General features: G+C 67.2%; 105 protein-coding genes, 3 tRNA genes and 3 pseudogenes (2 of these 111 only partly in view). 58 read left to right on the forward strand and 53 right to left on the reverse strand.

Annotated elements, in window-relative coordinates; genetic code table 11:
* Nucleotides 1–152, forward strand: partial view of an ureidoglycolate lyase gene (locus ACV229_RS23545; RefSeq protein ID WP_448085514.1) — the final stretch only. It extends 361 nt beyond the left edge of the window; the window shows 152 of its 513 coding nt (coding positions 362–513); its start codon lies off the left edge, out of view; its stop codon occupies nt 150–152.
* A 252-nt stretch (nt 153–404) separates the two neighbouring features.
* Nucleotides 405–815 (forward strand): ACT domain-containing protein, encoded by a 411-nt coding sequence (locus tag ACV229_RS23550; protein WP_448085515.1) that lies wholly within the window; start codon nt 405–407, stop codon nt 813–815.
* A gap of 141 nt (nt 816–956) precedes the next feature.
* On the opposite strand, the gene ACV229_RS23555 is transcribed toward ACV229_RS23550, so the two are convergent.
* Together ACV229_RS23555 and uraH are read right to left on the reverse strand one after the other, a co-directional pair.
* Nucleotides 957–2,150 carry a urate hydroxylase PuuD gene (locus tag ACV229_RS23555; RefSeq protein WP_448085516.1) on the reverse strand — a complete coding sequence of 398 codons (1,194 nt, stop codon included), beginning with the start codon at nt 2,148–2,150 and terminating at the stop codon, nt 957–959.
* A 53-nt stretch (nt 2,151–2,203) separates the two neighbouring features.
* Nucleotides 2,204–2,557 (reverse strand): hydroxyisourate hydrolase, encoded by a 354-nt coding sequence (uraH, locus tag ACV229_RS23560; RefSeq protein ID WP_448085517.1) that lies wholly within the window; start codon nt 2,555–2,557, stop codon nt 2,204–2,206.
* A 497-nt stretch (nt 2,558–3,054) separates the two neighbouring features.
* Here uraH and ACV229_RS23565 point away from each other — a divergent pair, with 497 nt between their 5' ends.
* Entirely contained in the window at nt 3,055–4,473 is a 1,419-nt protein-coding gene (locus ACV229_RS23565; RefSeq protein WP_448085518.1) for an 8-oxoguanine deaminase, read from the forward strand.
* A 115-nt stretch (nt 4,474–4,588) separates the two neighbouring features.
* Here ACV229_RS23565 and ACV229_RS23570 read toward each other — a convergent pair whose 3' ends face one another.
* Entirely contained in the window at nt 4,589–5,518 is a 930-nt protein-coding gene (locus ACV229_RS23570) for a LysR substrate-binding domain-containing protein (RefSeq protein WP_006762467.1), read from the reverse strand.
* 169 nt (nt 5,519–5,687) lie between these two features.
* Nucleotides 5,688–5,897: a dodecin gene (locus tag ACV229_RS23575; RefSeq protein WP_448085519.1), complete on the reverse strand. Its 210-nt coding sequence runs from the start codon at nt 5,895–5,897 to the stop codon at nt 5,688–5,690.
* 114 nt (nt 5,898–6,011) lie between these two features.
* Here ACV229_RS23575 and ACV229_RS23580 point away from each other — a divergent pair, with 114 nt between their 5' ends.
* Nucleotides 6,012–6,902, forward strand: coding sequence for an NAD(P)-dependent oxidoreductase (locus ACV229_RS23580; protein ID WP_448085520.1), 891 nt, complete (start codon nt 6,012–6,014; stop codon nt 6,900–6,902).
* A 162-nt stretch (nt 6,903–7,064) separates the two neighbouring features.
* On the opposite strand, the gene ACV229_RS23585 is transcribed toward ACV229_RS23580, so the two are convergent.
* From ACV229_RS23585 to ACV229_RS23600, 4 genes are all read right to left on the reverse strand, one after another.
* Nucleotides 7,065–7,511: a hypothetical protein gene (locus ACV229_RS23585; RefSeq protein ID WP_448085611.1), complete on the reverse strand. Its 447-nt coding sequence runs from the start codon at nt 7,509–7,511 to the stop codon at nt 7,065–7,067.
* 336 nt (nt 7,512–7,847) lie between these two features.
* Nucleotides 7,848–8,288, reverse strand: coding sequence for a large conductance mechanosensitive channel protein MscL (gene mscL / locus ACV229_RS23590; protein ID WP_448085521.1), 441 nt, complete (start codon nt 8,286–8,288; stop codon nt 7,848–7,850).
* A gap of 245 nt (nt 8,289–8,533) precedes the next feature.
* Nucleotides 8,534–9,709, reverse strand: coding sequence for a tetratricopeptide repeat protein (locus tag ACV229_RS23595; RefSeq protein ID WP_448085522.1), 1,176 nt, complete (start codon nt 9,707–9,709; stop codon nt 8,534–8,536).
* A gap of 79 nt (nt 9,710–9,788) precedes the next feature.
* Nucleotides 9,789–10,469 carry a PspA/IM30 family protein gene (locus ACV229_RS23600; protein ID WP_448076084.1) on the reverse strand — a complete coding sequence of 227 codons (681 nt, stop codon included), beginning with the start codon at nt 10,467–10,469 and terminating at the stop codon, nt 9,789–9,791.
* Nucleotides 10,470–10,957: 488 nt separating this feature from the next.
* Here ACV229_RS23600 and ACV229_RS23605 point away from each other — a divergent pair, with 488 nt between their 5' ends.
* Nucleotides 10,958–13,492, forward strand: a complete 2,535-nt coding sequence (locus ACV229_RS23605; RefSeq protein ID WP_448085523.1) for a penicillin-binding protein 1A — start codon at nt 10,958–10,960, stop codon at nt 13,490–13,492.
* A 561-nt stretch (nt 13,493–14,053) separates the two neighbouring features.
* Here the strand turns inward: ACV229_RS23605 and ACV229_RS23610 are convergent.
* The 3 genes from ACV229_RS23610 to mfd form a co-directional block, all read right to left on the reverse strand.
* The gene (locus ACV229_RS23610; protein ID WP_448085524.1) at nt 14,054–15,070 is read right to left on the reverse strand and encodes a threonine/serine dehydratase; all 1,017 of its coding nucleotides are present in this window, start codon (nt 15,068–15,070) and stop codon (nt 14,054–14,056) included.
* A 64-nt stretch (nt 15,071–15,134) separates the two neighbouring features.
* Nucleotides 15,135–16,355, reverse strand: coding sequence for an acetylornithine deacetylase (gene argE, locus ACV229_RS23615; protein WP_448085525.1), 1,221 nt, complete (start codon nt 16,353–16,355; stop codon nt 15,135–15,137).
* A 159-nt stretch (nt 16,356–16,514) separates the two neighbouring features.
* The gene (mfd, locus tag ACV229_RS23620; RefSeq protein ID WP_448085526.1) at nt 16,515–19,991 is read right to left on the reverse strand and encodes a transcription-repair coupling factor; all 3,477 of its coding nucleotides are present in this window, start codon (nt 19,989–19,991) and stop codon (nt 16,515–16,517) included.
* Nucleotides 19,992–20,100: 109 nt separating this feature from the next.
* Between mfd and ispD the strand changes: the two genes are divergently transcribed.
* Together ispD and ispF are read left to right on the forward strand one after the other, a co-directional pair.
* The gene (gene ispD / locus ACV229_RS23625) at nt 20,101–20,811 is read left to right on the forward strand and encodes a 2-C-methyl-D-erythritol 4-phosphate cytidylyltransferase (RefSeq protein ID WP_448085527.1); all 711 of its coding nucleotides are present in this window, start codon (nt 20,101–20,103) and stop codon (nt 20,809–20,811) included.
* Between the two features lie 28 nt (nt 20,812–20,839).
* Nucleotides 20,840–21,325 (forward strand): 2-C-methyl-D-erythritol 2,4-cyclodiphosphate synthase, encoded by a 486-nt coding sequence (ispF, locus tag ACV229_RS23630; protein WP_448085528.1) that lies wholly within the window; start codon nt 20,840–20,842, stop codon nt 21,323–21,325.
* A gap of 123 nt (nt 21,326–21,448) precedes the next feature.
* On the opposite strand, the gene ACV229_RS23635 is transcribed toward ispF, so the two are convergent.
* The 4 genes from ACV229_RS23635 to ompR all read right to left on the reverse strand — a co-directional run bounded on the left by ACV229_RS23635 (nt 21,449) and on the right by ompR (nt 24,937).
* Complete coding sequence (locus ACV229_RS23635) at nt 21,449–21,976, reverse strand: carboxymuconolactone decarboxylase family protein (protein ID WP_006478562.1); 528 nt, start codon at nt 21,974–21,976, stop codon at nt 21,449–21,451.
* 76 nt (nt 21,977–22,052) lie between these two features.
* Nucleotides 22,053–22,601, reverse strand: a complete 549-nt coding sequence (locus ACV229_RS23640; protein WP_448085529.1) for a peroxiredoxin — start codon at nt 22,599–22,601, stop codon at nt 22,053–22,055.
* Between the two features lie 199 nt (nt 22,602–22,800).
* Nucleotides 22,801–24,159: an ATP-binding protein gene (locus ACV229_RS23645; protein WP_448085530.1), complete on the reverse strand. Its 1,359-nt coding sequence runs from the start codon at nt 24,157–24,159 to the stop codon at nt 22,801–22,803.
* A gap of 43 nt (nt 24,160–24,202) precedes the next feature.
* Complete coding sequence (ompR, locus tag ACV229_RS23650; RefSeq protein ID WP_370542727.1) at nt 24,203–24,937, reverse strand: osmolarity response regulator transcription factor OmpR; 735 nt, start codon at nt 24,935–24,937, stop codon at nt 24,203–24,205.
* Between the two features lie 258 nt (nt 24,938–25,195).
* On the opposite strand from ompR, the gene ACV229_RS23655 reads away from it, so the two are divergent.
* From ACV229_RS23655 to ACV229_RS23665, 3 genes are all read left to right on the forward strand, one after another.
* Nucleotides 25,196–25,477: a hypothetical protein gene (locus ACV229_RS23655; protein ID WP_448085531.1), complete on the forward strand. Its 282-nt coding sequence runs from the start codon at nt 25,196–25,198 to the stop codon at nt 25,475–25,477.
* A 124-nt stretch (nt 25,478–25,601) separates the two neighbouring features.
* Nucleotides 25,602–27,101 carry a DUF1800 domain-containing protein gene (locus ACV229_RS23660; RefSeq protein ID WP_448085532.1) on the forward strand — a complete coding sequence of 500 codons (1,500 nt, stop codon included), beginning with the start codon at nt 25,602–25,604 and terminating at the stop codon, nt 27,099–27,101.
* A gap of 58 nt (nt 27,102–27,159) precedes the next feature.
* Nucleotides 27,160–28,374 carry a DUF1501 domain-containing protein gene (locus ACV229_RS23665; protein ID WP_448085533.1) on the forward strand — a complete coding sequence of 405 codons (1,215 nt, stop codon included), beginning with the start codon at nt 27,160–27,162 and terminating at the stop codon, nt 28,372–28,374.
* A 7-nt stretch (nt 28,375–28,381) separates the two neighbouring features.
* On the opposite strand, the gene hpnD is transcribed toward ACV229_RS23665, so the two are convergent.
* Complete coding sequence (gene hpnD, locus ACV229_RS23670; RefSeq protein WP_448085612.1) at nt 28,382–29,215, reverse strand: presqualene diphosphate synthase HpnD; 834 nt, start codon at nt 29,213–29,215, stop codon at nt 28,382–28,384.
* Nucleotides 29,216–29,470: 255 nt separating this feature from the next.
* Between hpnD and ACV229_RS23675 the strand changes: the two genes are divergently transcribed.
* Nucleotides 29,471–29,557 (forward strand) — tRNA-Leu (locus ACV229_RS23675).
* Between the two features lie 91 nt (nt 29,558–29,648).
* Here the strand turns inward: ACV229_RS23675 and ACV229_RS23680 are convergent.
* Nucleotides 29,649–29,864 carry a hypothetical protein gene (locus tag ACV229_RS23680; RefSeq protein ID WP_448085534.1) on the reverse strand — a complete coding sequence of 72 codons (216 nt, stop codon included), beginning with the start codon at nt 29,862–29,864 and terminating at the stop codon, nt 29,649–29,651.
* 126 nt (nt 29,865–29,990) lie between these two features.
* Nucleotides 29,991–30,216 (reverse strand): annotated as a pseudogene (locus ACV229_RS23685) (class II histone deacetylase); the annotation flags it as partial.
* On the opposite strand from ACV229_RS23685, the gene ACV229_RS23690 reads away from it, so the two are divergent.
* On the forward strand, nt 30,200–30,325 hold the full coding sequence (locus tag ACV229_RS23690; protein WP_448085617.1) for a hypothetical protein: 126 nt from the start codon (nt 30,200–30,202) through the stop codon (nt 30,323–30,325). The pseudogene ACV229_RS23685 and the gene ACV229_RS23690 sit on opposite strands and share 17 nt — an antisense overlap.
* 80 nt (nt 30,326–30,405) lie before the next feature.
* Nucleotides 30,406–31,404, forward strand: a complete 999-nt coding sequence (locus ACV229_RS23695; RefSeq protein WP_448085535.1) for a 2-dehydropantoate 2-reductase — start codon at nt 30,406–30,408, stop codon at nt 31,402–31,404.
* A 97-nt stretch (nt 31,405–31,501) separates the two neighbouring features.
* Here ACV229_RS23695 and ACV229_RS23700 read toward each other — a convergent pair whose 3' ends face one another.
* Both ACV229_RS23700 and ACV229_RS23705 read right to left on the reverse strand, forming a co-directional pair.
* On the reverse strand, nt 31,502–31,951 hold the full coding sequence (locus ACV229_RS23700; protein ID WP_448085536.1) for a MarR family winged helix-turn-helix transcriptional regulator: 450 nt from the start codon (nt 31,949–31,951) through the stop codon (nt 31,502–31,504).
* A 62-nt stretch (nt 31,952–32,013) separates the two neighbouring features.
* Complete coding sequence (locus ACV229_RS23705; RefSeq protein ID WP_448085537.1) at nt 32,014–33,159, reverse strand: glycerate kinase; 1,146 nt, start codon at nt 33,157–33,159, stop codon at nt 32,014–32,016.
* Between the two features lie 378 nt (nt 33,160–33,537).
* Between ACV229_RS23705 and tig the strand changes: the two genes are divergently transcribed.
* The 8 genes from tig (at nt 33,538) to ACV229_RS23745 (ending at nt 42,647) form a co-directional block, all read left to right on the forward strand.
* Complete coding sequence (tig, locus tag ACV229_RS23710) at nt 33,538–34,884, forward strand: trigger factor (RefSeq protein WP_448085538.1); 1,347 nt, start codon at nt 33,538–33,540, stop codon at nt 34,882–34,884.
* Nucleotides 34,885–35,024: 140 nt separating this feature from the next.
* Nucleotides 35,025–35,678: an ATP-dependent Clp endopeptidase proteolytic subunit ClpP gene (gene clpP / locus ACV229_RS23715; protein ID WP_448076101.1), complete on the forward strand. Its 654-nt coding sequence runs from the start codon at nt 35,025–35,027 to the stop codon at nt 35,676–35,678.
* Nucleotides 35,679–35,834: 156 nt separating this feature from the next.
* Nucleotides 35,835–37,106 carry an ATP-dependent Clp protease ATP-binding subunit ClpX gene (gene clpX / locus ACV229_RS23720; RefSeq protein WP_010092138.1) on the forward strand — a complete coding sequence of 424 codons (1,272 nt, stop codon included), beginning with the start codon at nt 35,835–35,837 and terminating at the stop codon, nt 37,104–37,106.
* Between the two features lie 199 nt (nt 37,107–37,305).
* The gene (gene lon / locus ACV229_RS23725) at nt 37,306–39,729 is read left to right on the forward strand and encodes an endopeptidase La (RefSeq protein WP_448085539.1); all 2,424 of its coding nucleotides are present in this window, start codon (nt 37,306–37,308) and stop codon (nt 39,727–39,729) included.
* A 112-nt stretch (nt 39,730–39,841) separates the two neighbouring features.
* A complete protein-coding gene (locus ACV229_RS23730; protein ID WP_448085613.1) occupies nt 39,842–40,114 on the forward strand; it encodes an HU family DNA-binding protein in 273 nt (90 codons plus the stop codon).
* Nucleotides 40,115–40,171: 57 nt separating this feature from the next.
* Nucleotides 40,172–40,247, forward strand: a tRNA-Val gene (locus tag ACV229_RS23735).
* 23 nt (nt 40,248–40,270) lie between these two features.
* Nucleotides 40,271–40,347: transfer RNA gene (locus tag ACV229_RS23740), tRNA-Asp, on the forward strand.
* 365 nt (nt 40,348–40,712) lie between these two features.
* Nucleotides 40,713–42,647 (forward strand): SurA N-terminal domain-containing protein, encoded by a 1,935-nt coding sequence (locus tag ACV229_RS23745; RefSeq protein ID WP_448085540.1) that lies wholly within the window; start codon nt 40,713–40,715, stop codon nt 42,645–42,647.
* Nucleotides 42,648–42,718: 71 nt separating this feature from the next.
* On the opposite strand, the gene ACV229_RS23750 is transcribed toward ACV229_RS23745, so the two are convergent.
* On the reverse strand, nt 42,719–43,405 hold the full coding sequence (locus ACV229_RS23750; protein WP_448085541.1) for an arylesterase: 687 nt from the start codon (nt 43,403–43,405) through the stop codon (nt 42,719–42,721).
* Between ACV229_RS23750 and ACV229_RS23755 the strand changes: the two genes are divergently transcribed.
* Nucleotides 43,404–44,120: an ABC transporter ATP-binding protein gene (locus tag ACV229_RS23755; RefSeq protein ID WP_448085542.1), complete on the forward strand. Its 717-nt coding sequence runs from the start codon at nt 43,404–43,406 to the stop codon at nt 44,118–44,120. The two genes, ACV229_RS23750 and ACV229_RS23755, sit on opposite strands and share 2 nt — an antisense overlap.
* Nucleotides 44,121–44,207: 87 nt before the next feature.
* Here the strand turns inward: ACV229_RS23755 and pgi are convergent, their stop codons facing one another.
* From pgi to ACV229_RS23770, 3 genes are all read right to left on the reverse strand, one after another.
* Nucleotides 44,208–45,830 carry a glucose-6-phosphate isomerase gene (pgi, locus tag ACV229_RS23760; RefSeq protein ID WP_448085543.1) on the reverse strand — a complete coding sequence of 541 codons (1,623 nt, stop codon included), beginning with the start codon at nt 45,828–45,830 and terminating at the stop codon, nt 44,208–44,210.
* Nucleotides 45,831–45,941: 111 nt separating this feature from the next.
* The gene (locus ACV229_RS23765; RefSeq protein ID WP_448085544.1) at nt 45,942–47,486 is read right to left on the reverse strand and encodes an NAD(P)H-hydrate dehydratase; all 1,545 of its coding nucleotides are present in this window, start codon (nt 47,484–47,486) and stop codon (nt 45,942–45,944) included.
* A gap of 43 nt (nt 47,487–47,529) precedes the next feature.
* Nucleotides 47,530–48,843 carry an FAD-dependent oxidoreductase gene (locus ACV229_RS23770; protein ID WP_448085545.1) on the reverse strand — a complete coding sequence of 438 codons (1,314 nt, stop codon included), beginning with the start codon at nt 48,841–48,843 and terminating at the stop codon, nt 47,530–47,532.
* A gap of 230 nt (nt 48,844–49,073) precedes the next feature.
* Between ACV229_RS23770 and purL the strand changes: the two genes are divergently transcribed.
* Nucleotides 49,074–53,138: a phosphoribosylformylglycinamidine synthase gene (gene purL, locus ACV229_RS23775; RefSeq protein WP_448085546.1), complete on the forward strand. Its 4,065-nt coding sequence runs from the start codon at nt 49,074–49,076 to the stop codon at nt 53,136–53,138.
* A gap of 4 nt (nt 53,139–53,142) precedes the next feature.
* Nucleotides 53,143–53,679 (forward strand): GNAT family N-acetyltransferase, encoded by a 537-nt coding sequence (locus ACV229_RS23780; RefSeq protein WP_448085547.1) that lies wholly within the window; start codon nt 53,143–53,145, stop codon nt 53,677–53,679.
* A gap of 165 nt (nt 53,680–53,844) precedes the next feature.
* Here ACV229_RS23780 and ACV229_RS23785 read toward each other — a convergent pair whose 3' ends face one another.
* The 5 genes from ACV229_RS23785 to ACV229_RS23805 all read right to left on the reverse strand — a co-directional run bounded on the left by ACV229_RS23785 (nt 53,845) and on the right by ACV229_RS23805 (nt 57,648).
* Nucleotides 53,845–54,624, reverse strand: coding sequence for a peptidylprolyl isomerase (locus ACV229_RS23785; RefSeq protein ID WP_448085548.1), 780 nt, complete (start codon nt 54,622–54,624; stop codon nt 53,845–53,847).
* A gap of 9 nt (nt 54,625–54,633) precedes the next feature.
* A complete protein-coding gene (locus ACV229_RS23790) occupies nt 54,634–54,954 on the reverse strand; it encodes a BolA family protein (protein ID WP_448085549.1) in 321 nt (106 codons plus the stop codon).
* Nucleotide 54,955: 1 nt separating this feature from the next.
* Complete coding sequence (locus tag ACV229_RS23795; protein WP_124602255.1) at nt 54,956–55,486, reverse strand: septation protein A; 531 nt, start codon at nt 55,484–55,486, stop codon at nt 54,956–54,958.
* Nucleotides 55,487–55,609: 123 nt separating this feature from the next.
* The gene (msrB, locus tag ACV229_RS23800; RefSeq protein WP_448085550.1) at nt 55,610–56,041 is read right to left on the reverse strand and encodes a peptide-methionine (R)-S-oxide reductase MsrB; all 432 of its coding nucleotides are present in this window, start codon (nt 56,039–56,041) and stop codon (nt 55,610–55,612) included.
* Between the two features lie 38 nt (nt 56,042–56,079).
* A complete protein-coding gene (locus tag ACV229_RS23805) occupies nt 56,080–57,648 on the reverse strand; it encodes a protein adenylyltransferase SelO (protein WP_448085551.1) in 1,569 nt (522 codons plus the stop codon).
* A 157-nt stretch (nt 57,649–57,805) separates the two neighbouring features.
* Here ACV229_RS23805 and ACV229_RS23810 point away from each other — a divergent pair, with 157 nt between their 5' ends.
* From ACV229_RS23810 to ACV229_RS23830, 5 genes are all read left to right on the forward strand, one after another.
* Nucleotides 57,806–59,443 (forward strand): 3-(methylthio)propionyl-CoA ligase, encoded by a 1,638-nt coding sequence (locus tag ACV229_RS23810; RefSeq protein ID WP_448085552.1) that lies wholly within the window; start codon nt 57,806–57,808, stop codon nt 59,441–59,443.
* Nucleotides 59,444–59,757: 314 nt separating this feature from the next.
* Nucleotides 59,758–61,842: a 3-hydroxyacyl-CoA dehydrogenase NAD-binding domain-containing protein gene (locus tag ACV229_RS23815; protein WP_448085553.1), complete on the forward strand. Its 2,085-nt coding sequence runs from the start codon at nt 59,758–59,760 to the stop codon at nt 61,840–61,842.
* Nucleotides 61,843–62,111: 269 nt separating this feature from the next.
* Entirely contained in the window at nt 62,112–62,744 is a 633-nt protein-coding gene (pncA, locus tag ACV229_RS23820; protein ID WP_448085554.1) for a bifunctional nicotinamidase/pyrazinamidase, read from the forward strand.
* Nucleotides 62,745–62,934: 190 nt separating this feature from the next.
* Nucleotides 62,935–64,113 (forward strand): acetyl-CoA C-acyltransferase, encoded by a 1,179-nt coding sequence (locus ACV229_RS23825; RefSeq protein ID WP_448085555.1) that lies wholly within the window; start codon nt 62,935–62,937, stop codon nt 64,111–64,113.
* Between the two features lie 323 nt (nt 64,114–64,436).
* Nucleotides 64,437–65,837, forward strand: a complete 1,401-nt coding sequence (locus ACV229_RS23830; protein WP_448085556.1) for a sensor domain-containing diguanylate cyclase — start codon at nt 64,437–64,439, stop codon at nt 65,835–65,837.
* An 81-nt stretch (nt 65,838–65,918) separates the two neighbouring features.
* Here the strand turns inward: ACV229_RS23830 and ACV229_RS23835 are convergent, their stop codons facing one another.
* Nucleotides 65,919–66,212, reverse strand: a complete 294-nt coding sequence (locus tag ACV229_RS23835; RefSeq protein ID WP_448085557.1) for a hypothetical protein — start codon at nt 66,210–66,212, stop codon at nt 65,919–65,921.
* Between the two features lie 108 nt (nt 66,213–66,320).
* Between ACV229_RS23835 and ACV229_RS23840 the strand changes: the two genes are divergently transcribed.
* The 5 genes from ACV229_RS23840 to ACV229_RS23860 all read left to right on the forward strand — a co-directional run bounded on the left by ACV229_RS23840 (nt 66,321) and on the right by ACV229_RS23860 (nt 69,697).
* The gene (locus tag ACV229_RS23840) at nt 66,321–66,635 is read left to right on the forward strand and encodes a Dabb family protein (RefSeq protein WP_448085558.1); all 315 of its coding nucleotides are present in this window, start codon (nt 66,321–66,323) and stop codon (nt 66,633–66,635) included.
* Nucleotides 66,632–67,111: a PaaI family thioesterase gene (locus ACV229_RS23845; RefSeq protein ID WP_448085559.1), complete on the forward strand. Its 480-nt coding sequence runs from the start codon at nt 66,632–66,634 to the stop codon at nt 67,109–67,111. Before ACV229_RS23840 ends, ACV229_RS23845 begins: the two co-directional genes overlap by 4 nt.
* 89 nt (nt 67,112–67,200) lie before the next feature.
* On the forward strand, nt 67,201–68,199 hold the full coding sequence (locus ACV229_RS23850) for an NADP-dependent oxidoreductase (protein WP_448085560.1): 999 nt from the start codon (nt 67,201–67,203) through the stop codon (nt 68,197–68,199).
* A gap of 63 nt (nt 68,200–68,262) precedes the next feature.
* Nucleotides 68,263–69,222: an alpha/beta hydrolase gene (locus ACV229_RS23855; RefSeq protein ID WP_448085614.1), complete on the forward strand. Its 960-nt coding sequence runs from the start codon at nt 68,263–68,265 to the stop codon at nt 69,220–69,222.
* A gap of 34 nt (nt 69,223–69,256) precedes the next feature.
* Nucleotides 69,257–69,697 (forward strand): GNAT family N-acetyltransferase, encoded by a 441-nt coding sequence (locus ACV229_RS23860; protein WP_448085561.1) that lies wholly within the window; start codon nt 69,257–69,259, stop codon nt 69,695–69,697.
* A gap of 34 nt (nt 69,698–69,731) precedes the next feature.
* Here ACV229_RS23860 and ACV229_RS23865 read toward each other — a convergent pair whose 3' ends face one another.
* The 3 genes and pseudogenes from ACV229_RS23865 to ACV229_RS23875 form a co-directional block, all read right to left on the reverse strand.
* The gene (locus tag ACV229_RS23865) at nt 69,732–70,577 is read right to left on the reverse strand and encodes an NRDE family protein (RefSeq protein ID WP_448085562.1); all 846 of its coding nucleotides are present in this window, start codon (nt 70,575–70,577) and stop codon (nt 69,732–69,734) included.
* A 76-nt stretch (nt 70,578–70,653) separates the two neighbouring features.
* Nucleotides 70,654–71,691, reverse strand: coding sequence for a CAF17-like 4Fe-4S cluster assembly/insertion protein YgfZ (gene ygfZ / locus ACV229_RS23870; RefSeq protein WP_448085563.1), 1,038 nt, complete (start codon nt 71,689–71,691; stop codon nt 70,654–70,656).
* Between the two features lie 111 nt (nt 71,692–71,802).
* A pseudogene (locus ACV229_RS23875) lies at nt 71,803–72,054 on the reverse strand (tyrosine-type recombinase/integrase); the annotation flags it as partial.
* Here ACV229_RS23875 and ACV229_RS23880 point away from each other — a divergent pair.
* Together ACV229_RS23880 and ACV229_RS23885 are read left to right on the forward strand one after the other, a co-directional pair.
* Nucleotides 72,039–72,245: a hypothetical protein gene (locus ACV229_RS23880; RefSeq protein ID WP_448085615.1), complete on the forward strand. Its 207-nt coding sequence runs from the start codon at nt 72,039–72,041 to the stop codon at nt 72,243–72,245. The pseudogene ACV229_RS23875 and the gene ACV229_RS23880 overlap by 16 nt on opposite strands.
* Before the next feature lie 163 nt (nt 72,246–72,408).
* Nucleotides 72,409–72,738 carry a hypothetical protein gene (locus ACV229_RS23885; RefSeq protein WP_448085564.1) on the forward strand — a complete coding sequence of 110 codons (330 nt, stop codon included), beginning with the start codon at nt 72,409–72,411 and terminating at the stop codon, nt 72,736–72,738.
* Nucleotides 72,739–73,031: 293 nt separating this feature from the next.
* Here ACV229_RS23885 and ACV229_RS23890 read toward each other — a convergent pair whose 3' ends face one another.
* Together ACV229_RS23890 and ACV229_RS23895 are read right to left on the reverse strand one after the other, a co-directional pair.
* Nucleotides 73,032–73,334 (reverse strand): hypothetical protein, encoded by a 303-nt coding sequence (locus tag ACV229_RS23890; protein ID WP_448085565.1) that lies wholly within the window; start codon nt 73,332–73,334, stop codon nt 73,032–73,034.
* Nucleotides 73,335–73,476: 142 nt separating this feature from the next.
* Nucleotides 73,477–73,797 (reverse strand): hypothetical protein, encoded by a 321-nt coding sequence (locus ACV229_RS23895; protein WP_448085566.1) that lies wholly within the window; start codon nt 73,795–73,797, stop codon nt 73,477–73,479.
* 17 nt (nt 73,798–73,814) lie between these two features.
* On the opposite strand from ACV229_RS23895, the gene ACV229_RS23900 reads away from it, so the two are divergent.
* From ACV229_RS23900 to ACV229_RS23945, 10 genes are all read left to right on the forward strand, one after another.
* The gene (locus tag ACV229_RS23900; RefSeq protein ID WP_448085567.1) at nt 73,815–74,177 is read left to right on the forward strand and encodes a hypothetical protein; all 363 of its coding nucleotides are present in this window, start codon (nt 73,815–73,817) and stop codon (nt 74,175–74,177) included.
* A gap of 582 nt (nt 74,178–74,759) precedes the next feature.
* Nucleotides 74,760–75,779: an endolytic transglycosylase MltG gene (gene mltG, locus ACV229_RS23905; protein ID WP_448085616.1), complete on the forward strand. Its 1,020-nt coding sequence runs from the start codon at nt 74,760–74,762 to the stop codon at nt 75,777–75,779.
* Nucleotides 75,780–76,400, forward strand: a complete 621-nt coding sequence (tmk, locus tag ACV229_RS23910) for a dTMP kinase (RefSeq protein WP_448085568.1) — start codon at nt 75,780–75,782, stop codon at nt 76,398–76,400.
* 22 nt (nt 76,401–76,422) lie between these two features.
* A complete protein-coding gene (locus ACV229_RS23915; protein WP_448085569.1) occupies nt 76,423–77,451 on the forward strand; it encodes a DNA polymerase III subunit delta' in 1,029 nt (342 codons plus the stop codon).
* A gap of 190 nt (nt 77,452–77,641) precedes the next feature.
* Entirely contained in the window at nt 77,642–78,421 is a 780-nt protein-coding gene (locus tag ACV229_RS23920; protein ID WP_448085570.1) for a TatD family hydrolase, read from the forward strand.
* 59 nt (nt 78,422–78,480) lie between these two features.
* Complete coding sequence (locus tag ACV229_RS23925; RefSeq protein ID WP_448085571.1) at nt 78,481–79,200, forward strand: ankyrin repeat domain-containing protein; 720 nt, start codon at nt 78,481–78,483, stop codon at nt 79,198–79,200.
* 115 nt (nt 79,201–79,315) lie between these two features.
* A complete protein-coding gene (locus ACV229_RS23930) occupies nt 79,316–79,672 on the forward strand; it encodes a Rap1a/Tai family immunity protein (RefSeq protein ID WP_448085572.1) in 357 nt (118 codons plus the stop codon).
* A 109-nt stretch (nt 79,673–79,781) separates the two neighbouring features.
* Nucleotides 79,782–80,966 (forward strand): mechanosensitive ion channel family protein, encoded by a 1,185-nt coding sequence (locus tag ACV229_RS23935; protein WP_448085573.1) that lies wholly within the window; start codon nt 79,782–79,784, stop codon nt 80,964–80,966.
* Nucleotides 80,967–80,979: 13 nt separating this feature from the next.
* Entirely contained in the window at nt 80,980–82,158 is a 1,179-nt protein-coding gene (locus ACV229_RS23940; RefSeq protein WP_448085574.1) for an AAA family ATPase, read from the forward strand.
* 176 nt (nt 82,159–82,334) lie between these two features.
* Complete coding sequence (locus ACV229_RS23945; RefSeq protein WP_448085575.1) at nt 82,335–83,399, forward strand: glycosyltransferase family 4 protein; 1,065 nt, start codon at nt 82,335–82,337, stop codon at nt 83,397–83,399.
* A 105-nt stretch (nt 83,400–83,504) separates the two neighbouring features.
* Here ACV229_RS23945 and ACV229_RS23950 read toward each other — a convergent pair whose 3' ends face one another.
* The 3 genes from ACV229_RS23950 to ACV229_RS23960 form a co-directional block, all read right to left on the reverse strand.
* Entirely contained in the window at nt 83,505–84,092 is a 588-nt protein-coding gene (locus tag ACV229_RS23950) for a BPSL1445 family SYLF domain-containing lipoprotein (RefSeq protein WP_448085576.1), read from the reverse strand.
* A 245-nt stretch (nt 84,093–84,337) separates the two neighbouring features.
* Nucleotides 84,338–84,778 carry a hypothetical protein gene (locus ACV229_RS23955; protein WP_448085577.1) on the reverse strand — a complete coding sequence of 147 codons (441 nt, stop codon included), beginning with the start codon at nt 84,776–84,778 and terminating at the stop codon, nt 84,338–84,340.
* Between the two features lie 334 nt (nt 84,779–85,112).
* Nucleotides 85,113–85,403 (reverse strand): PsiF family protein, encoded by a 291-nt coding sequence (locus tag ACV229_RS23960; RefSeq protein WP_448085578.1) that lies wholly within the window; start codon nt 85,401–85,403, stop codon nt 85,113–85,115.
* Nucleotides 85,404–85,675: 272 nt separating this feature from the next.
* Between ACV229_RS23960 and ACV229_RS23965 the strand changes: the two genes are divergently transcribed.
* A complete protein-coding gene (locus tag ACV229_RS23965; protein ID WP_448085579.1) occupies nt 85,676–86,695 on the forward strand; it encodes an asparaginase in 1,020 nt (339 codons plus the stop codon).
* Between the two features lie 94 nt (nt 86,696–86,789).
* Here ACV229_RS23965 and lysM read toward each other — a convergent pair whose 3' ends face one another.
* From lysM to gcl, 4 genes are all read right to left on the reverse strand, one after another.
* Nucleotides 86,790–87,260: a peptidoglycan-binding protein LysM gene (gene lysM, locus ACV229_RS23970; RefSeq protein WP_448085580.1), complete on the reverse strand. Its 471-nt coding sequence runs from the start codon at nt 87,258–87,260 to the stop codon at nt 86,790–86,792.
* Nucleotides 87,261–87,708: 448 nt separating this feature from the next.
* On the reverse strand, nt 87,709–88,614 hold the full coding sequence (locus tag ACV229_RS23975; RefSeq protein ID WP_448085581.1) for a 2-hydroxy-3-oxopropionate reductase: 906 nt from the start codon (nt 88,612–88,614) through the stop codon (nt 87,709–87,711).
* A 47-nt stretch (nt 88,615–88,661) separates the two neighbouring features.
* A complete protein-coding gene (gene hyi / locus ACV229_RS23980; protein ID WP_448085582.1) occupies nt 88,662–89,471 on the reverse strand; it encodes a hydroxypyruvate isomerase in 810 nt (269 codons plus the stop codon).
* Between the two features lie 41 nt (nt 89,472–89,512).
* Nucleotides 89,513–91,288, reverse strand: coding sequence for a glyoxylate carboligase (gene gcl / locus ACV229_RS23985; protein WP_448085583.1), 1,776 nt, complete (start codon nt 91,286–91,288; stop codon nt 89,513–89,515).
* Between the two features lie 182 nt (nt 91,289–91,470).
* Between gcl and ACV229_RS23990 the strand changes: the two genes are divergently transcribed.
* The 10 genes from ACV229_RS23990 to ACV229_RS24035 all read left to right on the forward strand — a co-directional run bounded on the left by ACV229_RS23990 (nt 91,471) and on the right by ACV229_RS24035 (nt 100,352).
* Nucleotides 91,471–92,382 carry a LysR family transcriptional regulator gene (locus ACV229_RS23990; RefSeq protein ID WP_448085584.1) on the forward strand — a complete coding sequence of 304 codons (912 nt, stop codon included), beginning with the start codon at nt 91,471–91,473 and terminating at the stop codon, nt 92,380–92,382.
* A 375-nt stretch (nt 92,383–92,757) separates the two neighbouring features.
* Nucleotides 92,758–93,432, forward strand: coding sequence for an RNA polymerase sigma factor (locus ACV229_RS23995; RefSeq protein ID WP_448085585.1), 675 nt, complete (start codon nt 92,758–92,760; stop codon nt 93,430–93,432).
* Complete coding sequence (locus ACV229_RS24000; RefSeq protein ID WP_448085586.1) at nt 93,422–94,267, forward strand: anti-sigma factor family protein; 846 nt, start codon at nt 93,422–93,424, stop codon at nt 94,265–94,267. Before ACV229_RS23995 ends, ACV229_RS24000 begins: the two co-directional genes overlap by 11 nt.
* Before the next feature lie 263 nt (nt 94,268–94,530).
* Nucleotides 94,531–94,905 (forward strand): 30S ribosomal protein S6, encoded by a 375-nt coding sequence (gene rpsF, locus ACV229_RS24005; protein WP_006402295.1) that lies wholly within the window; start codon nt 94,531–94,533, stop codon nt 94,903–94,905.
* 40 nt (nt 94,906–94,945) lie between these two features.
* Entirely contained in the window at nt 94,946–95,245 is a 300-nt protein-coding gene (gene priB, locus ACV229_RS24010; RefSeq protein WP_011657069.1) for a primosomal replication protein N, read from the forward strand.
* A 4-nt stretch (nt 95,246–95,249) separates the two neighbouring features.
* Nucleotides 95,250–95,525 (forward strand): 30S ribosomal protein S18, encoded by a 276-nt coding sequence (gene rpsR / locus ACV229_RS24015; protein ID WP_006486248.1) that lies wholly within the window; start codon nt 95,250–95,252, stop codon nt 95,523–95,525.
* Between the two features lie 27 nt (nt 95,526–95,552).
* The gene (gene rplI, locus ACV229_RS24020; protein ID WP_448076256.1) at nt 95,553–96,005 is read left to right on the forward strand and encodes a 50S ribosomal protein L9; all 453 of its coding nucleotides are present in this window, start codon (nt 95,553–95,555) and stop codon (nt 96,003–96,005) included.
* A 139-nt stretch (nt 96,006–96,144) separates the two neighbouring features.
* Nucleotides 96,145–98,565: a replicative DNA helicase gene (dnaB, locus tag ACV229_RS24025; protein WP_448085587.1), complete on the forward strand. Its 2,421-nt coding sequence runs from the start codon at nt 96,145–96,147 to the stop codon at nt 98,563–98,565.
* 139 nt (nt 98,566–98,704) lie between these two features.
* Nucleotides 98,705–99,331 (forward strand): DUF47 domain-containing protein, encoded by a 627-nt coding sequence (locus ACV229_RS24030; RefSeq protein ID WP_448085588.1) that lies wholly within the window; start codon nt 98,705–98,707, stop codon nt 99,329–99,331.
* Nucleotides 99,332–99,341: 10 nt separating this feature from the next.
* Nucleotides 99,342–100,352: an anion permease gene (locus ACV229_RS24035; protein ID WP_448085589.1), complete on the forward strand. Its 1,011-nt coding sequence runs from the start codon at nt 99,342–99,344 to the stop codon at nt 100,350–100,352.
* 131 nt (nt 100,353–100,483) lie between these two features.
* On the opposite strand, the gene ACV229_RS24040 is transcribed toward ACV229_RS24035, so the two are convergent.
* Both ACV229_RS24040 and ACV229_RS24045 read right to left on the reverse strand, forming a co-directional pair.
* Complete coding sequence (locus ACV229_RS24040; protein ID WP_448085590.1) at nt 100,484–101,566, reverse strand: NlpC/P60 family protein; 1,083 nt, start codon at nt 101,564–101,566, stop codon at nt 100,484–100,486.
* Between the two features lie 247 nt (nt 101,567–101,813).
* Complete coding sequence (locus ACV229_RS24045; protein ID WP_448085591.1) at nt 101,814–103,619, reverse strand: PhoH family protein; 1,806 nt, start codon at nt 103,617–103,619, stop codon at nt 101,814–101,816.
* On the opposite strand from ACV229_RS24045, the pseudogene ACV229_RS24050 reads away from it, so the two are divergent.
* Nucleotides 103,527–103,762 (forward strand): annotated as a pseudogene (locus ACV229_RS24050) (hypothetical protein). The gene ACV229_RS24045 and the pseudogene ACV229_RS24050 overlap by 93 nt on opposite strands.
* 193 nt (nt 103,763–103,955) lie before the next feature.
* Here ACV229_RS24050 and ACV229_RS24055 read toward each other — a convergent pair.
* From ACV229_RS24055 to ACV229_RS24095, 9 genes are all read right to left on the reverse strand, one after another.
* The gene (locus tag ACV229_RS24055; protein WP_448085592.1) at nt 103,956–104,417 is read right to left on the reverse strand and encodes a peroxiredoxin; all 462 of its coding nucleotides are present in this window, start codon (nt 104,415–104,417) and stop codon (nt 103,956–103,958) included.
* Nucleotides 104,418–104,568: 151 nt separating this feature from the next.
* Nucleotides 104,569–105,465, reverse strand: a complete 897-nt coding sequence (locus ACV229_RS24060; RefSeq protein ID WP_448085593.1) for a polysaccharide deacetylase family protein — start codon at nt 105,463–105,465, stop codon at nt 104,569–104,571.
* A gap of 14 nt (nt 105,466–105,479) precedes the next feature.
* On the reverse strand, nt 105,480–106,535 hold the full coding sequence (locus tag ACV229_RS24065) for a bifunctional UDP-4-keto-pentose/UDP-xylose synthase (protein WP_448085594.1): 1,056 nt from the start codon (nt 106,533–106,535) through the stop codon (nt 105,480–105,482).
* On the reverse strand, nt 106,532–107,479 hold the full coding sequence (locus tag ACV229_RS24070; protein WP_448085595.1) for a formyltransferase: 948 nt from the start codon (nt 107,477–107,479) through the stop codon (nt 106,532–106,534). The genes ACV229_RS24065 and ACV229_RS24070 overlap by 4 nt, the downstream gene beginning before the upstream one ends.
* On the reverse strand, nt 107,476–108,528 hold the full coding sequence (locus tag ACV229_RS24075; RefSeq protein ID WP_448085596.1) for a glycosyltransferase: 1,053 nt from the start codon (nt 108,526–108,528) through the stop codon (nt 107,476–107,478). The genes ACV229_RS24070 and ACV229_RS24075 overlap by 4 nt, the downstream gene beginning before the upstream one ends.
* A gap of 6 nt (nt 108,529–108,534) precedes the next feature.
* Nucleotides 108,535–109,686: a DegT/DnrJ/EryC1/StrS family aminotransferase gene (locus ACV229_RS24080; RefSeq protein ID WP_448085597.1), complete on the reverse strand. Its 1,152-nt coding sequence runs from the start codon at nt 109,684–109,686 to the stop codon at nt 108,535–108,537.
* 167 nt (nt 109,687–109,853) lie between these two features.
* The gene (locus ACV229_RS24085) at nt 109,854–110,225 is read right to left on the reverse strand and encodes an EamA family transporter (protein WP_448085598.1); all 372 of its coding nucleotides are present in this window, start codon (nt 110,223–110,225) and stop codon (nt 109,854–109,856) included.
* A gap of 19 nt (nt 110,226–110,244) precedes the next feature.
* Complete coding sequence (locus ACV229_RS24090) at nt 110,245–111,927, reverse strand: phospholipid carrier-dependent glycosyltransferase (protein WP_448085599.1); 1,683 nt, start codon at nt 111,925–111,927, stop codon at nt 110,245–110,247.
* Nucleotides 111,928–112,038: 111 nt separating this feature from the next.
* Nucleotides 112,039–112,114 carry the final stretch of an Mth938-like domain-containing protein gene (locus tag ACV229_RS24095; RefSeq protein ID WP_448085600.1) on the reverse strand. It continues 299 nt past the right edge of the window, so the window shows 76 of its 375 coding nt (coding positions 300–375); its start codon lies off the right edge, out of view; it ends in the stop codon at nt 112,039–112,041.

A 112,114-nucleotide genomic window follows, 5' to 3' on the forward strand; every position in this document is an offset into this window, starting at 1 on the left:
AGGGTGTGTGGCACCACCCGCTGATCGCGCTCGGCGACGTCAGCGATTTCATCGTCGTCGATCGCGGCGGGGAAGGGTTGAACCTCAACGAGCAGGATCTGGTGGAATCGTTGTGGCTGACGGACGAGGCGCTGCTTGCATTGACGGCCTGAGCGCCCGCGTCTACCGCGCGAGGCCGGACGGTTCGAACGTCCGGTGATGCACCCGAACCGACCCGCGACTTGTCGCGGGTTTTTCTTTTGTGCGTCGCGCGGTGCTTTGCTTCCGTGCAAGCAGCGGCGCTCGTTGCCAGATTGTCGATGCGACGGGGTGCGACCGGACTTCGCCACAGCAGTTTCCGTCGCTCGTGCTATCGTGCCCGCATTGCCTTCATCACACTGTCCGCTCAGGACGCATCCCACCCGATGAGCCAGCCCGAATCCGACCTTGCAATCCTGCTGCGCACGATGCAACCCGAGTTGCATCCGGGGGCTTACGTATTCGCGGCGCTTGCGCACGATGCCGACGTGCCGCTGTCCGAAACGATCGCGACTTTCCGCGAAGAAGAGGGGCTGACCGTCGTCGTCCGCGAAGAAACGGCTGCCAGCCACGGCTGGCCCGTGCTGTTCCGCGCCGCGTGGATCACGCTGACCGTGCATTCCGACCTGCAGGCCGTCGGGTTGACGGCCGCGTTCGCGCAGGCGCTCGGCGCGGCTGGCATCAGTTGCAACGTGATGGCGGCCGCGTGCCACGACCACATCTTTGTCCCGTTCGACGACGGCGCGCGGGCGCTCGACGCGCTGACCGCGCTTCAGCGGCGCGCGCAGCGCGACTAGCGACCGGCGGTGCGGGCCCTGCGCCCGATGCGGCATGAACACATCGCGACGCAGCAAACGCAAAAAAAACGGGCCCGTTACCGGGCCCGCGAACGGAGAGGACTTGCGCCGAGGGCCCGGGGGCAGGCGCTGTGCAGCGGCTTACTTCGCCGCGCCACCCTCGAACCACGCGGCGAGCTTCGTGCGCTCGTCGTCGGTCATGTGCGTGACGTTGCCGATCGGCATCGCCTTCAGGCGCACGGCCTGTTCGTAGATGCGCTGCGCGTTCTTCGACACTTCGTCCGGCGTGTCGAACATCACGCCGGCGGGCGCGCTGCCCATCAGCGTCGGCTTCGACGAGTGGCACTCGACGCAGCGCTGCTGCAGGATCGGCATGATGTCGTTGATCACGACCTTCGGCGCGTTCGCGGCCTGCGCTTCCGGCGCGACCGGCTTCGGCGTCGTCCATACCAGCGCGCCAGCCAGCAGCGCGACGCCGCCGATCGGCAGGTACCACAGCTGCTTGCCGCGGTGACGCATCACGAAGAACTGGCGGATCAGCGCGCCGGCCAGCATGATCAGCACGAGCACGACCCAGTTGAACTTGTTCGTGTACGTCATCGCATAGTGGTTCGACAGCATCGCGAACACGACGGGCAGCGTGAAGTACGTGTTGTGCACCGAGCGCTGCTTGCCACGCTTGCCGTAGATCGGGTTCGGCTCTTCACCCTTCAGCATCTTGTCGACCATCTTGCGCTGGCCGGGGATGATCACGAAGAACACGTTCGCCGACATGATCGTCGCGAGCATCGCGCCGACGATCAGGTACGCGGCACGGCCTGCGAAGATGTGGCAGGCGAGGTACGCGGCGGCGACGACATAGAGGCCGACGCAGATGCCGAGCACGCGGTCGTTGGTGCCGAGGATGCGGCACAGCGAGTCGTAGACGATCCAGCCGGCCGCGAGGAAGCCGAGCGCGGACGCGACGGCGACCACCGGGCCCATGTCGAGCACGCTCTTGTCGATCAGGTACGTGTTCGGTGCGAGCAGGTACAGCACGAAGAACAGCGAGAAGCCCGACAGCCAGGTCGTGTACGACGGCCACTTCGACCAGTGCAGGTCATCCGGCATTTCCGGCGGGGCGACCGTGTACTTCTGCATGTTGTAGAAACCGCCGCCGTGGACGTGCCACAGCTCGCCGAACACACCGCGCTTGCGCTGGTTCGGGTCGGTCGGCGGTTTCAGGCTGTTGTCGAGTGCGACGAAATAGAAGGACTCGCCAATCCACGCAATGGCGACGATGACGTGCAGCCACCGCAGCGCGAGATTCAGCCAGTCGGTAATAAAGCCTTCCATGAAACTCCTCCAGACTCAGATCGTTGTCGTGAAACGGGCGGCCGATGCGTGTGTCAGCTGCCGCGATAGGTGCTGTACGACCACGGCGACACGAGCAGCGGCACGTGGTAGTGCGCGCCCGGGTCGGCGATGCCGAAACGCAGCACGACGCGATCGACGAAACGGGGTTCGGGTACCTTCACGCCGATCGACGCGAAGTAGTCGCCTGCGTGGAACACGAGTTCGTATTCGCCGGCGGCAAGCGCGGCGCCTTCGAGCAGGGGTTCGTCGCAGCGGCCGTCGCTATTGGTCAGCACGGTCTTGATCGCGCGGCGCGAATCGCCGTCCAGCGCGTAGAGGTCCACCTTGAGTGCGGCGCCGGGACGGCCGTGCGCCGTATCGAGTACGTGGGTAGTGAGCTTTCCCATTCGCAATTGTCCTTGTGTGAATGCGAGGTTCGGCGGCGACTCGATCCATGGACTGTGCGGCGGATCGAGGCTCCACGTCACGTGGCTACATACCCGTCGGCGAGTTGAAGCGAGCGCCGTGCAGGCATTGTAAAAAGGTTCTCTTTGCAAATTCGCGCGCGATAGCAAAGATAATGCGCCGCGCATGAGCGGCTGTCGACGGTGCGCGAAAACCCGCCGCGACGCGGTCCGGCACGCCGCTGTGCGGCCCGCGCGCGTACCATATCGAAACCGTGAAGCGCGATATTCGGTTTCGCGCATTGTGCGCGGCGCGCGCCTGGGCGATCCTCCCGCCGTGCGCGTCGGCTCCGGCCGGCGCGTACCCCGAAGACGGCGAGCACGCCGGGTAACCGGGCCAGGGCGTTCGAACGGACGCAGGCACGGTGCGTGCCGCGCCAGCGCTTCGCGTTCGAACGGCTTTGCGAATGCCCGCAAGGGCTGATCGACGCGGAGAACGCATGAACCTCGAGCAGCACTCCGGCGCGCACGCACGCGCGCCGCACGATTCCCCATCCCGCCCCAGAACCCTGCTGGTCAAGCACGCCGACGTGCTCGTGACCATGGACGACGCGCGCCGCGAGCTGCGCGACGCCGGGCTTTACATCGAAGACAACCGGATCGTCGCGGTCGGCCCGAGCGCCGAGCTGCCGGACACGGCCGACGAAGTGCTCGACCTGCGCGGCCACCTCGTGATCCCCGGGCTCGTGAACACGCACCACCACATGTACCAGAGCCTGACGCGCGCGATTCCGGCGGCGCAGAACGCCGAGCTGTTCGGCTGGCTCACGAACCTGTACCGGATCTGGGCCCACCTGACGCCCGAGATGATCGAGGTGTCGACGCTCACCGCGATGGCCGAGCTGCTGCAGTCCGGCTGCACGACGTCGAGCGATCATCTGTACATCTATCCGAACGGCAGCCGGCTCGACGACAGCATCGGCGCCGCGCAGCGGATCGGCATGCGCTTTCACGCGAGCCGCGGCGCGATGAGCGTGGGCCAGCGCGACGGCGGGCTGCCGCCCGACTCGGTCGTCGAGCGCGAGCCGGACATCCTGCGCGATGCGCAGCGGCTGATCGAGACCTATCACGACGAAGGGCGCTACGCGATGCTGCGGGTCGTCGTCGCGCCGTGCTCGCCGTTCTCGGTGAGCCGCGAGCTGATGCGCGATGCCGCGGAGCTCGCGCGCGAATACCGCGTGTCGCTGCATACGCACCTTGCGGAAAACGTCAACGACATCGCGTACAGCCGCGAGAAGTTCGGGATGACGCCCGCCGAATATGCGGAGGATCTGGGCTGGGTCGGGCATGACGTGTGGCATGCGCACTGCGTGCAGCTCGACGACGCGGGCATCGGCCTGTTCGCGCGCACGGGCACCGGCGTCGCGCATTGCCCGTGCTCGAACATGCGGCTCGCGTCCGGCATCGCGCCCGTGAAGAAGATGCGGCTCGCGGGTGTGCCGGTCGGGCTCGGGGTCGACGGCTCGGCGTCGAACGACGGCGCGCAGATGGTCGCGGAAGTGCGGCAGGCGCTGCTGCTGCAGCGGGTCGGTTTCGGGCCCGACGCGATGACTGCGCGCGACGCGCTCGAGATCGCGACGCTCGGCGGCGCGAAGGTGCTGAACCGCGACGATATCGGTGCGTTGAAGCCCGGCATGGCGGCCGACTTCGCCGCGTTCGACCTGCGTCAGCCGTTGTTTGCCGGCGCGCTGCACGATCCGGTCGCGGCGCTGGTGTTCTGCGCGCCGTCGCAGACGGCGTACACGGTGGTGAACGGCAGGGTCGTCGTACGCGAAGGGCGGCTGGCGACACTCGACCTGCCGCCCGTCATCGAACGCCACAACGCGCTCGCACGGTCGCTCGTCGAAGCGTCGCGCTGACGCGGCGAGGCTGCCGCGCGCGAGTGGCGGGAATCACGGGCGCGGCTGTCGCCGCAGCCCGCCGCCGGCCGTCGCGGTGACGATTCACGGCGACGGCCGGCGACATCGCGTGCGGTTACGCCTCGATCAGCGTGCGGGTGGCCTCGGCGACGAGGCTGCGCAGCCAGCGCACTTCGTCGGAGTAATGGCAGCGCTCGTGCCACAGCTGGTAGTACTGCATCGGCGGGAAGTCGAGCGGCGCCGGCACGACCGACAGCGGCAGGAACTTCGCATAGTGGTCGGCGAACAGGCGCGTCGTCGTGAAGATCAGGTCCGACTTCACGAGCACGTACGGCGCGAGGTTGAAGTACGGCAGTGTCACGACCACGTGGCGCTTCAGCCGCTCGCGCGCGAGATGCACGTCGATCGCGCCGCGCTGGCCGACCGAGTACGGCGTCGGCGCGAGGTGCGGCGCGTTCAGGTACTGGTCGAGCGTGAGGCCGCCGCGCTTCGCGAACGGATGCGTGTTGCTCATCAGGCAGACGATCTCGTCGACGAACAGGTTCGACAGGTGCAGTTGCTCGGGCGGCTCCGGCCAGTTGCCGACGACGATGTCGAGCTTGCCGTCCTCGAGCGCGAGCTCGTAGTCGAACGCGGGCCCGAGCGAGTGGAACTCGAGCGTCGCGTTCGGCGCGGCCTGCCGGAAGCGCTCGACGACGGTCGGCACGAACAGCACGTTCAGGTAGTCGGGGCAGCCGATCCGGTAGCAGCGGATCGACGTGGCCGGGTCGAAGTTGTGCTGCTGGAACTTGATGCGCTCGATCTCGCGCAGCGCGTTCTGCACGGGCTCGAGCAGGCGCAGCCCGTATTCGGTCGGCACCATGCCGGACTTGCCGCGCACGAGCAGCGGATCGCCGGTGATGTCGCGCAGGCGCCGCAGCGCGGCGCTGATCGCGGGTTGCGACTGGTTCAGTTTGACGGCCGCGCGCGTGACGCTGCGCTCCATCAACAGGGTGTGCAAGACGCGCAAGAGGTACGTGTCGATCGCCTCGCGTTGCTGACTCATGATTTCTCCGTTTATATGTCCGGGCTGATCGAGGGGCAGTGGGGATATATGATTTTTAATATGAACGAAAGGCAGCGTCAAGAGATGGATACCCGCACGTGCCCTCCGGCGCGGCGCTGGCCGCGACGGGAACGACGTGCGGGGATGCGGGCGTAACGGGGCGCGCGCGTCAGTCGTCGATGCGCAGACCGACTTTCAGCGTCACCTGCCAGTGGATCACCTGGTTGCCTTCGATGTGGCCGCGCGTCTCGGTCACCTGGAACCAGTGCAGGTTGTGCAGCGTCGCCGCGGCCTTCGCGATGGCGTTGCGGATCGCGTCGTCGCTCGATTGCCGCGACGAGCCGGTCAGTTCGATCAGCTTGTAGGTGTGGTCGCTCATGATGCACTCCCTGCCGTGTCGGGTTCTGTTGCGGGCGCGGCACGTGCGCCCGGCTAATTGAGTGATAGGTATGATGGGCGGCAAGTTCAACCCATATCGGAGACGAGGGATATCGTGGAAGTCGGATTTTGCGGACCGGGATTGATGGGCGCGCCGATGATTCGGCATCTTCTGGCGGCGGGCCACCGGGTCGGCGTATGGAACCGCACGCGCGCGAAGGCGGACGCGCTGGTCGCCGACGGCGCGTATGCCGTCGACACGCCGCGCGCGCTCGCGGAGCAGGTCGAGACGGTGCTGCTGTGCGTGCTCGACGCGCGCGCGGTCGGCGATGTCGTGTTCGGTGCGGACGGCCTGCTGTCCGGCGACGCGTCAGCGCGGCGCGTGCGCCGGATCGTCGATCATTCGAGCATTCCGCCCGGCGTGACGCGTGCGTATGCGCAGCGCGCGGCAGGGCTGGGCGTCGGCTGGGTCGATGCGCCCGTATCGGGCGGCGTGCCCGGCGCGCAGGCCGGCACGCTCGCGGTGATGGCGGGCGGCCGCGCAGCGGATCTCGATGCGGCACGGCCGCTGATCGACACCTACGCGGCACGCATCACGCACATGGGCGACGCGGGCGCGGGCCAGACCGCGAAGCTGTGCAACCAGGCGATCGTCACCGCGACGGTCACGGCGATTGCCGAGGCGGTCGGCCTCGCGCAGGCGAGCGGGATCGATGCCGCGCGTCTCGCGCAGGCACTCGCCGGCGGCTGGGCCGATTCGGTGCTGCTGCAGACGTTCGTGCCGCGCATGACGTCGGGCGGGCACGCGCCGATCGGCGCGCTGAGCACGTTTCAGAAGGACGTCGATGCGATCGCCGACGCGGCGCGCGAGACGGGCGCCGTGATGCCGGTGTCGGCGACCGTGCAGCAGGTGCTGCGGCTCGGCGCGGCGCAAGGTCTCGCCGAGGCGGATTTCGCCGCGTTCATCGACATCGTCAGGCCGGGCAACGGGCGCGGGCGCGCGTAACGGCAGCGCGGGCCGCGCATGCCAACACGCGTGCCGGCCGGCTCGTGCTCGAGCGTGTTCGTGCATCGGGAGGCAGGGCGGCTCATGCGCCGTCGCAACGAACGGCACGCGTGAATGACAGATGGGCCGCGCTGTGGCGGCCCATCGAAAGTCGGCGTCGAATCAGCCGAGCGAGCGAGGTGTCGTGTCGCCGGCGTTCTGCCGGCCGAGCCCGCTGCGCAGCGACGCTTTCGTGCCCGCACCAAATTCGGGCAGGATGCGCGCGCGGGCGCGGCTCGCGAACACGAGGAAGCCGAAGCCGTTCGCTTCGTACCAATAACCACCATTCTCGAGGCCGTCGAGCGGCTGCTCGAGCGCGTTGGCGATCGACTCGATGCAGCGTTTTCGCAGCTCGGCGATCGCCGGATACGGCGGTTGCGCGCCGCGCACGCTGCACAGGAGCACGTCCAGGCCGGGAAGCACATGCGCGTACAGCACCGGTTCGTCCTGCGCGCGAGCGCGTGCGATCTTGGTGTCGAGCTGGGCGAACGGTTTCGAGTGGCGCAGTACCGCGAGGAAAGATTCCTGACCGTCCTGCTGCGCGCGTCGACGTTTTTTCGGGAAGGACATAAACACTCGCCTCAAAAACAATTGCAAGAAATGCGGCACTTTCATGCGACCCACTCCCGGCTATGCGCGCCGCATGTCGATCCTTTATAGCACACGAAAATGCCGTGCTCGTGCGGTGCGACGAATCGATGTCTCCCGTCGACCCGCTGCCACGATCGACACAGTCAGCGCCTGGCGCCTGTACTGTCGTTTAGTCTCCATCATAGACCCGCTTCGCAGGCGCGTGCATTCGCACGTCACAAAAAAATGCGATGCGCATCGCACGGCGGCCTCGACCGCGCGGCCATGAAAAAAGCCCGCGCGAGGCGGGCTGGTCGGATTCAGGCGGGCGGGCGCTCAGCGCTGCTTCAGCGAATCGCGGATCTCGCGCAGCAGCACGGTGTCTTCCGGCGTCGGAGCTGGCGCGGCTTCCACGGCTTCCACGGGCTTGCGCAGCTTGTTGATGAATTTCACCATCAGGAAAATGATGAACGCGAGGATGATGAAGTTGATCAGCACCGTGATGAACGAGCCGTAGCCGAACACCGCGACGCCGGCTGCCTGCAGGTCCTTGAACGAATCGGGGTTACCCTTGAACGACGGCGGAATCGTGCCGAGCTGGACGAATTTGTTCGAGAAATCGAGGCCGCCCGTCAGTACGCCGATGACCGGCATGATCAGATCCTTCACGATCGAGTCGACGATCTTCGAGAATGCGCCGCCGATGATCACGCCGACGGCGAGATCCATCACGTTGCCCTTGACGGCGAACTCCTTGAATTCCTTGATGATGCTCATGAGCGGCTTTCTCCTGTGTGGGGCAATGGGAGGCGTGCCGCGACGCAATTGCGTCGAACTGCATCGAATTGAGGGTCGGTGGCACGCCGATGGCCGCATGATAGCGAACGTGCCCCAATGCCGATAGCCCATCTTGAAATGATTGACAAATCGGCGCCGCGCCGCTGACGCGGTCGGGAATGCGAAGGAATGCGCGTGGGTCCGGGGTGTCGGGCGTCGCGTGCCGACGCCCCGGATCGTGCGGGTCAGCTGTTGTTGTCGTTCCAGCCGTCGTCGTTGCTGCCGAGGTCGACGCCGCCGCTGCCGCCGCTGCCATTGTCCCAGTTCGAGTCGTCGCCGCGGCCGAGATCGAAGCCCGGATCGGCTTCACGCCGGCGGCGCTCGTCGTCGACGATCACGTCGCGCTCGACCACGCGCTCACGCCCGCCCGACATTGCCTCGCCGAGCAGCACGCCGGTCAGCAGGCCGCCCATCCCGCCGCCGAAGCCGCCGCCTTGCTGGATCACGACGGGAGGCTGCTGTTGCTGCGGATACTGAGGCGGATAGGGCTGCGGGTAGGGCTGGCCCTGCGCGCCGGTCACCCGGTCGGCTTCCTGCGCGAACACGGAGCCGCCAGCGGGCGCGGCCGGCTGCGCGGCCGGATCGGGCCGGCCTTCGACGCGCGCCTTCACGCTTGCGTGGCGCTTCTCGAGTTCGTCGACGCGATACGACGGCACCGGATTCTTGCCGTTCGACAGCGCCTCGACGAGTTCGCGCGCATCGGTTTCGATGCCTTCGATCTCGCTCGTGAGCGCAGCGGCACCGGGCGCCGTCGACAGCCGAGCATCGAGCTTCAGCGGACGGACGTCGTTGAGCACGTCGGTCGCGCGCTTGAGCTGCACGCGGCGTTCGTCGTCGGCGCGGCGGTCGTCGGTCGAACGCGCGCGCCGCAGCGTCCAGCGCAGCACCAGCGCGATCGCGGCGACGATCAGGCCGAGGCCGATCCACATGCCGGCCGACGGGCCGTGCTTTTCAGTCGGCGCTGCGGGCGCCATGCCCGGCGCGAGCGACGACTGCAGCGTGCCGGCGCCGGTGCCCGGCTGCACGTTGCTCACGCGCCCGGCGTCCGCGCGGATGCGCGCTTCCGTCTGCGCGAAGCGAGACGGATCGGTGAAGCGAAGCTGCGGATCGAGCGTCTTTGCGCGCTGCAGCTGCGCGAGCGCGTCGGCTGCGCGGCCTTCGCGGTCGAGCACCTGTGCGTACAGGTAGTGCGCGTGCGCGTTGTTCGGATGGGCGTCGATGACCTGCGTCAGCTGCGTGTCGGCGCGTTGCCAGTCGCGCTGCGCGATCGACTGCTCGACCTGCTGCAGCGACGGTACCGCAAACGCGGCGGACGACAGCATCATCAGCGAGAAGCCGAGAGCGGCGAGGGATTTCTTCATGGTCGAATCGGGCGCGTGCGCCCGTCTCCTTGCGTTCGGTCCGCGCCGCGCGCCCGGACGGGGCGGCGGCGCGCGCCGGTTACTGCGCGGGCGTGTCGAGCTGCTTCTTCAGCGCGGCGAGACGGTCTTCGACCGACGGGCCCTTGTTCAGCGCGGCGAGCTTGTCGTCGAGCGCCTTGCCGCTCGACGTGTCGGCCGAGTTGATGCGGGCGTCCGAGCGTGCGTTCTGCAGCGCGACCTTGTCCTCGAGCTTCTGGAAGTCTTCCGACAGGTTCTTGCCGCCGATGCCGCCGAGCGCGGTTGCCGCGACGTCCTTCGCCTGCGCGATTTCCTGCTTCGCCTGCAGGATGTTCGAGCGCGCGTTCAGGTCGTTGCGGCGCTGGCGCATGTCGGCGATCTGCCCCTTCAGCTTGTCGACCGACGGCTCGAGCGTCGCGAGTTCGGCCGCGAGCGCATCGCGCTCGGCTTCGGCGTTCGACTGCGCGCCGAGCGCTTCGCGTGCGAGCGCTTCGTCGCCGGCCTGCAGCGCGCGCTTCGCGCCGTCTTCGTATTTCTTCACCTTGTCGTCGGCCGCATCGCGCTTGCTGCGCTGGGTCGCGACCTGCGCCTCGATCTCGATCAGCGAGTTTTCGGCGCGGCCGATGCTGTCGTCGAGCTCTCGCACGATCTGGCGTGCATCGCGCGACGGATCCTGCACCGAATCGGCCGCGTCGTTCATGAGGCCCTTGATCGTGCGCGAAATAGAGTCGAAAAGCGACATGAAATCCTCCGTGTTTGAAAGGCGCCGCGTCGCTGCGGCATGGCCTGTGGCGGGGCCGGTTCCGGACCGCCAATGCCGGCGGATATTACACCACCGGGTCACTTAAATACGGCTTAAACGCGCGATATCAAGCGGTGCGAATGTACGGTTGCCCCGCGGCCGCGCCGCGTTCGCTCGTGCGGCGCGGGCGTCGGCGCCAGTCTTTCGTCATTGAAAGGTTGCGGGCCGCACGCCTGCCGCGTCCCGTGTTCATGATAGGCCGCACGGGCGGGCAAAAAGACGCGCGAATACACGGCGTGAGGGAATTTTTACAAAAAATCGCGAAGCCGATCGGTCGATTTCATTAAAATGCGCTGTCACGTCGCGGGAACGGATCGCCGCGCGACGGGGTCTGTCGACGTGACAGTAGCCACGAAGCACCCATCTCTGATTCATCCGCTTGCATTCCGCATGCGTCCGAGGGCGCCGCGCGCGCCCGACATTCCGACATGCCAATTATCAAACGACCGTCTTCTTCTCCCCAGCGGAACGAACCCCACTACACGCTGCGCCGTTCGCCGTCGGGAGCCTATTACACCGATGACGACGACCGCGATGCGCACCGCGCGTCGCCGGATGGCGGCGGGGGCGGCCGAGGCCGCCGCTCGTTCGGCTCGCGCGTCGCGCTATGGTTCGTGGGCCTTATCGTCACGCTGGCGATCGTCGGCGCGCTGATCGTCGGCTACGCGCTCGTCGTGATGGCGCCGCAGCTGCCGTCGCTCGATGCACTGACGAACTACCAGCCGAAGGTGCCGCTGCGTGTCTACTCGGCCGACCACGTGCTGCTCGGCGAATTCGGCGAGGAGCGCCGCAGCCTCGTGCGCTTCCAGGACGTTCCCGACGTGATGAAGAAGGCGGTGCTCGCGATCGAGGACTATCGCTTCTACGAGCACGGCGGCGTCGACTTCCTCGGCATCCTGCGCGCGGGGGTCGCCGACCTGATGCACGGCGGCGCGCGGCAGGGCGCGAGCACGATCACGATGCAGGTCGCCCGCAACTTCTTCCTGTCGAGCGAGAAGACCTACACGCGCAAGATCTACGAGATGCTGCTCGCGTACAAGATCGAGAAGGCACTGACGAAGGACCAGATCCTCGAGCTGTACATGAACCAGATCTACCTCGGCCAGCGCTCGTACGGTTTCGCCGCGGCCGCGCGCGTGTACTTCGGCAAGGACCTGAAGGACATCACGCTCGCGGAGGCCGCGATGCTCGCAGGCCTGCCGAAGGCGCCGTCCGCGTATAACCCGGTCGTCAATCCGAAGCGCGCGAAGGTGCGCCAGGAGTACATCCTGAAGCGGATGCTCGAGATCGGCTACATCACGCAGCCGCAGTACGATGCGGCGATCAAGGAAGAGATCCACGTGCGCACGCCGGGCAACCAGTACGCGGTGCACGGCGAGTACGTCGCCGAGATGGTGCGGCAGATGATGTACGCGCAGTACAAGGACGAAACGTACACGCGCGGCCTGACCGTCACGACGACGATCAACGCGGCCGACCAGGAAGCGGCCTACCAGGCCGTGCGCCGCGGCATTCTCGACTACGAGCGCCGTCACGGCTATCGCGGGCCGGAAGCTTTCATCAAGCTGCCGGCGGCGGGCGACGACCGCGACGAGGCGATCGACGATGCCCTCGCCGATCACCCGGACAACGGCGACCTGCAGTCGGCGGTGGTGCTGTCCGCCGCGCCGAACGCGGTCGACGTGCAGTTCGTCGGCGGCGCGACGACGACGATCGGCGCGGGCGGGCTGCGTTTCGTTGCCGCCGCGCTCGGCCCACGCGCGAACGACGCGCTGCGGATCAAGCCCGGCTCGATCGTGCGCGTGATGAGGGACGCGAAGACCGGCTGGCAGATCGTGCAGCTGCCGCAGGTCGAGGGCGCGCTCGTCGCGATCGCGCCGCAGGACGGTGCGATCCGTTCGCTCGTCGGCGGCTTCGACTTCAACAAGAGCAAGTTCAACCACGTGACGCAGGCGTGGCGCCAGCCGGGCTCGTCGTTCAAGCCGTTCATCTACTCGGCGTCGCTCGACAAGGGCCTCGGACCGGCGACGATCATCGACGATGCGCCGCTGTACTTCCCGCCGAGCATACCGGGCGGCACCGCGTGGGAGCCGAAGGACGACGACCAGCCTGACGGTCCGATGTCGATGCGCACGGCCCTGCAGCGCTCGAAGAACCTCGTGTCGATCCGCATACTCGCGTCGATCGGCACGCAGTACGCGCAGGAGTACGTGACGCAGCGCTTCGGCTTCGATCCGACGAAGACGCCGCCGTACCTGCCGATGGCGCTCGGCGCGGGTCTCGTCACGCCGCTGCAGCTCGCGACCGGCTACGCGGTGTTCGCGAACGGCGGCTATAAGGTCGATCCGTACCTGATCGCCGAGGTCGACGATGCGCACGGCCAGCCGCTGCAGAAGGCGCAGCCGGTGATCGCGGGCAGCACCGCGCCGCGCACGATCGAAGGCCGCAACGCGTACGTGATGAACAGCCTGCTGCACACGGTCGCGACGGCCGGCACGGGCGCGGGCACCAACGCGCTGGGCCGCGCCGACCTGCAAGGCAAGACGGGTACGACGAACGATGCGAAGGACGGCTGGTTCGCCGGCTACCAGCAGTCGCTCGTCGCGGTCGCGTGGATGGGCTTCGACCAGCCGAAGAGCCTCGGCAGCCGCGAATTCGGTGCGCAGCTCGCGTTGCCGATCTGGGTGACCTACATGCGCACCGCGCTCAACGGCGTGCCCGAGCAGCCGATGGCGATGCCCGACGGGCTGACGGCGATCGACGGCGAGCTGTACTACGCGGACCGCACGCCGGGCAACGGCTTCGTCGGCAGCGTCGACATCAACCCGGCCGCCAATGCGATCAGCGCGAACGACGCGCTCGGCTCGGCCGGCGCGGCGGGCCTCGCGCCGCCGCCGCCGCCGCCCGTGACGCCGCAGGAGAAGCAGCAGATCATGGACATGTTCGAGGGCAACAAGCCCTGATCGGTGAAGGCGGGCGCTTGCTGCGTCCGGCGACACGACGAACGGCGGCCGCGCAATGCGGCCGCCGTTTCTTTTATCCGGGCGACGGAGTCGGGCACGCGCAGCGAAGGGCGGCGCGCGCTTGCGTGAGCGATGCGCGACCCGGCCGGGCAATAGCGGCAACATACGGCCTTAACGTGCAGCGGCCCACGACGCATGCGGGCCGGGCGAATCCTTTTGCATCAAGGACTTGGCCTGCCGATCCCGACCTTATCAACATGCCTGTCAACAAAAATTGTGGATAACCTGCGGTAGCGGCAAGCGCTGCCCAATTCGCAATGCAACCGGGGGCGTTGGCATTTTTTCCAGTTGAAACAATGACTTGGCGAGCTTGTTGGAAAGTTCTCCACAATTCTTTCAACAGGAATTGGGGATAACCCGAGGTTCCGCCGCGTGCACGGCGCGGCCGTTGCCGCAATTGGCGTCGCACCGGGAAAGCTCAGTCCGATCAATGGGTTGGCGCAGTTTCCCGAAACTTTTCAACAGGCTCTTCAACACGAACCGTGGATAACCTTGCGTGTGTCAACGCTGCAGCTTCGCGTGCGCGAGATGCATGCCGAGCGTGACCGGATCGGTGTTCGAGCCCGACAGCAGCACGCCGACCCGCTTGCCCTGCAGCGTTTCGCGCAGCGGGCCGAGCAGCGCGGCCATCGCGGCCGCGCACGCCGGTTCGACTGCGAGCTTCAGGTGCGAGAACAGGAACAGCATCGCCGCGCGCAACGCGTCGTCGGACACGGTGACGATGCGCTCGATATGGCGCCGGCACAGCTGGTAGCTGTATTCCTCGGTGTGCGGCGCCATCAGCGAATCGGCGATCGTGTGCATCGCGGTCATCTTGACCGTGTGATTCGCCGCGAAGCTGCGGCTCATCGCGTCGGCGCCTTCCGGCTCGACGCCGTACACGCGCACGCGCGGGTTCGCGAGCCGCAACGCGGTCGACACGCCGGCCGCGAGCCCGCCGCCGCCGATCGGCACGATCACCGCGTCGAGGTCGGGCGTCTGCGTCGCCCATTCGTAGCCGAGCGTCGCGGTGCCGAGGATCGTGTGATAGCCGTTGAACGGATGGATGAAGAAGCGGCCTTCCTCGGCCTCGATCCGGCGCACGAGGTCGAATGCCTGCGAGGCGCTTGCGGCCAGCACGACCTCCGCGCGGTACTGCTTGCATTGCGCGATGCGCGTCGGGCTGGCGGTCTGGAACATCACGACCTTCGCGCTGCTGCCGAGCCGCATCGCCGCGAACGCGACCGCGGCCGCATGGTTGCCGGCCGACACGCAGGTGACGCCGGCGCTCTTGCGCGCTTCGTCGAGCGCGAGCAGATGCGTGAACGCACCGCGCGCCTTGAAGCTGCCGCTAGCCTGCAGCAGCTCGAACTTGAAGTTGATGTGCGTGCCTTCGAGCGACGGCAGGTCGGCGCGTTCGAAGACCGGCGTGCGCGCGAGCCACGGCGACAACGCGAAGTGCTGCGCGGCGATTTCGTCGAGCGTCGGGATCGGCTCGCCGTCGATCGTGTGGGCGGTGCCCTGTTGTGTAGTCGACATGGCCTGGCGTGTGGGCGGGGGAGTGAACCGGCCCGCACACGCAGGCCGGCGTGGCGGGGAACGGTCAGTGCGCGTCGACCGACATGCTGCGAATGAACTTCCGCAGGAACTGCTCGCATGCGGCCAGCTGCGCGAGTTCGACGTATTCGTTCGGCTTGTGCGCCTGCTCGATGTTGCCGGGCCCGCACACGATGCTCGGGATGCCTGCGCGTTCGAACAGGCCGGCCTCGGTGCCGTATGCGACCTTACGCTTGTCCTGGTCGGCGGTCAGCGCGCGCACGAGCTGCGTGATCGCCGCCTGTTCGGTCGCGTCGAGACCCGGCGCCGCGGCGATCTTCGAGAACTCGATCGCCGCGTTCGGATGCTCGCGGCGCATCTGCGGCAGCAGCGTTTCCTGCGCATACGCCTCGATGCTCGCGAAGATCGGTTCGGGATCGAGCGTCGGCAGGTTGCGGAACTCGAAGTCGAACCGGCATTCGGCCGGCACCGTGTTGATCGCGTTGCCGCCCTGGATTGTGCTCGTCTGCGCGGTCGTGAACGGCACGTCGTACAGGTCGTCGAACGGGCCTTCCGCGCGGAAGCGGTCCGCGATGTCGCGGATGTGGCAGATCAGGCGCGCCGCGTATTCGATCGCGTTCAGCCCCTTCGGCGTCAGCGACGAGTGCGCCGCATGGCCGCGCACGCAGCAGCGGTACGCGTTGATGCCCTTGTGCGCGATGATCGGCCGCATGCTGGTCGGCTCGCCGACGATGCAGCCGGACGGCTTCACGCCGCGCTTGACGAGATCGGCGATCATCAGCGGCGCGCCCGCGCAGCCGATTTCCTCGTCGTACGACAGCGCGAAATGGATCGGCTTCGCGAGCTTCGTCGCCTGCATGTCCGGCAACAGCGCGAGCGCCGCGCCGATGAAGCCCTTCATGTCGCACGTGCCGCGCCCGTACAGGCGGCCGTCGCGGATTTCAGGACGGAACGGATCGCTGTCCCACTGCTGGCCGTCGACGGGCACGACGTCGGTGTGCCCGGACAGCACGATGCCGCCGTCGGTCGTGCCGTCATGCGCGGGCACGGTCGCGAACAAGTTCGCCCAGCCTTCGCGCGGATCGTGCGTGAGCGTCGACGCGATGCCCTTCGCGGCGAGCGCGTCGCGCACCGTTTCGATCAGGCCGAGGTTCGGCACGCGGCTCGTCGTGTCCATCGACACCAGTTGCTTGACCCAGGGCAGGCTGACGAGCGACGCGTCGCCTTGAGTTGCGGCGGACGGCACCGTCGCGTCGAGAGTGGACATGGCTGAACTCCGTCTGATGAATGGGAAAATCATACTCAAAAACGGTGCGGCCCGCCCCTGCGGGCCGCCGTGCGGTGCAGCATCGCCGCGTGCCGGCGCATCAGGACGCGTCACGGTGCGTCACGGTGCGTCACGGTGCGTCGTGGCGCCGAACCCGTGTCAGCGCGATGCAGCGGCCGCGCCTTGCCGCGGCGTATGGCCAAGCGCGCGCAGCGTCTCCTTGATCGTCGACACGCGGATCGCGAGATCCGGCGAACGCGTCTCGATCCGCAGCCGGTCCTGGCCGGCAAGCTTGATGTGCCGATGCTTCTGCACCATCTCGATGATGCGCATCGGGTCGATCGGCGGATTCGGCTCGAACTGCAGCCCGATCGCCACTTCGCTCGCGTCGATCTTCACGATGCCGAGCGGTTTTGCGGCCAGGCGCAGGCGGTGCGTCTCGACGAGTGCGTGCGCCTGCGGCGGGAGCTTGCCGAAGCGGTCGATCAGTTCCTCCTGGATCCCGTCGATCGAGTCGCCGTGCTCGCAGTTCGCGAGCCGCTTGTACAGCGACAGCCGCTCCTGCACGTCCGTGCAGTAGTCGGCCGGCAGGATCGCGGGCGCGTGCAGGTTGATCTCGGTCGTCGCGGCGAGCGGGGCGGTGAGGTCGGGCTCCTTGCCGTTCTTCAGCGCCTTCACCGCGTCGTTCAGCATGTCCGTATAGAGCTGGAAGCCGATCTCGTGGATCTCGCCCGACTGCTTGTCGCCGAGCACCTCGCCGGTGCCGCGGATCTCGAGGTCGTGCATCGCGAGATAGAAGCCGGAGCCGAGCTCTTCCATCTGCTGGATCGCCTCGAGGCGGCGCTGCGCCTGCTTGGTCAGCGCCTGCGGATCGTGCACGAGCAGGTACGCATACGCCTGGTGGTGCGAGCGGCCGACGCGGCCGCGCAGCTGGTGCAGCTGCGCGAGGCCGAATTTGTCCGAGCGATGCATGATGATCGTGTTCGCGCTCGGCACGTCGATGCCGGTCTCGATGATCGTCGTGCACAGCAGCACGTTCGCGCGCTGCGCGACGAAGTCGCGCATCACGCGCTCGAGCTCGCGCTCGTGCATCTGGCCGTGCGCGATCGCGATGCGCGCCTCGGGCACCAGTTCCTCGAGCATCGTCTTGCGGTTCTCGATCGTCTCGACCTCGTTGTGCAGGAAGTACACCTGGCCGCCGCGCTTCAGCTCGCGCAGCATCGCCTCGCGGATCACGCTTTCTTCCTCGCGGCGCACGAAGGTCTTGATCGCGAGCCGCTTCTGCGGCGCGGTTGCGATCACCGAGAAGTCGCGCAGGCCCTCGAGCGCCATCCCGAGCGTGCGCGGGATCGGCGTCGCGGTCAGCGTCAGCACGTCGACCTCCGCGCGCAGCGCCTTCAGCGCCTCCTTCTGGCGCACGCCGAAGCGGTGCTCCTCGTCGATGACCACGAGGCCGAGCCGCTTGAACTGCACGTCCGACGACAGCAGCTTGTGCGTGCCGATCACGATGTCGACGCTGCCTTCGTTGATCTGCGCGATCGCCGCGTTGACTTCCTTCGCGGTCTTGAAGCGCGACAGCTCGACGATCCGCACCGGCCAGTCGGCGAAGCGGTCCGCGAAGGTCTGTGTGTGCTGCTCGGCGAGCAGCGTCGTCGGCGACAGCAGCGCGACCTGCTTGCCGCCCATCACCGCGATGAACGCGGCGCGCAGCGCGACTTCCGTCTTGCCGAAGCCGACGTCGCCGCACACGAGGCGGTCCATCGGCTTGCCGCTCGTCATGTCGCCGATCACCGACGCGATCGCCGCAGCCTGGTCGGGTGTCTCCTCGAAGCCGAAACTCTCGGCGAATTTCACGTAGTCGCGCGGATCGAGCGCGAACGCGTGGCCTTCGCGGGCCGCGCGGCGCGCGTACAGGTTCAGCAGCTCGGCGGCCGTATCGCGGATCTGCTGCGCGGCCTTGCGCTTCGCGCGCTCCCACTGGCCCGAGCCGAGCGCGTGCAGCGGCGCGCTGTCCGGATCGGCGCCGCTGTAGCGCGAGATCACGTGCAATTGCGCGACCGGCACGTAGAGCTTGCTTTCGCCCGAGTATTCGAGATGCAGGAACTCGGTCTCGCCTTCGCCGAGGTCCATCGACACGAGGCCCATGTAGCGGCCGATGCCGTGCTGCGCGTGCACGACCGGATCGCCGACCTTCAGCTCGGACAGGTCGCGCACCATCGCGTCGACGTTGCTGGCCTGCTCCTGCCGGCGGCGCCCCGCGCGGCGGCCGAGCGCGCCGTACAGCTCGGTCTCGGTGACGACCGCATAGCCTTCGCACGGCACCGCGAAGCCGCTCGACAGCGGCGCGACGCCGAGCGCGAACGGCGCCTCGCTCTCCAGCCAGCCGGCGAAGTGGTCGTTCGATGCGGGCCGCAGGTGATGCTCGGCGAGCAGTTGCAGGATCGTTTCGCGGCGGCCCGCCGATTCGACGGTCAGCAGCACGCGCTTGCCTGACGTTTCGACGAACGTGCGGAGCGCGGCGAGCGGATCGTCCGCATGGCGGTCGACCGTGAGGTCCGGCAGGCCCGTCGCCCAGCCGCCCGCCGGCTGCGCGGGCAGCACGACGCGCGCGAACGGCTTCGCGAACGTGAAGAAATCCTCATCGGACAGGAACAGGCGCTGCGGCTCGAGGATCGGCCGCTCGCGGTCGTGCGACAGGAACGCATGGCGCTGCTTCGTGTCGGCGGTAAAGCGCCGGATCGACGCTTCGAGGTCGCCCGAGAACACGAGATGCGCGTCTTGCGGCAGGTAGTGGAACAGCGTGGCCGTTTCTTCGAAGAACAGCGGCAGGTAGTACTCGATGCCGGCCGACGGCACGCCGTTGCCGATGTCCTTGTAGATCGGCGCGCGGCTCGGGTCGCCTTCGAAGGTCTCGCGCCAGCGGCTGCGGAACGCGGTGCGCGCGGCTTCGTCGAACGGAAACTCGCGGCCCGGCAGCAGGCGCACGTCGCGCACGGGGTAGAGGCTGCGCTGCGTGTCCGGATCGAATGCGCGGATCGAGTCGACCTGGTCGTCGAACAGGTCGATCCGGTACGGCAGCGGCGAGCCCATCGGGAACAGGTCGATCAGCGATCCGCGCACGCAGTATTCGCCGGGGCGGACGACCTGGCTCACGTGCTCGTAGCCGGCGAGCGTCAGCTGTGCCTTCAGCTTCGCCTCGTCGAGCCGCTCGCCCTGCGCGAACGCGAACGTGTATGCGGCCATGAACGACGCGGGCGGCATCCGGTACAGCGCGGTGGTCGCGGGCACGAGCAGGATGTCGCAGCGGCCTTCGCCGAGGTCGTGCAGCGTCGCGAGACGCTCGGACACGAGGTCCTGGTGCGGCGAGAACGTGTCGTACGGCAGCGTTTCCCAGTCCGGCAGCAGGCGCACGCGCGCATCGGGCGAGAAGTAGCCGATTTCCTGCGCGAGGCGCTGCGCGTCGACCGCGTTCGCGCAGATCACGGCGAGGAGCGGCACGCCGTCGCGATGCGCGGCGAGGTAGCGGGCGATGGCGAGCGCGTCGGCGGAGCCGTGCGTGCCGTCGAAGGCGAAGCGCTGGCCGGGCTTGACGCGCGCGACGGGCGAGGCGAACGGGGTGGAAGCGTTGTCTGGCATAGGGACGGCTGGAGTGGCGTGCGCAGGCGCAATCGCAGTGCGCCGGTCGGGACGAAAGACCTATTATAAAATCCGCTTCTTGATTTCATCTTTCCGGCGTTTCCCCTTCGTGACTTCCCGACTCTTCGCCCTGATTCCCTGCGCCGGCACGGGCAGCCGCTCCGGCTCGGCCGTGCCGAAGCAATACCGCACGGTCGCAGGCCGCGCGCTCCTGCATTACACGCTCGCCGCGTTCGACGCGTGCAGCGAATTCGCGCAGACGCTCGTCGTCCTTGCGCCGGACGACACGCATTTCGACGCGCGCCGCTTCGCGGGCCTGCGCTTCGCGGTGCGCCGCTGCGGCGGCGCGTCGCGGCAGGCGTCGGTGCTGAACGGGCTGCTCGAGCTGACCGAGTTCGGCGCGACCGACCGCGACTGGGTGCTCGTGCACGACGCCGCGCGCCCGGGCATCACGCCGCAGCTGATCCGCACGCTGGTCGCGACGCTGAAGGACGACCCGGTCGGCGGCATCGTCGCGCTGCCGGTCGCCGATACGCTGAAGCGCGTGCCGGCCGGCGGCGACGCGATCGCGCGCACCGAGTCGCGCGATGCGCTGTGGCAGGCCCAGACCCCGCAGATGTTCCGCATCGGCATGCTGCGCGACGCGATCCTGAACGCGCAGCGGGAAGGGCACGACCTGACCGACGAGGCGAGTGCGATCGAATGGGCCGGCCAGACGCCGCGCGTCGTGCAGGGCAGCCTGCGCAACTTCAAGGTCACGTATCCGGAAGACTTCGCGCTCGCGGAAGCGATCCTCGCGCGCGCGCCGCAATCCTCCTGACCCACACTCAACCTCAATCGGAACACGCATGGATTTCAGAATCGGACAAGGCTACGACGTGCACCAGCTCGTCTCCGGGCGGCCCCTCATCATCGGCGGCGTGACGATTCCGTACGAGCGCGGCCTGCTCGGCCACTCGGACGCGGACGTGCTGCTGCACGCGATCACCGACGCGCTGTTCGGCGCGGCGGCGCTCGGCGACATCGGCCGGCATTTCTCCGATACGGATGCCGCGTTCAAGGGCGCCGACAGCCGCGTGCTGCTGCGCGAGTGCGTCGCGCGCGTGAAGGCCGCGGGCTTCACGATCCAGAACGTCGACAGCACCGTGATCGCGCAGGCGCCGAAGCTCGCGCCGCACATCGACGGGATGCGCGCGAACATCGCCGAGGATCTCGGCCTGCCGCTCGAGCGCGTGAACGTGAAGGCGAAGACCAACGAGAAGCTCGGCTATCTGGGCCGCGGCGAAGGCATCGAGGCGCAGGCCGCCGCGCTGCTGGTCAAGCAGGCAGGGTGACGGGCGGGGCCGCCGGCTTCCCGGCGGCTTTCCGACGACGATTCCGGAAATGAAAAATGCCACGCGGCGCACGCGTGGCATTGTCTTTTGGGGCGCGGCCCGGGCGGGCCGCAACCGTGACGCTCATTCGCCTTCGGCGGCGATCACTTGCGCGGCGGCGTTGATCACCGACGCGATGCGGCCGACGTCGCGCAACTGCGTGACGGTCATGCCTTGCTCGTTCTTCAGCAGCGCGTAGTGCGACTTCACGCAGAAGTGGCACTTGCCGACGATCGACGCGGCGAGTGCGTACATCTCGAACTTGCGCTTGTCGACGCCGCCGTGCGTCGCATACGCGCCCATCCGCAGCTCGGCGCGCTGGGTCTTCAGGTCGGCGTCGTCGGCCATCTCGACATACGGATACCACGTGTTGTTCATCCCCATCAGCGCGGCCGCCGTCAGCACGGCGTTCGTCTCTTCGGGCGACAGCACGCCGGCTTCGCGAATCGTCTTCACAAGCACCGTGCTCTTTGCCGCGATCGCTGCCGCGAGCGCGACGCCGACCGCGTCGGTGCCTTCGAGCGACGAGCGCGAGATCGTGCCGTCGAGGTTCAGGCGGATGTCCTTCGCGTAGTCGGGGATGCGTGCCTTAATCGAGTCGATGAATTCCATTGATATCTCCTATGGGTTGGCCGTTAAAAAAGCCCGCAGGCAGCATGTGCGCCGCGGGCTTCGTGCATCGATGCGCTTACAGCGTTGCGCCGCCGACTGCACGGTTGCACGGGCACAGTTCGTCCGTTTGCAGGCCGTCCAGAATGCGCAGGATTTCGTCCGGGCTACGGCCGACGTTCAGGTTGTTGACCGAAACGTGCTGGATCGTGTTGTCCGGGTCGACGATGAACGTCGCGCGCAGGGCCACGCCGGCTTCCTTGTCGCGCACGCCGAGCTGGTCGATCAGCTCGCCCTTGACGTCGCCGAACGCGTAGTGGTTCAGCTTGTCGAGGTCCTTGTGCTCACGGCGCCATGCGAGCTTGACGAATTCGTTGTCCGAGCTGCCGCCGAGCAGGATCGCATCGCGCTCTTCGAACTGCTTCGCGAGCTTGGCGAACTCGACGATTTCCGTCGGGCACACGAACGTGAAGTCCTTCGGGTAGAAGTAGATGACTTTCCACTTGCCCGGGAACGACGCTTCGGTGATCGTCTCGAATGCCGACTGGCCGTTTTCTTCGTGGTGGTTGAAGCCGGGCTTCGCGGCGCCAACGGTGAAGGCTTCGAGTTTATCGCCGATAGTTTTCATGCGGATGCTCCTGTATGAGTTGGGAAGAAGACTCGAGTCAAGCTACTTCGGTGCTGCAACTGCTGCAACGTTGGTGTGACAGCATGGGTCGGATCATAGCACTATCAAATAAGTGCTTCAATAGATTTTAACTAACGCCCCCCATAGATTTCTTCAACCGCCGCGATAGTGTGACGCGCGGCGAGCGTGCGCGCCCGCGTCATGCGGCCGCACGCGCCTTGCCGCCGGGGAATTCGAGCGTGACTTCGAGCCCGGGTTCCGGGCTGCGGTTGCGCAGGCGCAATGCGCCGCGATAGCGGCCGACGAGGCGCTGCACGATGGCCATCCCGAGGCCCGTGCCGTCCGCCTTGGTGCGGGCGGTATCGACGCGGTAGAACGGCCGCATCACGAGCGGGAGCTGATCCTCGGGGATGCCGGGGCCTTCGTCGCTGACCGACAGCTCGACGCGCGCGTGCGACACGCGCGTCTCGAGCGTGATGCGCGCAACGCCGTCCTGACGGCTCTGGCCGTATTTGCGCGCGTTCTCGACGAGGTTGCCGATCACGCGCCGCATGTCGGTCTCGTCGGCCTCGATGACCGCGGTGGGCGCGAGCCGGGTTTCGATCTGCACGCCGTCCTCGCCGGAGACGCGCGCGGCGACTTCCTGCACGATCGTCGACAGGTCGACCGGCTCGGGCTTGCGCTGCGTCGGGCGCGCGTAGTCGATGAACGCGGCGATGATGCGGTCCATCTGCTCGATGTCGTCGACCATCGCGTCCTTGGTCGCCTGGTCGGACGGGCTCATCTCGGTTTCGAGGCGCAGCCGCGCGAGCGGCGTGCGCAGGTCGTGCGAAATGCCCGCGAGCATCAGCGCGCGGTCGGCCTCGAGCTGCTCGAGGTCGCGCACCATCTGGTTGAAGCTGCGGTTCGTGTCGGCCGCGACGCCCATCCCGCGCTCCGGCAGCGGCTCGGGCGCCTGGCCCGAGCCGACCTGGCGCGCGGCGAGCGCGAGGCGCGAGAACGGCCGGTTCACCAGACTCGTGATGAACGCGGAGCCGAACAGCGACAGCGCGAGCGCGAACAGGCCCCAGCCGGCCCACTGCAGGCCCGTGACGGTGTCGAGCTGGTCGCGGTCGAGCGCGACCCAGTAATCGTCGTCGTCGATCTTGAAGCTGATCCACACGCCGGGGATGTCGTTGACCGACTGCGCGATCACGGTATCGTCGCCGAGACGGCTGCGGATGTCGTGCTCGATCAGGCGGTTCAGCGACTCGTCGGGCTGCAGCTTGAACTTGTCGGTCTTTTCGCGCGGATACACGCGCACGCCTTCGTTGCTCTCGAGATCCTGCAGCAGCGCGCGGCGCAGGTCGGGATCGGAATAGAGCAGTGCGGTGCGCGTGAGCTTCACGATCGCGACGAGCTGCAGCGCCACGCGCTGCGCGCGCGGCTCGCGCTCGATCACGCGAAAGCTCTGGAACCACGCGGCGAGACTGACCGAGATCAGCAGCGCGATCAGCAGGAAGGTGCGCCAGAACAGCCCGCCGAAGGCGAGCTGCAGGAGGCGCCGGTCGATACGCATGGGACGTGCCGTAAAAGACGGGCGAAACCGGAAGGTGGGAAGGTCAGGCCGCGCCGTCCGGGATGAACACGTAGCCGAGGCCCCAGACGGTCTGGATGAAGCGCGGGCTGCCCGGATCCGGTTCGATCAGCTTGCGCAGGCGCGAGATCTGTACGTCGAGGCTGCGGTCGAACACTTCGTATTCACGGCCGCGCGCGAGCTCCATCAGCTTTTCGCGCGACAGCGGCTGGCGCGGATGGCGTGCGAACACCTTCAGCACCGAGAATTCGCCGGTCGTCAGCGGAATTTCCTGGCCGGATTTCGTCAATGTGCGGGTCGCGAGATTCAGCGAGAATTCGCCGAATTCGAACACCTCGGTCGTTTCCGACGGCGCGCCCGGCAGTTCGGCCGGCGCCTGGCGGCGCAGCACCGCGTGAATGCGCGCGACGAGTTCGCGCGGATTGAACGGCTTCGGCAGGTAATCGTCGGCACCCATCTCGAGACCGACGATGCGGTCGACGTCCTCGCCCTTGGCCGTCAGCATGATGATCGGCGTGCGGTCGTTGCTGCCGCGCAGGCGGCGGCAGATCGACAGGCCGTCTTCACCCGGCAGCATCAGGTCGAGCACGAGCAGGTCGAAACGCTCGCGCACCCAGAGCTTGTTCATCGCGGTCGCGTTCTCCGCGACGTACACGTTGAAGCCTTGTTCGCCGAGGTAGCGGCGCAGCAGATCGCGCAGGCGCGGGTCGTCGTCGACGACGAGAATCTTGGAGGGGTTTTTCGTTTCCATGAACGGCATCTTATCGCGAATGGGAAAGGGCGCACGGCCGGGGATTTTGGCGCGTTACAGTCAGTTACAAAATTTACCCGTGGTGTGGCGCGGAGTAAAGGCACGCTATAGAGATTCCTTTACTCGAAGCCGAAATTCGGTAGATACTCCCTGCACTTCATCTTTCATGGTTTGCACACCCGATTTCCGCAGGGTTTTTCAAGTACCAGAGGTAGCCGGTTGCCGCGTGACGAAGGGAACAAATCGACCAAAGAAGCGAGGACGGTCATGCGATCTGCCCGGATTGCACTGATGCTGACGATCGCGCTTGCCGGTCCGTATGCGTCGAACTTCGCATATGCACAACGTCCCGAGCAGGGCGCCTCGTCGCGCAAGCCGCCGCCGCGCGGCAAGGCGCCGCAGGCCGACCGCGGCGCCGACACCGTCGCCCGTTCCGCCGTGCCTCCCGATCTCGAGCAGCACCGCCGCGACGGGCACATGACGCCCGAAGAGCGCCACTTGCTGCGCCAGCACATCGAAGACGCGGTCCGCGAGTTGTACAAGCGCTGATCCCGCGCGTCGCGCCGAAACGTCAAACCGAAAGAATCCGTAGCAATTTTGCAGTCAACTTGCGCCTGCCGGATGCCGTTGAATCGGCACATGCGCGCATTGCGCGCTTCGGGAGCCGACGACAATGAGTCAAGCGAATGCCGCTGCGCGGGCGCAATCGCCCGCGATGGAAATGCCGCTCGACGCGGACGATGCGCTGTTCTTCCTGAGCCGGACCGGCTTTTCGCCGGCACCCGCCGACGTCGCGCGGCTCGTCGGCATGACGCGCGCGCAGGCGGTGGCCGACGCGCTCGGCAACGTGCGGCGCGAGCCCGTCGCGACGTGGCCCGACTGGCTGGCCGAACTGCCGCCGACGCGCGCGGAACGCCAGGCGCTGACGCCGGACCAGCGGCGCGACGAGCAGCGCGCGCGCAACCAGCGTTACGACGCATTACGCGCGGCGTGGGTCAACGAAATGGTCGTGACGCCGTCGCCGCTCACCGAGCGCATGACGCTGTTCTGGCACGGCCACTTCACGTCGGGCCAGGACAAGGTGCCGTATCCGCAGACGATGGCCGCGCAGAACGCGCTGCTGCGACGCGAGGCGCTCGGCAATTTCGGCACGTTGCTGCATGCGGTCGCGCGGGATCCGGCGATGCTGCAGTACCTCGACGGCGCGAGCAATCGCAAGGGCCGCCCGAACGAGAATTTCGCGCGCGAGGTGATGGAGCTGTTCACGCTCGGCGAAGGGCATTACACGCAGCGCGACGTGACGGAAGCCGCGCGCGCGATGACCGGCTGGACGACCGATCCCGATACGCTGCGCTTCGTCGTGCGTCCGGAGTGGCACGATGCCGGCGACAAGACGATCCTCGGCGAGACGGGCCCGTTCGACGGCGACGGATTCCTCGACGTCCTGCTGGCGCGCCCGGAGACCGCGCGCTTCATCGCGGCGAAGCTGTGGCGCGAGTTCGTGTCGGACACGCCGGAGCCCCGCGCGCTCGAGACCGTCACCGGCCGCTTTCGCGCGAGCGGCTACGAGATCGGCGCGGCGCTCGACGCGTTGTGGTCGACCGACGCGTTCTGGGATCCGCGCAATCGCGGCGTGCTCGTCAAGTCGCCGGCCGAATTCGTCGTCGGATCGGTGCGCCTGTTCGACGTCGGCTACGGCGATCCGCAGATGCTCGCGAACACCGTGCGCACGCTCGGGCAGAACCTGTTCTATCCGCCGAACGTGAAGGGCTGGCCTGGCGGGCCGACGTGGATCAACAGCTCGACGCTGCTCGCGCGCAAGCAGTTCGTCGAGCAGCTGTTCCGCGCGACCGAGACGGCCGGCGTGCGTCCGGCGACGACCGCCATGCGTCCGGCGACGGCCGGCGGAAGTCCCGGCATGATGGCGGCGGCCGACCATGGCGGCCCTCGCGCGATGCCGGCGAAGCCCGGGCGCGGCGGCTTGCGCTTCGATCTCGAGCGCTGGCTCGCGCAATACCGCGCGCGGCCGCAGGCGATCGCGGGCCTGTCGACCGAGCTGCAGCTGCAGCATGCGGTGCTGCCGGTGCCGCCCGTCGCGGCGATCGATACCGGCTCGACCGGCAGCGCGTATCTCGAGGCGCTGCTGATGGATCCGGCGTATCAACTGAAATGAACACGAAAACGAGTCGCCGGCTCGGCACGCAAGCGACGCGGCCGGCAAAGGATGCGCGATGAACCGACGTGATTTCCTCGCGCTGACGGGCGCTGCCGCAACGGCGGGCGTGTCGCTGTGGCAGCCGGGCGCGCTCGCGGCCCCGCTCGCCGCGCAGAAGGCCGGAGCCGGCTATGCGAACGTGCTGATCCTCGTCGAGCTGAAGGGCGGTAACGACGGCCTCAATACTGTCGTGCCGTATGCGGACCCGCAGTACTACGCGTTCCGGCGCAGCATCGGCATCAAGCGCGACCAGGTGCTGCAGCTCGACGAGCGCACGGGGCTGCATCCGTCGCTCGCGCCGCTGCTGCCGCTGTGGCGCGACCGGCAGGTCGCGATCGTGCAGGGCGTCGGCTATCCGCAGCCGAACCTGTCGCATTTCCGCTCGATCGAAATATGGGACACCGCGTCGCGCTCGGACGAGTACCTGCGCGAAGGCTGGCTCACGCGCACGTTCGCGCAGGCGCCGGTGCCGGCCGGCTTTGCGGCGGACGGCGTCGTGCTCGGCAGCGCCGAGATGGGGCCGCTCGCGAACGGCGCGCGCGCGATCGCGCTCGTCAATCCGGCGCAGTTCATCCGTGCCGCGCGCCTCGCGGAGCCCGTGTCGCTGCGCGAGCAGAACCCGGCGCTCGCACACATCATCCACGTCGAGAACGACATCGTGAAAGCGGCGGACCGGCTGCGTCCGCGCGGCGGCATGCGGGAATTCAGGACGGCGTTTCCGGCCGGTGCATTCGGCACCGCGGTGAAGACCGCGATGCAGGTGCTCGCGGCATGCGAGGCGTCCGGGCCGGGCGCGCAGGATGGCGTGGCGGTGCTGCGGCTCACGCTCAACGGCTTCGACACGCACCAGAACCAGCCGGGACAGCAGGCGGCGCTGCTCAAGCAGTTCGCCGAAGGGATGAGCGCGATGCGCGGTGCGCTGATCGAGCTCGGGCGGTGGAACGAGACGCTCGTGATGACGTATGCGGAATTCGGGCGGCGCGTGCGCGAGAACCAGAGCAACGGTACCGATCACGGGACGGCCGCGCCGCACTTCGTGATGGGCGGGCGCGTCGCCGGCGGGCTGTACGGTGCGCCGCCCGCGCTCGGGCAGCTCGACGGCAACGGCAACCTGCCGGTGGCGGTCGATTTCCGCCAGCTTTATGCGACCGTGCTCGGTCCGTGGTGGGGGCTCGACGCGACGCGCGTGCTGCAGCAGCGCTTCGAGCCGCTGCCGCTGCTGAAGGCCTGATCGTGCGTCAGCGCCGGCGCGCGGCGCGCCAGGCGATCCACAGCTTGCGGATCGGCGTCAGCGCGATGCGCTGGTGCAGGACCTGGTAGCCGTCGCGCTCGATTTCGTCCAGCAGCGCACGCGCAAGCGCGAGCTGCGCGCGCAGCGTACGCTGCGTGCGTCGCTCGGCGGCGGGGATCGCGGCCTCGGCGGCCGCGAGCGCGTCGCGGGCGCGCGCGGTCTGGAACTGCAGCAGCTCGGTGAACGCGGGGCTGTAGCGCCGGTTCAGCAGGTCCGCGGCGGTCACGTTGTAGCGCTGCAGCTCGTCGATCGGCAGATAGATGCGGCCGTGGCGCGCGTCGTTGCCGAGTTCCTGCACGAATTGTGCGAGCATCAGCGCATGGCCGACCCGTTCGGCCCACGGCTGCGGCTCGGACGGGCGTGCGGCGCTCGCGCGCGCGACGAGCGACGCGAAGCTGCCGCCGACCTGCGCGATATAGCGCTGCAGGTTCGCGAAATCGAGGTAGCGCGCCTGTTCGAGGTCCATTCCGTAGCCGCCGACGAGCGCGCGCAGCACGTCGTGTTCGCCCGCGATCGACGGATGATGCTGCGCGAGCGCTTTCGTCACCGGATGCGACGGCTCGCCGGCCGCGAGCGCCGCGAGCTCCTTGTGCCACCACGCAAGCTTGGTGTGGCCGACGGTCGGGTCGCTGGTTTCCTTGACGGTTTCCTCGAGTTCGCGGCGCAGCGCGAAGAGGGCCGTGAGTCGCGGCTGGACGGCGAACGGCGCCTGCCGCAACGCATAGTAGATGCTGGAGCCGGCGGGGGCGGCTTTCTGCTGACAGTAGTCGTCGAAATTCACGTGCGGAATCGGGTCGGGGGCGGTATCGGGGGACGCGCGGCTGCGCACCGCCGGAAGCATCAAGCGTGGAATCAAGCGCGGAATTCTAGCATCGGCGCGTGAACGCCGTCGGCCGATGGAGACAACGCTTTGCAGATCGGGTAGAATCTCGCGCTCGCCTGATCGGGCGTGCCGGTTTTCGGGCCGGCGCGATGTGTCCCGGACGCGCGGCGCAAGCAAGCGATGCGCGCCGTGCGGTCAGGCGAAAAAGCATGCGCGTGAGTGGCGAAATTGGTAGACGCACCAGGTTTAGGTCCTGACGCCCGCAAGGGTGTGCCGGTTCGAGTCCGGCCTCACGCACCAGTTGGACAAGGCTCCGTCGGGCTCGTCCCCGAAGAAGCGCTGCCGGTTTGCTGACCCGCAGCGCTTTTCTTTTTCTGTTTCCCGCACCTTCCTAATCCCAGAAACTCCGGATCGCGACCGCGACGATCACCGGCACTGAAAACACCAGCGGAATCGCGAAATACTGCGCCTCGCGATCGACGATCCAGCTGTAGATCAGCCAGCCGGCGCCGATCGCGAACGTGATGAGGCCGACGACGATCGCGGCGATATTCAGCACCAGGTTGGACGGCCGGCGGCGCACTTTTTCGCGCGGAGAAGATTTCATCGGATGAGTGCGGCTTCAGGCCCCGTCTGTTCAAAAGCACAGGAGACCGCATTCGCGCCGAACGCGCAAGGGCCGGCGCACGACGTGCCGCCACGTGCCGCCATGCGCCGCCGGGCGCGGCGGGCGTTACAGTCCGAACGACGCCGTGAGTTCGTCGAGCAGGTCGCGCTGGAGTGCGCAAAGGCGCTCTCCGGGCTGTTGCGCGATTGCCAGATCGAGCATCGGATCGGTGACGCCGGTGCGGATGTCGGCGAGTTCCTCGACGATCGCGAGTCCGCAGAACGGCGCGTACGCTTCCGAATAGCCGCCTTCGTGCACGAATCACGAGGCGGCCCGTGCAGTGGCCCTGCGCGTACCGCAAGCTCGGCATGCACGACAAGAGCCAGATCGCGGGCGTGCTCGGTGCCGCAGACGATCCGGCGCTCGATGCGCTTGCGGACGCGGGGCGCGAGCCGGGCTGAACTGCGGTGGCCGTGAATATGGTTGTGCGCGCAACCATTGGGCGCTATGCTCGTCAACTCCCAGGAGACGGAACCCCATCATGAACGACACGAATTCAGGGTCGGTGCGTGCGGCGATCGTCGGCGTCGGCGCGATCGGCGGACTGCTCGCGGCCGCGCTTGCGCGGGCCGGGATGCGCGTCAGCGCGTACGCGCGCGGCGCGACGCTCGACGCGTTGAAGACGCACGGCGTGCGCGTGCTGGACGAAACCGGCGCGCTGTCGTCGGTCGCGGTCGACGCGAGCGACGACGCAGCCTCGCTCGGCGTGCAGGACTACGTGGTGATCGCGCTGAAAGCGCAGGCGCTGCCGGACCTGGCCGCGCGCATCGCGCCGCTCGTCGGGCCGCGCACGGTGATCGTCGCGGCGATGAACGGGCTGCCGTGGTGGTTCACGCACGGGCTCGCGGGGCCGCTCGACGGCGTGCCGCTGGAGGCGGTCGATCCGGGCGGCGCGGTCTCGGCGGTGCTGCCGCCGGCGCAGGCGATCGGCTGCGTCGTGCACCTGTCGTCGAGCACCGACGCGCCTGGTGTCGTGCGCCGCGGGCGCGGCAACCGCCTGATCGTCGGCGCGCCTGGCCCCGCGCTCGGCGAGGCCACGGCCCGCTTTGCGGCGGCGCTTGCCGCGGGCGGCTTCGACGTCGAGACGACGCCCGCGATCCGCACCGAGATCTGGGCGAAGCTGTGGGGCAACATGAACATGAATCCGCTGAGCGCGCTGACCGGTTCGACGTCCGAGCAACTGCTCGACGACCCGTTCACGCATGCGCTCGCGCTGCGGATGATGGAGGAGGCGGCCGCGATCGGCGCGAAGCTCGGTCTGCACACGGGGATGAGCGGGCCGGAGCGCATGGCGGTGACGCGCAGGCTCGGCGCGTTCAGGACGTCGATGCTGCAGGATTTCGACGCGGGGCGTCCGCTCGAGATCGGGCCGATCCTCGGCGTGTTTCCGGAACTGGGGCGCAAGCTGGACGTGCTGACCCCGTATTGCGACGCGGTGCTCGGGCTGCTGCGCCAGCGCGCCGCGAACAGCGGGCTTTAGGAAGGGCGCGTGGTTCCGCGCATGTCGCGCCGGCGCGGCTGTGCCTTCGAACGTGCCCGCCGGCGTGCCGGTCGCATCCGGAGCCGGCCCGCTGCGTTCAGTCGTCGCGCTCGAGCGCGTGCGCGACGACTTTCTCCAGCAGCCGTTCGAACGTATTGCGCTCGCTGTCCGACAGGCACGCGAGCAGTCCGTCGTTCCACTTGCGCACGATCGGCATGATCTTGCGATGCAGCGCGCGGCCGTCCGGCGTCAGCGCGATCAGGACGATCCGTCCGTCTTCGTCGCTCGCGCTGCGCGCGAGCAGGCCCTGGCGCAGCAGCGCTTCGGCCGCGCGGCTCGCCTGGCTCTTGTCGAGGTTGGTGTGGCGCGCGAGATCCATGATCGAGAACGGGCCGAACGCACCGACGGCCGCGATCACGCGCGCCTCGGGCAGCGAGATGCCGAGCTTGTGCCGGTACACGTCGCCGATGCCTCGGTCGGAGCGCTTCGTGAGCACGTGGAGGCGATAGGTCAGAAACTGATCGAGCCCGGCTTGACGGCCTTTCATGTCGAATCCTGAAGATAAAGGGCGGGCCCGATTGTTCCTGTATCGCGCGCTCGGGTCAACGGTCAGCGCGCGCCGTATTTCAGTCGCGTCAGCTGCTCGGCCTCGTTTGCGAGCAGGCTGGCGGCGTCGCGGATCGCCACGTCGAGCGTGATCGGGCCCGGCGCGGGCGAGAAGCATCCGGAAAAATGTTCGGACAGGCGCGGCAGGGCGGCCGGATCGACCGCACCCGACAGCAGCGACGCAGGCACGCCCGCGGCCTGTGCGTGACGGCATGCGATGAACGGCGCCTTGCCGTGCAGCGTCTGCACGTCCGAGCGGCCTTCGCCGGTGATCAGCCAGTCCGCGCCGGCGAGCGCGGCGTCGAGCCCGATCTGGCGCGCGACGACTTCGGCGCCGGCCTCGAACTGCGCGCCGAGCATGTGCAGCGCGAAGCCGAGGCCGCCCGCCGCGCCGGCGCCCGGCAGGTCGCGCGCGCGACGGTCGAGCGCGGCCTCGAGCAGGTCGGCGAAATGGCCGAGCGCGGCGTCGAGGGGCGCAATCTGCTCCGGCGTCACGCCCTTTTGCGGGCCGAACACGGCGGTCGCGCCGTGCGCGCCCGTCAGCGGGTTGTCGACGTCGGACATGCCGACGAATTCGGCGTCCGCGACGCGCGGGTCGAGTCCGGATGCGTCGATCCGCGCGATCTCGGCGAGCCGCGCCGGCACCGGCTCGACCGGCTGGCCGGCCGCGTCGAAACAGCGCAGCCCGAGGCCGGCGAGGAGGCCCGCGCCGGCGTCGTTGGTGCTGCTGCCGCCGAGCGCGACGAAGAACCGGCGCACGCCGTCGTCGAGCAGCTGGCGGATCGCTTCGCCCATCCCGCGCGTGCTGCGCGCGTCGACCGGCACGCTCATCCCGGCCGGGTCGGTGATGCCGACGATCTCGGCCGTCTCGACGATCGCCGTGCGCGCATCGATCACGCCGACCGCGGCGTCGCGCACCGCAAGCGACGCGCCGGCCACCGCAACCGTGCGTCGCGTGCCGCTGCTTGCGAGCATCGCGTCGAGCGTGCCTTCGCCGCCATCGGCCATCGGGCAGCAGCGCACGACGGCGTCGGGACGCACGCGGCGGATGCCGGTGGCGATCGCGTCCGCGACCTGCTCGGCGGAAAGCGAGCCTTTGAACGAATCGGGCGCGATGACGACGACAGGCGCGGACGGGTGATGCGGCATGGTGTCTCCGGTTGGCGTGATTGGTCGGACGAATGGGCCGGGCGAACGCGTGCCGCGCGGCCGCGGCGCATTCTCAAATGGAGCTTACAGGATGGCAGCCGCGCGTGGATACGCCGCGCGGCATAACGGCGATCCGCGTGCATCGGCGGCCGTCGCGCAACGGCTGCGCATGCACATCGTGCCGATCTGACGGTGCAGGGAAAATTGTTTGCTAGAATAGTCGATTCTTCCGGCCAAAGCCGTGCTCCGAGCCGCTTGCGCTAGCCGATCCGGCGCTCGCAGGGATGGCGTGGCGCTCCGGCGCGGCGTATGACGCCGCAAGGCAGGCACGGCAAGGAAAACCCGATTCGCTCGAATAATTTTAGGACGATTGAAGCCATGGCTAACGTTGTTGAAAACCTCGGCAAGCTTGAACGCCGCGTGACGATTTCCCTGCCGAAAGATACGGTGCAGAAGGAAATCGACGCTCGCATCCAGAAACTCGCGAAGAACGTGCGCATGCCGGGTTTCCGCCCGGGCAAGGTGCCGCTCAAGATGGTCGCGCAGCAATATGCGGGTCAGGTCGAGGCGGAAGTGCTGAGCGACAAGATCGGCCAGGAATTCTTCACGATCAGCCGCGCGGAAAACCTGCGCGTCGCTGGCCAGCCGAGCTTCGCGCCGAAGCAGGAACAGGCGGAAGACGCATACGCGTTCGACGCGACGTTCGAGGTCTACCCGGAAGTGAAGATCGGCGATCTGGAGACGGCTGAAGTCGAGCGCTCGACGACGACGATCGGCGACGCCGAAATCGACCGCACGCTCGACATCCTGCGCAAGCAGCGCGTGCACTTCCACGCTCGCGGCGAAGGCGGCGAGCACGGTGACGGCGGTGCGGACGCCGCCGCACAGAACGGCGACCGCGTGACGGTCGACTTCGTCGGCAAGATCGACGACGTCGCGTTCCAGGGCGGCACCGCAGAAGACTTCCCGTTCGTGCTCGGCGAAGGCCGCATGCTGCCGGAATTCGAAACGGCTGCGCTGGGCCTGAAGGCCGGCGAAGCGCGCGAATTCGACTTGAAGTTCCCGGACGACTATCACGGCAAGGACGTCGCAGGCAAGACGGCGAAGTTCACGGTCACGATGAAGAAGGTCGAATGGCCGCACCTGCCGGCAATCGACGCCGACTTCGCGAAGTCGCTCGGCATCGAAGACGGCGACCTCGCCAAGATGCGCAACGAGATCAAGGAAAACCTCGAGCGTGAAGCGAAGCGTCGCACGCAGTCGATCGTCAAGAACCAGGTGATGGACGCGCTCTTGAAGATCTCCGAACTCGACGTGCCGAAGGCGCTGATCGAGCAGGACCAGCAGCGCCTCGTCGAAATGGCGCGCCAGGACCTCGCGCAGCGCGGCGTGCCGAACGCGAAGGACGCACCGATCCCGGCCGAAATGTTCACCGAGCAGGCTGAGCGCCGCGTGAAGCTGGGCCTCGTGCTCGCCGAGCTGGTGAAGTCGAACGGCCTGGAAGCGAAGCCGGAGCAGATCCGCGCGGAAGTCGACGAGTTCGCGAAGAGCTACGAAGACCCGAAGGAAGTGGTCCGCTGGTATTATTCGAACCAGCAGCGCCTCGCCGAGATGGAAGCGTTCGTCGTTGAGAGCAACGTCGTCGATTTCGTGCTGGGCAAGGCGAAGGTGACGGACAAGGAAGTGAGCTTCGAGACACTCGCGAGCGCATCGGCGCAAGCGTAAGTGTCGCTCTTGCGGCGTGCCGGCTGTCGGAGCGACGGCCCGCACGCCGTTTTTACGTCAGGCGCACGGTTGCCATTAATATGGCGATTGAGCGGGCGGCTTCCCGCCGTTCAATTTTCAATTCGAACAAGGTTCATTGAATGATCACTCGCGCTGAATTGCTTGACATGCTGGCTTCGAACGCGCCGCGGGATTTCGAAACGCAAGCGCTGGGGCTGGTTCCGATCGTCGTCGAAACGAGCGGCCGCGGCGAGCGTTCGTACGACATCTATTCGCGCCTCCTGAAGGAGCGCCTCGTGTTCATGGTCGGCGAAGTGAACGACCAGACGGCGAACCTCGTGGTCGCGCAGCTGCTGTTCCTCGAAAGCGAGAACCCGGACAAGGACATCAGCCTGTACATCAACAGCCCCGGCGGTTCGGTGTCGGCCGGCATGGCGATCTACGACACGATGCAGTTCATCAAGCCGGACGTGTCGACGCTGTGCATGGGGCTCGCGGCGAGCATGGGCGCGTTCCTGCTCGCGTCGGGTGCGAAGGGCAAGCGTTTCGCGTTGCCGAACTCGCGCGTGATGATTCACCAGCCGCTCGGCGGCGCACGCGGCCAGGCATCGGACATCGAGATCCAGGCGCGCGAAATCCTCTACCTGAAGGAACGACTCAACCAGCTGCTCGCGCAGCACACGGGCCAGGACGTCGAGCGCATCGCGCGCGACACCGACCGTGATAACTTCATGTCGAGCGAGGACGCGAAGGCGTACGGGCTGATCGATCAGGTGCTGTTGAAGCGTCCGTGAACTTAGTGGGGTGCCGCCCCATTTGGGTCGGCTCACCCGATACGCCCTGAGCATCTGCGGCAAGCGCATCCAGCCGACTCCGGTCGCGCCCTAGGTCGTGGCGCGCGGAGCATTCGGCGTATCATGTCATTTACCTGTCCGGAGGCTCATACATTCATGGCGGACAAAAAAGGTTCGAACAGCGAGAAGCTGTTGTATTGCTCGTTCTGCGGCAAGAGCCAGCATGAGGTGAAAAAGCTCATTGCGGGCCCGTCGGTCTTCATCTGCGATGAATGTATCGACCTGTGCAACGAGATCATTCGCGACGAGGCGGCAGCCGCGGGCGTCGAGGCCAGCCTGTCCCGGTCGGATCTGCCGAGCCCGCAGGAAATTCGCGACATCCTCGATCAGTACGTGATCGGCCAGGAGCGCGCGAAGAAGATCCTCGCGGTCGCGGTCTACAACCACTACAAGCGTCTCAAGCATCTCGACAAGAAGGACGACGTCGAGCTGTCGAAGAGCAACATCCTGCTGATCGGCCCGACGGGCTCCGGCAAGACGCTGCTCGCGCAGACGCTCGCGCGTCTGCTGAACGTGCCGTTCGTGATCGCCGACGCGACGACGCTGACCGAAGCCGGCTACGTCGGCGAGGACGTCGAGAACATCATCCAGAAGCTGTTGCAGAACTGCAACTACGAGGTCGAGAAGGCCCAGCGCGGGATTGTCTACATCGACGAAATCGACAAGATCAGCCGCAAGTCGGACAACCCGTCGATCACGCGCGACGTGTCGGGCGAGGGCGTCCAGCAGGCGCTGCTGAAGCTCGTCGAGGGCACGATGGCGTCGGTGCCGCCGCAGGGCGGCCGCAAGCACCCGAACCAGGATTTCATCCAGGTCGACACGACCAACATCCTGTTCATCTGCGGCGGCGCGTTCGACGGCCTCGAGAAGGTGATCACCGACCGCACCGAGAAGACGGGCATCGGCTTCGGCGCGACGGTCAAGAGCAAGCAGGAGCGCGATGCCGGCGAGGTGCTGCGCGAGGTCGAGCCGGAGGACCTGATCAAGTTCGGTTTGATCCCCGAATTGATCGGCCGTCTGCCGGTCGTCGCGACGCTCGGCAAGCTGGACGAGGCCGCGCTGATGAAGATCCTGGTCGAGCCGAAGAACGCGCTCGTCAAGCAGTATCACAAGCTGTTCGCGATGGAGCGCGTCGAGCTGGAAATCCGCCCGGCCGCGCTGCAGGCGGTGGCTCGCAAGGCGATCCGCCGCAAGACCGGCGCGCGTGGCCTGCGTTCGATCATCGAACAGGCGCTGCTCGACGTGATGTACGAGCTGCCGACGATGAAAGGGGTCAGCAAGGTCATCATCGACGAGAACGTCATCGACGGCGACGGCAAACCGTTGCTGATCTATGAGGACACGCCGAAGGTGGCGGGTTCGAACTGACCGGCTTGACGACAATGTACTGACGAAAAAAGCCGTTCATGAAACCGTGAGCGGCTTTTTTTCGTTTATCTTGTGGGTAACTCTGACTCGACACGCGGTGGTTACTTTCTTACCGAATATTTCCCACGCTTGAAGGCCTTGCAATCCGAAGTGCCGGCCTCAATTACCGAACAATTGATTCCACTCATGGGGAAATGAAATGTCAGGCACCCAACTTCTCCCGCCGGAACGCATCACGCTCCCGCTGCTGCCGCTGCGGGATGTCGTCGTTTTCCCGCACATGGTGATTCCGCTCTTCGTGGGCCGGCCGAAATCGATCAAGGCCCTCGAAGCAGCGATGGAAGGCGGCAAGCACATCATGCTGGTCGCACAGAAAACCGCGGCCAAGGACGAGCCGACCGAAAAGGACATGTACGAGGTCGGTTGCGTCGCGAACATCCTGCAGATGCTGAAGCTGCCGGACGGCACCGTGAAGGTGCTGGTCGAAGGCCTGCAGCGCGCGAAGGCATTGTCGATCGAGGAACAGGAGACGCAGTTCTCCTGCGAAGCGATGCCGCTCGAGCCGGACCACGCGGACAGCGCGGAAACGGAAGCGCTGCGCCGCGCGATCGTGTCGCAGTTCGACCAGTACGTAAAGCTGAACAAGAAGATCCCGCCGGAGATCCTCACGTCGCTGTCGGGCATCGATGAGGCGGGCCGTCTCGCGGATACGATCGCCGCGCACCTGCCGCTGAAGCTCGACCAGAAGCAACACATCCTCGAGATGTTCCCGGTCGTCGAGCGGCTCGAGCACCTGCTTGCGCAACTCGAAGCCGAGATCGACATCCTGCAGGTCGAAAAGCGCATCCGCGGGCGTGTGAAGCGCCAGATGGAGAAGAGCCAGCGCGAGTACTACCTGAACGAACAGGTCAAGGCGATCCAGAAGGAACTGGGCGAAGGCGAAGAGGGCGCTGATCTCGAAGAGCTCGAGAAGCGCATCAACGCCGCGCGCATGCCGAAGGAAGCGAAGAAGAAGGCCGACGCCGAGCTGAAGAAGCTGAAGCTGATGTCGCCGATGTCGGCGGAAGCGACGGTCGTGCGCAACTACATCGACACGCTGATCGGCCTGCCGTGGCGCAAGAAGAGCAAGGTCAACAACGACCTGTCGAACGCCGAGCAGGTGCTCGACGAGGATCACTTCGGCCTCGAGAAGGTCAAGGAACGCATCCTTGAGTACCTCGCGGTGCAACAGCGCGTCGACAAGGTGAAGGCACCGATCCTGTGCCTCGTCGGGCCTCCGGGCGTCGGCAAGACGTCGCTCGGGCAGTCGATCGCACGTGCGACGAACCGCAAGTTCGTCCGCATGGCGCTCGGCGGCGTGCGCGATGAGGCCGAGATCCGCGGCCACCGCCGGACCTACATCGGGTCGATGCCCGGCAAGATCCTGCAGAGCCTCACGAAGGTCGGCGTGCGCAATCCGCTGTTCCTGCTCGACGAAGTCGACAAGATGGGCATGGATTTCCGCGGCGATCCGTCGTCGGCGCTGCTCGAAGTGCTCGATCCGGAGCAGAACCACACGTTTGCCGATCACTATATCGAGGTCGACTTCGATCTGTCGGACGTGATGTTCGTCGCGACGTCGAACTCGCTGAACATCCCGCCGCCGCTGCTCGACCGGATGGAAGTGATCCGTCTGTCGGGCTACACGGAAGACGAGAAGGTCAGCATTGCGCAGCGTTACCTGCTGCCGAAGCAGAAGAAGAACAATGGCCTGAAGGAAGGCGAGATCGAGGTCACCGAGCAGGCGATCCGCGACATCATCCGCTACTACACGCGCGAAGCCGGTGTGCGTTCGCTCGAGCGCGAAGTGTCGAAGATCTGCCGCAAGGTCGTGAAGATGCTGCTGCTGAAGAAGGCATCGGGCGCGATCAAGGTGGACGGCGAGAACCTCGACACGTTCCTCGGCGTGCGCAAGTACGACTTCGGCCTCGCGGCGAAGGAGAACCAGGTCGGTCAGGTGACGGGCCTCGCGTGGACGGAAGTCGGCGGCGATCTGCTGACGATCGAAGCCGCGGTGATGCCGGGCAAGGGCAACGTGATCCGCACGGGTTCGCTCGGCGACGTGATGAAGGAATCCGTCGAGGCGGCGCGCTCGGTCGTGCGTTCGCGTTCGCGGCGTCTGGGCATCAAGGACGAAGCGTTCGACAAGCAGGACATCCACATTCACGTGCCGGAAGGCGCGACGCCGAAGGACGGTCCGTCCGCCGGCGGCGCGATGACGACCGCGTTGGTGTCGGTGCTGACGGGCATCCCCGTGCGCGCCGACGTCGCGATGACGGGCGAAATCACGCTGCGTGGCGAGGTCCTGCCGATCGGCGGCCTGAAGGAAAAGCTGCTCGCCGCGCATCGCGGCGGTATCAAGCTCGTGCTGATTCCGGAAGAGAACGTGAAGGATCTCGCGGAGATTCCGGACAACGTGAAGAACGCGATCGAGATCGTGCCGGTCCGCTGGATCGACAAGGTGCTCGAACTCGCGCTCGAGCGGGTGCCGACGCCGCTGCCGCCGGAAGAAGAGGCGAAGGCTGCGGCCCCTGTCGCGGAAACGGCGAAGGAAGCCGGCTCGACGGAAGTCGTCAAGCACTGAGTCTGATGTGACGGTTGTTCACGAAACCCGCGGCATGTCCGCGGGTTTTTTTTGCGCACTTGGCGTGCGGTTCCGGGCACGGGGCGGGCGCGCCGCAATCGGGGGCAGATGCATGAACAAGGCGGAATTGATCGAGCACATCGCGCGACAGGCGGACTTGTCGAAACTGTCGGCCGGGCGGGCGCTCGACGCGTTCATCGACGCGGTGACCGGCGCGCTGAAGGCGGACGGCAGCGTGACGATCGCGGGCTTCGGTACGTTCGTGGTGACGGACCGCAGCGCACGGCAGGGACGCGATCCGCGGACCGGCGAACCGATCGAGATCGGCGCTGCAAAAATTCCGCGATTCAGGGCTGGCAAAGTCTTGAAGGATGAATTAAACTAGCGGGCTCGCTGGTTGTTGACGCAGAAATGCAGATCGCAGCCGGAATGAATCCGGAACGGGTGCTTAGCTCAGCTGGTAGAGCGGCGCCCTTACAAGGCGTAGGTCGGGGGTTCGAACCCCTCAGCACCCACCAGTTTCGCGATTCAGCAAGACCAAGGAGCGGTAGTTCAGTCGGTTAGAATACCGGCCTGTCACGCCGGGGGTCGCGGGTTCGAGTCCCGTCCGCTCCGCCAAGACAATAAATGCCCGCCTCGTGCGGGCATTTTTGTTTGTAGCCATTTTTTGTGCCCGCGGGCGGGCACGTGGCTGCGGAGTGGAGGAAGCCGCCTGCGCGGCTTCCGGCGGGACTCGAAGGGATGCGCCTGCAGGCGCATCCGCGGCCTGCAGGATGTAGGCGAGTCCCGTCCGCTCCGCCAAGACAATAAATGCCCGCCTCGTGCGGGCATTTTTGTTTGTCGATCTGGTCGCGTGCGCTGCCGGACATCGTGCCTTTGCGATGCGTTCGACCTCACCGCCACCCGCCGCCGAGCCCCGGTTCGCCTTTTTTCCTGCCCACTGTTGTAATATCGGGCGTTTTGTCCAATTTACCCCGTCACGCATGCTCGATTTCTTCCGTAATCACCAGCGCCTGATGATGGCGCTCCTGCTCCTGATCGTGTTGCCGGGGCTGGGTTTCGTCGGGATTCAAGGTTTCCGCGGCTTCTTCGATGAAAGCGCGAACGTCGCGGCGGTCAACGGGCACAAGATCACGCGGGTCGAATTCGACGGCGCGTTCCGCCAGCAGATCGACCGCGCGCGCCAGATGCTCGGCGGGCAGTTCGACGTGAAGACGTTCGATACGCCCGAGCACCGCAAGGAAGTGCTCGACGGCCTGATCCAGCAGCGCGTGCTCGCCGACGAGACGCAGCGCCTGCACCTGACCGCATCCGACAACGCGGTGCGCGAGGCGCTGCTGGGCGACCCGATGATCGCGTCGCTGAAGAAGCCGGACGGCTCGATCGACGTCGAGCGCTATGCGCAACTGCTGTCGTTCCAGGGCATGACCCCCGAGCAATATCAGGAGCGCGTGCGCTACAGCCTCGCGCTGCAGCAGATCCCGGCCAGCATCGTGTCGAGCGCGTTCACGCCGAAGAGCCTCGCGCAGCGCCTGTCGGAACTCGCCGCGCAGCAGCGTGAAGTGCAGGCGTTCGTGCTGAAGACGACCGACTACGCGTCGAAGGTGCAGCCGACCGACGCGCAGCTCGCCGCGTACTACGACGCGCACAAGCAGAGCTTCGCGACGCCGGAGACCGCGACGATCCAGTATCTCGTCTATTCGCCGGCTGCGGCCGCCGCGAGCGCACAGCCGACCGATGCGGACATCAAGAAGTTCTACGACGACAACCCGACGCACTTCCGCACCGAAGCGCAGGTGCGCGTGAGCCACATCTTCATCGCGGCGGCGAGCAGTGCGGGCGCCGCGGACAAGGCGGCTGCGAAGGCGAAGGCCGATCAGCTGCTCGCCGACGTGAAGGCGCATCCGGACCAGTTCGCGCAGATCGCGCAGAAGAGCTCGCAGGACGCGCCGTCGGCGGCGAAGGGCGGCGACCTCGGCTTCATCACGCCGGGCTCCACCGCGGGCGGCAAGGCGTTCGACGATGCGGCATTCGCGCTCAAGCAGGGTGAAGTGAGCGGCGTCGTGCAATCGGATCTCGGCTTCCACATCCTGAAGGCGACCGAAGTGAAGCCGTCGGTGGTCAAGCCGTTCGCGGACGTGAAGGATGCGATTGCGGCGGACCTGAAGCAGCAGTACGCATCGAAGGCATTCTCGGACAACGCGGAAGGCTTCACGTCGACCGTCTATGAAAAGGCGAAGAGCCTTCAGCCGGCCGCGGACAAGTACAAGCTGACGCTCCAGACGGCCACCGTCACGCCGACGCCGAATGCCGCGCTGCCGCCGACGAGCCCGCTCAACAATCCGAAGTTCCTGGCCGCGGTGTTCGCGAGCGATTCGGTGAAGAGCCAGAACAACACGCAGGCGATCGACGTCGGCAACAACACGCTGATCTCGGCGCGCGTGACCGACTACAAGCCGGCTACCGTGCCCGCGCTCGCTGCGATCAAGGACGCGGTGCGCCAGAAGGTGATCGCCGAACAGGCGGCCGAGCTCGCGAAGAAGGATGGCGCGGCGAAGCTCGCGGAGCTGCAGAAGTCGAAGGCGACCGCAGGCTTCGCGCCGGCCGAAACCGTTTCGCGCACGCAGGCGCACGGCCTGTCGCCCGACGCGCTGAGCGCGGTCTACAAGGTCGATGCGAAGACGCTGCCGGCGTATGTCGGCGTCGATCTTGGCGCGGACGGCTACGCGATCTATCGCGTGAACGCGGTGACGCCGGGTTCGGCAGTCGATCCGCAGCAGCTCGCGGCCGCGCAGCAGCAGATGGCGCAGGTCGACGCGCAAAGCGAAGGCGAGGCGTACCTCGCCGCGCTGCGCGACCGCTCGAAGGTGAAGCTGTACGGTTCGACGGCCAGCACCACGCAAGACAGCGGGAACTGATCCCCGCGCTGTCGACGAAAAAAAGCCCCGCCATCGAGCGGGGCTTTTTCATGCCGGCGTCCGGCGCGCGTTCAGCCGCGCGGCTTCGGGAGCAGCGGCTTCAGCGACGGCCACACGTTGTCGAGGAGCACGCCTTGCGCCTGCTGCGTCGGATGGATCTGGTCGGACTGGAACATCTCGGGCCGGTTCTCGATGCCGGCCAGCAGGAACGGCACGAGCGGCACGCCGAGATCCTTCGCCAGCCGCGTGTAGATGCCGTGGAACTTCTGCGTGTAGTCGGGGCCGTAGTTGGGTGGCACGTACATGCCGACCAGCACGACTTTCGCGTGCGCATGCTGCGCGTCGGCGACGATCTCGCGCAGATTGCGCTCGGTCGTCGCGAGCGGCACGCCGCGCAGCGCGTCGTTCGCGCCGAGCTCGACGACGACGATCGACGGCTTCAGCCGCTGCAGCACCGCAGGCAGGCGGGCGCGTCCGCCGCTCGTCGTGTCGCCGCTGACGCTCGCGTTCGCAACGCTATAATCGATCCGCTCGGTGGCGAGTCGTTGCCGCAGCAACGCCACCCAGCCCGTGTCGCGCGGCAGGCCGTATTCGGCCGACAGGCTGTCGCCGAGCACGACGATCACGGGCTGGCCCGCTGCATCGGACGGCGCGGTCGCGGCGCGGGCAAGGCCAAGACCGGCCGTGCTCGCGGCGAGTGCGCCGCACAGCAGCGCGGCCAGCGCCGCGCGTCTATTCCTGCGAATTGTCGTGTCCATGCTCAAGATTAACGATCCGGTCATCGAAGCTCATCAAGTATGCAAGCGGGTCGCCGACGCAACGGGCGAGCTGACGATCCTCGACGGCATCGACCTCACCGTGCCGTCCGGCGGCAGCCTGGCGATCGTCGGCGCGTCCGGGTCCGGCAAATCGACGCTGCTCGGCCTGCTTGCGGGGTTGGACAGCGCGACGAGCGGCACGGTTCGCCTGCTCGGCCAGCCGCTTGACCAGCTCGACGAGGACGAGCGCGCCGCGCTGCGCAACGGCGCGGTCGGGTTCGTGTTCCAGTCGTTCCAGCTGATGCCGCACCTGACCGCGCTGGAAAACGTGATGCTGCCGCTCGAACTGCAAGGCGGGATCGGCGCGCGCGACGCGGCCGACCGCGCGCGTGCGCTGCTCGCGCAGGTCGGGCTCGGCGAGCGCATCGCGCATTACCCGAAGCTGCTGTCCGGCGGCGAGCAGCAGCGCGTCGCGCTTGCCCGTGCGTTCGTCACGCATCCGGCGATCCTGTTTGCCGACGAGCCGACCGGCAGTCTCGATGCGGCAACGGGGCATGCGGTCATCGACCTGATGTTCGAACTCAATCGTACGCACGGCGCGACGCTCGTGCTGGTCACGCACGATCCGGAACTCGCGCGCCGCTGCGCGACGACGGTGACGCTCGACGCCGGCCGCATCGTGACGCCGCGCGCGGCGCAGCGCGGCGTTTCCTGACACCCCTCCGACGCAATCCTGCGACCGGGCCGCGCGCGCGGGTATCGCGTCGCGCGGCCGACCGTCATCAGCGGTTGTCAGCGCTGATCAGCGCTTGAGCGCGGCGCGTGCGCGGGCGATCAGCGCCGTCGTCGACGAATCGTGCTTCGCCGGATCGAGCGCATCGGCCGTCAGGTCCGCCTCGACCACCTTGCCGAGGATCTTGCCGAGCTCGACGCCCCACTGGTCGAACGGGTTGATGTCCCATACCGACGCCTGCACCAGCACCTTGTGCTCGTAGAGCGCGATCAGCGCACCGAGCGCGCGCGGCGTCAGTGCGTCGACGAGCAGCGTCGTCGTCGGGCGGTTGCCGGGGAAGGTCAGGTGCGGCGCGAGCGACTCTTTGCCTGGCCCGGCGACCTCGCGTGCTTCGTCGAGCGTGCGGCCGAGCATCAGCGCCTCGCTCTGCGCGAAGCAGTTCGCGAGCAGCTTCGGGTGATGGCTCGCGAGCGGATGCTCGGGCGTCAGCACCGCGATGAAGTCGATCGGCACGATCGTCGGCCCCTGGTGCAGCATCTGGAAGAACGCGTGCTGGCCGTTGGTGCCCGGCTCGCCCCAGGTGACGGCGGAGGTCGGATAGTCGACGAACGTGCCGTCGAGCCGCGCGGACTTGCCGTTGCTCTCCATCTCGAGCTGCTGCAGGTACGACGGCAGGAAATGCAGCGCTTCCGAATACGGCGCGACGAGATAGCTTTGCGAGCCGAAGAAGTTGCGATACCAGATGCCGATCATGCCGAGCAGCACCGGCAGGTTGCGTTCGAGCGGCGCTTCGCGGAAATGGCGGTCCATGTCGTTCGCGCCGGCGAGCAGCTCGTCGAACTGCTCGGGGCCGATCGCGATCATGATCGACAGGCCGACAGCCGACCACAGCGAGTAGCGGCCGCCGACCCAGTCCCACATCTCGAATACGTTGTTGTCGGCGATGCCGAACCGGACGACTTCGGCCGGGTTCGCGGACACGCCGACGAAATGCTTCGACAGCGCACTTTCCGGGCAGCCCTTCGCGACGAACCAGTCGCGCAGCGAGCGCGCGTTCGTCATCGTCTCGAGTGTCGTGAAGGTCTTCGACACGATGATCGCGAGCGTTTCTTCCGGGTCGACCTGCTCGAGCACGCGTGCGAGATCGGCGCCGTCGACGTTCGAGACGAAGTGCGTCGCGATGTCGGGCGTCGCGACGTGGTGCAGTGCGTGCACGACCATCTTCGGCCCGAGGTCGGAGCCGCCGATGCCGATGTTGATCACGTGGCGGATGCGCTTGCCCGTATGGCCGGTCCAGGCGCCGCTGCGCACCGCGCGCGCGAATGTTGCCATCTTCGCGCGTTCCGCGACGATCTGCGCATGGAACGGCGCGTGCGGATCGGTCGCGCGCAGCGCCGTGTGCAGGGCCGCGCGGCCCTCGGTCGGGTTGACGATGTCGCCCGCGAACATCGCGTCGCGGCGCGCCTCGACGCGTGCGTCGCGCGCGAGCTGCACAAGCAGGCGCAGCGTGTCGTCGGTGATGCGGTTCTTCGAGAAGTCGGCCGCGAGGCCGCCGCCCGAGAACGTGAAGCGTTCGGCGCGGGTCGGCGCGGGATCGTTTTCCGGTACGAACCAGTCGCGCAACCGGGCGTGGCGGATCTGTTCGTAGTGGGTTTGCAGGGCAGTCCAGGCGGGGAGCGAATTCAGCGTCATGACGGTTCGAGTGAAGCGTGAATCGGGAGGAATGCCGCGCCGGCGCATCGGGATCGGATGTCCGGCGGACGAGCGGACCCGCCGTGCGGCGGGGGAGTCAGTATAGCGGCGTTATGTGTCCGCGCGTCCGCACGGGTAAAAATGGCGATTGATCAGCGTGCGCACCATCGGCGCCAGTTCGCCGGCCGTCAGCCCGGCCGGTCCCGTGCCGTCGGCGACCAGCGTGTCGGCCGCGAGGCCGTGCAGGTAGACGCCCGCGAGCGCGGCCTCGTATTGGGGTACGCGCTGCGCGAGCAGCGCGCCGATCAGGCCGCCGAGCACGTCGCCCGTGCCGCCCGTCGCGAGTGCCGCGTTGCCGGTCGGGTTGACCGTCAGGCGGCCGTCGGGCGCGGCGATCACGGTGCCCGCGCCTTTCAGCACCACGACGCTCGCGAAGCGCGCGGCGAGCGCGTGCGCCGCCGCGAGCCGGTCGCGCTGCACGGTCGCGGTATCGCAGCCGAGCAGCCGTGCTGCTTCGAGCGGGTGCGGGGTCAGGATGCATGCGTTGCCCTGCGCGCCGCGCGCCGCGACGGCGTCGGCGAGTTCCGGGTGCGCGGCGATCAGGTTCAGCGCGTCGGCGTCGAATAGCGTGGCTGCGCCGTGCGCGAGCACGTCGCGTACGAGCGTCGCCGCCGCGTCGCGCGTGCCGAGACCGCAGCCGGCCGCGATCGCGGTCATCTCGGCGAGATCGAGGCCGTCGGCCGGATGCAGCATCAGTTCGGGAAACGGCGGATCGTACGGCGGCGCGCCCGCGCCGAGAAAGCCGACGTACACCTTGCCCGCGCCGGCGAACAGCGCCGCGCGCGCGGCGAGGATCGGCGCACCGCACATGCCGGTGTCGCCGCCGATCACGGCGAGGCTGCCGAACGTGCCCTTGTGCGATGCGAACGCGCGCGCGGGCAGCGCATCGGCGAACAGCGCGGGTGCGTTCAGCATCATGGCCGGCGCTGCGGGCGCCGGAACGTCGAGTGACGCGACGTCGACAACGCCCGCGAGATCGCGGCCTTCGCCCATGTAGAGACCCGGCTTCGCGGCGATGAAGGTCAGCGTATGCGTCGCGGCAACGGCGACACCGGCGCCGACGATGTGCCCGGTATCGCTGTCGAGGCCGCTCGGCACGTCGAGCGCGAGCACGCGACCGGTCGTCCGCGCGCGGGCGGCGATGCGCGCGGCGATGTCCGCGAACGCGCCGTCGAGCGCGCGGGCGAGGCCGATGCCGAACAGCCCGTCGACGACCCATGCATAGCCTTCGAACGACGCGGGCGGCTCGGTCGAGACCGGCACGCCGGCCGCGCGGGCGAGGCCGAGCGCCCATTGCGCGTCGTCGGGCTTCACCGCGACCGGCATCCACGCCTCGGTTGCGACCCCGAGGCGCTGCAGTTCCGCCGCGGCGACGAGGGCATCGCCGCCGTTGTTGCCGGGGCCGACCGCGAACCATACCGGGCGGCCGTCGTGGGCGACGCGTTCGGACAGCCAGCGCGCGGCGGCCGCGCCTGCGCGGCCCATCAGCGTGTGCGGCGGCAGCGCGGCGGCCGCGGCGGTTTCGGCGGCGCGCAAGTCGGCGACGCGCTGCAGCGCGAGCGGGGCGGGGACGGAAAGCGGGCGGGTGACGGTCATGGCGGCGGGGGAAGGATGCCGCCGGGCAAGCCCGTGCGGCCGGTCAGGTCGTGAAACGCTCGGCGCGCAGCGCGGCGAGCGTGTCGGCAGGCCAGCGCTGCGTATCGCCGGTATGGCCGCCGATGTAATCCGCCACCACTTTAGCAGACCCGCACGCGAGCCCCCAGCCTGCGGGGCCGTGGCCGAAATTGACGAATACGCGCGGATGCGGGGTCGGACCGACGACCGGCATGCCGTCCGGCGACAGCAGCTGCGTGCCTTGCCACGACAGCGCGGCCGAGATCTTCGCGGCGCCGGGCACCCAGTCGTGGACGGCCTGCCCGAGCAACGCGAGCGCGGCCTGCGACAGCGGCTCGGCGAGCGGCCGGGCGGTGTCCTGCAGACTCTGCAGCACAGCGCCGCCGCCGATGCGCATCCGCTGATGGGTGCGTGTCATCGCGATCCGCTTGATCGAGTCGACGACGGTCAGGTGCGGCGCGTGCTCCTCGTACGCGACCGGCGCGGTCAGCGTATGGATGCGCATCGGATGCAGCGGCACGCGCATGCCGAGCCGCTCGAGCAGCGCGAGGCTGCCGGCCCCTGCGGCGACCACGATCGCGTCGGCGGAGATCACGTCGACTTCGCGCGCGCTGGCCGCACGGCGGTCGCCGGTCGGCGGCGCCAGTTCGACCGCGGCGCGGCCCGAGTCGGTGCGGATCGCGGCGACGTCGGCGCCGAAACGGAACTGCACGTCGTGCTCGTCGAGCACCTGCTTGACGAGCTTCGCGAACAGCGGGCAGTTCCCGGTGCGCTCGGTCTCGAGCAGCACGCCGCCGGCGAACGCCGGCTCGGCGGGCACCGACGGCTCGAGCGCCGCGCATTCGGCCGCCGTCAGCGTGCGATGCGGCAGGTCGAGCGTGCGCAGCAGGTCGAGCGCGGGCTGCGCGGCGTCCCAGTCGTGCGCGTCGCGCACGACGTGCAGCACGCCGGCCTTCTGTTCGAATTCGAGTTCGAAGCGGGCCTCGATGTCGGCGATCGCGTCGCGCGACGCGTCGACCAGCGGGCGCAGCCGCGCATACTGGGCCGCGAACGCTTCGGGCTCGCGCAGTGCGCCGAGCCGCTTCACGAAGCGGCGGACCTGGCCGTTCAGCCCGGGCTTGTAGACGATGCCGCTGTCGCGTGGCTGGCGCTGGCGCATGAAGGTCGGCCCGAACCAGACGTCGAGCGGGCTCGGCAGCAGCGTGCCGCCATCGCCGTAGGTCGCGCCTTGCGCGACGGTCGCGTGACGCTCGACGACGCATACGCGATGGCCGGCCGCACGCAGCTGGTAGGCGGTGGCGACGCCGCTGATTCCGCCGCCGATGACGATGACATCCATGGATTGCTTCGATGACGGGCGGCGGCTCGGCCGCCCGGTGGTGATTCGCGTGACGGGCCGTGCGCGGCCCGGTGAGCCGGCAATGATAGCGCCAAACGACGACGGCCCGGTGTCGGCGTGCGTGCGTCGCGACCGGACGGGCCTTGGGGCGCAGACTTCCGGGTATAATTACGGCCTTCCTTTCGCCCCACGTCGCCGCTTTGCGCGACTCATCGACGTCAGTCCAGCCCATGGCTCACTTCTCGTGTTTTCCCGGCGCTTCGGCCCTTTCCGATTTCCGTCAGACCCGTCTGCTCGACACGCTCAAGCAAATCGACGCCAACATCGTCGCGGTCCGCGGCCAGTACCTGCACTTCGTCAACGCCAGTGAGCCGCTGTCGGCCGACGACAGCGCGCGCATCGACGCGCTGATGCACTACGGCGCGCCGTTCGAGCCGGCGGCCGACAAGGGAAGCACCGAAACCTTCGTCGTGCTGCCGCGCTTCGGCACCGTGTCGCCGTGGGCGAGCAAGGCGACCGACATCGCGCAGCATTGCGGCCTCACGCACGTGCGCCGCATCGAGCGCGGCGTCGAGTACACGGTCACGCTGAAGTCGGGCCTGCTCGGCGGCAAGAAGGCGCTGTCCGACGACGTGCGCGCCGCGGTCGCGGCCGCGCTGCATGACCGGATGACCGAAAGCGCGGTCGCGTCGCGCGACGACGCGAAGCACCTGTTCGACGAACTGCCGGCCAAGCCGCTCGCGACGGTCGACGTGCTCGCGCAGGGCCGCGGCGCGCTCGAACGCGCGAACGTCGAGCTCGGCCTCGCGCTTGCCGACGACGAGATCGACTACCTCGTCGACGCGTTCCGCAAGCTCGAGCGCAACCCGACCGACGTCGAGCTGATGATGTTCGCGCAGGCGAACAGCGAGCACTGCCGCCACAAGATCTTCAACGCGCAGTGGACGATCGACGGCGAAGCGCAGGACATGTCGCTGTTCGCGATGATCCGCAACACCGAGAAGCTGAACCCGCAGGGCACGATCGTCGCGTATTCGGACAACTCGTCGATCATGGTGGGCGCGGAAGCGGAACGCTGGTTCCCGCGCAACGCGGGCGCGGCCGGCGAGCCGGGCGAACGCTACGGCCGCCACACCGAACTGACGCACACGCTGATGAAGGTCGAGACGCACAACCACCCGACGGCGATCTCGCCGTTCCCGGGCGCGGCGACCGGCGCGGGCGGCGAGATCCGCGACGAAGGCGCGACGGGCCGCGGTGCGCGTCCGAAGGCGGGCCTGACGGGCTTCACCGTGTCGAACCTCGACCTGCCCGACGCGCGCCAGCCGTGGGAAAACGCGCGCGACGCCGCGCAACCGGTCGGCGAGCGCAACCCGAACGATCAGCACGGCCCGTACGGGCGTCCGGACCGCATCGCGTCGCCGCTGCAGATCATGATCGACGGCCCGCTCGGCGGCGCCGCGTTCAACAACGAATTCGGCCGTCCGAACCTCGGCGGCTACTTCCGCGTGTACGAGCAGAACGTCGGCGGCCAGGTGCGCGGCTATCACAAGCCGATCATGATCGCGGGCGGCCTCGGCAACATCGCCGACCAGCACACGCACAAGCACGACGTGCCGGCCGGTTCCTTGCTGATCCAGATCGGCGGCCCCGGCATGCGGATCGGCATGGGCGGCGGCGCGGCGAGCTCGATGGCGACCGGCGCGAACACGGCCGAGCTCGACTTCGACTCGGTGCAGCGCGGCAACCCGGAAATCGAGCGCCGCGCGCAGGAAGTGATCAACGGCTGCTGGCAGCTCGGCGCGGAAAACCCGATCCTCAGCATCCATGACGTCGGCGCGGGCGGCCTGTCGAACGCGTTCCCCGAGATCGTCGACGGCGCAGGCAAGGGCGCGCGCTTCGAGCTGCGCAAGGTCGCGCTCGAGGAATCGGGCCTGTCGCCGCGCGAGATCTGGTCGAACGAGGCGCAGGAGCGGTACGTGCTGGCGATCGCGCCGGCCGACCTGCCGCGCTTCGAGGCGATCTGCGCACGCGAGCGCTGCCCGTTCTCGGTCGTAGGCGTCGCGACCGACGAGCGCCAGCTGCGGCTCGTCGACGACGAGGCGACCGGCGTCGACGAATATCCGGTCGACATGCCGATGGAAGTGCTGCTCGGCAAGCCGCCGCGCATGCACCGCGACGTCACGCGCGTGAGCACCGAGCGTGCGCCCGTCGACGTGACGGGCGTCCCGCTCGCGCAGGTCGCCGTCGACGTGCTGAAGCACCCGACGGTCGCGAGCAAGTCATTCCTGATCACGATCGGCGACCGTTCGGTCGGCGGCACGTCGGTGCGCGACCAGATGGTCGGCCCGTGGCAAGTGCCCGTCGCCGACTGCGCGATCACCGCGCTCGACTACGCGGGCTTCAAGGGCGAAGCGATGACGATGGCCGAGCGCACGCCGCTCGCGGTGATCGATGCGCCCGCATCGGGCCGCATGGCCGTCGGCGAAGCGATCACCAACATCGCGAGCGCGCCGATCGCGTCGCTCGACAAGCTGAAGCTGTCCGCGAACTGGATGGCCGCGTGCGGCACCGCCGGCGAAGACGCCGCGCTGTTCGACACCGTGAAGGCGATCGGCATGGAGCTGTGCCCGGCGCTCGGCATCGGCATCCCGGTCGGCAAGGACTCGCTGTCGATGAAGACGAAGTGGGACGAGCAGGGCGTCGCGAAGGAAGTCGTTGCGCCGGTGTCGCTGATCATCTCCGCGTTCGCACCGGTCGAGGACGTGCGCCGCCACCTGACGCCGCAGCTGCAGCGCGTCGCCGACGCCGGCGACAGCGTGCTGGTCGCGATCGACCTCGGGCGCGGCAAGAACCGGATGGCCGGCAGCATCTTCGCGCAGGTCACGCAGCAGGTCGGCGATGCGACGCCGGACGTCGACGATCCGGAAGACCTGAAGCGCTTCTTCACGGCGATCCAGTCGCTGAATGCGCAGGGCAAGCTGCTTGCGTACCACGACCGCTCGGACGGCGGCCTGTGGGCGACGGTCTGCGAAATGGCGTTCGCGGGCCACGCGGGCGTGTCGCTGAACGTCGACATGCTGACGCTCGACGAGAAGCACGAATCCGACTACGGCGATGCGAAGGACTGGGCGAAGCAGACGAGCGGCCGCCGCGAGGACCGCACGCTGCGCGCGCTGTTCTCGGAAGAGCTGGGCGCCGTCGTGCAGGTGCGCGCGGCCGACCGCGACGCGGTGCTCGGCGCGCTGCGCGAGTTCGGCCTGTCGGCGTGCTCGCACGTGATCGGCACGGTCAACGAGCGCGACGTGATCGAGGTGTACCGCGACGCGAAGAAGATCTTCGACGCGCCGCGCGCCGAACTGCATCGCGCGTGGGGCGAGGTGAGCTGGCGCATCGCACGCCTGCGCGACAACCCGGCCTGTGCGGACGCCGAATACGACGCGCTGCTCGACGCGGCCGACCCGGGCATCACGCCGGTGCTGACGTTCGATCCGGCCGATGACATCGCCGCGCCGTTCATCGCGACGGGCGCGCGTCCGCGCGTCGCGATCCTGCGCGAGCAGGGCGTGAACTCGCACCTCGAAACGGCTTACGCATTCGACCGCGCGGGCTTCGACGCGCACGACGTGCACATGAGCGACCTGCTGGCCGGCCGCGCGACGCTCGCGGACTTCGCGGGTGCGGTCGCGTGCGGCGGCTTCTCGTACGGCGACGTGCTGGGTGCGGGCGAAGGCTGGGCGAAGACGATCCGCTTCAACGCGAACCTCGCCGACATGTTCTCGGCATTCTTCGCGCGGCAGGACACGTTCGCGCTCGGCATCTGCAACGGCTGCCAGATGCTGTCGAGCATCTCGTCGATGATCCCGGGCGCGGAAGCGTGGCCGAAGTTCACGCGCAACAAGTCGGAGCAGTTCGAGGCCCGCTTCTCGTTCGTCGAGGTGCAGCAATCGCCGTCGATCTTCTTCGCGGGGATGGAAGGCGCGCGGATTCCGGTCGCGGTCGCGCACGGCGAAGGCTTTGCGGACTTCTCGCAGCAGGGCGACATCGATCGCGTCGCGGTCGCGATGCGCTATGTCGACCATCGCGGCAACGCGACCGAGGGCTATCCGTTCAACCCGAACGGTTCGCCCGCCGGCATCACGTCGGTGACGACGGCCGACGGCCGCTTCACGGTGCTGATGCCGCACATGGAGCGCGTGCACCGCACGGTCACGATGAGCTGGCACCCGGAAGGCTGGGGCGAGGCGAGCCCGTGGCTGCGCGTGTTCCGCAACGCGCGCCGCTGGATCGGCTGACGCGATGTTCGACCCGCACGAGCCTGTCCATGTCGTGACGCTGCGCGACGAGCGCGCGGCCGATGCCGCGGCGATCGCCCGCGTGATCGCCGCGGCGTTCGCGGGCGAGCCCCAGGGTGGCCGGTTCGAGCAGCGGATCGTCGACGCGCTGCGCGCGGACGGCTGCCTGAGCGTGTCGCTCGTCGCGGAGCGCGACGCGCGCATCGTCGGCCACGTCGCGTTCTCGCCGGTGACGATCGGGGACGGCAGCCACGCCGGCTGGTACGGGCTGGCGCCGCTCGCGGTGCTGCCCGACTGCCAGCGGCAGAGCATCGGCGCGGGGCTCGTGCGCACGGGCCTCGATGCGTTGCGGCGGCTCGGGGCGCGCGGCTGCGTCGTGCTCGGCGAGCCTGCCTATTACACGCGTTTCGGTTTCGGGCCGGCCGGCGACATCGTGTTTCCGCAGGCGCCGCCGGAATACCTGATGGCGCTGTCGTTCGACGACTCGGTGCCGCGACCCGCTGGCGACGTGCGGTATCACGCGTCGTTCTATGCCGCGTAGCGGACCGGGTTCGCGGGCCGGCATGGCAATGCCGGTACGCCCACGCCGGTATGCCCACGCCGGTATGCCCACGCCGGTATGCCCACGTAGGTATGCCGGCAAAAAAGAAAGCCGCTCCTTGTGAGCGGCTTTCTCGTATCCGTCGCAGTAATGCGGGATGCGGCGTTACTGCACCTTCGCCTGCTGGCGCAGGTTTTCCTCGAACGCCTGCAGCTTCTGCTGCACGAGTTGCTGTGCGATCTGCGCCTTGACCTGGTCGAACGGCGGCGGTGCGACGTTGCGGATGTCGTCGACGCGGATGATGTGCCAGCCGAACTGGGTCTTCACCGGCTCGTCGGTCATCTGGCCTTTCTGCAGCTTCTGCGCAGCGGCCGCGAATTCCGGCACGTACGCCTTCGGATCGGACCAGTCGAGATCGCCGCCGTTCTTGCCCGAGCCCGGATCCTTCGAATACTGCTTCGCGAGATCCTCGAACTTCGCGCCGGCCTTGATCTTCGCGATCAGGTCCTTCGCCTGCTGCTCGTTGTCGACGAGGATGTGGTGCAGGTGGTATTCGCGATTCGAAACACCCTTCACGAGCTCGTCATAGCGCGCCTTCACCTCGGCGTCGGTTGGCTGGTTCGTCTTCAGGAAGTCCTCGATCATCGCGCGCAGCACGACGGTCTGTTGCGCGACGGCGACCTGCGCCTTCACGTCCGCGCGGTTCGGGATGCCGCGGCGGATTGCTTCCTGCATCAGGATTTCACGGTTCACGAGTTCCTGGCGCACGGCCTGCTGCAGCTGCGGGCTGTCGGTCTGGCCTTGCTGGACCAGCTGCGAGACCATCGCGTCGGCGCGCGATTTCGGAATCGGCGTGCCGTTGACCACGGCGATGTTCTGGGCGAATGCCGGCGCCGCTGCGAGAGCGGCCGCTGCGGCCCACAGGCGGGGGGATTTCAGGATCATCGGGAATTCCTAATGGGACGACTGGATTGAAGATGCATTGAATTCTTCTGGCGTGTACGCCACGATCGCGAGCGCGTGGATGCCACGCTGCATCGCATCGGCGAGCGCATCATACACCAGCCGGTGCCGCGCGACGCGCGGCTTGCCGGCGAACGCGGCGGACACGATCGTGACCGTGTAGTGGCCGCCCGCGGCCGCGCCGGCGTGGCCCGCGTGCTGCGCGCTGTCGTCGCGCACCGCGAGCGAAACGGGCGCGAGCGCGGCCGTGAGGCGCGCCTCGATCAGCGCGATGCGTGCGTCGGGCGACGCGTGGAGGAAGGTGTCCGTCATGTCACTCGTCCTTCAGGTATTTCGCAAGCCACAGGCTCTGCAGGATGATGAACACCACCATCGCGCCCGTCGTGCCGAACAGCTTGAAGTTCACCCACTGCGATTCGGTGAAGTTGTGCACGACATAGAGGTTCGCGACGCCGAGCACGGCGAAGAACAGTGCCCACGCGACGTTGAGCTTGTCCCAGACGGGATGCGGCAGCGTGAGCTGCTTGCCCATCATCTTTTCGATCAGATTGTTGCCGAACGCATAGCGCGCGGCGAACAGGCCAATTGCAAACAGCCAGTACAGCACAGTCGGTTTCCATTGAATGAATTTCTCGTCATGCAGGACGAGGGTGGCGCCGCCGAACACGACGATCACGCCGAGGCTGACCCACAGCATGGTGTCGACCTTCCGGTGGCGGAACGCGACCCAGGCGACCTGGGCGAGCGTCGCGACGATCGCGACGGCGGTCGCGGTGAAGATGCCCCACACCTTGAAGGCGGCGAAAAACAGGATGATCGGAAACAGATCGAACAGGAATTTCATGGTGCTCGCAGCTGCGTGAAAGGCCGCTCGCGCGGCCTTTCACCGTTGTAGGGACCCGCCAGGCGCCGTCGTGAACCGGGCCGCCCGTTCGGGGAGACCAGCCGATTCGCGCCTGGGCGCCGCTTATTCGTGTTCGGGTCGGGACTCGAAGTTTAACGCAGCCGAATTGATGCAGTACCGCAAACCGGTCTTGTCGCGCGGGCCGTCCTCGAACACGTGGCCGAGATGCGCGCCGCAGTGATTGCAGCGGACCTCGACGCGCACCATCCCGTGCGTGTAGTCGATCTTCTCGTCGATGACCTCGCCGTTGAGCGGCTTGAAGTAGCTGGGCCAGCCGCAGCCGGAGTGGAACTTCGCGCCGGATTCGAACAGCGGCGTGCTGCACACGACGCACTTGTAGATGCCGGCGTCTTCCGTGTCGGTGTATTCGCCGGTGAACGCACGCTCGGTCGCCGCGTGCTGCGTGACCTCGTACTGCATCGGCGTGAGCCGGCGGCGCAGCTCGGCATCGTCCTTCTGGTACGGGTAGGACTTGTCGTCGGAATCGTGGGACATGTCTGGTTTCTCCTGAGGGATCGGTCGATAGGCGGGCGTTACGACGAGCAGCTCACTTCGAGCGACCCGGCCCAGTCGGGCGGAAGCGCCGCATACGACGCGTATTCGGGTTGTTCGTCGAACGGCCGGCGCAGCACCTGCGCGAGACGTTCGACTTCTGAAAAGTCCTTTTCCTTCGCGTGCCGGATCGCGATTTCTGCCAAGTGGTTGCGCAGCACGAACTTCGGGTTCACGCGATTCATCGCGGCGGCGCGCGCGGCGTCGTCGCGTGTTTCCTCGGACAGGCGCACGCGGTAGAGGTTCGCCCATGCGTCGAACGCGTCGCGGTCGATGAACAGGTCGCGCACCGGCGCGTCGCGGCTCGCGTCGTGCTTCGACAACTGCGACAGGTGACGGAACGTCAGCGTGAAGTCCGCGTGGCTCGCATGCATGACTTCGAGCAGTTTGTTCGCGAGCGCCGCGTCGCCGTCGTGTTCGAGTTCGAGCCCGAGCTTCGCGCGCATCGCGCGTTCGAGCGCGGGGCCGAAGCGTTCCGGAAACTTCGCGAGCACGGCCTGCGCGTCCTCGACCGCGCGCTCGGCGCGCGCGTCGTCGTCGGCGATCCCGTGCTGCAGCCCGATCAGCGGCAGCAGCGCCTGCGCGAGGCAATAGCAGTTCCAGTGCGCGATGCGCGGCTGCATCCGGTACGCGTAGCGGCCGTGCGTGTCCGAATGGTTGCAGATATGGTTCGCGTCGAACGCGTCGACGAAGCCGAACGGGCCGTAGTCGATCGTCACGCCGAGGATCGACATGTTGTCGGTGTTCATCACGCCGTGGCAGAAGCCGACCGCCTGCCATTGCGCGACGAGATCGGCCGTGCGCAGCGTCGCGGCCTCGAGCAGCGCGAGGTACGGATCGTCGGCGTCGCGGCACGCCGGATAGAAGCGGTCGATCACGTGATCGGCGAGCTGGCGCAGCAAATCGGGGCGATCGTTCGAGAAGAAGTGCTCGAAGTGGCCGAAGCGCACGAAGCTCTCGGACACGCGCGTGACGACGGCCGACGTCTCGATCTCCTCGCGGACCACCGGCTGGTCGGAGCCGATCACGGTCAGCGCGCGGGTGGTCGGAATGCCGAGGTGATGCATCGCCTCGGAGCACAGGAATTCGCGGATCGACGAGCGCAGCACCGCGCGGCCGTCGCCCATTCGCGAGTACGGCGTGCGGCCGCTGCCCTTCAGCTGCAGTTCGTAGCGGCGGCCGTCCGTGCCGGCGAGCTCGCCGATCGTCAGCGCGCGGCCGTCGCCGAGCTGGCCGGCCCAGACGCCGAACTGGTGGCCCGAATAGACCGATGCATACGACATCGCGTCCGCGGGCCAGTCGCGGGTCGGATTGCCGGCGAACAGCGCGGCGAACTCGGGATGCCCGGCGAGCGATGGGGGCAGGCCGAGCAGCGTCGCGACTTCGTCGGAAAACCCGACCACGTACGGCGCGGCCAGCGGCGCGGCCGGCAGGCGCGTATGAAACGCCGCGCCGAGCTGCACGAACGCGCCGTCGGCGGGCGCGCCGAGCGTGGCGGCGAGGTCGGGAAGGGTGTCAGCCGCTTCGGCTGCGCTTCGGGAAAACGACATGTTGAGCGCCTCTGGGTAAGCCGATATTGTAAGGCGGCGCCGCGCCGCCCGCATGGCGGCGCGCGCGTCGTGCCCGGGCGCCCGTTCACGCTGCCGACGGGCTTGCGCCGGCTCCAGGCTGTACACCGAATTCGCGTCCTTCAGGGAGAACAAGACGATGGGTATGCCGTTGCTGGGCCAGATGATGGACATGCCGCTCCTCGTGTCGTCGTTGATCGCGCATGCCGCGCGGCACGCGGGCGACGTCGAGATCGTGTCGAAGCGGGTCGAGGGCGACCTGCACCGCTACACGTATCGCGATTGCGAACGGCGCGCGAAGCAGCTCGCGCAGGCGCTCGCGCGGCTCGGCGTCGACGCGGGCGAGCGCGTCGGCACGCTCGCGTGGAACGGCTACCGGCATCTCGAGGCGTACTACGGGATCAGCGGGATGGGCGCCGTCTGCCACACGATCAACCCGCGCCTCTTTCCCGAGCAGATCGCGTACATCGTCAATCACGCGGACGACCGCTACGTGCTGTTCGACCTCAATTTCGCGCCGCTCGTCGACGCGATCGCGCCGCACTGCCCGAACGTGAAGGGCTGGATCGCGATGACGGACGCCGCGCACCTGCCGTCCGGCGCGACGCCGTTCCTCAGCTACGAGACGCTCGTCGACGCCGAGGACGGCCGCTACGACTGGCCGCGCCTCGACGAGCAGCAGGCGTCGGGGCTCTGCTACACGTCGGGCACGACCGGCAACCCGAAGGGCGTGCTGTATTCGCATCGCTCGACCGTGCTGCACGCGTACGGTGCCGCGCTGCCCGACGCGATGAACCTGTCCGCGATGGACGCGGTGCTGCCCGTCGTGCCGATGTTCCATGTGAACGCGTGGGGCCTGCCTTATTCGGTGCCGCTCACGGGCGGCAAGCTCGTGCTGCCCGGCAAGGATCTCGACGGCAAGTCGCTGTACGAACTGATGGAAGCGGAGCACGTGACGTTCTCCGCGGGCGTGCCGACCGTCTGGCTCGGCCTGCTCAATTACATGCGCGACGCGGGCGTGCGCTTCTCGACGCTGAACCGCACGGTGATCGGCGGCTCCGCGTGCCCGCCGGCGATGCTGCGCACGTTCGAGGTCGAATACGACGTGCGCGTGATCCACGCATGGGGGATGACCGAGCTGTCGCCGCTCGGCACGCTCGCGAAGCTGAACTGGGTGCAGTCGCGGCGCCCGCTCGACGAGCAGCGCAAGCTGCTCGAGAAGCAGGGGCGCGTGATCTGCGGCGTCGACATGCGGATCGTCGGCGACGACGGCCGCGAGCTGCCGTGGGACGGCGTCGCGTTCGGCGAGCTGCAGGTGCGCGGCCCGTGGGTGATCGACCGCTACTTCGACTGCGACGCGTCGCCGCTTGCCGACGGCTGGTTCCCGACCGGCGACGTCGCGACGATCGACCCGGACGGCTTCCTGCAGATCACCGACCGCAGCAAGGACGTGATCAAGTCGGGCGGCGAGTGGATCAGCTCGATCGACATCGAGAACGTCGCGATCGCGCATCCGGCCGTCGCCGAAGCCGCATGCATCGCGTGCGCGCACCCGAAATGGACCGAGCGGCCGCTGCTCGTCGTCGTCAGGCGCGCGGATGCGCATGTGAGCCGCGACGAGATGCTCGCGTTCTACGAAGGCAGGGTGGCGAAATGGTGGATTCCCGACGACGTCGTGTTCGTCGACTCGCTGCCGCATACGGCGACCGGGAAGCTGCAGAAGCTGAAGCTGCGCGAGATGTTTCGCGATTACGTGCTGCCGACGGCGAACTGCTGACGGCGGCCTGCTGGCGGTGATCGACGACCGGCGGCATCGGCGGCATCGGCGGCCGGCGTGCCGGAGCAGGACCCGCCCTGCGTTGCCGGCCGGATGCCGGCACGGTGTGCCGGCCGTCTCCGCAGGGTCATCCGGGGCCGCTCGGCCGCACGATCCTGCCCTCGCGGATCCGTCCCCCGATTGCGCGGAAAAATAGAATTGAACGACCGTGCTTTTTCGTTGTATGCTGCCTCCGTTCGTCTTGGACAAGCGGCTGTTCACCCGCGCACAATGAAGCGCAGCCACCCCGGCGCGCGAGGCATGGAGGCAGACAGATGGCAGTGGATTATTCGATTCGCGACGGCGTGGCCGTCCTCACGCTCAACAATCCGCCCGTCAACGGGCTCGGCCTGTCGACACGGGCCGGCATCATGGAAGGGCTCGAACGCGCCGCGCAGGATCCGGCGGTCACCGCGATCGTGCTGACAGGCGCAGGCCGTGCGTTCTCGGGCGGCGCCGACATCACCGAATTCAATACCCCGAAAGCGCTGCAGGAACCGACGCTGCACACCGTGATCCGCGCGGTGGAAGCGAGCGCGAAGCCGGTCGTCGCGGCGATTCACAGCGTCGCGATGGGCGGCGGGCTCGAGCTCGCGCTCGGCGCGCACTACCGGATCGCGGCGCCCGGCGCGCAGATCGCGCTGCCCGAGGTGAAGCTCGGCCTGCTGCCTGGCGCGGGCGGCACGCAGCGCCTGCCGCGCGCGGTCGGACTCGAGACCGCGCTGAACATGATCGTGTCGGGCGCGCCGGTGCCGTCCGAGCAACTCGCGAAGAGCGGGCTGTTCGACGAAATGGCCGAAGGCGACCTGCTCGACGCGGCCGTCGCGTTCGCACGCAAGGCCGGCGCGCAGGCAGGCCCGCATCCGCGCGTGCGCGACCGCAAGATCGTCCACGAGAACGCGGCGGGCTTCATCCAGTTCGCGCGCAACTCGGCGAAGGCCGCCGCGCCGAACTTCCCCGCGCCGCACAAGTGCATCGACGCGATCGAGGCCGGCGTGCTGAACGGCTTCGACAAGGGCAGCATCGCGGAGCGCGAGGGCTTTCTCGCGCTGATCATGACGCCGGAAAGCCGCGCGCTGCGGCATGCATTCTTCGGCGAGCGCGCGGCGAGCAAGATCCCGGACGTGCCGGCCGACACGCCGGTGCGCGAGATCCGCCGCGTCGCGGTGATCGGCGCGGGCACGATGGGCGGCGGCATCGCGATGAATTTCGTGAACGCGGGGCTGCCCGTCACGCTGCTCGAGACGAAGCAGGACGCGCTCGACCGGGGGCTCGCGACGATCCGCAAGAACTACGATGCGCAGGTGAAGAAGGGCAAGCTCACGCAGGAGAAGCTCGACGCGCGCATGGCGCTGATTGCGCCGACGCTGTCCTACGACGACCTGAAAGAGGCCGACCTGATCATCGAGGCCGTGTTCGAGGAACTCGGCGTGAAGGAGCAGGTATTCGGCAAGCTCGACGAAGTCGCCAAACCGGGCGCGATCCTCGCGTCGAACACGTCGACGCTCGACGTGAACAGGATCGCCGCGTTCACGAAGCGGCCGCAGGACGTCGTCGGCATGCACTTCTTCAGTCCCGCGAACGTGATGAAGCTGCTCGAAGTGGTGCGCGGCGACGCGACCGCGAAGGACGTGCTCGCGACCGTGATGGCGATCGCGAAGAAGATCAGGAAGACCGCGGTGGTGTCCGGCGTGTGCGACGGCTTCATCGGCAACCGGATGATCGAGCAGTACATCCGCCAGGCGCTCTTCATGCTCGAGGAAGGCGCGCTGCCCGCGCAGGTCGACCGCGCGATCGAGAAGTTCGGTTTCGCGATGGGCCCGTTCCGGATGAGCGACCTCGCCGGCAACGACATCGGCTGGGCGATCCGCAAGCGCCGCTATGTCGAGAAGCCAGACCTTCATTACTCGAAGATCGCCGACCGCCTGTGCGAACAGGGCCGCTTCGGCCAGAAGACCGGCGCGGGCTGGTACGACTACGTGCCGGGCGAGCGCAACGCGAAGCCGTCGGCACTCGTCGACGAGATGGTCGTCGACTATTCGAAGGCGCGCGGCGTCGAGCGGCGCAAGATCGGCGACGACGAGATTGTCGAGCGGCTCGTGTTCGCGCTCGTCAACGAAGGCGCGAAGATTCTCGAGGAGAAGATCGCGTCGAAGGCGTCGGACATCGACATGGTGTACCTGACCGGCTACGGCTTCCCGCTGTGGCGCGGCGGCCCGATGTTGTACGCGGACACCGTCGGCCTCTACAACGTCGAGCGGGCGATTCGCCGCTACGCGGCGGCACCGAACGGCGACGCGTGGCAGCTCGCGCCGTCGATCGCCGAGCTCGCGAAGGCCGGACGCGGTTTCAACGGCTGAGGGTGGCGCCGCGCGGCGGCATGGGGCCGGAGCAGGCGCTGAAGTGCCAGCTTGGGTCGACCGCGAAGCATGGGATCTGAGCAGGCGCTAAAGCGCCAACTCTGATCGACCGCGAAGCATGGGACCAGAGTAAGCGCTAAAGCGCCAACTCTGATCGACCGCGAAGCATGGGATCAGAGTAAGCGCTAAAGCGCTAACTCTGATCGACCGCGAAGCATGGGATCAGAGTAAGCGCTAAAGCGCTAACTCTGATCGACAGGAGAGAAGCGATGAAACGCACTGACGACGTTCTGCTCGTGATCGACGTGCAATACGACTTCATGCCCGGCGGCGCGCTCGCGGTGCCCGACGGCGACGCGGTCGTGCCGGTCATCAACGCGCTCGCCGCACGCTTCGACCAGGTCGTGCTGACGCAGGACTGGCACCCGCGCGAGCACGTGTCGTTCGCGGCGAACCATCCGGGACGCGAGCCGTTCTCGACGCTCACGCTGCCGTACGGCGAACAGGTGCTGTGGCCCGTGCACTGCGTGCAGGACACCGACGGCGCCGCGCTGCATCGCGACCTCGACATCCCGCATGCGCGGCTCGTGATCCGAAAGGGCAGCGACGCGCAGGTCGACAGCTACTCGGCATTCGTCGAAGCCGATCGCACGACGCGCACGGGCCTCGCAGGCTACCTGCGCGAGCTCGGCGCGAAGCGCGTGTGGTGCTGCGGGCTCGCGACCGACTACTGCGTCGCGTGGTCCGCGCTCGACGCGCGCGCGGCCGGCTTCGAAGCCGCGGTGATCGACGACGCGTGCCGCGCGATCGACCTGAACGGATCGCTCGCGAACGCATGGCAACACCTGCAGGCGGCCGGTGTGGCACGTGTCACGTCGGCTGACGCGCGCCCGGCGGCGTAACGCAGCAACTCATTCGATTCATAAAACAGGCAGCTTTGCATGAGATCAGCGTGCGCGCTGACGCGCCAACCCTGATCCGCCGCGAAGCATGGGATCAGAGTAGGCGCTAAAGCGCCAACTCTGATCGACCGCGAAGCATGGGATCAGAGTAAGCGCTAAAGCGCTAACTCTGATCGACAGGAGAACTCACATGACGGAAGCCGTAATCGTATCGACCGCACGCACGCCGCTGGCGAAATCGTGGCGTGGTGCCTTCAACATGACGCACGGCGCGACGCTCGGCGGCCACGTGGTCGCCGCCGCGGTCGAGCGCGCGAAGCTGGACCCCGCGCGCGTCGAGGACGTGATCATGGGCTGTGCGAACCCGGAGGGCGCGACGGGCGGCAACATCGCGCGGCAGATCGCGCTGCGCGCGGGGCTGCCCGTGAGCGTGCCGGGCATGACGGTGAACCGCTTCTGCTCGTCCGGACTGCAGACGATTGCGCTCGCCGCACAGCGGATCATCGCGGGTGAAGGCGACGTGTATGTCGCGGGCGGCGTCGAGTCGATCTCGTGCGTGCAGAATGAGATGAACCGGCACATGGCGTACGAAGGGTGGCTGCTCGAGCACAAGCCGGAGATCTACTGGAACATGCTGCAGACCGCGGAGAACGTCGCGAAGCGCTACGGGATCTCGAAGGAGCGGCAGGACGAGTACGGCGTGCAGTCGCAACTGAGGGCGGCGGCCGCGGAGGCCGCAGGGCGCTTCGCCGACGAGATCGTGCCGATTACCGTGCGCGCCGGCATCGCCGACAAGGCGACCGGCCGTCTGTTCACGAAAGAAGTGACGGTCACGGCCGACGAAGGGATCCGGCCGGACACGACGCTCGAAGGCGTCTCGAAGATCCGCTCGGCGGTGCCGGGCGGCGTGATCACCGCGGGCAATGCGAGCCAGTTCTCCGACGGCGCGGCGGCATGCGTCGTGATGAGCGCCGACACCGCGCAGCGGGAAGGCCTGCAGCCGCTCGGCGTGTTCCGCGGTTTCGCGGTCGCCGGCTGCGAGCCGGACGAGATGGGCATCGGCCCCGTGTTCGCGGTACCGAAGCTGCTGAAGCAGACGGGACTGAAGGTCGAGGACATCGGGCTGTGGGAGCTCAACGAGGCATTCGCGGTGCAGGTGCTGTACTGCCGCGACAAGCTCGGGATCCCCGAGGACCGGCTGAACGTCGACGGCGGTGCGATCGCGGTCGGGCATCCGTACGGCGTGTCGGGCGCGCGCCTGACGGGCCACGCGCTGATCGAAGGCAAGCGGCGCGGCGCGAAGTACGTGGTCGTGACGATGTGCATCGGCGGTGGACAGGGCGCGGCCGGCCTGTTCGAAATCGTCTGACCGTTGCGTGGCTGGCGGCCGTCGTGCGGCCGCCAGCCACGCTGTCCGATCCGCGTTGTCGGCCTCCAACATGTTCGATCCCGCGATCCGATCTGATCGCGAATCAATCCGTGTCACCCCGACGATGCTGTTTCCCCTTACTTGTCAAACGAATCGCCCCACCTATACTAGCTCTGACATTTGTCTTTCGGCAGGATGGGCCGGATCGCGCGTCGCGCGTCGCGCCGACAGCTGCGGCCGTGCCCCGGTATCTGGAGCGGGCGGCGCATCGTGATCGGACGCCCTCGCATTCGAACCATGCAACGGATCGATCGGGGGCCGAAGTGAGCACGACTTATTCAGCCGGCGAGCCGCCGCGCGCCGTCAGCGCCGTCGCCAAAATCTACGCGAACTGTCTGCTGGTCGGCTTTGCGTTGCTGCCGGCCTATCTCATTGCCTATCTGTGGTTCTTTGGCGATCCGCACCTGACATTCGAGAGCCATGCGTTTCACGAGATCGCAATCGCCGCGGCGACGCTCGAAGGCGCATTCGTCACCTATGTGACGTGGGTCTGCTATCGCTCGTCCGGCGAGCCGCTGTTGCGCTGGCTGACACTCGGCTTTCTTGGCTTCGCGATGATCTATGCGCTGCACGGGCTCTTCACCGGCATGGCGCATCACAACATCTGGCTGTTCCTGCTGTACGGTCCGGCATCGAGGCTCGTGATGGCGATCCTGCTGCTGATCGGGCTGCTGTCGTATTCGCGGCCGTCCGATCGCCTCGACAAGCGTACGAGCCTGCGCATCTGGCTGCCGTGGATCGCCTTTTTCGCGATCGTCGACGCAGCGGTCGCGTACATCGCCTATTCGCCGGTGGCCGGTGCGCTCGGCACGCGGCTGTCGATGGAAGGCGGCGCGATGGTGTTCTCGCTGCTCAACGTCGCGGTGCTGCTTGCGCGGCGCATCCGCTCGCCGCTGATGGTGATCTACGGAATGTCGATCATGGCGTTCGCGCTGTCGTCGCTCGCATTCATCCTCGGCAAGCCGTGGAACCACATGTGGTGGCTCGCGCATGCGATCTTCGCGGGCGGCTTCTTCCTGCTCAGCTATGGCGTCGTGCAGGCGCTGCAGACCACACGGTCGTTCTCGGCGATCTATAGCCAGGAAGACCTGATGAGCCGCCTGTCGGAATCGATGGCGCGCAGCGAGAGCGCGTTGCAGGAATTGCGCCGCACCAACCAGAAGCTCGAGTACCTCGCCGCGACCGATCCGCTGACGGGCGCGTCGAACCGCCGGCAGTTCATCGCGCAGGTCGAGCGCGAGATCCAGCGCGCGGAACGCGACGGCATGCCGTTCTGCCTGCTCGCGCTCGATCTCGACAACTTCAAGAACATCAACGACGCATACGGCCACCAGATCGGCGACGAGGTGCTGCGCGGCGTCGTGCGGCAGTGCCTGGAGGCGATCCGGCCGACGGGCGGGCTTGCGCGGGTCGGCGGCGAGGAGTTCATGGCGCTGTTGCCGGAGATGCCGCTCGAAGGGGCGCGGATGACGGCCGAACGCGTACGCTCGTCGATCGCGAGTTCGCCGTTCGGGCTCGATTTCAAGCGCGTGCAGGTGACGGTCAGCGTCGGCGTCGCGCAATACGGAATCGACGGCAGCACGGTCGATGCGTTGCTGCGCGCGGTCGACGAGCGTCTCTATCAGGCGAAGCGGGAAGGGCGGAACCGGGTCGTGGCGGGGTGAGGGGGCGCCAGCCCGTACTCGGCGATGGTGACGTGCAAGACGAACGCGGGCCAGACCATCACGTTCGCGCTGCGTTCGTCTTCATCCGGCGTCTTGCTGAATTCCGGAGGCACCGTTCGTGTGCTCAACGATGCGCGCAACCCTGAGCGCGCGATCGTTCGCAGTTTCGGCGAGCAATGGGGCGCGATCCTGATCCTTGGCGTGAGCCGATTGCCGTTTGTCGCGATCGGCCTCGGCCTTGGCGGCCGGATTGGGCTGGATAGCCAGAGGGCGAAACGCCAGCGCAATTGAGCGCCGACGATTGACTACGCCTGATCGCGCTTCGCGATACAGGCCATCGGAGCCGGCAAGTTTGGTAGGCTTGATGTCTTTCACCGTGCGTGCATCTCGACGAACGCAGGCGAACGAATATCTGCCGGGAGCGTCCCGGCCGACAAGGATACCGGCCAAAATGGCGAACCCTCACGAACTGGAGCGAACGAAGTGATCAGACATATTGTCATGTGGAAGCTGAAGGAATCGGCAGAAGGCGCGACGCGCGCGCAGAACGCACTGAAGCTGAAGGAAAAGCTCGACGCATGCCGCGACATCGTGCCGGGCATCGTGCATCTCGACGTGGGCGTCGCGACGCCGGGCCTCGAAGCCACCTATGACGTCGTGCTGGTATCCGACTTCGCGGACAAGGCCGCGCTCGACGCATACCAGGTGCACCCGGTCCACGAGGAAGTGAAGAAGTTCGTCGCGGCCATTCGCGAAGAACGCCAGTGCATCGACTACCTCGTCGACGACGCACGATGAGCGACGCAGCACAGCAGGCGGATGGTCCGTCGATCGAAAGCCCGTTCGTCGACCTGCTCGGCGTGCAGCTCGTGTCCGCGAAGGACGGCAAGAGCGAGATCCTGCTGCCGCTCGACGAGCGCCACATGAACACGTGGAGCATCGCGCACGGCGGCGTGACGATGACGCTCGCGGACGTCGCGCTCGCGATGGCCGCGCGCAGCCTGACCGACGACGGCGTCGGCGTCGTCACCGTCGAGATGAAGGTGAACTTCATGCAGCCGGGCCGCGGCGAGCTGCGCGCTTACGGACGCGTGATGCATCGCTCGACGACGATGGCCTACTGCGAAGGCGAAGTGCGCGACAGCGACGGCCATTTCGTCGCGAAGGCGCTCGGCACGTTCAAGTACATGCGGCGGCTCGCGGTGGGCCGCGACATCAAGCGGCAACGCAGCCGCACTGCGCCGGACGCGCATCCCGGCCCGAGCGACGCGTAAGCTCGCGATAGGCGGTCCTGCCTGTCAGGCAGGGCCGTTTTCGTTTGCGCGTGCGACCGTGCGCGGGCGCGCCGCGGAAGGAGACAGCGATGAATACCGTCAATCGTCAGATCCTGCTCGTGTCGCGCCCGCAGGGCGCGGCGAGCGCCGACAACTTCCGGCTCGTCGAGACGCCGCTTGCGCCGCTCGCCGACGGCGAAGTGCGCGTGCGCAATCATTTCCTGTCGCTCGACCCGTACATGCGCGGCCGCATGAGCGACGCGAAGTCGTATGCGTCGCCGCAGCCGCTGAACGAAGTGATGATCGGCGGCACCGCGGGCGACGTGATCGAGTCGCGCCATCCCGGCTTCGCGATCGGCGACGCTGTCGTCGGCCAGTTCGGCTGGCAGGAGTACGGCACGTCGAACGGTGAGGGCCTGCGCAAGGTCGACACGTCGCGCGTGCCGCTATCGGCGTGGCTCGGCGTGACGGGGATGCCGGGCGTCACCGCGTGGGTCGGGCTGCACCGGATCATCGCGCCGAACGCGGGCGAGACCGTCGTCGTCAGCGCGGCGAGCGGCGCGGTCGGCAGCGTCGTCGGCCAGCTCGCGAAGCGCGCGGGATGCCGCGCGGTCGGCATCGCGGGCGGGCCCGACAAGTGCCGCTACGTCGTCGATACGCTCGGCTTCGACGCGTGCGTCGACTACAAGGCGGGCCGGCTCGCCGACGACCTGGCGGCCGCGACGCCCGACGGCGTCGACGGCTGCTTCGAGAATGTCGGCGGCGCGGTGCTCGACGCGACGATGGCGCGGATGAACGCGTTCGGCCGCATCGCCGTGTGCGGGATGATCGCCGGCTACGACGGTGTGAGCGCACCGCTGTCGAACCCCGCGCTGATCCTGCGCTCGCGGCTGAAGCTGCAGGGTTTCATCGTGTTCGAGCATCCGGACGCGTGGGCGCCCGCGCTCGCGGAACTGACCGAACTCGTCGCGACGAAGCAGCTGCACTACCGCGAATCGATCGCATACGGGCTCGAGCGCGCGCCGGAAGCGTTCCTCGGGATGCTGAAGGGCCGCAACTTCGGCAAGCAGCTCGTGCAGCTCGTCTGACGCGGGCGTGGCATCATGTGACGCTTGTCCGTGAGCGGCGCCATGCCGGCGCCCGTATTTCCGATGCCGCTGAATCCGAAGATCGCCCAGATACTCGACATGGTCGAGCGCGCGAAACGTCCGTCCTACCATCACCAGACGCCGCAGCAGGCGCGCGCCGCGTATGAGAAGAGCGCGCCGATCCTCGACGTGACGCCCGCGCCGATGCATTCGGTCGAGGACTGCGTCGTGCCGACGCGCGATGGCCGCTCGATCGGCGCGCGTCTGTACGTGCCGGTCGAGCCGAGCCTTGCCGAGCCGCTGCCGGCGCTCGTCTACTATCACGGTGGCGGCTTCACGGTCGGCAGCGCCGACACGCACGACGCGCTGTGCCGGATGTTCGCGCGCGACGCGCAGTGCGCGGTGCTGTCGGTCGACTACCGGCTCGCGCCCGAGCACAAGTTTCCGACCGCCGTGAATGATGCGGAGGACGCGTTGCGCTGGCTGCATCGCGAAGCGAGCGCGTTTGGCGTCGACGCGGCGCGGCTCGCGGTCGGCGGCGACAGCGCGGGCGGCACGCTCGCGACCGTCTGCGCGGTGCTCGCACGCGACGCGGGCATCCGGCTCGCGCTGCAGCTGCTGATCTATCCGGGCGTGACCGGCCACCAGCAGACCGAATCGCATGCGCGGCTCGCGAACGGTTTCCTGCTGTCGCAGGACACGATCCAGTGGTTCTTCTCGCAATACCTGCGCGATTCGTCGGACCGCGACGACTGGCGTTTCGCGCCGCTCGACGGCACGCGCGGCGCGCCGTCGTTCGCGGGCGTTGCGCCGGCATGGATCGCGACCGCCGAGTACGATCCGCTCAGCGACGAAGGCGCCGCCTACGCGGACAAGCTGCGCGCGGCGGGCGTCCCGGTCACGCTGACCTGCTACCCGGGGATGATTCACGAGTTCTTCAAGATGGGCGGCTACGTGCCCGAAGTGCGGGCCGCGCACGCTGATGCGGTCGCGGCGCTGCGGGCGGCATTCGACGACATTTGACGGTTGCGGCGACACGGCCGTGCGGAGGGTGCAGATGGCGGACTGCGTGGTGGAAACGGGCGACTGGGCGACGCTGGGCGGCGACGCCGCGCGCATTCGTGACGCGGTGTTCGTGCGCGAGCAGCGCATTCCGGCGGACATGGAGCTCGACGACGACGATCCGCTGTCGCGCCATGCGGTCGCATACCGGATCGATGCTGCAACCGGCGCGCGCCGCGCGGTGGCAACCGGACGGCTGTTGCCGACGGGCACGATCGGCCGTGTCGCGGTGCTCGCTGACGTGCGCGGGCAGGGCGCCGGGTCGGGCGTGCTGCTCGGGCTGCTGGACGAGGCGCGGCGGCGCGGCGATCCGCTCGTGCGGCTCTATGCGCAGGAAGCGGCCGTGCCGTTCTATTTGCGGCACGGTTTCGCGGCGATCGGCGAGCGATTCGTCGAGGCCGGCATCCCGCACGTCGAGATGACGCGCGCGCCGTGAGCGGGCGGCGCGTCAGACGCGCGGCAGTCACGCGTCAGCGCGCCTGCGCGGCGTCGATGTCGAACGTGAACGCGCGCTCGAACGCGCCGGGACGGACGATGCGGTGCGAGCCATCGTCGTCGCAGCGCTCCTTGATCTCGACTGTCAGCCGCACGCCTTCCTTCATCGTGACCCGCAGCGCGGTCGTGCCGCGCGTGCCGTATTCGGGCGTCTGGATGAAAGCGGCGGACAGCGCGCGTTCGCGCTCGAGCGGGATGCCCGTGTGCGGCAGCGCGTCGTCTTCGGCGATGCGCGGGTCGCGCATCAGCGCGATCAGCTCGTCGAGCGGTGGCGCCGGGTCGCCGGTCAGCAGCGTGCCGAGTTCGGCGCGCTTGCGCACCACTTTCGGCCAGGGCGTGTCGAGCCGCGCGTTCGATAGCGCGTGCACGCCGGCCGGGATCAGCGCGGGCGCGGCGACGCCGCTCTCGCCCTCGGCCGCGCGGTTGCAGAACCACGCGAGTTCGCGCCGCTTCCAGTCGCCGACGAGCAGGTTGAAGCCGTTGTACACCGCCGCATGCTCGGCGAGCCGCTTCAGGTAATCGAGCGGCGCGACCGGCTGCCCGCCGAGATAATTGGACACGAGCTTGCCGCGGGTCGGTGCGCCCGCGCGGATGTCGAACGGCGCGCGGTAGTTCGTGAGCGCCGCGAAACGGCCATCGCGCGTCACGCCGAGCCACGTGCCGCCGGCCTCGAGGTCGCGGCCCGCCAGCACACCGGGCGCTTCCTCCCACCACGAGAGCGGTGTGCTCGTGCGGCGGAAGAACTCGTCGCGGTTGGCAGTCAGGGTGAAGACAGGACCGGCGGCGGCATCAGGCTGCCAGTCGAAGGCAATCAGACACATCGGGCGAATCTCTCGCAGGAAACTTCGGGCGCCGGCCGCAAAGCGCGGTCCGGCACGCGAACGGATGAATGGCCGGTCACACTTCGGTCGGCCATGCGTAAGGCAGCGGCTCGAACGCAAGCGTCGGGCCGTCGGCCGCGCCGAGATGCACGTTGCCGCTGTCGAGCGCGGCAAGCTTGATCTCGACGAGCGCGTCGACACCGCCTGCCGGCGCGGCCGCCGCGTTGACGACCATCCCGCACGGCTGGCCCGGGTCGTCGCTGTGGAACAGCTCGACGCCCGCGCGGACCGTATCGGTGTCGCCCGCAACGTGCGCGAGCGCGGTGCGGCGCTTGATCGTACCGCGGTAATGGCTGCGCGCGACCACTTCCTGGCCCGGATAGCAGCCCTTGCGGAAGTTCACTGCGCCGACCACGTCGAAGTTCACCATCTGCGGCACGAACTGCTCGACGGCCGGCTGCGTGATGCGCGGTTCGCCCGCGCGGATGTCGAGCCAGTCCCACACGGCCGGCGACGCCGCGGGCAGCTTGCCGTCGAGCGCGGCGAGGCGCGCGTCGACGTCGGCGCGCGTGCCGATCCACAGGTAGCGCCGCTTGCCGGCCGCGTCGGGCATGCGGATCAGCGTGCCGGCGGGGCCGTCGACCTTCACGTGCACGCCGTCCGGCAGCGCGTCGAAGATGCCCGACAGCGCGCCGCGCACGTCGCCGGCGAAGCCGGTCACGGCGAGCGCGTCACTGGCGTCCGACAGCTTCGCTTTCGCGCGCAGCACGAACATCGACAGCCGCTTCTGCGCGGCAGCCTGCACGTCCTTCGAGACCAGCAGCCGAACGCCATGACCCGCGCGCCACGCGAGGAACGACGCAAGCAGGCGGCCCTTCGGCGAACAGTAGCCGGCGAGCCGTGCGCTCGCGGGGTCGAGGTGCTCGATGTCGTTGGTGAGCTGGCTGTGCAGGAACGTCGCGGCGTCGTCACCGGCCACGTCGATCACGCCGAACTGCGGCAGCGGCATGTACGCGCCCGGCGCGTCGAAATCGGCAGCGGGCGGGCGGGGGAATACGGGGAGCGAGGCGGGTGCGGCGGCCTGGGCGGCTGGTGAAGCGAACGGTGTGCTCATGGAATGAGGGAACAGTCAATCCTGACTTTGGCGTAGGCGAACAAGTATTATATGGGTCTTACCAGAGTCTCGTTGCGCATGGCCCTACTTGAATAAGGTCCGTATTGGGTCTTACGCAGCAAGGATTTCCGGCGCGACGACGTCAAATTGTGCCCAAAGTGTGACCGCCTTTGCGTGCTCGGAAAGGTGGTCAGGTGCAAGGTGAGCATACCGCAATACGTGCTCGTACTTCGCCCAGCCTCCAAGCTCCATCAGGCGATTCAGCGGCGTGCCGGCCTGGACGTGCCAGCTTGCCCAGGTGTGTCGCACATCGTGGAATCGAAAATTATCGATCCCGGCGCTGGCACATTGCCGATCCCATTGCGCGCCGCACCATCCTGAACTGCGAACCGCGCGTGATCGAGGCCGGCAAGTACGCCGCCCAGGTCGAGGTAACGAAGATTGGTTTCAGCCGCGAGGGTGCGTTCCGGAAGCTTGGCGAGTTCGACACTGAGGCCGAGGCTGTCGAGTACGCGAGGACGTTCTCAGAAGAGTGGCGAAGCCGCTACGCCTGACCGATGATCGAGCGATTCACGTACCGTCGCTACGACGTCGAGCTTGTAGGCGATGCGGCCGGCCCGCGCGAAATGATGGGTATGTCGAGCGGCGCGCGCGACGGTGGGCTGCTGTAACGCAGGTGCTGTTACGATTGCTGCATTCGCCGTCGAGGAGGCCGATATGTCTCGCGAATCTGAGTGGTTGGAGTTCGTGCTGCATGACGACTTTCCGCCCGACGTTGAGTTCGAGGAGGGGAGTCGAGGCAATCATGTCATTGTTGAATGGCAGGTTGTCGGCTCCGATGATGCGCCGCGACGCAATGCGCCATTGGTGGTCGTCATCGATTCCGACGCGATTGATCGTTACGAGCGTAGCGATGTCAGTGAACAGACCAGAATCGAAAGACGCGTGCGCGAGATAGTCTCGAAACACCTCGAAAACTACGATCCCTCTGGCCCTGTTGCAGTGCCCGATCCGTTCGTGATCAAAATTGACGAGGGCGATCTTTAGCGTTGTCCGACACCGCAAAGTCGATGACCCATACCCACGTGTTCGCGTCTCGGCCGCAGCCGCGCACCGCATTGAGGCTATCCCATAACGAAGTGAAGGATTCGCGCGCGCTCGCGACATGGAAGTTTCCGCCGCCACCAGCGATGGCGCGAACTGACTAGGTTTTGAGACAAATGGGTCGTTCTCCGATGCGACGATCGCCACGGCTGCCTTGCTGTTGCTTGGTGGCATAGAGATTGGCGCCAGCGAAACAGCTTTTGATAAAGATAGCCCGGTCCCTGCTGCTACGATCGTCACGACGCGAATACAGGTGAGTGACCAAAATAATGATCGAACTCTTCGCACCAGGTTATCTCTTCGAAGTAGATGTCAACGGCGATGCGCGAGGATTCCATGTCGGTGTCGTTTGTAGAGACGATTGCTTTTCGACCAATATTCAATTCAGCGCATTCGACGATTTCAGTGATACCTGGTTCAGCATCCCTTTGCCCGGGAAACTCTGGACCCACGCGAAAGATGATGGACTCGAGGAAATCTGCCGAAGGGCAATCAGCCACGCCATCAGAAACGGTTGGTTTGGTGTTGGCGGCAGTCACGAATACGACGCGTTTGACGAGACCGCCGGGATCTGGACTGGCGTGTTGGAGGGTGTGTAACCGTCCGATACGTCAGTGAGTTTTCCTCGCTCGCTTAAAAGGACTTTGCTAGAAGCCCGTTGGCCCATATGAAGGGGGCAGGTCACCACGACCAAGCATTGCGGCGTACGTCTCTGACGACGGATCCGCCGACCCAATACCCAGAAAGCACGAAGAATACGATGACGGCCAGTTTTCCGAATGCCGTCAGCAGGTAAAAGGCCTTCGCGGCGAACCCGCCAGAAACAAAGTCGAACATTACGAGGTCGCGCATGTGACCGATGGCTACCTCCGCGGCGGCCAGTGACCGTATCAAGTCGAGGGTCGCGTTACGTCGTGGAGTGTTCTCTGTATTCATTTTCTCGCCAGGATTGGTCGCCGGATGCCTCTTGGGATCACCGGCCAGAATACGAAGGGCGCCCATTTCCATTCGCCAAAAGGTTGACCGAATCCGACGTCTTGCTGATGTCCCGATCCGATGCGCTCGTCGCGCCCCGCATGACCTCCTGGATCAATAGACGGATCTCGTTGCTGACGCAATGCAAGGGAATGGGATGCCAGGCCGGCGCCGAAGTGCTGGCAATGGCGACGCCGACGGTGAACGCCGGCGAGCATCCGGTCATGAAGCACATGCCCAAGCCGGGCGATGAGAATCGTTCGATCGTCAATCCACAGCCGTCCGACTGCGACGAATGGCTACACGCGAAGAACGTCGACGCGGCGCGCGCGATGCTGCAGCGCTATCCGGCCGATGAGATGGCAGCCACGGTAGTTGAGCCAAATGTGCCAGCTCGCCCGAAATAGAAATCGGATGCCTCGAGATATGTTCGCTCGCCGTTGGTGGCCGGTCCGCGTCGCGTAACGGCGAGCAAGATTCGTTGTTTGCCGAGCTCAAACGCCAACAGCAATTGCCGTGGGGTCGTGTCGGCGGCGCCAAGCTGGCTGCAAACTATGGCGCCGGGCACAGCAAACGCACCGTAGCCCCATCCGAATTTGTATGCGGAGAACCATATGCTTGAATCCTGGCATATGGTCGCGAAGGTGAGACTCGGACCCGAGATGCTCATTGTGCTCGCTGTCAGTTTGACGGAAGGAGTTCATAGAGTATGGCAATGTGTTGGCAATCGCTAGCACCAAGATGCTGTTGTATGCAGCCATACAGAGAAGCTACAGAGTCATCGAATGAACCGGCACAGGCAAGGCGACTCGACAGTGAGAATGTGGATGGGCGGAAGGTGCGGTGACCAAACCGTGCCCACACCGATACAATACAGGGCTCAACGTCCCCAAAATTCCACCAACGTGGCAAAGTCTCAAGGCTGACCGGCGCGAGACTTTTCGTTAAAAATCAGTGTTTTACCGCTTTAACTTCAACTGCCTATTGTGCTGTCCCTACTGAAGAAATGCGCCGCGACCTTCGCGGCGCTGGCCGTCCTTGTGGCCGCCGCCGGCGTGGGCGGCACCTATTACTGGGCGACCCGGCCGTTGCTGCTCGACGCCGCGTCGCTCGACGTCACGATCAAACCCCGCAGCAGCGTGAAGAGCGTCGCCCAGCAGCTGAAGCGCGGCGGCGTGCCGGTCGCGCCGTTTGGTTTCGTCATGATGACGCGCGTGCTCGGGCTGTCGAGCCAGCTCAAGTCCGGCAACTACGAATTCAAGACCGGCATCACGCCGTACGAAGTGCTGCAGAAGATCGCGCGCGGCGACGTCAACGAATACGTCGCGACGGTGATCGAGGGCTGGACCTTCAAGCGGATGCGCGCGGAACTCGACGCCAATCCGGCCCTCGTGCACTCGACGGCCGGGATGAGTGACGCCGACCTGCTGCGCGCGATCGGCGCGCCGGACAGCGAGGTGCAGCGCGGCAGCGGCGAGGGCCTGTTCTTCCCCGATACCTACCTGTTCGACAAGGGCACGAGCGACGTGAACATCTACCGGCGCGCCTATCGCCTGATGCAGACGCGGCTCGACGAGGCATGGGTCGCGCGCGCGCCGGGGCTGCCGTACAAGACGCCTTACGAAGCGCTGACGATCGCGTCGATCGTCGAGAAGGAAACCGGGCATGCGGCCGACCGCGCGTTCGTCGCGGCCGTGTTCGCGAACCGGCTGCGCATCGGCATGCCGCTGCAGACCGATCCGTCGGTGATCTACGGGCTCGGTGACGCGTACGACGGCCATCTGCGCAAGCGCGATCTGCAGGCCGACACTCCCTACAATACGTACACCCGGCGCGGGCTGCCGCCGACGCCGATCGCGTTGCCGGGCGTCGCGGCGCTGCAGGCGGCGATCAATCCGGCGGCCACCGGCGCGCTGTACTTCGTCGCGAAGGGCGACGGCACGAGCGTGTTTTCGGACACGCTCGGCGATCACAACAAGGCCGTGGACAAATACATACGAGGTCAATAGATGGCGCGCGGTAAATTCATCACGTTCGAGGGCATCGACGGAGCGGGGAAGACCACCCACCTGAGCTGGTTCTGCGAGCGGCTCCAGCAAAGGCTGGCCGGGGCCGGCAGGCAGGTCGTCGTCACGCGCGAGCCGGGCGGCACGCAGCTCGGCGAGAAGCTGCGCGAGATCCTGCTCAACCAGCCGATGGACCTCGAGACCGAGGCGCTCCTGATGTTCGCCGCACGGCGCGAGCACCTTGCGCTCGTGATCGAGCCCGCGCTCGCGCGCGGCGACTGGGTCGTATCCGACCGCTTCACCGATGCGACGTTCGCATATCAGGGTGGCGGCCGCGGGCTGCCGCGCGACAAGCTCGAGACGCTCGAGCGCTGGGTGCAGGGCGGCTTCCAGCCGGACCTGACCGTGCTGTTCGACGTCGCGCCGCAAGTCGCGAGCGAGCGGCGCGGCGCCGCGCGGATGCCCGACAAGTTCGAGAGCGAATCCGACGCGTTTTTCGCGCGCACCCGCGGCGAATACCTGCGGCGCGCGGAAGAGGCACCGCACCGTTTCGCGATCGTCGACGCGACGCAGTCGATCCCCGAAATCCGCAAGCAGCTCGAAGGCGTGCTCGCCGCGCTGTAATTCCACAAGGCAAGGGAAGCAGATGATCTATCCGTGGCAGACCGACGACTGGAACCGCCTGCAGCAACTGCGCGCGCAATGGCCGCACGCGCTGCTGCTGCATGGCCAGGCCGGGATCGGCAAGCTGCGTTTCGCGCAGCATCTCGCGCAGGGCTTCCTGTGCGAAACGCCACAGGCGAACGGTGAGCCGTGCGGGACCTGCGCGGCCTGCAACTGGTTCGCGCAGGGCAACCATCCGGACTACCGGATCGTGCTGCCGGAAGCGCTCGCCGGCGAAGCGCCGGGTGCGGCGGACGACGCGAAGCCCGCGGATGCGGACGAAGGCGGCAAGAAGACCCGCGCGCCGAGCAAGGAGATCAAGATCGAGCAGGTGCGCGCGCTGCTGGATTTCTGCGGCGTCGGCTCGCACCGCGGCGGCGCGCGCGTCGTCGTGCTGTACCCGGCCGAGGCGCTGAACGTCGCCGCGTCGAACGCGCTCCTCAAGACGCTCGAGGAGCCGCCGGCGGGCGTCGTGTTCCTGCTCGTGTCGGCGCGCATCGACCGGCTGCTGCCGACCATCATCAGCCGCTGCCGACAGTGGCCGATGGCGGTGCCGGCGCCGGACGCGGCGGCCGTGTGGCTCGCCGCGCAGGGCGTCGCCGATGCGTCGGCACTGCTCGCCGAGGCGGGCGGCGCGCCGCTCGCGGCGCTGGCGCTTGCGAGCGACGAGAACCGGCCGCTGCGCGATTTCACGCTCGGCCAGCTCGCGGCCGGCGCGGGGTGCGACCCGTTTGCGTGCGGCGAGGCGCTGCAGAAGCTGCCGGTGCCGCTCGTGCTAGGCTGGCTGCAGCGCTGGCTGTACGATCTGCTCGCGCAGCGGATGGCGAGCGCGCCGCGCTATTTCCCGGCGCATGCGGCCGCGCTCGCGCGCTGCGCGGGTGCGCTCGACGCGAACGCGTTCGCGCGCCTCATGAAAGCCGTGACGCGCCAGCGGATGGTCGAGAATCATCCGCTCAACGCGCGGCTGGTGTTCGAGGAACTGTTTCTCGGATATCGCGAAATGTTCGCGTGACGCCGGATTGTCTTCTACGGATTGATATTCGATGGCCGACTTCAATCGTGGCGCGACCGACGCGGATCCGCCCACGATCGCCGGCAAGCGTGCCGGCCGCGCCCCGGGCGCGTAGCCGGCCGGCCACCCTGGGCAACCTTGCACCGCTCGAGCCAGGGACGCTCCAAGTAACCAGTCTTCAGGAAACGCGATGTTCGTCGATTCACACTGCCACATCAATTTCAAGGGTCTCGCGGACCGCCTGCCGGCGGTGCTCGAGAACATGCGCGAGCACGACGTCACGCACGCGCTGTGCGTGTCCGTCGATTTCGAGACGCTGCCCGACGTGCTCGCGATCGCCGAAGCGCACGACAACGTGTATGCATCGGTCGGCGTCCATCCCGATCATGAGGATGCGAAGGAACCGACGCTCGCCGAGCTCGTCGAACTGGCCGCGCACCCGAAGGTGGTCGCGATCGGCGAGACGGGCCTCGACTACTACCGGCTCGAAGGCCGTTCGATCGCGGACATGGAATGGCAGCGCGAGCGGTTCCGCACGCACATTCGCGCCGCGCACGCGACGACCAAGCCGCTGATCATCCATACGCGCGCATCGTCCGACGATACGCTGCGGATCATGGCCGAGGAGCGCGCCGGCGTGCCGGGCGGCGTGATGCATTGCTTCACCGAGCCGTGGTCGGTCGCCGAGCAGGCGCTCGCGCAGAACTTCCACATCTCGCTGTCGGGGATCGTCACGTTCAAGAACGCGACCGACGTGCAGGACGTCGCGCGGCGCGTGCCGCTCGACCGGCTGCTGATCGAAACCGACTCGCCGTACCTCGCGCCGGTCCCGTATCGCGGCAAGCCGAATGAACCTGCGTACGTCAGCCATGTCGGACGCTTTATCGCGTCCGAGCGCGGGATCGCCGTCGAGGCGCTCGCCGACGCGACCACACAGAACTTTTTCCGGCTGTTCAAGATCGCCCGCTGACCGCGGCGCGACACAGCCGACAACCAATAGCCGACAACCCAGGGAAGGAGCCAACAACAATGACGAAGCCGATCAAACATCTGCCGAAACGCGCATCGGTGGCCTCGCTCGTCGCCGCCGCGCTCGTCGTGGGCGGCCTGTTCGCGTCCGCCGGCGCGCACGCTGAATCGCTCGACGCGATCGTCAAGGCGGTCAAGTTCGACGATATCGCCGACATCGGCAAGCAGTTGAAGAATGGCCTCGATCCGAACACGCTCGCGCCGAACGGCGATCCGCTCCTCGTGATCGCCGCGCGCGAGAAGTCCGACAAGGTCGCGGCGGCGCTCGCCGCGGCGCCGAACGTCGACCTCGAGAAGGAAGACAAGGCCGGCGAGAACGCGCTGATGCTCGCGTCGCTGAATGGCGACGTCGGCCTCGTGAAGGTCCTGATCGACAAGGGCGCGGAAGTCAGCAAGAAGGGCTGGGCGCCGCTGCACTATGCGGCCACCAACGGCCAGGACGCGGTCGTCAAGGTGCTGCTCGACCACGACGCGTACATCGACACCGCATCGCCGAACGGGACGACGCCGCTGATGATGGCGGCACGCGGCAACCACGGGTCGACGGTCACCCTGCTGCTCGACCAGGGCGCGGATCCGCAGGTGAAGAACCAGCTCGGCCTGACCGCGCTCGAATTTGCGAAGCACTACAAGGCGCCGGATGCGACGGAGATCCTGACCAAGCGCACCGTGCGCGTCGGCGCATCGTCGCCGGCGGATGCGCAAAAGAGTGCAAAATGACGCTTTCCGGTGCGGCCGGCACAGGCGTAAGCCGCATCGGCGCGGCCGGCGCCCCGGTGCCGCCGCGCCGGTCATCGCAGCGTGCGGCTTCGGCCGCATAGACAAAAGGAACACCATGTTGCGGGCTATGTTTTGTGCCGCGGCGTTCGCCGTGCCGCTGACGGCGGCAGCTTTCACGGGCGCGGATCTCGACCGGCTGTGCGCGAAGACGGACGTCAAGTCGCGGGCGTCGTGCGCGGCGTACATCGAAGGCGCTGCCGACGGCGTCTACAACACCATCGACGCGATCGGCGGCACGACCGGGCCGCGCGTCGGCCAGTATTTCTGCCTGCCGCCCGACATCAAGTCGCAGCAGATGACCGACGCGGTGCGCAAGTACATCGCGGAGAACCCGAAGCTGGCCGACTACAACGCGAGCACCGCGGTGTCGCTCGGCCTCGGCAAGGCGTTTCCCTGCAAGGGCGGCAACTGACCTGACGCCGTGTCCGGGCCCGGGTGCGTGCCGCGCTCGCGCCCGGATGTCGCCGACGCACCCAGCACGAGGCGTGCGCGCCTCCTGAACCGAAGCAGCCGAGTCGCCGATGATTTCAATCGAGGAACTGCAGCGCATCGCCGATGCGCCGTTGCATTCGTGGCTGGGCACGCTGATCGTGTCGACGCTCGTCGTGCTCGTCGGCGCGACGTTGCACCGGATCGGCGCGCGCATCGTCAAGCGCATCGCCCGCCCGTATCCGATGATGAGCGTCGTGCTGCGCTACATCGACAAGCCGTCGCTCGTCACGCTCGCGCTGCTCGCGCTCGAATTCCTGTGGCTGCAGGCCGACGACGGGATGTCGTTCGTGCGCGGAATGCGCACCGCGGCGGCCGTCGGCACGATCATCGCGCTGACCTGGCTGCTCGTGCGGCTCGCGGCGGCGGTCGGCGAAGCGATCATCCAGGCGCATCCGGTCGACACGGCGGACAACCTGCAGGCGCGCAGCATCCATACGCAGGCGCGCGTGCTGTCGCGCACCGTGATGATCCTGATCGTGATCATCGGCACCGGCGCCGCGCTGATGACGTTCCCGAACGTGCGCCAGGTCGGCGCGAGCCTGCTCGCGTCGGCCGGGGTCGCCGGTCTCGTGGCCGGCATCGCGGCGCGACCGGTGCTCGGCAACCTGATCGCCGGCCTGCAGATCGCGCTGACGCAGCCGATCCGGCTCGACGACGTGGTCGTGATCCAGGGCGAGTGGGGGCGCATCGAGGAGATCACCGGCACCTACGTGTCGGTGCGTCTGTGGGACCAGCGGCGGCTCGTCGTGCCGCTGCAGTGGTTCATCGAGAACCCGTTCGCGAACTGGACGCGCAACAGCTCGGAGATCATCGGCACCGTGTTCCTGTCCGTCGACTACCGGACGCCGCTCGCGCCGCTGCGTGACGAGCTCGCGCGGCTCGTGCAGGCGGCGCCCGAATGGGACGGCCGCGTGCAGGTGCTGCAGGTGACCGATGCGACCGAACGCACGATGCAGTTGCGGGTGCTCGTCAGCGCGGCGGATTCGTCGCTGTGCTTCGATCTGCGCTGCCGCGTGCGTGAGGGGCTGATCGCGTACATCCAGGCGCATTATCCGCAGTGCCTGCCGCGCAGCCGCACGGAGCTGTTTGCGCATGCGTCGGCGCCGGATGCGCCGAGCGCCGGACGTGCGCACGCGCACGTGCCCGCCGCCGGCACGGCGGCCGATACCGTGACCAATACCGCGGCCGATCCGAAGGCCACCGGCGGACGTTGACCCGAATCGATCCATGACGGCTCTCCACACCCTCGCCATCGCCAACTATCGCTCGCTGCGCGAACTGATCGTGCCGCTCGCGGCGCTGAACGTCGTCACGGGGCCGAACGGCAGCGGCAAGTCGAGCGTGTACCGCGCACTGCGGCTGCTCGCCGACACCGCGCAAGGGCGCGTGATCCCGTCGCTCGCGCGCGAGGGCGGGCTGCCGTCGACGCTGTGGGCGGGCCCCGAACGGTTCTCGCGGTCGATGCTGGCCGGCGACACGCCCGTCACGGGCACGGTGCGCACAGGGCCCGTGAGCCTGAAGCTCGGTTTCGCGTGCGACGATTTCGGCTATGCGATCGACCTCGGGTTGCCGGTGACGAACGGCGCGTCGATGTTCGGGCTCGACCCGGTCGTCAAGCGCGAATGCATCTGGGGCGGGGCGCTGCTGCGGCCTTCGACGCTGCTGGTCGACCGGCAGGGCGCACAGATCCGCGCGCGCACCGAGTCGGGCGACTGGCAGACCATTCCGCAGCCGGTCGCGAGCTTCGACAGCATGATGACGGAGTTCGCCGATCCGCGCGGCGCGCCGGAAATGATCGCGGTGCGCGAGCGGATCCGGTCGTGGCGCTTCTACGATCATTTCCGCACCGACGCGCAGGCACCCGCGCGGCAATCGCACATCGGCACGCATACCCCCGTGCTCGCGGACGACGGCGCCGACCTCGCGGCCGCGCTGCAGACGATCCGCGAGATCGGCGACAGCGCGGCGCTCGACGCGACGATCGACGACGCGTTCCCTGGCGCGTCGGTCGACATCGACAATCCGGGCGGCCGCGGCCGCTTCGAGGTGCTGATGCGCCAGCCGGGGCTGCTGCGGCCGCTGTCGGCCGCGGAACTGTCGGACGGCACGCTGCGCTACCTGCTGCTCGCGGCGGCGCTGTTGACGCCGCGGCCGCCCGCGCTGATGGTGCTGAACGAGCCGGAAACGAGCCTGCACCCGGACCTGTTGCCGGCGCTCGGCCGCCTGATCGCGCAGGCGGCGCGGCATTCGCAGGTGATCGTCGTGTCGCACGCGGCGCGGCTGATCGCGACGCTCGAGCGCGAAGCCGGCTGCGAATCGCTCGTGCTCGGCAAGCAGCTCGGCGCGACCAGGCTCGTCGACGCCGATACGCGCGACCTGCCGCCGTGGAAATGGCCGTCGCGCTGACGCGCGGGCGGGACGCGCGCCCCGCCGGGCCGCGTTCGGGCCCCGCGACCGGCCCCGGGAATGTATCCGGTCTGTAACAACGCCCATAAAATGCAAGACGGCCGGTGCCGCGCAGCCGGATCGCTAATAATGAGATATTCGGCCGGCGGCGCGCCGGCCCCCTGGAGACGTGGATCATGAGAATTGCCCAGATCGCCCCGTTGACCGAGTCGGTGCCGCCGAAGCTCTATGGCGGCACGGAACGCGTCGTGTCCTACATTACCGAGGCGCTCGTCGATCTCGGTCATGACGTGACGCTGTTCGCGAGCGGCGATTCGACGACGCGTGCGAAGCTCGAGCCCGTGTGGCCGCGCGCGCTGCGGCTCGACGCGTCGATCCGCGACCGGATCGCGCCGCACATGCTGCTGATGGAAACGGTCGCGCGCCGCGCGAAGGACTTCGACGTCCTGCATTTCCACATGGACTACTACTCGTTCTCGGTCTTCAACCGCCAGGAAGTGCCGTACGTGACGACGCTGCACGGCCGGCTCGACCTGCCCGAGCAGCAGCCGGTGTTCGATACGTTCAACACGGCGCCCGTGATCTCGATCTCGAACGCGCAGCGCCAGCCGCTGCCGCAGGCGAAGTGGCTGACGACGGTCTACCACGGGCTGCCCGAATCGCTATATACGCCGCAGCCCGTCGAGCCGCGCTATCTCGCGTTCCTCGGCCGCATCTCGCCGGAAAAGCGCGTCGACACGGCGATCCGCATCGCGCGGCAGTGCGGACTGCCGATCAAGGTCGCCGCGAAGATCGACGCGGCGGACCAGGAGTATTTCGAGCGCGAGATCAAGCCGCTGTTCGCGTTGCCGCATGTCGAATACGTCGGCGAGATCGCCGACCACCAGAAGGCGGAATTCCTGTCCGGCGCGCATGCGCTGCTGTTTCCGATCGACTGGCCGGAGCCGTTCGGCCTCGTGATGATCGAGGCGATGGCGTGCGGCACGCCGGTGATCGCGTTCAACCGCGGTTCGGTGCCGGAGGTGCTGGACGAGGGCGTGTCGGGCTTCATCGTCGAGGACGAGATCAGCGCGGTCGCGGCCGTGAACCGGCTGCACCTGCTGCCGCGCGCCCGCGTGCGGCAGCGCTTCGAGGAGCGCTTCACGTCGCGCCGGATGGCGCAGCAGTACGTCGACGTCTACCAGTCGGTGATCCGCGCGCAGAAGCGCTCGCGCTTCAAGGTGATCGATTCGACCACCTGATCCGCCCGACGCGGTCCGCGCAGGCAAAAAAACGGCGATGTCCGCGAGGGCATCGCCGTTTGCGCATGTCGGCTGCCCGTGCGGCGCACGGGCAATCTGGGGGCGTCAGATCTTCAGCTTCGTGACCTTCGTGCCGTTGACCGACACGTCGCCCATCAGGCCGGCGTTCGTCAGCACGACGACCTGGACCGGTGCGGTGGCCGTGGTCGTGTCGACCGCGCCGTTCGCGCCCATCTTCACGAGCGCGATCGATGCGCCGGCGCCGGCGGCCCAGCCGTCCGAGCCGCGGAATTCGTCGAGCGCTTCCTGCGTCATGAACAGGAACACGATCGCCTTCGATTGCGCGCCGGCCTGCAGGCCGACCGACAGCGACGACGTGTTGTAGTAGCCGACCGTCGCGCCGCCGACGCGCAGCGCGCCGTTGCCGGTCTGGCCGCCGACGATGAAGCCGGCCTGGATCACGTCCGGGAACACCAGCACGCCGCGCGACTTCGCGACGAGTTCACGCGAACCCTTGACCGTGGAATACAGGCGCGACAGCGTTGCATCGACGCTCGCGTCGATCGCCTGGCGTTTCGACGCGTTGGTCGCGGCGGTGTCGGGCTTGTCAGGCGTCGTGGTGCAACCGGTGAGTGCGAGGCTGCCGACGAGCAGCGCAGCGGCGGTTTTCAGCACGAGATTCCGTTTTTGCATCGTTCTTCTCCATCTGATGATGTTCGGAGTGAGTCCCGCTCAGGGAGCGGACCACGTCGGCAGTTATATCACAGCGCATTACAGCTGCTTTTCAACCGGCGGCAAAAGAGCGTCAAATCGGATGGTCGTGTCGCGACACGCCAGCGGACGGACCGGCGCCCGGACGCCGGCATGCCGGGCGCGCCGGCGGGGCGTTGGGGCGGAAAGCGCGGAACGGAAAGCGGGCGCCGGCCGGCACGCACGCGTCAATGCGTGACGGGCGGCTTGATCGGCGGCCGCCGCAGCGCGCGGCGGATCAGCGCGATCACGACACCGCATGCGAACAGGAATGCGGCCGGCACGACCCAGTAGCCGACGAACGCGTGCCACAGATAGCTGGCCAGCGTGTTGCGGCGCACCACGTATTCGTCGCGAGCCGCCTGCTGGCGCGGCGCGTTGGCGCTCAGCACGTCGGCCGGACAGCCGGCTGAGCGGGCTTCGTCAGGATCGCCGTGACAGCGCGCGGCGGCGCCGGCGGCGCGCTGCGCGTCGGTGAGTTCCCACGTGGTCAGCGCGAGCTGCAGGTCCGCCTTGTTGTAGGCCATTTCCTCGCGGATCTCGCGCACGGCAACGATCGCGACGGGCACGGCCCAGAACACGATCACGAGCAGCCAGCGGCGGAACCAGCGGTGTTGTCTCCATGCCATCCATGCCTCCGTTTGGCGCGGTGTGCGCGTCCGTCTCGAGGGCGGCCCGATGGCGCTTCTTTTGCTTGTATGGGCCGCGTTGCAGCCATCATAGAAGAAAACGCGGCGAATTGCCGCACCATATGGCGGGTATCCGTGACGCGCATGTGTCGGCTGCCGCAAGGCCGTGCGCGCGGCGGGCGGCAATTTTGCGGCGCCGCGTTCGGACGACAGGCGGGGCGTCAGCGCGCCATGAACGCGATGCGCGTGTGCGGCACCGGGTGCGCAGGCAACGAAAACAAAAATGCCGCGCCCGTCGGAACGGCGCGCGGCATCGATGCGGGAGCGGCGGAACTCAGGCGGCCGGCTGGTTGCTCAGGCAGCTCTTCATGAATGCCTTGCGGTCGTCGCCCTTCTTGTCGCCGGCCTGGGTGTTGCAGGCCTTCATCTTGTCCTGCTGCGACATCTTCTTCGCGGGCTTGGCGGACAGGCAGTCCTTCATGAACGCCTTGCGTTCGTCGCCCGTCTTGCCGGCTGCCTGCGTGTTACAGGCCTTCATCTTGTCCTGCTGGCTGTTCGCCGCGAACACGGGGGAGGCGAGCATGCCGCCGACGAGCAGTGCGGCTACGAGCGATTGGATTTTCATTTGACACTCCCATGGGGTGAATTGCGCTTTATTGATGCCGTCACGAAGCAGGGCGCAAAGCGGGGACGCATCGCGCCGCGCGCTCCGATTATGGCAAATCAATGTGAAAACACCAAAACAGCACTTCCTATAACGTGGCGCCCGCAGCGGGCGTTGACGGCTGGTGCCGCGACGCGATCCGGACAAACCATGAGCGCCGTGCGTTTCGCGTCGCGCGGGCATTGCGGCCGGGGGCTATCGGACGCGGATCCCGAGCCATTACAATCGCGCCCATGAATACTCCGAATCAGGCTTCCCCTTCGTCGCCGGCGCTGCCGCGCATCGCCGTTCTCGCCACCGGCGGCACCATCGCCGGGGCTGCACCCGATGCGGCCAGCACGGCCGGCTATCAGGCCGGCGCGCTCGGCGTCAACTTCCTGCTCGATGCGGTGCCGGCGCTCGCGTCGGTCGCACAGATCCGCGCCGAGCAGGTCGCGAGCATCGACAGCAAGGATCTCGCGCTGCCGCTGTGGAACACGCTCGCCGCACGGATCGCCGCGCTGATGGCCGACGACACCGTCGACGGCATCGTGATCACGCACGGCACCGATACGCTCGAGGAAACCGCCTATGCGTTGCACCTGACCGTGCCCGGCGACAAGCCGGTCGTGCTGACCGCGGCGATGCGTCCGGCGACCGCGCTGTCGTCCGACGGGCCGCTCAACCTGCTGAATGCGGTGACGGTCGCGGCTCACCCGGCCGCGCGCGGGCAGGGCGTGCTGGTCGCGTTCAACAACCGGATCCACGGCGCGCGCGATGTCGTGAAGACGAGCACGTATGCGGTCGATGCGTTCCAGTCGCCGGAGCTCGGCGCGCTCGGCTGGGTGCAGGACGGCCGCGTCGAATTCGCGCGCCGCGTCACGCGTTCGCGCGATGCGCAACTGGCGATCGGCAGTGCATGGCCGCCGGTCGAGGTCGTCGCGAGCTACGCGGGCGTCACGCGCACGGCCGTCGATGCGCTCGTCGCGGCCGGCGTGCGCGGGCTCGTCGTCGCGGGTACCGGCAACGGCTCGATCCACGCGACGCTGCAGGCGGCGCTCGCCGATGCGGTGAAGCAGGGTGTCGTCGTGGTGCGCGCGTCGCGGGTCGGTTCGGGGCACGTGATGAAGAACGGCGCCGCCAACGACGATGCGCTCGGCTTCGTGAGCGCAGGTTCGCTGAATCCGTTCAAGGCGCGCGTGCTGCTGATGCTCGCGCTCGCCAGCGGGATTCACGCGCGTGCCGACGTGCAGCAGCTGTTCGACGCGTATTGATCGACGGGTCTTGCGGACCGCGTCCGCGCCAATGAAAAAAGCAGGCCATCGGCCTGCTTTTTCGTTGTCGATCCGGTTGTTCCTGCGCAAACGCTCAGGACTGCGGCGGAATCACGAGCTTCTGGCCCGGGTAGATCCGGTCCGGGCTCGACAGCATCGGCTTGTTCGCTTCGAAGATCACATCGTTCTTCGAGCCGTCGCCGTAGTACTTCTCGGCGATCTTCCACAGGTTGTCGCCGGACACGACGTCGTGGTACTGGACTTGCGGATCGTCCGGCTGCAGGTCGTCGTCGTTGACGCCCGCGACGCCCTGGACGTTGCCGGCCGCGACCTTGACCTTCGCCTTCGTGTCGAGGTCGGCGACGCTGCCCGACAGCGTGACGGTGCGCGACGCGCCGTCGAACGCGACTGTCAGGTTCGACGTGTCGAGACCTTGCGTGTTGATGTAGTTCTTGATCGCATCGGCCGCGGTCTGGTTTGCGGCATTCGGGTCTTCCGCCGCTTGCGCGTCGGCGTGACCCAGCAGTTTTTCACCCGCCTCTTTGATAAACGAAAGAAGACCCATCGTTGCACTCCTTAGGTGGTTGAAAAGAAAACGCGCCGTGAAGTGGCGAAAAAAACACCGCGCTGGGCGCGATCGACTGAGGCGAACGCAAGCGCGGCGGATTTCTCGAAAGGCGTGGCGAAAGTGTAGGCGCTCACGGCGTCAAATGCATGAACAATTGCGCGCGCGAACGTAAAGAAATGTAAGACGTGAAATCCGACAGACGGACACCCGACGACGACGTCTGACCGACCAAGGCTTCCCCGGCGTCGCCGGGTGCCGCTGCGGACCCCACCACGCCGCTCTCAGCCCAGAGCGGCGCTTTTCGTCCCGCCGCGCTCACTTGAGTTGCGCGGCGGGACGCCCCACCGTGATGCGCGAGACATTCGCGCATCGATGCGTGTCCGGCGTGGCGGAACGCATCGTCGATATTCGTGCCGCCCGCGGGTGCGGGCGGCGAATGGCACGCTTACGCGGCCTTCGTGTCGGCTTGCGGTTGCGCGATCTCGAAGTTCGACATGATCTCGAGCGCGCGCACGAGGCCCGAGTGATCCCATGCCTTGCCGCCGTGCGCCGCGCAGACGCTGAACAGCTGCTGCGCGCTCGCCGTGTGCGGCAGCGCGAGGCCGAGCTTGCGCGCGCCGTCGAGCGCGAGGTTCAGGTCCTTCTGGTGCAGCTCGATGCGGAAGCCCGGATCGAACGTGCGCTTCGTCATGCGGGCGCCGTGCACCTCGAGGATGCGCGACGCGGCGAAGCCGCCCATCAGCGCCTGGCGCACGCGTTCCGGATCGGCGCCCGAGCGTGCGGCGAACAGCAGCGCTTCGCCGACGGCCTCGATGTTCAGCGCGACGATGATCTGGTTCGCGACCTTGCAGGTCTGGCCGGCGCCGTTGTCGCCGACCAGCGTGATGTTCTTGCCCATCAGCTCGAACAGCGGCTTCGCGCGCTCGAACGCCTTTTCCGGGCCGCCGACCATGATCGTCAGCGACGCTTCGCGTGCGCCGACTTCGCCACCGGACACCGGTGCGTCGAGGTAGTCGCAGCCGAGTGCGTTGATGTCCTTCGCGAATGCCTGCGTGTCGAGCGGCGAGATCGAGCTCATGTCGATCACGAGCTTGCCGGCCGTGAGGCCCTTCGCGACGCCGTCGTCGGCGAACAGCACGTTGCGCACGTCCGGCGTGTCCGGAACCATCGAAATGATGATGTCGGCGTGCCTGGCGACTTCGGTCGAGTTCGCGACGACCTTGGCGCTCGCGCGCAGGTCGTCCGGGATCGGGAACGCGCCGTTCACGACGAGCTGGTGGTCACCCTTGAGCAGGTTGCGCGCCATGTGCGCGCCCATGATGCCGAGGCCGATGAAACCGATGATTGCCATGCTGGATGTCTCCTTAGGGGTAGGGACGAAAACGGAACGGGTGACGTTCAGGCGGCGCGGCGCGCCGAGCCCGGCGCACAGCCGGCGACGCTCTGCAGCCAGCCGAGTCCTTCCGTCGTCGTGGTGCGAGGCTTGTATTCGCAGCCGACGTAGCCGGCATAGCCGAGCCGGTCGAGCAGCGCGAACAGGAACGCGTAGTTGATCTCGCCCGTGCCCGGCTCGTTGCGGCCGGGGTTGTCGGCGAGCTGGACGTGGCCGATCGACGCGAGGTTGCGTTCGATCGTCGCGGCCAGTTCGCCTTCCATGCGCTGCATGTGATAGATGTCGTACTGCAGGAACAGGTTGTCCGAGCCGACCGCGCGGATCACGTCGAGCCCTTCGGCCGAGCGGTTCAGCGCGAAGCCCGGGATGTCGAAGCTGTTGCACGGCTCGACGAGCAGGCGGATGCCTTCGCGCTTCAGCGCATCGGCGGCGAAGCGCAGGTTGTCGACGATCGTGACGAAGGTCTTGTCGCGCGGCGTGCTCGCCGACGGGATCCCGACCAGGCAGTTCAGCTGCGGCACCTTCAGTGCCTTCGCGTACTCGATCGCACGGCCGACGCCTTCCTGGAATTCGCCGACGCGATCGGGCAGGCATGCGATGCCGCGCTCGCCCTGATCCCAGTTGCCGGCGGGCAGGTTGTGCAGCACGAGGCGCAGACGGTGCGTCTCGAGCCGCTCGGCGAGTTCCTCTTTCGCGTACGGATACGGGAACAGGAACTCGACGGCGTCGAAGCCCGCGTCGGCGGCCGCCTTGAAGCGGTCGAGGAACGGCACTTCGTTGAACAGCATGGTCAGGTTTGCAGCAAACTTCGGCATGAGCTAAGCCTCTTCGGTCGGTCAGTCAAAAGAACGGTGGGTCAGTCGAGCAGCGAGATCGCGGTCGGCGCATGTTCCGCCTTCTCGGCGAGATCCTCGAACTCGTTGATCGCGTCGATCTCGGTGCCCATCGAAATGTTCGTCACGCGCTCGAGGATCACTTCGACAACCACCGGCACGCTGAACTCTTCCGCGAGCGCCTGCGCCTGCTTCAGCGCCGGCTCGATCTCTTCCGGCTTGAACACGCGCAATGCCTTGCAGCCGAGGCCTTCGGCCACCGCGACGTGGTCGACGCCATAGCCGTTCAGCTCAGGCGCGTTCACGTTGTCGAACGCGAGCTGCACGCAGTAGTCCATATCGAATGCGCGCTGTGCCTGGCGGATCAGCCCGAGGTACGAGTTGTTGACGACGACATGCACGTACGGCAGCTTGAACTGCGCGCCGGCCGCCAGTTCCTCGATCATGAACTGGAAGTCGTAGTCGCCCGACAGCGCGACGATCGGACGGCGCGGATCGGCCGCACGCACGCCGAGCGCGGCGGGGATCGTCCAGCCGAGCGGGCCGGCCTGGCCGCAGTTGATCCAGTTGCGCGCCTTGAACACGTGCAGGAATTGCGCGGCCGCGATCTGCGACAGGCCGATCGTGCTGACGTAGCACGTATCGCGGCCGAACACCTTGTTCATCTCTTCGTACACGCGCTGCGGCTTGACCGGCACGTTGTCGAAGTGCGTCTTGCGCTGCAGCGTGCGCTTGCGTTCCTGGCATTCGGCGACCCACGCGCTGCGATCCTTCAGCTTGCCCGCGGCCTTCCATTCCTGCGCGACGGCGACGAACAGTTCCAGCGCAGCCTTCGCGTCCGACACGATGCCGAGATCCGGGCCGAACACGCGGCCGATCTGCGTCGGCTCGATGTCCACGTGCACGAACTTGCGGCCCTTCGTATAGACGTCGACGCTGCCCGTGTGGCGGTTTGCCCAACGGTTGCCGATGCCGAGCACGAAGTCGGATGCGAGCATCGTCGCGTTGCCGTAGCGGTGCGACGTCTGCAGGCCGACCATGCCGGCCATCAGCGGGTGGTCGTCGGGAATCGCGCCCCACGACATCAGCGTCGGGATCACCGGCACGCCAATCGTTTCCGCGAACGTGACGAGCAGGTCCTCGGCCGCCGCGTTGAGCACGCCGCCGCCCGACACGATCAGCGGCTTGTCCGCGTCGTTGAGCATCGCGAGCGCCTTCTCGATCTGTGCGCGGGTTGCCGCGGGCTTGTAGACCGGCAGCGGCTCGTACGTGTCGATGTCGAATTCGATCTCGGCGAGCTGCACGTCGATCGGCAGATCAACGAGCACCGGGCCCGGACGGCCCGAGCGCATCAGGTGGAACGCCTGCTGGAACACGCGCGGCACGAGCGCCGGCTCGCGCACGGTGACGGCCCACTTGGTGACCGGCTTCGCGATCGACTCGATGTCGACCGCCTGGAAGTCTTCCTTGTACAGGCGGGCGCGCGGCGCCTGGCCCGTGATCGCGAGGATCGGGATCGAGTCGGCGGACGCCGAATAGAGGCCCGTGATCATGTCGGTACCGGCCGGGCCCGACGTGCCGATGCACACGCCGATGTTGCCCGGCGCGGCGCGCGTGAAGCCCTCGGCCATGTGCGAGGCGCCCTCGACGTGGCGGGCCAGCACGTGGCTGATGCCGCCCGATTTGCGCATCGCGGAGTAGAACGGGTTGATGGCTGCGCCGGGCACGCCGAATGCGGTCTGGATGCCTTCCTTCTCGAGCACGAGTACGGCGGCGTCGACGGCTCTCATCTTGGCCATGGATGTCTCCTTGAATATGGCGGATCTTGCGAATCGGTCTGTTGGAGACACTTTAGGGTTGCACCAAAGGTTTGATAAGATCAGCCGCAGTCGCTTTTTTCGAAACTAAAAGTATTGAATGACGGTGTGTCGGCCCTGGGCGTGAACGGGCCCAAGGCCCGCCGTCATGCAGGAGACATGAGATGGACCGCTTCAAGCAGATCGAGACGTTCGTGCGGGTCGCGGACGCGGGCAGCCTCGCGGCAGCCGCGCTCGAGGAGGGCGTGTCGCCTGTCGTGCTCGGCCGGCGCATCGACGCGCTGGAGAAGCGCCTCGGCGTGAAGCTGATGTACCGCTCGACGCGGCGGCTCGTCGTCAGCGAGGAGGGCGCGGCGTTCCTCGAGCGCTGCCGCGGGCTGCTCGCCGAATGGGACCAGGCCGAGAACGAGCTGGCCGCCGGGCGGCGCTCGGTGAGCGGCCACCTGATCGTGTCGGCGCCGGCCGCGTTCGGCCGCAAGCACGTCGCGCCGCATGCGCCGGGCTTTCTCGCCGACAAGCCGGACATGCAGTTGTCGTTCAACCTGACCGACCGGGTCGTCGACCTCGTGCGCGAAGGCTACGACCTGTCGATCCGGATCGGCGGCGCGGTCGACCCGAATTTCGTCGCGGTGAAGCTTGCGTCGAACCGGCGCGTCGTGTGCGGCACGCCGGACTATTTCCGCCGGCACGGCCGCCCGAAGTCGCTCGACGACCTGCTCGCGCACAACTGCCTCGCGTTCAACCTGCAGGGCGGCCAGAACCGCGGCTGGTATTTCCAGCGCAACGGCAAGATCGTCACGATGCGCGTGACGGGCAGCCTCGACTGCAACGACGGCGAACTGCTGCACCGCTGGGCGTCTGAAGGGCTCGGGCTCGGCTGGCGCTCGACGTGGGAAATCGCCGCGCAGCTCGAGACGGGCGAGCTCGAAACCGTGCTCGACGAATACGCGCTGCCCGACTACGACATCCTTGCCGTCTATCCGCAGCAGCGCTACGTGCCCGCGCGCGTGCGCTATTTCATCGACTACCTGCGCGACGCGTACGCGCACCCCGGCTACTGGAGCACGACGCCATAGGCGCGCTGGGCGCGCCTCGCGCGGCGGCGGCCGTGCGGGGGACGGCCGCTGAGTGCGGAACTGCACGCGGAACTGCGTGGACGCAGGCCTGGCGCCGATGGGCGCGGCAGGCCGCACGCGCGTCGGGATGCCTGGGGAACGGGAAATCGAGCGGCATGGCGGCTCCTTGGCGAAGCGATGACGGGGCATGCCTGTGATACCGGCGGCGCGCGGCTGCCATTCCCGGTTTATTTTTCGTCTCCGCGCACGTTTGGCGGGAATAAACTCGATCCACGGGTGGTAAGGATCCTTGACCGTGTGCGTATCGCCCGTCTGTTGCGGGCGCTGCACGCCGAACGGACGCGGCTGAGGCCGTCGGGATCAACAGGAGGCGACGTGGGGCAATCCGGCCGGACGGTCGACGAACGAGCGGCACAGGATGCGGCGGCGCGCGGCGAGCGCTTTCGCGCGCTCGTGCTGCCGCACCTCGACGCCGCGTACAACCTCGCGCGCTGGCTGAGCGGCAGTGCGAGCGATGCGGACGACGTCGTGCAGGAGGCGTGCGTCCGCGCGCTGCGCTTCGTCGACGGCTGCCGGGGTGACAACGCGCGGCCGTGGCTGCTGACGATCGTGCGCCACACCTGGTACACGGAATGGCGGCGGCGCACGCACGCGCACGAAGTGGCGGTGCCCGAAACGCTCGACGGAACGGAGTCGCCCGACGACTGGCATCCGGCAGCGGAGGACCCGCTCGCGCAGCTGCTGCGCGGCGAGGACGCCCGCCTCGTGAATGCCGCGCTGGCGAAGCTGCCGGCCGAATATCGGGAAGTGCTCGTGCTGCGTGAAATGGAGGACTTGAGCTACCGCGAGATCGCGGCGATCGCGGACGTGCCGGTGGGCACCGTGATGTCGCGGCTCGCGCGCGGCCGCCGCCGGCTCGCCGCGCTGCTCGAAGGCGCATGCGGCGAGCCGGCGCGGGACACGGCACGTACGGCGGCGGCGCCGGGCGGAAGCGCGGCAGGCGGCGCGCCGGCAGCCGGAACGGCATCGGAGGCCATCGATGGACTGTAACGAAGCGCGCGAACTGCTTGGCGCGGATGTCGACCGCGAGCTGTCGGCGCCCGACGCGTTGCGGATCCAGCGGCACGTCGACACGTGCGACGCGTGCCGCCGCGAGCGCGACCGGATCGTCGCGCTCGGCCAGGCGGTCCGCCAGGCCGAATATCACCGTGCGCCGGACGCGCTGCGCGCACGCATCCTTGCGGGCTTGCCGTCGGCGGCCGACGTGCCGCGCGCGCCCGCGCGCGTACCGGGCTGGTTCGATTGGTTCGGGCGGCTGGGCCTGCGCGGCCCGTCGGCCGGCAGGCCGCGGCCTCGCGCCATCGCGCTGCCGGGCGCCGGCTGGGGCGTCGCGCTCGTGATCGCGCTCGCGGCGGCTGCGGGGATGACGCTGTCCGCGCATCGTGCAGCGACCGATCGCACCGTCGACGAGCTCGTCGCGAGCCATGTGCGGGCGGGCCTGTCGGCGCGCGACATCGACGTGATCTCGACCGACCGGCATACGGTCAAGCCCTGGTTCAACGGCCGTCTCGACTATGCGCCGCCCGTCGAGGATCTCGCCGCGAACGGCTTCGCGCTCGCGGGCGGCCGGCTCGACTACGTCGGGCAGCGTCGCGTCGCGGTGCTCGTGTACCGCTACCGGCAGCACGTGATCGACGTGTACGTGCGGCCGTCCGGGGAGGGCGGGGCGTCGGCGCCGTATGCGACCCTGTCGCAGGGTTACGCGCTCGACCGCTGGGACGCCGCCGGCATGACGTGGTGGGCCGTGACCGATGCCGAGCCGTCCGCGCTCGCGGCGTTCAAGGCGGCGCTGAACGCGCGCCTTGGTGCGCCGCGCACGGAATGACAGCAAGCAGAGGGTTGTGACCCCCATCTCGACCCGATCGCGATCCGCGTGTCCGACAGCGCCGCGCGCACGGCGCCGCCGGACGCGGCGACCGCCCGCCAGGCGCTGCCCGTCGGGCACAAGTCGTTGAAAACACGGCCGAATCGCGCGGCGAATTATCGATGAACCTTGCACGTGACCCATATCCGGGTTAGAATCTTCGGCTTCTCACTTGCCACACCGGTTCAGACGCCCGGGTGGCTTCAATCCACAAGGAGTGTGTAATGCGTCATTACGAAATCGTCTTCATCGTGCACCCCGATCAGAGCGAGCAAGTGCCCGCGATGATCGAGCGTTACAAGACCACGATCACGTCGCACGGCGGTCAGATCCACCGTGTCGAAGACTGGGGCCGTCGCCAACTGGCCTACATGATCGAGAAACTCGCGAAGGCTCACTACGTCTGCATGAACATCGAGTGCGACCAGACGACGCTCGACGAACTCGAACACGCGTTCAAGTTCAACGACGCCGTGCTGCGTCACCTCATCGTCAAGATGAAGAAGGCCGAGACCGGCCCGTCGCCGATGATGAAGGAAGTTCAGCGCGAAGAAGCCAAGAAGGCGGCTGCTGCTCAGCCGACCGAAGCGCAGGCTTAAGCTCGTAGTCATTTAAGCCACCAAGGAGCGCGCCACTCACGTGAACAGGCTGCAATTGACCGCGAGCGTCGTCGAACGCGCACCGGTGCGGTACACCCCCGCCGGCGTTCCGATCGCAAGCGCCACGTTGCATCACCGCACGGAAGTCGTCGAAGCAGGCATACCCCGTCAGGTCGAAATGACGATCGAGGCGGTGGCGGCCGGTGAGGCGAGCGGCAGGCTGGAAAGCCGTGAAATGGGCGTCGAAACGCTGTTCACGGGCTTCCTGGCAAAGAAAAGCCGCAACGCGAGAACCTTGGTGTTTCACATCACAGCATTGCAGGACATTGGAAAGGACTGAAATCATGCCCCGCCCGACTGGTAAGAAATTCGACAAGCGTCGTCAGCAACAAAACCCGCTCTTCAAGCGCAAGAAGTTCTGCCGTTTCACGGCCGCCGGCGTCGAGCAGATCGACTACAAGGACACGGAAACGCTGAAGGACTTCATCGGCGAAAACGGCAAGATCACGCCGGCTCGCCTGACGGGTACGAAGGCGCACTATCAGCGTCAGCTGGATACGGCAATCAAGCGTGCGCGTTTCCTCGCGCTGCTGCCGTACACCGATCAGCACAAGGCGTAATCAGGCGACGCAATAAGGAGAATTCGAATGCAAATCATTCTGTTGGAAAAAGTCGCCAACCTGGGCAACCTGGGCGACATCGTCAAGGTCAAGGACGGTTACGCACGCAACTTCCTGATCCCGAACCGCAAGGCTCGTCGCGCAACGAAGGAAGCGATCGCCGAATTCGAAGTGCGCCGTGCAGAGCTCGAGAAGATCGCCGCTGAAAAGCTGGCGGCTTCGCAGGCAGTCGGCGAGAAGCTGGCAGGCCAGTCGTTCGAAATCACGCAGAAGTCGGGCGTTGACGGCCGTCTGTTCGGCTCGGTCACGAACGCGGACGTCGCGGAACTGCTGAAGAAGGCAGGCTACGACGTCGAGAAGGCACAGGTTCGCATGCCGGAAGGCCCGCTGAAGATGATCGGCGAGCACGCTGTCCAGGTCGCGCTGCACACGGACGTCGTCGTCGACGTCACGGTCAACGTGATCGGCGACCACGCGTAAGCGTACGCAGTCTTGCCGGGCGGCTTCCGCCGCCCGGATGAAGGGCAGGCGCCCGGGTAACCGGGGCCTGCCTTTTTTGTTGTCCGGCAGCCGGCGACCGGCTGGCGTCCCCGCGCTCAATTCGCGATAATCCCAACCCATGAACGCGCCGCAAGATCCTCAAATCGAATCGCTGAAAGTCCCGCCGCACTCGGTCGAAGCCGAGCAGTCGGTGCTGGGCGGCCTGTTGCTCGACAACGCGGCGTGGGACCGGATTGCCGACTTCCTGTCGCAGGGTGATTTCTATCGCTACGACCACCGGATCATCTACGAGCACATCGGCCGCCTGATCGCGGCGACGCGTCCGGCCGACGTGGTGACCGTCTATGAAGCGCTGACCACGTCCGGCAAGGCGGACGACGTCGGCGGGCTCGCGTATCTGAACGCGCTCGCGCAGAACACGCCGAGCGCGGCGAACATCCGCCGCTACGCGGAGATCGTGCGCGATCGCGCGGTGCTGCGCCGGCTCGTGTCGGTCGCGGACGAGATTTCCGCCGATGCGTTCAATCCGCAGGGCAAGGAAGTCCGCCAGCTGCTCGACGAGGCCGAAGCGAAGGTGTTCTCGATCGCCGAGGAGGGCGCGCGCGGCAACAACGGCTTCCTCGAGATCGGCCCGCTGCTCACGCAGGTCGTCGAGCGGATCGACACGCTGTATCACACCGCGAACCCGAGCGACGTCACCGGCACGCCGACGGGCTTCGTCGATCTCGACCGGATGACGTCGGGGATGCATGGCGGCGAGCTGATCATCGTTGCCGGTCGTCCGTCGATGGGTAAGGCGCAGCCGCTCGATGCGCGCGTCAGCACACTGACGGGCTGGAAGCGGATGGGTGAGCTGAAGGTCGGTGATGCGCTCGCATCGGTCGACGGCGCACCGTCGACGGTGACCGGCATCTTTCCGCAAGGCGACCGGCAGGTCTACCGCGTCAGTTTCTCGGATGGCCGTTCCGCCGAATGTTGCGACGAGCACCTGTGGTGTGTCCATTACCGTGGGTGGGAGAAGCCGCGCGTTTTGACCACGGCAGAAATTCGCACGCTCCTGACGCGGCAGCGCTATCGGAATCGCTTGTGGATCGACATGCCGAGCGGCGATTTCGGACACGCGGATTCGCTTCCTGTCGATCCGTGGGTGCTGGGCGCATTGCTCGGCGACGGCTCGCTGAGCGGTACGGCGGTGCGTTTCAGTGTCAAGGCGGAGGAGACGCTGAACCGGATGCGCGCGCGGGTCGACGCGACCCTCGAACTCGAATATTCCGGCCAGTACGACTGGAGAATCAAGCGTCGCCCGGCCGACCAGGGGCCGCGCCCGACAGTCAATCCGCTGAAGGCGGCGCTTGAACGGCTTGGCGTATGGGGGCGGACGAGTTACGACAAGTTCATTCCGCGAATCTACCTCGAGGCGGGCAAGGATGTGCGACTCGATCTGCTGCGCGGACTGCTCGATACCGACGGCTGGGTCGAATCGTGGGGCACGGTGCGTTACTCGACGGCCAGTGCGCAACTCGCGCGCGACGTCCAGGAGTTGGCACGTTCGCTCGGTTCCTGGTGCCAGATTTCGGAGAAGGCGACCAGCTTCACGTCCGGCGACGAGCGCAGGGCCGGCGCAACGGCTTATGTGTGCACGATCAGTCATCCGGATCCGCAAAGCCTGTTCCTGTTCGAGGGCAAGCGCGAACGGCTTGCAGCCGGGCGAACGCGTCGCAAGATGCCGGTGATCGTCGGTATCGAGCCGACGCGCCGGACGGCCACGCAGTGCATCTCGGTGTCGCATCCGTCGCGCCTGTACGTAACCGACGATTTCGTGGTGACGCACAATACAGCCTTCTCGATGAACATCGGCGAATACGTCGCGGTGGAATACGGGCTGCCGGTCGCGGTGTTCTCGATGGAAATGCCGGGCACGCAGCTCGTGATGCGTATGCTCGGCTCGATCGGCCGGCTCGACCAGCACCGGATGCGGACCGGGCGTCTCACCGACGAGGACTGGCCGAAGCTCACGCACGCAGTGCAGAAGATGAGCGAGGCGCAGCTCTTCATCGACGAGACGGGCGGCCTGAACCCGATGGAACTGCGCTCGCGGGCGCGGCGTCTCGCGCGCCAGTGCGGCAAGCTCGGCCTGATCATCGTCGACTACCTGCAGCTGATGTCGGGCTCGTCGTCGGGCGAGAACCGCGCGACCGAAATCTCGGAAATTTCCCGCTCGCTGAAGAGTCTCGCGAAGGAGCTCGACGTGCCGGTGATCGCACTGTCGCAGCTGAACCGCGGCCTCGAACAGCGACCGAACAAGCGGCCGGTGATGTCGGACCTGCGGGAATCCGGCGCAATCGAACAGGATGCGGACGTGATCCTGTTCATCTACCGGGACGAAGTCTACAACCCGGACAGCCCCGACAAGGGCACTGCCGAAATCATCATCGGCAAGCAGCGTAACGGCCCGATCGGGCCCGTTCGGCTCACGTTCCTCGGCCAATACACGAAGTTCGACAATTTTGCCGGGGCGCAGAACTTCTACGGCGAGTGACGCCGGTTGTAAACCCCTATTTCACGAAACGTTGTATCCCGTCGCCGTGTGCGCGCGCGTCCCGTGCGCGCGCCGGACGGGAAACGGTACAATGTCGCCGATTTTCGTGACAGCCGTTTGACAATCTCCCAGGAATCCCATGTTCGGTCGATTCATGCCCACCGAGGGCAAGTTCTTTGAATACTTCAATGCGCACGCGAAGCACATCGTTGCCGCGGGCCGCGAGCTCGAACTGCTGATCGACAATCTCGCCGATGCCGAGATTCACAAGCAAAACGTGCAGTCGGCCGAGAAGGCTGCCGACAAGCTGACGCACGAAGTGATCGATTTGCTGCACAAGACGTTCATCACGCCGCTCGACCGCGACGAGATCCACAAGCTGATCACGACGATGGACGACATCCTCGACCTGATGGAGGATGTCGCGACCGCCGTGTCGCTGTACGACGTGCGTGCGGTGACGTCCGAGGCGAGCCAGCTCGCGCACATCGTCACGCAGGCCGCGCAGCACGTGCAGCAGGCCGTTGCGATGCTGTCGGACATGAAGCAGTCCGCGCAGATCCTGAAGGCGTGCGAAGAAATCGACCGCTGGGAATCGGAAGCCGACCGCGTGCTGCGTGCGGCGATGTCGAAGCTGTTCCGCGAAGAAGACGACGTGAAGACGCTGATCAAGCTGAAGGCGATCTACGAGCTGCTCGAAGAGATCACCGACAAATGCGAGGACGTCGCGAACATCATCGAAGGCATCGTGCTGGAAAACGCCTGAGCCGATTACGATGCATTCGATACAACTCGCCCTATGGATGGTCGCGGCGCTGGTGCTCGTCGCGCTCGTATTCGACTTCATGAACGGCTTCCACGACGCGGCGAACTCGATCGCCACCGTCGTGTCCACCGGGGTGCTGAAGCCGCAGCAGGCGGTGGCATTCGCGGCCTTGTTCAACGTCATCGCGTATTTCATCTTTCACCTGAAGGTCGCGCAGACCGTCGGCAAAGGCACGATCGACCCTGAGATCGTCGACCATTACGTCGTGTTCGGCGCGCTGATCGGCGCGATCGGCTGGAACGTGATCACCTGGTACTACGGCATTCCGTCGAGCTCGTCGCATGCGCTGATCGGCGGCCTTGTCGGCGCGGCGCTCGCGAAGTCGGGCTGGGGCTCGCTCAATATCGACGGGCTGATGAAGACGATCGCGTTCATCTTCATCTCGCCGCTGCTCGGCTTCATCCTCGGTTCGCTGTTCATGCTCGGCGTGTCGTGGCTGTATTTCCGTACCGCACCGAGCAAGGTCGACCGCCGGTTCCGTCGTCTGCAGCTGCTGTCGGCCGGGCTGTACAGCCTCGGTCACGGCGGCAACGATGCGCAGAAGACGATCGGCATCATCTGGATGCTGCTGATCGCGACGGGCTATGCGTCGGCGACCGCCGATGCGCCGCCCGCGTGGGTGATCGGCGCGTGCTACCTGTCGATGGGTCTCGGCACGCTGTTCGGCGGCTGGCGGATCGTGCGCACGATGGGCCAGAAGATCACGAAGCTGAAGCCGGTCGGCGGGTTCTGCGCCGAAACGGGCGGTGCGATGACGCTGTTCATTGCGTCGTTCCTCGGCATTCCGGTGTCGACGACGCACACGATCACCGGCGCGATCGTCGGCGTCGGCGCGACGCAGAAGCTGTCGGCCGTGCGCTGGGGCGTGGCCGGCAACATCGTCTGGGCGTGGGTGCTGACGCTGCCGGCGTCCGCGCTGTTCGCGGCGGGCGGCTGGTGGCTCGGCCACCGGATCTTCTGATCGCGTCGTTTCGCGCCAGTGCCGCTTCGCTCCCGAAAGCGCCGCATGCCGACAGGCTGCGGCGCTTTTTTCATGGGCGCGGACCGGTGGAGGGCGCCGCGCATCGCACGGTTCGACGACAGGGTCTTGTATCAGTAGCTGCCGTTCGCGAAGCGGGCGATCGGGTCGTCGGCCGTGCCGGTGCGTGTGCTGACGGGGGCGGATTGCGTCGATGCGCGCAGTACCTGGACACTGTCGGGTTCGGCGGCGCGCGCCTGGCGTGTCGCCGGGGCAGACGGCGGCGGTTCCGAATCGAATGCGGCTGCTTCGGCGGCAGTCAGGGCCGTCGTCGGAATCGACGTGCCGACCTCTGCGACATCGGCTCGCGACGGGCTTGCCGTTGCCGCGGCGACGTCACTCACGGATGTCGCCTGCTGCTGGGCCGCCGGCATCCGCGGTGGCGGAGGTTCGTACGGGTCGGCGACTGCGGCCTGAGCGACCGGTGCGGTCGACGTGGCCGGCGTCGCCTGCGCAGTCGTCGTGGCCGGCGACAGCGGTGACACGCTCGGCGGCGCAGCCGCATAGGCCGGCTGCCTCGGTGCGGCGGCCACCACGGCGGACGCCGGTGCGGCCGGCTGCGCACGCGGAACATCGCGCCGCGCTTCGTAGGTCGGCGCATCGAACGGCGTCGGCGTCGCCTTCGGCGGCGCGACGCGGCGAATGCCGTCGAAGCGCTTCGCCCAGTACGGGTTCGTCAGGTAGTCGAGCCGCACGGTGCCGCCCGTCGACGGCGCATTGACGAAGCGCAGCTTGCCGACATAGATGCCGACGTGCGAATGCGGCCGCCCGGTGGTGTTGAAGAAGATCAGGTCGCCCGGCGCGATCTGCTCCGGGTCGATCGACGTGCCGCGGCCGCTCATGTCCGCGGTCGTGCGCGGCAGGTCCACGTCCGCCGCGCGCCCGATCACGTAGCGCACGAGCCCGCTGCAGTCGAAGCCGCTCGCCGGCGTGTTGCCGCCCCAGCGGTACGGCACGCCGACGAGGCTCATCGCCTGGATCGAGATTTCTTCCTGGCCGACGCTGTGGTCGACGAATTTCGGGAAATTGGCGGGCGGCGGGAACGCGCGGGGCGTCGTGATCGTCGTCCCCGACGAGCGCGACGCCGACTGCGGCGGCACGCTGGAGCAGGCCGCAAGCAACGACACGACGGCGACGGGAACCCAGATTCGAAGCATGACAGGCGGGCGAGCGCGGCGCGCTCGCGAATCGTATGACAACGGATAGGCCCGATGGTAGTCGCTCCGACGGGGCTTAGGCAACCATTCCTGAGAATTTACTTGAAGTTTCGCGTGTAAATGTGGTCATTGCGTGACGGCGGCTTGCAGTGCTTACGACCCCAAAACAAAAACGGCGCTCCGTTTCCGGAGCGCCGTGTGGTGTCGCGAACGACCTGAGCCGGCTCAGGCTGGCCGGCAGGCCGCGTTACAGGATGTCGGACGCGTAATCGGCGAGCCGCGACCGTTCGCCGCGCGCGAGCGTCACGTGGCCGCCGTGGCTCCAGCCCTTGAAGCGATCGACAACGTAGGTGAGGCCCGAGCTGCCTTCCGTCAGGTACGGTGTATCGATCTGCGCGATGTTGCCGAGGCAGACGATCTTCGTGCCGGGGCCCGCGCGCGTGACGAGCGTCTTCATCTGCTTCGGCGTCAGGTTCTGCGCCTCGTCGATGATCAGGTACTTGTCGACGAACGTGCGGCCGCGCATGAAGTTCATGCTCTTCACTTTCAGGCGCGAACGGATCAGTTCCTGCGTCGCTGCACGACCCCATTCGCCGGCGGCGTCGTCGGTCTTCTGCAGCACTTCGAGGTTGTCGTCGAATGCCCCCATCCAAGGCTGCATCTTCTCTTCCTCGGTACCGGGCAGGAACCCGATGTCCTCGCCGACGGGCACGGTCGCGCGCGTCACGATGATCTCGTTGTAGCGCTTGTCGTCGAGCACCTGCGCGAGGCCCGCCGCGAGCGCGACGAGCGTCTTGCCGGTGCCGGCCTGGCCGAGCAGCGTGACGAAGTCGATCTCCGGGTTCATCAGCAGGTTCAGCGCGAAATTCTGCTCGCGGTTGCGCGCGGTGATGCCCCACACGTTGTTCTTGTGGTGGCTGTAGTCACGCAGCGTCTGCAGCAGCGCCGTCTTGCCGTTCAGCTCGCGGACGACCGCATGGAACGTCGGCTCGCCGTTCTGCGGCTCGAGGTAGACGAACTCGTTGACGAGCATTGACGCGACGAGCGGACCCGTCACGCGATAGTACGTGGTGCCCGTCTTCGTGTCCTGCCAGCTCTCCATGCCCTTCGCATGCCGGGTCCAGAAATCCTGCGGCAGCTCGCGCACGCCGGTGTACAGGAGGTCCTTGTCCTCGAGCACCTGGTCGTTGAAGTAGTCTTCCGCGGGCAGGCCGAGCGCGTGCGCCTTGATCCGCATGTTGATGTCTTTCGACACCAGCACGACCTGGCGGTCGGGCCGGTCGCGCTGCAGCGCGCGCACGACGCCGAGGATCTGGTTGTCGGCCTTGCCTTGCGGCAGGCCCTCGACGGGCTCGATGTTGGTGAGCGTCGTCTGGAAATAGAGGCGGCCGAGCGCATCGCGGCTACCGAGGCGCGACAGCGGAATGCCGGTCGTGATCGGGCCCGCGTCGGCGACGAGCGCATCGAGCGTGCGGCTCACCTGGCGCGCGTTGCGTGCGACTTCCGACATCCCCTTCTTGTGGTTGTCGAGTTCCTCGAGCGTCATCATCGGCAGATAGACGTCGTGTTCCTCGAAGCGGAAGAGGCTGCTCGGATCGTGCATCAGCACGTTCGTGTCGAGCACGAACAGCTTCTGCATCTCGGCTTCGGCGGCCTTGCGGCCGCGCGATTTCGTCGCGGTACCGGCTTCGCGCGCGACGGCGGCGGCCGGTTTCACGGCCGAAGGCTTTTCGGCGCGCGCGACCGGCGCGGCGGGTTCTGCGGGTGCCGGCACGGGCTGCAGCAGTGCGGCCGTCTGCTTGGTCTTGCGGCCGCGCGCAGGGGCGCTCGGGGCTTCCTGCGTCGACGCGATCGCGCCGACGGCACGCAGCGGCGCGGCGGTGTTCGCGGCTTCGGTCATCGGTTGGGCCACGCTAGCCGGACCGTAGTCACCGGCCGTGGAAACGTCCCCTTCGGCGGATTGCTTCGCGGCTTTCGCGGGTCGCGCTTTCGCCTTGTATTCGTCGGGCGGCAGCAGGCTGCCGAGCTTGCTGGGGGGGGTAGGCAAAGGCATGGTGTCCCTCGGGAGGAATCGTGTCGCATGGCATGCGCCGCTGATCGCATTCTGCTTCGTGACGAAGACGCAGGCAGTTTGCGCGCGGTGGCGCACATGAAATTCGTTTAGCCGGTTCGCCTAAATGTCGATCAGCTCCTTGACGGGGTGAAGGGCCGGACCGAGCGCCGGCGCGCAGACCATAAAAAAAGCCGCTGCCCCGTCGACCGGGACAAGCGGCTCGGCTGATACCGTCGTGATGCGCGTCAGGTGCCGGGAAGCATCGCAACGAGCACCGGCGCAGCTACGAGAAATATGGGGCGTACTGGCATTCATTGCGGCCCAATATAGCGCGCCTCAAAGCGCTTGTACAGCACCCAGCACGTCCTCCACATGACCCGGTACCTTGATGCCGCGCCATTCGCGACGCAGCACGCCGTCGGCGTCGATCAGGAACGTCGAGCGCTCGATTCCGCGCACTTCCTTGCCATACATTTTCTTCATCTTGATGACATCGAACAGCGTGCACAGCGCTTCGTCGCCATCGGAGATCAGCGCGAACGGCAGCTCGAGCTTTGCCTTGAAATTGTCATGCGAGCGCAGGCTGTCACGCGACACGCCGACGATTTCCGCGCCGGCCTTCTTGAACTTCGGATAGAGATCGCGGAACTGCAGCCCCTCGGTCGTGCAGCCGGGCGTGTTGTCCTTCGGATAGAAATACAGCACGAGCTTCTTGCCCTGCAGGTCGGACAGCGACAGGTCGCCGCCGGTAGCCGGGGCAGTGAAATCGGGAACTTGACGGTCAACTTCGACGGACACGTGTTTCTCCTGTTGTTATGGAAGGGCGCCTTGGCGATGGCGCGTTTGCGCGCCGCGCATCGATCGCGCGTGCACGGCGGCGTACAGGGTGCGGTGCGGCGGCAGCCGCACCGGAGGGTCGGGATCGGACGGCGCCTGCCCGCGTGCGAGCTCAGTCGGGCTGGACGATCAGCTCGCCGGAGCGGCCCGGAATCTCGCCCCACGTGACAGGGTACGATGGCAGCGTGTCGCGGTCCAGCGTCGCGTGATAGTCGCCCATCGTCGCAAACGTGTGGCCTTGCGCACGCCAGCCCGCGAGCAGTTGCTCGAACACCGGCGCGAGCTTCTGGCCTTCCAGTTCCGCGTGCAGCGTGAAGACCTGGTCGTGCGGATTGGTTTCGGTGAACTTGAGGATGTGCGCGGCGACGTTGTGCGTGTCGACGCCGTCGACGCCGAGCACTTCGTCGAGCGTCGGCAGCGTCGTCGGCATCTGCACGTGCGCGAGCGTCCGGCCGCCGACGACCGGCAGGTACGGCGAATGGCCGCGGCCATCGGACGCGTAGCGCATGCCCCACGCGTCGATCTGCTCGAACGCCGCGTCGTTCATCTGCCAGCCTGCCGCGCCGTGCGTGACGGGCGGCGCGCCGAAGATCTCGACGAAGCGCGCGTGGCTTTTCTGCATTTCGCGCGCGGTCCAGTCGCGATCCTGCTGGCGGACGTTGTCCTGCCAGTACACGTGATCCCACGTGTGGATCCCGCATTCGAAGCCGGCCTCGTGGATCGCGCGCATGTCGGCGATCGCGCGGCGGCCGATGTCAGGACCCGGCAGCAGCACGCCGTACATCAGCTGCTTCACGCCGTAATGCTCGACGACCGACGTGCGCGACACCTTCTTCAGGAACCCCGGGCGGAACACGCGCCGCAGCGCCCAGCCGGTATGGTCCGGCCCGAGGCTGAAGAGGAAGGTTGCGCGGGCGCTGAAGCGGTCGAAGATGCGCGCGAGGTTCGGCACGCCTTCGCGCGTGCCGCGCAGCGTGTCGACGTCGATCTTGAGGACGATGCGAGCCAAGCGAGTGTCCCGCGTTAGCCTTGCTGCTCGACGAGTGCGCGCGCGTCGGCGACGTGGCCGCGGTACGCCTCGAAGATCTTGCGCAGCGCGTCGTCGAACGTCGATTGCGGCGCCCAGCCGAGCTCCTGCATCGTGTTGTCGATCTTCGGCACGCGGTTCTGCACGTCCTGGTAGCCCTTGCCGTAGTACGCGCCCGACGTCGTTTCGACGAGGTTCACGTTCTTCGCGGAATCGGCGTACTCGGGGAACTCGGCCGCGAGTTCGAGCATCTTGTGCGCGAGTTCGCGCACCGAGAAATTATTCTTCGGATTCCCGATGTTGTAGATCTTGCCCGATGCAACGCCGTTCGCGTTTTCGATGATCTTCATCAGCGCGCTGATGCCGTCGTCGATGTCGGTGAACGCGCGCTTCTGCGAGCCGCCGTCGACGAGGCTGATGTTTTCGCCGCGCACGATGTGGCCGAGGAACTGCGTGACGACGCGCGAGCTGCCTTCCTTCGGCGTGTAGATCGAGTCGAGGCCCGGGCCGATCCAGTTGAACGGACGGAACAGCGTGAAGTTCAGGCCTTCCATCCCGTAGCCCCAGATCACGCGGTCCATCAGCTGCTTCGAGCACGCGTAGATCCAGCGCGGCTTGTTGATCGGGCCGTAGGTGAGGGCCGAGTTGTCGGGGTCGAACTGTTCGTCCGAGCACATCCCGTAGACCTCGGAGGTCGACGGGAACACGAGGTGCTTGCCGTACTTCACGGCCGAGCGCACGATCGGCAGGTTCGCCTCGAAGTCGAGCTCGAACACGCGCAGCGGCTGCTGGACGTAGGTCGCGGGCGTCGCGATCGCGACGAGCGGCAGGATCACGTCGCACTTCTTCACGTGATACTCGACCCACTCCTTGTTGATCGTGATGTCGCCTTCGAAGAAATGCATCCGCTCGTGGTTGACGAGATCGCCGAGCCGATCGGTCTGCATGTCCATGCCGAACACTTCCCAATCGGTGGTTTCAAGAATGCGCTTCGACAGGTGATGGCCGATGAAGCCGTTCACACCCAGGATCAGGACTTTTTTTGCTTTCATGAATGACGGGAAGAATGAATGAACTGCGCGAATTCCGCGGGCGTCACGACGGTTTCGCTGCCGTCGCGCTGTTGCCACAGCTCGAGAATGGATATGGCGCGGCTGTCGCCGCAGACGCCGAATAGCACATTATCGCTTACGTGCAGGCCGGGCGGCAAATCGACCGCCGCCGCGGCGGCCGGGCTGCCGGGCGCCGCAACGCGCGCGCGCGCGACGACGAAGCGCGCGCCGTTCAGGTCCGTGAACGCGCCCGGATACGGGGGCGCGACCGCGCGGACCAGGTTGTAGACCTGCGCGGCGGGCTTCGACCAGTCGATCCGGCCGTCCTCGGGCTTGCGGCCGCCGAAGTAGCTGCCGGCTGCGAGATCGTTCGGCAGGTGCGGCGCTTCGCCCGCGAGCAGCGCGGGCAGGACGCGCCACAGCGTCTGCTCGGCGGCCACCGTGACCTTGTCGAACACCTGCGCGGCCGTGTCGTCGGGCAGGATCGGCACCGCGGTCTGGCCGACGATCGCGCCGGCGTCGGGCTTCGCGGCCATTTCATGCAGCGTCGCGCCGGTTTCCGTCTCGCCGTTCAGCACCGCCCAGTTGGTCGGAACCCGACCCCGGTATTTCGGCAGCAGCGAACCGTGCATGTTGTACGCACCGCGCGGCGCGATCGCGAGCAGGTCGACCGGCAGCATGTGCCGGTAATAGAACGAGAAGATGAAATCCGGCCGTGCGTCGGCGATCGCGCGGCGCAGGGCGGGGTCGGCCGGATCGGCCGGCGTGGCAACGGCAATCCCGTGCTCGGCCGCGACCGACGCGACGCTGCCGAACCAGATGTTCTCGTTCGGGTTGTCCTCGTGCGTGACAACGAGCGCGACGTCGACGCCGCGCGCGAGCAGCACCTGCAGGCAACGCACGCCGACGTTGTGGTACGCGAATACGACCGCGCGCGGCTTCATCGCGTGACCTCCTGGCGGCCTTCGTCCGCGGGCGCATCGTGCACGTTGCCGTGCCGCTCGAGCACGGTCTGGATCAGGTAGCGCGGGCGGGCGCGCACCTGCTGGTAGATGCGGCCGATGTATTCGCCAAGCAGGCCGAGCGCGAAGATGATCACGCCGAGCAGGAAGAACGTGATCGCGAACAGCGTGAACACGCCTTGCACTTCCGCGCCGACGATGAAGCGCCGCACGAGCAGCAGCACGAACAGCGCCGCGGAGCCGAGCGACAGGATCACGCCGATGAACGACAGCCACTGCAGCGGCACGACCGAGAAGCCGGTCACGAGGTCGAAGTTCAGGCGGATCAGGCTGTACAGCGAATACTTCGATTCGCCCGCGAAGCGCTCCTCGTGCGCGACCTCGATCTCGGTCGGCTTCTGCGCGAACGTGTAGGCGAGCGCCGGGATGAACGTGTTGACCTCGCCGCACACGTTGATCGTGTCGATGATGCGGCGGCTGTACGCGCGCAGCATGCAGCCTTGGTCGGTCATCTTGATGCGCGTGATGCGCTCGCGCAGCCGGTTCATCGCGGCCGACGCCTTGCGCCGGAACAGGCTGTCCTGGCGCTGCTTGCGAATCGTGCCGACGTAGTCGTAGCCCTCGCGCATCTTCGCGATCAGCTTGCCGATTTCCTCGGGCGGGTTCTGCAGGTCCGCGTCGAGCGTGACGACCATGTCGCCGCGCGATTGCGCGAAGCCGGCGAGGATCGCCATGTGCTGCCCGTAGTTGCCGTTCAGCAGCACGACGCGCGTCGTGTCGGGGCGCACGTGGAACTGGTCCGCGAGGAGGGCGGCCGAGCGGTCGCGGCTGCCGTCGTTGACCAGGATCACTTCGTACGACGTACCGAGCGCGTCGAGCGCCGGATACAGCCGCGCAAAGAGCGCGGCGAGGCCGTCTTCCTCGTTGTACACGGGGATGACGACCGATACTTCCGGATGCCCGGCGCCCGGGTTCGCTGCGCCCGGGTGACCGGCGCCCGGTTGCCCGGCGCGTGCTTCAAGGTGACTCATGTCCGCTTACTTTCCGTATTGTTCGCAAATCTGGTTGGTGGCGTCGACGACGCGACGCACGTCGTCTTCCGTCATCTGCGTGAAGAGCGGCAGCGTGACGGTCGACGCGCCGTACCGTTCGGCGTGGGGGAACATGCCCTCCTTGAAGCCGCGCGCGCGGTACAGCGTGAAAAGATGGATGGCCGGGTAGTGGATCCCGGTGCCGATGCCACGCTCCTTCATCTGCGCCATGAACTCGGCGCGGGTGATCGTCAGCCGGTCGAGCGGCAGCGTGACGAGGAACATGTGCCAGTTGCCGTGCTCGAATTCGGCGAGCGGCAGGCCGAGGCCGAGCTTCGCGGCCGTGCCGCCTTCGAAGGCGGCGAAATACGCGCGGGCGAGCGCATGGCGCTGCGCGGTGAAGCGCTCGAGGTGCGGCAGCTGGCCGAGGCCGACGCGCGCGGCGACGTCGGTCAGGTTGTACTTGCCGCCGAGCACGTCGCAGTCCATCCCGTCGAAGCCGGTGCGGGTGATGCCCTGCAGCCGGTACTTCTGCGCGAGGATCGCCTCGTCCTCGTTGTTGAGCACGAGCGCGCCGCCTTCGATTGTCGTGAGGTTCTTGTTCGCATGGAAGCTGAACGACACGATGTCGCCGATCGCGCCGATGCGCCGGCCCTTCCACGTCGAGCCGAGCGCCTGCGCGGCATCCTCGATCACGCGCAGGTTGTGTGCGCGCGCGATCGCGTACAGGCGGTCCATGTCGACCGGCAGGCCGGCGAGGTAGACCGGAATGATCGCCTTCGTGCGCGGCGTGATCGCCTTCTCGAGCAGGTCGAGGTCGATGTTGCGCGTGACGGGATCGATGTCGGCGAACACGGGTGTCGCGCCGGTCTCGAGAATCACGTTGCTCGTCGACACCCACGACGCGGGCGACGTGATCACTTCGTCGCCGGGGCCGACGCCGGCGATCCGCAGGCCGATCTCGAGCGTGCAGGTGCCCGAATTGAACGCGCGCACCGGGCGCCCGCCGCAGTATTCGGACAGCGCGGCCTCGAACCGCTGGTTCTGCGGGCCGGTGGTGATCCAGCCCGAACGCAGCACCTCGACGACGCCCTGGATGGTTTCCTCGTCGATTTCGGGACGGGTGAACGGCAGGAACGGAACGGCAGTCTGGTTCATGGACGCTTGACTCGTAATGGCGTGTAATAAAAGGGACGGGCGGTTCGCCCGAAACCGGCATTAAACACCGGTTGACCGATTCGTACCGTGATTTTTTGTAGGCGGATGCTTAATCGACCAATGCGCGACCGATGCGCGACCGATGCGCGGTGCGTGCGCGGCGGCGCTCAGCTGCGCGCGAGCACGAACACCCCGATCAGGATGATGCCGATGCCGACGAGGCGCTGGACGGACAGCACCTCGCCGAACAGGTACCACGCGGCAAACGCGTTGACGACGTAGCCGAGCGACAGCATCGGGTACGCGATCGACACGTCGACCCGCGACAGTCCGACGATCCAGACGACGACGCTGAGTACGTAGCACCCGAGCCCGCCGATGATCGGGAGCTGGGTGGCGATCTTCAGGCCGACCGGCACAATGTTCGCACGGGTGAATTCGAAGTGTCCAACGGCGTTGACGCCGGCCTTGAGCAGCAGTTGCGCGCAGGCGTTCAGCATGACGCCGGTGATGATGCAGACGAGCGAGATCGGGTTCAAGTGGGACGTCCTTGCTTGCTTACGATTGCGGCTTTTCGACGATCACGCGGCGGTTGTCGCGCGCGATCACCTTCATCGGCACGCCTTGCTTGACGAGCGCGTCGTACTGGCCGGGCGGCATGATCGCGAGCGCGTGGGTCTCCTGCTTCCAGCGTGCGATCCATTCGTCGACCGTCGGGATCCATTTGTTCGGCTCGACCGAGATCCCGAACGCGAGCTCGTCCTGGCGGTGGACCATGATCGTCGTGTGTCCCATGTAGAACGGGAACGTATGGTCTAGCATCTCGACCGAGTAGAACGGCGTGTCTGCCGGCAGCTTCGCGAGCTCGGCGCGCACGGCCGGCGCAAGCAGCGCGCCCGAGCTGTAGCGGCCGAATTCGTCGTGGCCGGTGCCGCCGATCGTGCCGAACGCGAGCCAGGCCGCGCCGAACGCGGTCATCGCGGCCGTGACGCCGGCACGCGCGTGGCGGTTGAGCCACGCGGCGGCGAGCGTCAGCGCGGCCGCGACCGCGAGGCCCGCGTACAGCCAGAGCTGGAACGCGCGGTACAGCGCGTTCGGCGTGCGGGCGTCGCCCTGGTACGCGAGGAAGATGATGCCGAACGCCGCGACGACGACGAACACGAGGTAGCCGAGCAGGTGGCGGCGGAACCGGTCGGCCGACACGAGCGGCAGGTACGCGCCGATCACGAGCGCGAGCGCCGGCGCGACCGGCAGCACGTACGAGATCAGCTTCGAGTGCGACGCGCTGAAGAACAGGAAGATGAACGCGCTCCAGATCAGCAGCACGAGCATCGGCGCGAAGCCGTTCGGCTGGCGCGGCATCCGCAGCGCATGGCGGAGGCTCTGCCACGTGACCGACAGCCACGGCAGGAAGCCGACCAGCAGCACCGGCACGAAGTAGTAGAACGGTCCCGGGCGGTTCTGTTCCGGGGTCAGATAGCGGCGGAACTGCTGGACGATGAAGAAGAAATTGAAGAATTCCGGATTGCGCTGCTGCACGAGCACGAACCACGGCGTGACGATCGCGAAGAAGATCACGAGCCCGCTGACGATGTACAGGCGCTTCCACAGCGCCCAGTCGCGCGCGATCAGCGTGTAGAGCACCAGCACGGCGCCCGGCAGGATCAGGCCGACGAGGCCCTTCGACAGCACCGCGAACGCCATCCCCCCCCAGCAGACCCACATCCAGCCGCGCACCGCGGCGGGGCGCAGCCCGGGCCGCTGCGCGAGCAGCAGCGCGCACAGCGTGAGCGTCATCCAGAACGCGAGGCCCATGTCGAGCGCGTTGAAGTGGCCCATCAGGTTCCAGTACGGCGAGCACGCGAGCACGACGGCCGCGAGGAAGCCCGACAGCGGGTTGAACAGGCGCGCGCCGGTGAAGGCGACGAGCAGCACGCCGGCGAAGGCCGCGACCGCGGTATAGAGGCGCGCCTGCCAGTCGCCGATGCCGAACCACGCGAACGTCAGCGCGTTGAGCCAGGTCTGCAGCGGCGGCTTCTCGAAGTACTTGTAGCCGTTGTAGCGGGGCGTGATCCAGTCGCCGGTGACGAACATCTCGCGCGCCATTTCGGCGTAGCGGCCTTCGTCGCTGGGAATCAGGTGGCGCAGGCCGAGCGGCGCGAACCAGATGACGGCGAGCGCGAGGATCAGCAGGACGAGCGCGGTACGGTTGAGCGGTAGCCTCGACGGCGTATCGTTCATGGAATTGAGCCTGTTGGTTGTTGTGATGTGCCGCCGGCGGCTTACGACGGGGCATGCGCCGGACCGGGGATCGGACCCGGTTCGCCGGCGAGAGTTTTACCGCATCGGGGATTAACGTTCAATTAAGAGCGCGGCGGCGACTTTGCGGCCTTCGGCCATCAGGATGTTGTACGTGCGGCAGGCGGCC

This window comes from Burkholderia sp. MR1-5-21 (genome assembly GCF_053427715.1).

What these genes read in the sequence shown, in the direction of transcription:
- mfd (WP_448085526.1), bottom strand. Translation starts at nt 19,991, where the DNA reads ATGCCAGACAACGCTTCCACCCCGTTCGCCTCGCCCGTCGCGCGCGTC.
- pncA (WP_448085554.1), top strand. Translation starts at nt 62,112, where the DNA reads ATGAAACGCACTGACGACGTTCTGCTCGTGATCGACGTGCAATACGAC.
- ACV229_RS23865 (WP_448085562.1), bottom strand. Translation starts at nt 70,577, where the DNA reads ATGTGTCTGATTGCCTTCGACTGGCAGCCTGATGCCGCCGCCGGTCCT.
- clpP (WP_448076101.1), top strand. Translation starts at nt 35,025, where the DNA reads ATGATCACTCGCGCTGAATTGCTTGACATGCTGGCTTCGAACGCGCCG.
- ACV229_RS23960 (WP_448085578.1), bottom strand. Translation starts at nt 85,403, where the DNA reads ATGAAAATCCAATCGCTCGTAGCCGCACTGCTCGTCGGCGGCATGCTC.
- pgi (WP_448085543.1), bottom strand. Translation starts at nt 45,830, where the DNA reads ATGACGCTGAATTCGCTCCCCGCCTGGACTGCCCTGCAAACCCACTAC.
- ACV229_RS23790 (WP_448085549.1), bottom strand. Translation starts at nt 54,954, where the DNA reads ATGACGGACACCTTCCTCCACGCGTCGCCCGACGCACGCATCGCGCTG.
- ACV229_RS23600 (WP_448076084.1), bottom strand. Translation starts at nt 10,469, where the DNA reads ATGTCGCTTTTCGACTCTATTTCGCGCACGATCAAGGGCCTCATGAAC.
- ACV229_RS23665 (WP_448085533.1), top strand. Translation starts at nt 27,160, where the DNA reads ATGAACCGACGTGATTTCCTCGCGCTGACGGGCGCTGCCGCAACGGCG.
- ACV229_RS23555 (WP_448085516.1), bottom strand. Translation starts at nt 2,150, where the DNA reads ATGGAAGGCTTTATTACCGACTGGCTGAATCTCGCGCTGCGGTGGCTG.
- ACV229_RS24065 (WP_448085594.1), bottom strand. Translation starts at nt 106,535, where the DNA reads ATGAAAGCAAAAAAAGTCCTGATCCTGGGTGTGAACGGCTTCATCGGC.
- ACV229_RS23550 (WP_448085515.1), top strand. Translation starts at nt 405, where the DNA reads ATGAGCCAGCCCGAATCCGACCTTGCAATCCTGCTGCGCACGATGCAA.
- ACV229_RS23795 (WP_124602255.1), bottom strand. Translation starts at nt 55,486, where the DNA reads ATGAAATTCCTGTTCGATCTGTTTCCGATCATCCTGTTTTTCGCCGCC.
- ACV229_RS23950 (WP_448085576.1), bottom strand. Translation starts at nt 84,092, where the DNA reads ATGCAAAAACGGAATCTCGTGCTGAAAACCGCCGCTGCGCTGCTCGTC.
- ACV229_RS23705 (WP_448085537.1), bottom strand. Translation starts at nt 33,159, where the DNA reads ATGCCGCATCACCCGTCCGCGCCTGTCGTCGTCATCGCGCCCGATTCG.
- hyi (WP_448085582.1), bottom strand. Translation starts at nt 89,471, where the DNA reads ATGCCGAAGTTTGCTGCAAACCTGACCATGCTGTTCAACGAAGTGCCG.
- ACV229_RS24040 (WP_448085590.1), bottom strand. Translation starts at nt 101,566, where the DNA reads ATGCTTCGAATCTGGGTTCCCGTCGCCGTCGTGTCGTTGCTTGCGGCC.
- ACV229_RS23755 (WP_448085542.1), top strand. Translation starts at nt 43,404, where the DNA reads ATGCTCAAGATTAACGATCCGGTCATCGAAGCTCATCAAGTATGCAAG.
- ACV229_RS23825 (WP_448085555.1), top strand. Translation starts at nt 62,935, where the DNA reads ATGACGGAAGCCGTAATCGTATCGACCGCACGCACGCCGCTGGCGAAA.
- ACV229_RS23695 (WP_448085535.1), top strand. Translation starts at nt 30,406, where the DNA reads ATGAACGACACGAATTCAGGGTCGGTGCGTGCGGCGATCGTCGGCGTC.
- ACV229_RS24035 (WP_448085589.1), top strand. Translation starts at nt 99,342, where the DNA reads ATGCATTCGATACAACTCGCCCTATGGATGGTCGCGGCGCTGGTGCTC.
- ACV229_RS23680 (WP_448085534.1), bottom strand. Translation starts at nt 29,864, where the DNA reads ATGAAATCTTCTCCGCGCGAAAAAGTGCGCCGCCGGCCGTCCAACCTG.
- mscL (WP_448085521.1), bottom strand. Translation starts at nt 8,288, where the DNA reads ATGAGCATCATCAAGGAATTCAAGGAGTTCGCCGTCAAGGGCAACGTG.
- ygfZ (WP_448085563.1), bottom strand. Translation starts at nt 71,691, where the DNA reads ATGAGCACACCGTTCGCTTCACCAGCCGCCCAGGCCGCCGCACCCGCC.
- ACV229_RS23750 (WP_448085541.1), bottom strand. Translation starts at nt 43,405, where the DNA reads ATGGACACGACAATTCGCAGGAATAGACGCGCGGCGCTGGCCGCGCTG.
- msrB (WP_448085550.1), bottom strand. Translation starts at nt 56,041, where the DNA reads ATGTCCCACGATTCCGACGACAAGTCCTACCCGTACCAGAAGGACGAT.
- ACV229_RS23885 (WP_448085564.1), top strand. Translation starts at nt 72,409, where the DNA reads ATGTCTCGCGAATCTGAGTGGTTGGAGTTCGTGCTGCATGACGACTTT.
- ACV229_RS23785 (WP_448085548.1), bottom strand. Translation starts at nt 54,624, where the DNA reads ATGATCCTGAAATCCCCCCGCCTGTGGGCCGCAGCGGCCGCTCTCGCA.
- ACV229_RS23860 (WP_448085561.1), top strand. Translation starts at nt 69,257, where the DNA reads ATGGCGGACTGCGTGGTGGAAACGGGCGACTGGGCGACGCTGGGCGGC.
- gcl (WP_448085583.1), bottom strand. Translation starts at nt 91,288, where the DNA reads ATGGCCAAGATGAGAGCCGTCGACGCCGCCGTACTCGTGCTCGAGAAG.
- ispF (WP_448085528.1), top strand. Translation starts at nt 20,840, where the DNA reads ATGGATTTCAGAATCGGACAAGGCTACGACGTGCACCAGCTCGTCTCC.
- ACV229_RS23730 (WP_448085613.1), top strand. Translation starts at nt 39,842, where the DNA reads ATGAACAAGGCGGAATTGATCGAGCACATCGCGCGACAGGCGGACTTG.
- ACV229_RS23810 (WP_448085552.1), top strand. Translation starts at nt 57,806, where the DNA reads ATGGGTATGCCGTTGCTGGGCCAGATGATGGACATGCCGCTCCTCGTG.
- ACV229_RS23645 (WP_448085530.1), bottom strand. Translation starts at nt 24,159, where the DNA reads ATGCGTATCGACCGGCGCCTCCTGCAGCTCGCCTTCGGCGGGCTGTTC.
- ACV229_RS23915 (WP_448085569.1), top strand. Translation starts at nt 76,423, where the DNA reads ATGATCTATCCGTGGCAGACCGACGACTGGAACCGCCTGCAGCAACTG.
- ACV229_RS23605 (WP_448085523.1), top strand. Translation starts at nt 10,958, where the DNA reads ATGCCAATTATCAAACGACCGTCTTCTTCTCCCCAGCGGAACGAACCC.
- ACV229_RS23965 (WP_448085579.1), top strand. Translation starts at nt 85,676, where the DNA reads ATGAATACTCCGAATCAGGCTTCCCCTTCGTCGCCGGCGCTGCCGCGC.
- ACV229_RS24090 (WP_448085599.1), bottom strand. Translation starts at nt 111,927, where the DNA reads ATGAACGATACGCCGTCGAGGCTACCGCTCAACCGTACCGCGCTCGTC.
- rplI (WP_448076256.1), top strand. Translation starts at nt 95,553, where the DNA reads ATGCAAATCATTCTGTTGGAAAAAGTCGCCAACCTGGGCAACCTGGGC.
- ACV229_RS23610 (WP_448085524.1), bottom strand. Translation starts at nt 15,070, where the DNA reads ATGTCGACTACACAACAGGGCACCGCCCACACGATCGACGGCGAGCCG.
- rpsR (WP_006486248.1), top strand. Translation starts at nt 95,250, where the DNA reads ATGCCCCGCCCGACTGGTAAGAAATTCGACAAGCGTCGTCAGCAACAA.
- ACV229_RS23920 (WP_448085570.1), top strand. Translation starts at nt 77,642, where the DNA reads ATGTTCGTCGATTCACACTGCCACATCAATTTCAAGGGTCTCGCGGAC.
- ACV229_RS23805 (WP_448085551.1), bottom strand. Translation starts at nt 57,648, where the DNA reads ATGTCGTTTTCCCGAAGCGCAGCCGAAGCGGCTGACACCCTTCCCGAC.
- ACV229_RS23595 (WP_448085522.1), bottom strand. Translation starts at nt 9,709, where the DNA reads ATGAAGAAATCCCTCGCCGCTCTCGGCTTCTCGCTGATGATGCTGTCG.
- dnaB (WP_448085587.1), top strand. Translation starts at nt 96,145, where the DNA reads ATGAACGCGCCGCAAGATCCTCAAATCGAATCGCTGAAAGTCCCGCCG.
- ACV229_RS23925 (WP_448085571.1), top strand. Translation starts at nt 78,481, where the DNA reads ATGACGAAGCCGATCAAACATCTGCCGAAACGCGCATCGGTGGCCTCG.
- ACV229_RS23815 (WP_448085553.1), top strand. Translation starts at nt 59,758, where the DNA reads ATGGCAGTGGATTATTCGATTCGCGACGGCGTGGCCGTCCTCACGCTC.
- rpsF (WP_006402295.1), top strand. Translation starts at nt 94,531, where the DNA reads ATGCGTCATTACGAAATCGTCTTCATCGTGCACCCCGATCAGAGCGAG.
- ACV229_RS23855 (WP_448085614.1), top strand. Translation starts at nt 68,263, where the DNA reads ATGCCGCTGAATCCGAAGATCGCCCAGATACTCGACATGGTCGAGCGC.
- ACV229_RS24075 (WP_448085596.1), bottom strand. Translation starts at nt 108,528, where the DNA reads ATGAGTCACCTTGAAGCACGCGCCGGGCAACCGGGCGCCGGTCACCCG.
- ACV229_RS23660 (WP_448085532.1), top strand. Translation starts at nt 25,602, where the DNA reads ATGAGTCAAGCGAATGCCGCTGCGCGGGCGCAATCGCCCGCGATGGAA.
- ACV229_RS23780 (WP_448085547.1), top strand. Translation starts at nt 53,143, where the DNA reads ATGTTCGACCCGCACGAGCCTGTCCATGTCGTGACGCTGCGCGACGAG.
- ACV229_RS23565 (WP_448085518.1), top strand. Translation starts at nt 3,055, where the DNA reads ATGAACCTCGAGCAGCACTCCGGCGCGCACGCACGCGCGCCGCACGAT.
- ACV229_RS23955 (WP_448085577.1), bottom strand. Translation starts at nt 84,778, where the DNA reads ATGGCATGGAGACAACACCGCTGGTTCCGCCGCTGGCTGCTCGTGATC.
- ACV229_RS24000 (WP_448085586.1), top strand. Translation starts at nt 93,422, where the DNA reads ATGGACTGTAACGAAGCGCGCGAACTGCTTGGCGCGGATGTCGACCGC.
- ACV229_RS23640 (WP_448085529.1), bottom strand. Translation starts at nt 22,601, where the DNA reads ATGAAAACTATCGGCGATAAACTCGAAGCCTTCACCGTTGGCGCCGCG.
- ACV229_RS23700 (WP_448085536.1), bottom strand. Translation starts at nt 31,951, where the DNA reads ATGAAAGGCCGTCAAGCCGGGCTCGATCAGTTTCTGACCTATCGCCTC.
- argE (WP_448085525.1), bottom strand. Translation starts at nt 16,355, where the DNA reads ATGTCCACTCTCGACGCGACGGTGCCGTCCGCCGCAACTCAAGGCGAC.
- lysM (WP_448085580.1), bottom strand. Translation starts at nt 87,260, where the DNA reads ATGGGTCTTCTTTCGTTTATCAAAGAGGCGGGTGAAAAACTGCTGGGT.
- ACV229_RS23770 (WP_448085545.1), bottom strand. Translation starts at nt 48,843, where the DNA reads ATGGATGTCATCGTCATCGGCGGCGGAATCAGCGGCGTCGCCACCGCC.
- ACV229_RS23570 (WP_006762467.1), bottom strand. Translation starts at nt 5,518, where the DNA reads ATGAGTCAGCAACGCGAGGCGATCGACACGTACCTCTTGCGCGTCTTG.
- ACV229_RS23765 (WP_448085544.1), bottom strand. Translation starts at nt 47,486, where the DNA reads ATGACCGTCACCCGCCCGCTTTCCGTCCCCGCCCCGCTCGCGCTGCAG.
- ACV229_RS24045 (WP_448085591.1), bottom strand. Translation starts at nt 103,619, where the DNA reads ATGCCTTTGCCTACCCCCCCCAGCAAGCTCGGCAGCCTGCTGCCGCCC.
- ACV229_RS23940 (WP_448085574.1), top strand. Translation starts at nt 80,980, where the DNA reads ATGACGGCTCTCCACACCCTCGCCATCGCCAACTATCGCTCGCTGCGC.
- ACV229_RS23990 (WP_448085584.1), top strand. Translation starts at nt 91,471, where the DNA reads ATGGACCGCTTCAAGCAGATCGAGACGTTCGTGCGGGTCGCGGACGCG.
- ACV229_RS23935 (WP_448085573.1), top strand. Translation starts at nt 79,782, where the DNA reads ATGATTTCAATCGAGGAACTGCAGCGCATCGCCGATGCGCCGTTGCAT.
- ACV229_RS23585 (WP_448085611.1), bottom strand. Translation starts at nt 7,511, where the DNA reads ATGTCCTTCCCGAAAAAACGTCGACGCGCGCAGCAGGACGGTCAGGAA.
- ACV229_RS24080 (WP_448085597.1), bottom strand. Translation starts at nt 109,686, where the DNA reads ATGAACCAGACTGCCGTTCCGTTCCTGCCGTTCACCCGTCCCGAAATC.
- ompR (WP_370542727.1), bottom strand. Translation starts at nt 24,937, where the DNA reads ATGCCGTTCATGGAAACGAAAAACCCCTCCAAGATTCTCGTCGTCGAC.
- ACV229_RS23655 (WP_448085531.1), top strand. Translation starts at nt 25,196, where the DNA reads ATGCGATCTGCCCGGATTGCACTGATGCTGACGATCGCGCTTGCCGGT.
- lon (WP_448085539.1), top strand. Translation starts at nt 37,306, where the DNA reads ATGTCAGGCACCCAACTTCTCCCGCCGGAACGCATCACGCTCCCGCTG.
- uraH (WP_448085517.1), bottom strand. Translation starts at nt 2,557, where the DNA reads ATGGGAAAGCTCACTACCCACGTACTCGATACGGCGCACGGCCGTCCC.
- clpX (WP_010092138.1), top strand. Translation starts at nt 35,835, where the DNA reads ATGGCGGACAAAAAAGGTTCGAACAGCGAGAAGCTGTTGTATTGCTCG.
- tmk (WP_448085568.1), top strand. Translation starts at nt 75,780, where the DNA reads ATGGCGCGCGGTAAATTCATCACGTTCGAGGGCATCGACGGAGCGGGG.
- ACV229_RS23745 (WP_448085540.1), top strand. Translation starts at nt 40,713, where the DNA reads ATGCTCGATTTCTTCCGTAATCACCAGCGCCTGATGATGGCGCTCCTG.
- ACV229_RS23975 (WP_448085581.1), bottom strand. Translation starts at nt 88,614, where the DNA reads ATGGCAATCATCGGTTTCATCGGCCTCGGCATCATGGGCGCGCACATG.
- ACV229_RS23635 (WP_006478562.1), bottom strand. Translation starts at nt 21,976, where the DNA reads ATGGAATTCATCGACTCGATTAAGGCACGCATCCCCGACTACGCGAAG.
- ACV229_RS23930 (WP_448085572.1), top strand. Translation starts at nt 79,316, where the DNA reads ATGTTGCGGGCTATGTTTTGTGCCGCGGCGTTCGCCGTGCCGCTGACG.
- ACV229_RS23575 (WP_448085519.1), bottom strand. Translation starts at nt 5,897, where the DNA reads ATGAGCGACCACACCTACAAGCTGATCGAACTGACCGGCTCGTCGCGG.
- ACV229_RS23895 (WP_448085566.1), bottom strand. Translation starts at nt 73,797, where the DNA reads ATGGGCGCCCTTCGTATTCTGGCCGGTGATCCCAAGAGGCATCCGGCG.
- ACV229_RS24070 (WP_448085595.1), bottom strand. Translation starts at nt 107,479, where the DNA reads ATGAAGCCGCGCGCGGTCGTATTCGCGTACCACAACGTCGGCGTGCGT.
- purL (WP_448085546.1), top strand. Translation starts at nt 49,074, where the DNA reads ATGGCTCACTTCTCGTGTTTTCCCGGCGCTTCGGCCCTTTCCGATTTC.
- ACV229_RS23845 (WP_448085559.1), top strand. Translation starts at nt 66,632, where the DNA reads ATGAGCGACGCAGCACAGCAGGCGGATGGTCCGTCGATCGAAAGCCCG.
- ACV229_RS23945 (WP_448085575.1), top strand. Translation starts at nt 82,335, where the DNA reads ATGAGAATTGCCCAGATCGCCCCGTTGACCGAGTCGGTGCCGCCGAAG.
- ACV229_RS24030 (WP_448085588.1), top strand. Translation starts at nt 98,705, where the DNA reads ATGTTCGGTCGATTCATGCCCACCGAGGGCAAGTTCTTTGAATACTTC.
- ACV229_RS23850 (WP_448085560.1), top strand. Translation starts at nt 67,201, where the DNA reads ATGAATACCGTCAATCGTCAGATCCTGCTCGTGTCGCGCCCGCAGGGC.
- tig (WP_448085538.1), top strand. Translation starts at nt 33,538, where the DNA reads ATGGCTAACGTTGTTGAAAACCTCGGCAAGCTTGAACGCCGCGTGACG.